Here is a 109,346-nt window from a genome sequence, read left to right as displayed (position 1 = left end):
CGGCTGACTGATTCCGGTGAAACCCTGGCCGATATCATCGACCAGCTGGGCGGCTTCCAGGAGCGGATCTCGCGGCGGCTCGACCGGATCGGCAAGCTCAGCGAGGAAATCCGCCTGCTGGAGCAGTAACCATCCTGAAACCGGGATTGTCCGGGCCATGAATCGTCCGCGCCTGCCCCGGCAGGCGCGGAATTGCCATTGCAGCCCTCCGGCTGCCGGCAAAGCCATTGCCAAGGCACCGGCAGGATTGCGATACCTTTTTCATGGAAGAGTTTTTTTACCAAGCAACCGTCTATCTGGCAGCCGCCGTGATCGCCGTGCCGCTGGCCGCCCGATTGGGACTGGGGTCGGTGCTGGGCTATCTGGCGGCGGGCATCGCCATCGGCCCGGTGCTGGGGCTGACCGGCACTGAAACCGAGGATTTGCGCCACTTTGCCGAGTTCGGGGTGGTGATGATGCTGTTCCTGATCGGGCTGGAGCTGGAGCCGCGCGCGCTCTGGGCGATGCGGGACAAGCTGATCGGACTTGGCGGCATGCAGGTGGCGGCCTCGACCATGGTCCTGATGGGCGCCGCCGCGGCGATGGGCCAGCCCTGGCATGTCAGCCTGGCGGTCGGGCTGGCGCTGTCGCTGTCATCCACCGCAATTGTTTTGCAAACCCTGTCGGAAAAAGGGCTGATGCAGACCGGCGGCGGCAGATCCGCCTTCTCGGTGCTGCTGACACAGGACATTGCGGTGATCCCGATCCTGGCGTTCCTGCCGCTGCTTGGCACCTATGCAATCCCGCAGTTTGCCGCCGATGGCTCGATCAGCCGCGAAGGGGTCGGGCACGGCGGCGGCCACGGCTCTTTGTCGCTGGTCGACGGGCTGCCCGGCTGGGCGGTGGCGCTGGTGACCCTGGCGGCAATTGCCTTTATCATCCTGGCGGGGATCTACTTCACCCGGCCGCTGTTCCGCTTCATCTATGCCTCCAAGCTGCGCGAGATGTACACCGCGGTGGCGCTGATGATCGTGGTCGGCATCTCCTTCCTGATGACCCTGGTCGGCCTGTCGCCGGCCCTTGGCGCCTTCCTTGCAGGGGTGGTTCTGGCCAACTCGGAATTCCGCCACGAGCTGGAAAGCGACCTCAACCCCTTCAAGGGGCTGCTGCTGGGGCTGTTCTTCATCACCGTCGGCGCCGGCATCGACTACCAGCTGTTCCTGGCCGACCCCGGCGACCTGATCGGCCTGGCGCTGCTGGTGATCGTTGCCAAGGGCGCGGTGCTGTTTGCGGTCGGCCGCGCCTTTGGGCTGCGCCGCCGCGGCCTGTGGCTGTTCACCCTCAGCCTGGCCCAGGCCGGGGAATTCGGCTTTGTGCTGCTGGCCTTTTCGACCCAGCTCAACGTGGTGCCGGCCGCGCTGTCCGAAAAGCTGCTGCTGGTGATCGCGCTGTCGATGCTGATCACGCCGCTGCTGTTCATCATCTACGACCTGCTGTCCAAACGCATGGGCGAAGCCCGGCAGGAACACGAGCCGGACGTGATCGACGAGGAAGGCCCGGTGATCATTGCGGGCATCGGCCGCTTCGGCCAGATCGTCAACCGGCTGGTGCAGGCCAGCGGATTCAAGACCGTGGTGCTGGATCATGACATGGAAGCGGTGCAGCTGATGCGCCGCTTCGGTGTGAAGAGCTTCCTTGGCGATCCGACCCGGCCCGAACTGCTGAAGGCGGCGGGCATCGCCAAGGCCAAGGTGTTCGTGGTGGCGCTGGATGATCCGGAACGGGTGGTCCAGATGGTGACCTATGTGCGCCGCGCCTATCCGGATCTGCACATCATTGCCCGCGCCAAGGACCGCAACCATGTCTATGAGCTGTACCAGGCCGGCGCCGATGACATCGTCCGCGAACTGTTCGACAGTTCGATCCGCGCCGGGCGCTATGTGCTCGAGAACGTCGGCCTCAGCGAATACGAGGCGGCGCAGGCGGCGCAGACCTTCTACAACCACGACCGGGCAAATCTGCGGGACCTCGCCGAGCACTGGATCCCCGGCACCCCGGCGAGCCAGAACCCGGCCTATATCGAGCGCGCGCGCGAGCTGGAGAAGGCCATCGAAAGCGCGATCTTCGAGATGGCGGAACGCAAGCGGAAGAAGTCCTCGGAAGCGGCCGAATGACCCCTCCCCGCACGCGCCCGGGGCTGTTCCTCCCGCGCAATCACGCCCGGTGCCTGATCAGCTGTCCGTGACGCCCGCCTCGGCAAAGGTGGCCATGCCGCTGTGGCAGGCGATGGCGCCTTTCAGAACCTGAATCGCCAGCGCCGCGCCAGAGGCCTCGCCCAGCCGCAGGCCCAGCGCCAGCAACGGCTGCTTGCCCAGTTTCGCCAGCAGTTCCGGGTGCGCGCCTTCGGCGCTCTGATGGCCTGCCACCGCGTGGTCCAACGCACCGTCCGCGGTCTGCGCCAGGCAGGCCGCAGCGGCACAGCAGATGAAGCCATCCAGGATCACCGGGATCCGCAGCATCCGGGCTGCGGCAATGGCCCCGGCCATGGCCGCGATCTCGCGCCCGCCCAGGCAGGCCAGCGCGTCCAGCCCGTCCTTGATTGCGGCCCTGTGCCGGGCAACGCCCTGCGCCACGACGCGGGTCTTGCCGGCAAGCCCGGCATCATCGACGCCGGTGCCCCGCCCGGTCCACTCCGCGGCCTCGCCGCCGAACAGCACGCAGGCCAGGGCCGCTGCAGGGGTGGTGTTGCCGATGCCCATTTCCCCCACCACCAGCAGGTCCGCTGACGGATCCACCGCGTCCCAGCCGGTTTTCAGCGCAGCCAGTAGATCTGCCTGGCTCATTGCCGCATCCTGCGTGAAATCGGCGGTCGGACGGTCCAGTTCCAGCGCATGCACATCCATGCGGGCGCCGGCCAGCCTGGCCAGCTGGTTGATTGCAGCACCGCCGTGCTCGAAATTGATCACCATCTGGGCGGTGACTTCCGGCGGGAAAGCCGAGACCCCGCGCGCCGTCACCCCGTGATTGCCGGCAAAGACAATCACCTGCGGCGCGGTGATTTCAGGCCGGTCGCTGCCGCGCCAGCCGCCGTACCAGATGGCCAGATCCTCCAGCCGCCCCAGCGCGCCAGGCGGCTTGGTCAGCTGGCCATTGCGGGCTGCGGCACCGTCCAGTGCAGCCTGGTCCTGAGCGGGCGCGACTGCCAGTGCGGCGCGGAAATCATCAAGGGAAGAAAGCTGTGGCAGCATGTGAAAGCCTCGTTGCATCTGAGCGGGTGGCGCGGATAAAGCGGTACCATCCTGTTTACCTGCTGGCAGTCCCGCCGCAAGCACCGCAATAGGCCCCCGAATGCGAAAAAACGACATCCAGGCAAAAGACATCCTGCTGGCGCTGGTGCTGCTGACCCGTCTGCCGCTGCCGCATCTGCCGCCCGGGGCCTTTCAGCGCCACGCCAGGGCAGTCTGGGCATTCCCGCTCGCCGGGCTGGCGGTTGCGCTGCCTGCGGTGCTGGTTGCATCCCTGGCATTGACGGCGGCGCTGCCCGCCGTGGTGGCTGCGGGCCTGGCCCTGGCAGTGCAGGTGATGCTGACCGGGGCGATGCACGAGGACGGGCTGGCCGATACCGCTGACGGCCTGTGGGGCGGCTTCACCCGGGAACGGCGGCTGGAGATCATGCAGGACAGCCGCATTGGCGCCTATGGGGTGATTGCCCTGATCCTGGGGCTGGGCCTGCGCTGGAGCGCTTTGTCGGTGCTGATCCAGACCGCCGGCCCCTGGGTGCTGTTGCCGCTGGCGATGACGAGCCGCGCCGTGATGCCGACGCTGATGGCGGCGCTGCCCAATGCCCGCGCCGCGGGGCTGTCGCAAACCGTGGGACGCCCCCGTGCCCTGCCCTGCCTGCTGGCAGTGCTGCTGGCGATAGTGCTGTCGCTGCCGCTGATCGGCGCCGCGGCCATTGGCATCACCCTGTCCATGGGCGCGGCCGCCCTGGGCATGGGCGCGCTGGCCAAGGCCAAAATCGGCGGCCAGACCGGCGACATTCTCGGCGCCTCGCAGCAAATTGCCGAAATCGCCGGCCTGCTCGCGCTGCTCGCCATCTACGGCTGATCCGGCCCCGGCGACATAAAAAAGGCCGCGCCCTCGCAGGCACGGCCCTTTGCTTCCGTGATCGCGCAGATCAGGCAGCGCGGGAGGTCAGCACCTCGTCCACCTGCTTGGCGGCGGCAATCTCGTCATTGCCGGAAACGGCCGCCACTTCGCGGGTCAGGCGCTCGAGCGCGGCTTCATAAAGCTGGCGCTCGGAGTAGCTCTGCTCGCGCTGGTCATCGGTGCGGTGCAGGTCGCGGACCACCTCCGCGATCGAGATCAGGTCGCCGGAGTTGATCTTCTGCTCATACTCCTGGGCGCGGCGCGACCACATCGCGCGCTTGACCTTGGCCTTGCCCTTGAGCGTTTTCATCGCCTGGGCAATCACATCCGGAGAGCTCAGCGAGCGCATCCCCACTTCGGTTGCCTTGTTGGTCGGCACCCGCAGGGTCATCTTGTCCTTTTCAAAGGTGATCACGAAAAGCTCCAGCGCAAAGCCGGCCACTTCCTGCTCCTCGATCGAGAGGATCTGACCAACGCCATGCGCCGGGTAGACCACATAATCATTGGGGCGGAATTCGAGCTTCTTCGACTTGGTCATACAGGTTTTTCCTCACTCACAGCCGGGCGGCTCCGGCGTTTTGGCGAACAAAAGACCCGGTTCCGGTCAGTTCACCTTGACCAGCCCCCGGGACATTTTCTCCGCAGAAATACCGCCCAATCTGCGCACCGCTTCAGGCGTGCGCCGGGGGCGGACTCCGATTGTTTATGTCATTTGTGCCTTAAGTATATCATAAAAAAGGGCCGCCCGAAAGGCGGCCTGCTGGCAAGGGTTCGTAAAAACCAAATGCAATGCGGCGGTTTTCCGCACAATTGCGGCATCACCCCGTGAGGCAGGGAATCAGCCGCCTTCGCCAGGCGCCTCGGAGAAGTACTTCTCCATCTTGCCTTCTTCGCCGTCGCGCTCCTCGTAGCCTGGCATCGGATCCTTCTTGGAAACGATCACCGGCCACAGCTCGGCATACTTGCGGTTGAATTCAACCCATTTGTCCATATCCGGCTCGGTATCCGGGCGGATTGCATCAGCCGGGCATTCCGGCTCGCAGACACCGCAGTCGATGCATTCGTCGGGGTGGATCACCAGGGTGTTCTCGCCCTCGTAGAAGCAGTCCACCGGGCACACTTCGACACAGTCGGTGTATTTGCAGGCGATGCAGTTTTCCGTCACGACATAGGTCATAGTACCGAGTCCTGTTATCCGTTTGCGCCTAGCTAATCCAGACCGGCGACGGCTTCAAGCCGTCAAAGGGTATCCTGCTTGCGAGTAAGATCAAGCGCCCTGCGGGCTTTTTTGTCCGGGCGGCCTTTTCCTTCGAACCTGGGATTGGCCGGAATTTTTTCCTGCTTTTCCGTCATGTCGAAATACAGGCCCTGCGCTTCCGGCGCCGGGCCGCGGCGTTCGCCGATGGCTTCCACCCGCACCACGCGGATCAGCTTGCCCTGGGCAAAGGTCAGAACGTCACCGGGGGCGACGTTCTGGGCCGGTTTCAAGGCCTTGGCGCCGTTGACGCGCACATGGCCCGCACCGACCTGCTTGGCGGCCAGGCTGCGGGTCTTGAAGAACCGCGCATGCCACAGCCACTTGTCGATGCGGATCTTGGGCGCGCCGCCGGTCATGGCCGGGTCAGTCGCCCTGTTTCAGCCCCATCAGCGCAGCGGCAAAGGGGTTGTCCGGGTCGATCTGCTTTTCCTTCCTGGGCGGGCGCGCGGAATAGGTCTTGGAGCCCTGATCCTGGCGCGGACCGCCCTTGCGGCCCGGCTTGCCGCGGCCGCCCTCGCGGTCGCCGCCCTTGGCGCCGCGCGGCTTGCCCTTGCCGCCAGGCTTGCCGTCGCTCTGCGGACGGCGGTCCTGCTGGCGCTGGCCGCCCTGGCGGCCGCCCCGGTTGCCGCCCCAGGTGAAGGTGTAGAACACCTCCATCTCCGGCGCGTCCACCGCGGCATCGGCCGCTTGACCGACCGGGGTTTCCTCCGCGGCGGTCTCCGCAACCGGCGTCTCCGCCACCGGCTCGGCCGGTTCCTCGGCGATGGGGGCAACGCCTGCATCCTCGATCGCTTCGGTGCCTGCGGGCACATCGGCGGGGGCAGGTTCACCGGCCTCCGCCGGCGCGGCGGCAGGGGTGTTCTCCGCCTCGGCAGCGGCATCCATCACCGGCAGGCCTTCCGCCGGAATTCCGGTTTCCGCAACAACGGCATCCACCGGCTTCACCTTCTCGCGCTCGCCCTTCTCGGCCTTGTAGCCCAGGCCCTGCATCAGGTCGGCGAACTGCTCCAGCGTCATGCCGGTGATCGACAGCATGTCGGCCTTGGCCTCAAAGCCGCTGCGGCTGTCTTCGGCGCGCAGCATGTCGGCCAGGCGCTCCAGCATGTCGATGCGGATCATCCGCTCGCCGGCAGCACGGTAGCCGGACATGGTGTCATAGCCCTGGGGCGCGTCCTTGATGGACGGAACGGTGACCAGCCCCGGCGGCGGGGCCTCGGGGAAGTCCTGCAGGCCGCCCGCCAGCGACCACAGCACCAGGCGCAGACGGGTCGGCGCGGGCTTCAGCAGCAGCGGCATGAAAATGGTGAACTGGCCGAACCGGATGCCATGCTTGCGCAGCGCGCTGCGGGCGTCCTGGTCCAGCTCCTTGACCTCCTGCGCAACGCCTGCACGGGGCAGCACGCCGAGGTTCTCGACCATCCGGAAGGCAAAGCCGCGGGCCAGGCCGGTCAGCTCTTCGTCCTTCTGCAAGGCCAGCAGCGGCTCGAACAGCGCGTTGATCTTGCGGGTGATGAAATGCAGCAGGCGGCGCTCCACCTTCTGGGCGACATCCGGCCCGGCGGTGTCATCGACGAACACCTCGATCTGCGGGCTCAGGGCGTCGGCGCCTGCGACCAGCTTGCCCACCGCATCGCCGCCCCACATCAGGCCGCCCTGTTCGGTAAAATCGATCTCGGTATCGGGCGCGTTGTAGAACCGGTCCGCACGCAGATGGAAGTGCGGCGCCAAAGCCTGCAGCGAGGCCGCTTTCAAGGCCTTGGCCTCGGCACCCTGCGCACCTTTGTCCGGGCTGAACCGGAACCCCTCCAGACGGCCGACGAATTCGCCTTCAACCGTCACTTCACCCTTGTCATTCACTTCGGCCAAAAGGGCCTCCTTCTGTTTGAGCCGGCGCAGAAGCACGGATGTGCGCCGGTCCACAAATCTCTGAGTCAAGCGCTCGTGCAGCGCGTCTGACAACCTGTCTTCTACAGCGCGCGTCTCCCCGCGCCAATGGCTTTCGTCACGCAGCCATCCATTCCGCTGCGCGACATATGTCCACGTCCGGATAAAGGCCAGACGTTTGGACAATGTGTCGATGTTTCCATCGGTGCGGTCAATCCGCTTGATCTGGCGAGCCATCCAGTCGTCGGGCACCACCCCGCCGCCGTGCAAATGCTCGAATATAACGCCCAGAAGCGAGGAATGTTCCGCATGGCTGATGCCGCGGAAATCGGGAATCCGGCAGACGTCCCACAAGAGTTTCACCGATTGCGCGCTGGTGGTGCGGGCGATGATGGCGGATTCGCGCGACAGCATCTTCAGCGCGCCCAGGTCGTCGGCCTCCCGCGCCTTGATCAGGTTCTCGTCCGAGGGGCTTGATTCGAGCGAGTGGATCAGCGCCTCGACGGTGCCGAACTGCAGATCCGCAGAGCGCCAGTTGAGTTTCTTCAGCGGCGTGAACTGGTGGTTCATGATCGCCTGCGCGGTGCCCTCGTCCAGCGGCCGGGCATCGCCGGTGACGCCGAAGGTGCCGTGACTCATGCCTCGCCCTGCGCGGCCTGCGATCTGCGCCAGCTCATTGGGGGCCAGTTCGCGCATCCGGCGGCCGTCGAATTTGGCGGTGGAGGAGAACGCCACATGGTCGATATCGAGATTGAGCCCCATGCCGATGGCGTCGGTGGCAACCAGATAATCGACCTCGCCATTCTGATAAAGCGCCACCTGCGCGTTGCGGGTGCGCGGGGACAGCGCCCCCATCACCACCGCCGCGCCGCCCTTCTGGCGGCGGATCAGCTCGGCGATCGCATAGACATTATCAACCGAAAACCCGACGATGGCGGTGCGCGGCGGCATCCGGCTTATCTTTTTCGAACCTGCATAGACCAGATCGGACATCCGCTCGCGGCGGGTGAATTCGACGCCGGGCACCAGCGCCGCAATCGGCCCGCGCATGGTGTCGGCGCCCAGGAACAGCGTTTCATGGGTGCCGCGGGCGCGCAGCAGCCGGTCGGTGAAGACATGGCCGCGCTCCGGGTCCGCGCACAGCTGGATCTCGTCGATGGCCAGGAAGTCGCAGCCCATGCCCTCGGGCATCGCCTCGACCGTGCAGATCCAGTATTGCGCCCGCGGCGGCACGATGCGCTCCTCGCCGGTGACCAGCGCCACCACCGAGGGGCCGCGGGCGGCCACGATCTTGTCATAGACCTCGCGCGCCAAGAGGCGCAGCGGAAAGCCCATCACCCCGGTGCGGTAGCCCAGCATGCGTTCGATGGCGTAATGGGTTTTGCCGGTATTGGTCGGGCCCAGGACGGCCACGATCCGCGGTGCGCTTGCCATTGCTTCAGCCCCCGCCCCCGAGAGGGCTTAGAGTTCCCTGCCCTCGACGGAGGGCTTCAGACGTTCGAGGGCGCTGCTTACTTCCTCGTGGTGCGGATGTATAGCCTTGGCCCGCAGGTAGGCCTGATAGGCGCGTTCAGGCTCGCGGAACTGTTCGAACAGCGCGCCCAGCGCATAGATGGCGTTGTAATCCCTGGGGTTCAGGGCCAGTGCGCGCTCCAGGTCAGCGACCGAGGGGCCATAAAGCCCCAGCGCGAAATACACCCGCGCGCGTTCGTACCAGCCGCGGGCGAACTCCGGCGCATGATCTGTCAGCGCCGTCAGATGCTCCGCCGCCTGCTGCAATTCGCCGCGCTCCATCGCGTCGGTGCCGCGGCGCAACAGCAGATCCATCGACGGCGAGCCGCTCTTCGCCCAGAGCGCCTGCAGCTCGCGGTCAATCGCCGCAGCCTCGGAAACTTCGGCCAACGCCAGGTCCTGCAGCAGGGTCTCCGCGGACAGCGCCTGCGCGGAAACCTGCGCAGGCAGGGAAACCGTGACTGTGACCGCCGTTGCCGCCACGATAGCTTTGAGCTTTGGAAGATTTGCCAGCATGATGCCTCCCAGTGTAATCCCGCGCGCCGCAAATTCCAGTATTGGATGCACATGCTTCACAGGTTTGTGCTAAGAGCGTGCCAAACAGATTGAGGACCGATATGAGCGTTACCCTAGAACAGGCGGCAGAGGCCCTGAACGGCAAACTGGAGGCGGGCGAATTCGACGCCACCGCCAAATTCCAGATCGAGGGCCTGGGCGCCATCATGCTGGACAGTGCCGGCGCCCGTGCCGGCGACGAAGAGGCGGATGTGACCATGACGGCGGATGCCGATACCTTCCAGGCGATCCTCGAGGGCGAGCTGAACCCGACCGCCGCGTTCATGTCCGGCAAGCTGACCATCGACGGCGACATGGGCACCGCGATGAAGCTGGCCTCGGCGCTGGCCTGATGGACGGCGCCCCGGTGGAGCTGCAGCCCGCGCCCCTGTTCGCGGAGATCGCGCAGGGGCCCGCGGATGGTGCGGCCCATTGGGTGCAGACCGCTGACGGCGTGCGCATCCGTGCAGGCCACTGGCGGCCGGAAGGGGCGGCCAGGGGCACGGTTCTGCTGTTTCCCGGGCGCACCGAATATATCGAGAAATACGGGATGGCCGCGGCAGAGTTTGCCGCCCGCGGCCTTGCCACCCTTACCGTGGACTGGCGCGGCCAGGGGCTGTCCGGCCGGATGCTGGCGGAGCGGCGGCTGGGCCACGTGGGCCAGTTCACCGATTTTCAGACCGATGTGCAAGCGCTGACCGGGCTGGCCGCGCAGCTGGACCTGCCCCGCCCCTGGCACCTGGTCGGCCATTCCATGGGCGGCGCCATCGGGCTCAGAGCGCTGATGCAGGGGCTGGACGTCAAATCCTGCTGCTTCACCGGCCCGATGTGGGGCATCCAGATCCCGCCGCTGCTGCGCCCCTTTGTCCGCGTCCTCGGCGGCATCGCGCCCTATCTGCGCCTGGACGAACGGCTGCTGCCGACCACCGCGCTGGAGCAATACGTCCAAATCACCCCGTTCGAGGGCAATACGCTGACCACCGATCCGGAGATGTACCGGATGATGCACACCCAGCTGGCGGTGCAGCCGGATCTGGCGCTCGGCGGCCCCACCATCCAATGGCTGCGGGTCAGCCTGCAGGAATGCGCCTGGCTGGCCCGGCAGCCCTCGCCTGCTCTGCCCTGCATCACCTTCCTCGGCTCGGAGGAGCAGATCGTCAACCCGCAAGCGATCCGCGACCGGATGGACCACTGGCCCGGCGGCGAGCTGGATCTGATCAAGGGCGCCCGGCATGAGGTGATGATGGAAGCCCCGGACATCCGGGCCCGTGTGTTTTCCCGCATGTGCCGCCTGTTTGAGCAATACGGCGGCTGACGCCCCGTTGCCGGTGCGGCGCCCGGCCCGTTCACACGATCCTTACCTGTATGTGCCATTCTCCCCGGGTTCCGCACCCCGCCGCTTGTGATCCCGCAAACCGCCGCTTAGATGTTGGGTCAAAGCATTTCTCATGACAGGAGCCCTCATGTTCCAGCTTCCCTTCCCCGTTCGCGACGCAAACGCCTCTGCCGGTTCCGGCGGCCTCGGCAATCTGCCGGAATGGGACCTCAGCGACCTCTACGCCTCCGAGGACGCGCCCGAACTGGCCCGCGATCTGGACTGGCTGGAACAGGAATGCGCCGCCTTTGCCGCCGATTACGAGGGCAAGCTGGCGGGTCTGGACGCAGACGGGCTGCTGGAATGCGTGCAGCGCAACGAGAAGATCAACAATATCGCCGGCCGCATCATGTCCTTCGCGGGCCTGCGCTATTACCAGAAGACCACCGACGCGGACCGCGCCGCGTTCCTGTCGGATTGCCAGGAAAAGGTGACCGTGGCCACCACCCCGCTGGTGTTCTTCACGCTGGAGCTGAACCGCATCGAAGACGACGCGATGCAGGCGCATCTGGCCGCCAATGCGGACCTCGCCCGCTACGCCAGCGTGTTCCGCCGCATCCGCGCGATGAAGCCTTACCAGCTGTCGGATGAGCTGGAGAAGTTCATGCATGACCTCGGCATCGTCGGCGACGCCTGGGAAAAGCTGTTCGATGAGACCATCGCAGGCCTCGCCTTCACCGTCGATGGGGAGGAAATGGGCATCGAGGGCACCCTCAACCTGCTGACCGAACAGGACCGCTCCAAGCGCGAAGCCGCGGCCCGCGAGCTGGCGCGGGTGTTCGGGGAAAACATCAAGACCTTTGCCCGCGTCCACAACACCCAGGCCAAGGAAAAGGAAATCATCGACCGCTGGCGCGGCATGCCCAGCGCCCAGACCGGCCGCCACCTGTCCAACGATGTGGAGCCCGAGGTGGTCGAAGCGCTGCGCGAGGCAGTGGTCGCCGCCTACCCCAAGCTCAGCCACCGGTACTATGAGCTGAAGCGCAAATGGCTGGGCCTCGATGTGATGCAGGTCTGGGACCGCAACGCGCCGCTGCCGCTGGAAGACTCCCGCACCATCAGCTGGGAGCAGGCGGAAAAGACCGTCATGGACGCCTACAACGCCTTTGATCCCCGCATGGGCGAGATCGCGGCCCCGTTCTTCTCGGACGGCTGGATCGACGCCGGCGTGAAACCCGGCAAGGCGCCGGGTGCCTTTGCGCATCCGACCGTCACCAACGTGCATCCCTACGTGATGCTCAACTACCTGGGCAAACCGCGCGACGTGATGACCCTGGCGCATGAGCTGGGCCACGGCGTCCATCAGGTGCTGGCGGCGGAACAGGGCGAGATGCTCTCCTCCACCCCGCTGACGCTGGCGGAGACCGCGAGCGTGTTCGGCGAGATGCTCACCTTCCGCAAGATGCTGGACAAGGCCGAAACCCAGCAGCAGCGCAAGGTGCTGCTGGCGGGCAAGGTCGAGGACATGATCAACACGGTGGTGCGCCAGATCGCCTTCTACGACTTTGAATGCAAACTGCACGCCGCCCGCACCGAGGGCGAGCTGACCCCGGATGACATCAACGCCATCTGGATGTCGGTGCAGGCGGAATCGCTTGGCCCGGTGTTCGACTACATGGACGGCTACGAAACCTTCTGGGCCTATATCCCCCATTTCGTGCATTCGCCCTTCTACGTTTACGCCTATGCCTTCGGCGACGGGCTGGTGAACGCGCTCTACTCGGTCTACGCGAGCGGCGCCGAGGGGTTTGAGGACAAGTATTTCGAGATGCTGAAAGCGGGCGGCTCCAAGCACCACAAGGAGCTGCTGGCGCCCTTCGGGCTTGATGCCACCGACCCCAAGTTCTGGGACAAGGGGCTCAGCATGATCTCCGGCTTCATTGACGAACTGGAGGCCATGGAAAGCTGATGCCTGTCACCCTGCGCCCGGTCGCGCGCAGCGAATTTGATCTGGTTGCCCATATCCAGGTGGAACCGGACCAGACCCGCTACTCCGGCACTGTGGCGCAGGCATTTGAAGAAAACGAGGACGGCGTGGATTTCCATGCCGTCCTCGACGGGGCCCGCGTTGTCGGGTTCTTCAAGATCGACCGGCTGTATCATGAGAGTTACGGCTTTGCAGCCCCGGACGAGCTGGGCCTGCGCGCCTTCATGATCCACCGCGACGATCAGGGCAAAGGCTATGCCACTGCGGCCGTGGCGGCGCTGAATACCTACCTTGCTGCCCAATATCCGGAACGGCGTGCGGTGGTTCTTACCGTCAACATGCAGAACTTCGGCGCCATCCGCTGCTACCGCAGGGGCGGCTTTGCCGATACCGGCGGCATCTATCCCCACGGCACCGCCGGCCCGCAGCACATCCTGCGGATGGAATTGCCCCAGACCTAGCAGCGCGTGCCGCTGGCAGGCTGTCCCGCTTCGCATTTGTCCAAGACTTGCCTCCGGTGCGGACCGAAGCTGGACCGGCCAGCATCGGGAGGACACCATGCAAGGACGCTGCCTGTGCGGATCGGTCACCTTTGAGGTGGACCTGCCGGTCCTATCCACCGTCAATTGCCATTGCGAAAGCTGCCGGCGGCAGTGCTCGGCGCCAATGACCACCTATATCGGGGTCGAGGACGGCCAATGGCGCTGGACGGGTGCGCAGCCCAGGCTGTTCCGCTCCTCCCCCGGGGTGGAGCGCAGCTTCTGCGAAACCTGCGGCTCGCCGATGTCCTTCCGCTCGCAAACCATGTCCGGCGTGATGCATTTCTACGCGGCTGCGATGGCGGATCCAGAGGCGTTTCCTCCCGCTCTCCATGTCGCGCATGAGGAAAAGCTGTGCTGGCTCAACAGCGATGACGGGCTGCCCAAGCGCACCGGACCGGAGTACCTCTGACCGGCTGAAACGGTAAAAAGAGTGAAACTGCCCCGGCGCGGGCTAGCATCATGCTGCAACGGCATGAGCATCCGGTCCGAGCAGAATGAGTGAACGCCCCAGATCAGCCCCGCCCGCCTCAGCGACCAGCCAGGTGACCATGCTGCTTGGACTGGCGGGCTTTTTCGCGGCTCTTGCCCTGCTGTCCGGCACGGGTGCCGGGCGGGTTGAGGCCGGGGTGGCCGCACTGCTGGCAACCGCCCTGCCCATGGCGGTGTATGAGGTTCTGGTGCTGAAGGCCTATACCCATGAGGCAACCGGGCTTGGACGGCTGACCGTTCTGCAAACGGCCCGCATCCACTGGCCCCGAGTCCTGCTCAAACTGGCCGGGCTATGGGGAACGCTGGCGGTGATCGCTGCGGCCTATTGGCTGTTTCCGGAATATCACCGGTCCTTCTACACCCCGTTCTGGGAGGCCTGCCGCATCTGCCTGCCGGTTCTGCTGGTTCTGGCGGTCCCGTATTTCATCCTGGCAGACCTCTGGATGACCGAGCCGGAGGACGGCTATCTGCACGCGGGCTACCTGTTTCTCGGCCGTCTGGCCCGGGCCGACCGGACGGCGCTGCTGGACCACGCTTTGGGCTGGCTGATCAAGGGCTTCTTCCTGCCGCTGATGTTTGTCTATTTCAGCGGCGCGGCGGCCTACCTGCTGAACACCCCGCTGTCCTCCACGGTTGAGACTTTCCCCGCCTTCGTCAGCTACATGGGCAGGCTGGCGGTGGGAGTCGACCTGGCCTTTGTCAGCATTGGCTATGTTCTGACACTGCGGATCGCCAATTCGCATATCCGCTCCTGCAACCCGCTGTTCTGGGGCTGGGTTGTCACGCTGGCCATGTATGTGCCGTTCTTCTCGGTCATCGGCCGCAAGTATCTGGAGTACAATGACGGACTTGGCTGGCTGGACATGATCGGCGGCTGGGGCCCTGGGGTGTTCCTGTGGGGCGCCGCCATCATCGCGGCCAAGCTGCTGTGGGCCTGGGCCAATGCCTCCTTTGGCATCCGGTTTTCCAACCTGACCCACCGCGGCATCATCACCAACGGCCCCTACCGCTGGACCCGCCACCCGTCTTATCTGTTCAAGAACATTTCCTGGTGGCTGCTGTCGGTGCCGTTTTTCACCACCGAAGGCATGGGCGAGGCGCTGCGCCACTCGCTGCTGCTGCTGGGCATCAACGGAATCTATTTCCTGCGCGCCAAGGCCGAGGAAAAGCATCTGTCCGAAGATCCGGTTTACGTGGCTTACGCCCTGTGGATCGAGCAGCACGGCAAGCTGCGCTGGCTGGGCCGCCGGATGCCCTTCCTGCGCTATAAGCCGCCTGCGGACCTCAGCCTTGCCACCGCCGCCGAACACCCCGGCGGCCTGCCGCACGCCCGGTCCTGACTATTTCAGCTGGCTGTCCTTGGAGCCGCGCCGGTTGATGCCGCCGCGTGCCTGCTGCGCGCCGTCGCGCTCCTGCTGGCAGTCGATGCACAGCTTGACGCCCGGAAGGGCCACACGGCGCTTTTCCGGGATCGGCTCCTCGCATTCGGCGCAATGGGTGAGGCTTTCGCCCACCGGGCGTTTCTGCGCCTTCAGCCGCGCCAGTTCATCATTGATCGAAGCCTCGATCTGCTCATTCACCGCGCCGTCCTGCGCCCAGCCGCCTGCCATGGCTCCTCCTCCTGTGCCAGAGGCTGTGAATGTAAGGCCGCGCGGGTGCCCTGACCAGAGCCCGGCGGCGGCAATTTCCGAGTAAATCTATCAACTATTTGATTTCATTGCATTTTCCATTGACCGCCCCGTGCCAGACCGCTACACAGAATACAGAAATTGCAAGCAAGCCAGAATCACCAGGCCGCAAGCAGCCAGCCCTCCAGCCATCCTTCGGGACAGCCAGACCGCCAGCAATGCCCGCCACCAGAGTGATTTCAGCCAGCCACGCGCAGGTTTCCCAGCCAGCTTTTCTGCCAGCCCTCCCATTCAGCGGCGCACCCAGCCCGATTGCCAGGCCCGTGCCAGACAGGTTTCACAGCCAGCAAGCGCCAGCCATTCAGGTCAGCATGCCTGACCCGATGTTTCGCGCGCGAAACAATGCGGCAGAAGGGCTGCCGTAAAGCCAGCATGACCGCCAGCCGCTCAAGGCACAAAAAAGGCGGTGCATTGCACCGCCTTTTGCACGCGCTGAGGGCACCGGGATCAGGCGCCGGTCAGCATGCCTTTTTCCATCGCCAGCTCGCGCATCTTCTTCTGCAGCTTCTCGAACGCCCGCACCTCGATCTGGCGGATCCGTTCGCGGCTGACGTTGTACTGCGTGCTCAGCTCCTCCAGGGTCACCGCCTGATCCATCAGGCGGCGCTGGGTGAGGATGTCCTTCTCGCGGTCATTGAGCACATCCAGCGCTTCGGTCAGCAGCTCGCGCCGCGCCTCCAGCTCGTCACGGGCCTCGTAATCGCCGGCCTGGTCGGCGTCCTCATCCTCGAGCCAGTCCTGCCACTGCATGGTGCCCTCGCCCTCGGAGCCGACAGTGGCATTGAGCGAGGCATCGCCGCCGGACATGCGGCGGTTCATCGAGATCACCTCGTCCTCGGTCACGCCGAGGTCGGTGGCGATCCGCTTGACGTTCTCGGGGCGCAGATCGCCGTCTTCCAGCGCGCCGATGCGGGCCTTGGCCTTGCGCAGGTTGAAGAACAGTTTCTTCTGCGCCGAGGTGGTGCCCAGCTTCACCAGCGACCAGGAGCGCAGGATGTATTCCTGGATCGAGGCGCGGATCCACCACATCGCATAGGTCGCGAGGCGGAAGCCCTTTTCCGGGTCAAAGCGTTTCACCGCCTGCATCAGGCCGACGTTCGCCTCTGAGATCACTTCGGCCTGCGGCAGGCCGTAGCCGCGGTAGCCCATGGCGATCTTGGCCGCGAGCCGCAGATGGGAGGTCACCATCTTGTGCGCCGAGGCCGCATCCTGTTCCTCCACCCAGCGCTTGGCCAGCATGTATTCCTCTTCCGGCTCCAGCAGCGGAAACTTGCGGATTTCCTGGAGATACCGGTTCAGGCCGCCTTCGGGCGTCGGGGCAGGCAGGTTTGCATAATTCGCCATCTAAAGTGTCCCTCCCAAATGTATAAGGACTTAACATCAGCGCATATGGGTTAGCGCTAAATCCTTTTCAAGGACTGCTTAAGGTATTCTTGTATGTTAGCCCGGAGGAACTCGTCTGTGAATTGCATCACAGGTTGGAACACGCTTATTTGCTGTCAGTTTACTGGCGCAGGGCGGCCAGCAAATCCGCCATATCCTGCGGCAGCGGCGCCTCGAACCGCAGCGCGTCACCGGTGAGCGGATGCGCAAACCCCAGCACGGCGGCATGCAGCGCCTGGCGCGGGAAGGCCTGCACCGCGGCCTGTGCCGCTTCCCCCAGGGCCTTGGCCGCCAGCTTGCGGCGGCCGCCATAGGTGGGGTCGCCCACCAGCCCGTGGCCGGCATGGGCCATATGCACCCGGATCTGGTGGGTGCGGCCGGTTTCCAGCCAGCATTCGATCAGCGCCGCACAGGGCGGGCTGCCGAAGCTCTCAACGATGCGGGCGCGGGTCACCGCGTGGCGGCCGCCCTGGAACAGCACCGCCTGTTTCTGCCGGTCGGTCTTGTGCCGGGCCAGCTGGGTGGTGAGCTTGAGGATGTTGCCGGGCTCGAAGCTCGCCCCCTTGACCCCGCGCAGGCGCGGATCGTTGCCGTCGGGCACGCCATAGCAGATGGCCTGGTAGTAACGCTCCACTGTGTGCTTTTCGAACTGCGCCGCCAGCCCCTGATGGGCGGCATCGGATTTGGCGGCGACCAAAAGGCCGCTGGTTTCCTTGTCGATCCGATGCACGATGCCGGGGCGCTTGACGCCGCCGACGCCCGACAGGTTGCCGCCGAAGTGGTGCAGCAGCGCGTTGACCAAAGTGCCCGAAGGCGAGCCCGGCGCCGGGTGCACCACCATGCCCGCAGGCTTGTTGATGACGATCAGGTCCTCATCTTCGAAAATGATCTCCAGCGGGATGTCCTCGGGGCCGATGTGGCTGTCTTCGGCCTCCTCCACCTCAATCGCAATCTGCGCGCCCTCGGCGATCTTGGCCTTGGCATCCTGCACCACGGCGCCATCCACCGTCAGCGCCCCCTCCTCGATCAGCCGGGCCAGGCGGGTGCGCGACAGAGACGCCTCCTCTGGCACATCGCGCGAAACCGCTTTATCAAGCCGCTTAGGCGGGTTTTCCGCAATGACAAACTCAATCCGGCGGCTGCCCATGACTGATCCTTCCGAGACCGAAACCCAAACGGAGCCGCCGCAGATCCGGTTCCTGCGGCGGCTGGTGACCACGCTGACCGTGGTGATGATTGGCGGGCTTGTAGTGATAATCTCGCTGCTTGTCATCCGCCTGCAGGCAAGTGATGCGCCGCTGCCTGCCGAAATCGCCCTGCCCGAAGGCGTGGAAGCCGATGCGGTGACCCTGGGCCGCGGCTGGATCGCCGTGGTGAGCCGGGACAACCGCATCCTGATCTTCGACCGGGAGACCGGCGAGCTGCGCCAGGAAGTGCGGATCACGGAGTGAGCCGGGCCGTTCAGGACCTGAGCAGCACCTTGTTGGAATCGATGGCTGCGGCGATCTGAGCGTATTGGGTCTGCCGCCGCTGCGCGGTTTCGGCACTGCGCAGCAGGGTGGTGGCTGCCTCCTCCAGAATGCGGGCGGCCTCGCGGTTCACCGCGGCTTGGGACGAGGCGCTGACCGGGGTGAGCGGCCGGGCGGTGCGTTCCCCCGGGTCGGTGGCGCTGGAAACGGTGACCCGGCGCCGGTCCGGATCGCGGTTCTGGCGGGCCAGCCGCTTCAGCCGCTGGGACGTGTCCTGCAGCACCCCGCGCACCTCGTCGTAATCGGTGCCTTCGGGAATGCTCCCGGCCGCGGTTTCCAGCCGTTCGGACAGGCAATCCACCTGCAGCGCCGAATCGCCGGTGGCACGGCAGAAGGCTTTGGCCGCCGCCAGGGTTCCCAGCAGCTCAGCCAGGAAAGCCGCAGAGCCGAACTCCCCTGCAGGCACCACAACCGTATACACGACTGCGCCCGGGCTCTGCGCCAAGGCGGGAGCGGCGGCCAGACTCAGGCAGGACATCCCTGCTGTCAAGCTCTTGATAGTTCTCCGAAACATCCCTCTACCCCTTCAAAAAACCGAAACCCGCTCATTACGGCGGCACGGCTGCGCGGCATCTTGCCTGAACGGCGCGGCCGCGACGCCGCTATCTTGTCCGGCGCCTGGCCGTTCACTAGTCTTAACATGTTCCAAAACATAAGGTTGTTTTCCATGTATACCAGTATCTTGACAGCGGTTTCCCTGATAATTCCGCTTAGTTTCGCAGGCCAGGCCGCCTTTGCCCAGGCCGCGAACCCGGCGCTGGAAGAAGCCAAGCAGCGCCTGGCCTGCGGAGCCGGGGTTCCCGTTTCCGCCAGCTACCTGCCGGACGGTTCGCTGCAAGTGACCTGCCAGGCGCCGGGAGCCGAAGCCGTGGCGCAGGCCAACACCAACGGCCTGCCGGATACCGGGCTGTCAGCCGGTGCCGCAGCCGGCCTGGTGGCCGGGGCGCTGTTCCTGGTTCTGATTGCCGATGACGATGACGGCACCACCACCACCACAACAACCACGACGACAGGCGCATCAGACTAAGCCCAAGGCCGGGGGACCACCAGCAACGATACTTGGGGGCTGCTTCAATCAGCTGAAGCGGCACCCCAGGGCGGCGGCCAAGGGCCGGACCTCACTGCGGCCCGCGGGACCGCGGATCGCATCCGGCGATTTTCCTGCAAGCAATCCATCCGTGTCCAATGTCCGGTTCCGCACCGAAGGAAGCCGCCGCTGCGGGGCAACTGCGACACCGGCAGATGCGCTGCCAATCGCTCGTCTTCTGATCATTCTATTTTGGGATGGTACCGCCTCCCCGGCTTGAACGGGGGACCTCTGGATCCACAAACCCTACATATTGTGTTTGCCGTTCTTTGCCATAAGTCGCGATTCTTTCATTATCCGTTACAAAACATTGACTTAGATGCGTACAAGGTTTTCGCTCGCTTTCGTGCCCCGCCTACATTTGGCGACAATATGGCTTCAACGAAAGGTCGGACCATGACACAATCATCGCTCAACGCGAAGACAATCTCCGAACTCTCCAACCCCGGCGAAGGCTCCAAAATCGTCTGGGACACCGCGCTCCGGGGTTTCGGCATTCGGCTTACCAAGGCGTCCAAGACCTACATTGCGGAAGGTCGAGTACTGGGCAGGAAACGCCGGGTAACGATTGGCCGTTCTGATGTGCTCAGCGTTCAGGAAGCGCGCCGAGAAGCGAAGAAGGTTCTAGGCAAGATGGCCTCCGGCATCGATATAAACGCGGAAAAGCAGGAGGCACGCGCCCGCTCCATTACCCTCTTGGAGGCCTTGGACGAATACCTAAAATCCCGTGACCTGAAACCCGCCACCGCCGCAGAGTACCGAGCGCGGTTGAAAGCCAACTTTCCGGACTGGCTAGCGAAAGAGTTGAAGGCCATCACCCCTACCGCAGTTGTCAGGCGCTTCGACAAGCTGACCAAAGAACACAGCCCCCATGTTGCCAACGGCGCGTTTCGAGTGTTCCGTGCAGTGTATCGCTACGCTCGTGCTTACACAGCAACGGACGCTGGCAACTACACCCTGCCCGAGTGCCCGTGTCAGCGCCTTTCTGACCTAAAACGATGGCACAAGCCGTCTCGCCGCCTGAACCATCTGACCGATGATCAGTTTCCGGCCTTCTTTGAGGCACTGTCCCAGTCACACAACCTCGTATTTCCTGATTTCATGGAGCTAATCTTGCGCACCGGACTGCGCCGAAACGAAGCTGCAACCCTGACCTGGGAAGATGTGAACATGAAAGCGGGAACGTTCAGGATCCGCGCAGAGATTGCAAAGAACGGCAATGAACTGGTGCTGCCCATGTCGGACCAAGTGCGGGCATTACTTCGGAGGCGCAAGGAGGCCGCGCTAGGGGCCACAGCTGTGTTTGCCAGCTCCACCCGCTACGATCCGAGAAAGAGCCTTACGCGCCTCCGTGAGAGCCTCTCCTGTGAAATAACGATTCACGATCTTCGGCGCACCTACGCTATTCAGGCCGAACGCGCCGGGACGCCTTACAGCCTCTTGAAAAGGATGCTGAACCATTCATCGGCAGGCGACGTGACTCTCGCCCACTACCTAACGGGGAATGACCCCAAAGCCCTTCGCCCCTACGTCCAGAAAGTCAGCGATATGATTGATAAGCTAGCGGGTATCTCTACCGGGAATGGCAAACTGGCTCACATCGAGAGCCAGTAAGGCATACGACCGCCAACAAAGTATTGTTATGGCACTTGCTTGCACTACGATTGACATTGTTCGCGATGGTCCACGGAGGGAGCGGGACATTTCCCGCCGCGTTCATGAGCGGCAGCTATGGCTGAATCTGGTGTTTGGGCGGTTTGAAAGCTGGCGGTGCATCTGGTTGGTTTGATGTCGCCAAACAAACCACCAACCATCGAGGACGCACCACCATGAATGACGCTACCATCATCGAATTTGCCGGTCGAGACACCGTGTCGGACCCGCTGACGGATCTTCTGCGCAAGGGCGCGCGGGAGCTTCTGCAAACGGCGGTCGAGGCGGAGCTGGACGCTTTCCTGGCCGAATTTGCGAAACACCGCACCCCGGAGGGCCGGGCCGCGGTTGTTCGGAACGGACACCACCCCGAACGCGCCGTGCAGACCGGGATCGGCCCGGTCACGGTGCAGATCCCGAAGGTGCGCTCGAAGACGGGCGCGCCTGTGGCGTTCCGCTCGGCGCTGGTCCCGCCTTACGTCCGCAAGGCGAAGTCGATCGAGGCGGCGCTGCCCTGGCTGTACCTCCCGGGCATCTCTACGGGCGAGTTGGGCGCAGCACTCAAGGCGCTCCTGGGCCCGGACGCGACCGGCTTCTCGGCCAAGACAGTGGCGCGGCTGAAGGCGCAATGGGCGGAGGAGTACGACGCCTGGCGCAAGGCCGATCTTGGCCGTGATGAATGGGTCTATGTCTGGGCCGACGGGATCTACAGCGGCTTGCGCGGCACAGATGACCGGCTCTGCGCCCTGGTCGTGATCGGCGTCAATGCGCGCGGCGAGAAGCATTTCCTGGCCATCGAGGACGGCGTGCGGGAAAGCACCCAAAGCTGGCGCGAGGTCCTGCTGGGGCTCAAAAGCCGCGGCCTCAACGCTCCGAAACTGGCGGTCGGCGACGGGGCCATGGGATTTTGGGCGGCTCTTGAGGAAGTCTATCCCTCCACCCGGCAACAGCGCTGCTGGGTGCATAAGACGGGCAACGTTCTGAACTATCTGCCAAAGCGCAGTCAGCCCAAGGCAAAGAAGGCGCTGCACGACATCTGGCAGGCCGAGACCCGTGAAGATGCCCGCAAGGAGTTTGACTTGTTCGTCGGCACCTACGAAGCGAAATACCCCAAGGCGGTCGAATGCCTGGTCAAGGACCGCGACGAACTGCTGACCTTCTACGACTTCCCCGCCCAGCACTGGCAGAGCATCAGGACGTCAAATCCCATCGAGAGCGCGTTCGCCACCATCCGCCACCGCACGAAACGCACCAAGGGATGCCTGAGCCGGGACGGGATGCTCCACATGATGTTCAAGCTCGGCCAATGCGCTGAGAAAAGCTGGCGCAAGCTGCGCGGCTTCGCTCATCTCGCAGACGTCATCGAAGGCGTCGATTTCATCAACGGCATCAAGCCATCAACACAAGATCAGGCCGCCGCTTGATGACCGCCCAAACACCAGATTTGACAATAGCTCCATGAGCGGTGCTCTCGCACCAGATTGAAACGAGCCGTGGAGGATGAGCGATGCTCACAAAGAAACTGCCCGCCCGACTGAACACCCAAAAAGCCGCCGACTATCTCGGAGTGCCAAAGACCTTCCTAGAGCGTGATCGCTTTGAAGCCGGTCAGTCAGGGACGCCACCGAAAGTCCCGTTCCTGCGCTTTGGGCGGCGCACGATACTTTACAACGTGTCTGACTTGGACATGTACCTGTCATCTAGCCGCATCGCTTGAGGGCTGGGCGATGGCTCTCGGAGAAAGCACCTGCAAACCTCGCAAAGACAGAACTCAAAAGCTGGAGAGATTGTGTGGGCACATCGAAGAAATCACCGCTCATGAGGGGCAAGAGTTCGACGGGCACTACTGGGCGATACTGTCGCAAGAGGAATGGGCTGATTTGTTGGGCGTGCATATTCGGACAATACGCCGCCTCATAAAATTGCCGCCAATCCAAACCACCACCACACAAGTGGAAGGCGTCAGAGCAACGCTTTTGCGAGTTGGTGAACCGGGCAAGCCAACACCGCGCACAACTGCTCAGGTGATGGCGGGGATATTCCGCAAACGGACCAAGCAAAGTGTTAACCCGAACCAATTCGGCTGTTTGGTCGGGCTAGCTGAGACTTGGCCGGACAGGCATGAACTTGAGATTTTCAAGTACGTCATCAGCCCCGAAGGATGGGAATGGTTCATGACAGGCGTAGGCCTAGAGGTCGCAGTGGAACAATCTGAGGGCAAAGACACCAGGAAAATGTTCTTCAAGCACCCTCATATTCCCACCCTGCGGCGGTACGCGAAGGTCGCGTTTGAAGCATGGCGAATGCATCTGATGGAGAAAGGAAAGTGGCCCGCAATGCCCCTGAAACAGTAAGTGTCCGGATCTTCTTTGTCCCCTGTATGGATACATCATCAGATAATAACTTATTCCAGGGGGACAAAGAAAGAAGAGGACAGTTATTACCTGATGATGGCTTCCTCCTGTCCTGCGGTCAGGAACAAGCCACGGACCAGCTACAGGAGATTCCCCTGGGAACAGGGAAAAGATGAGAACGCGCGCGACGCGTAGCAAACACGCTAACTTCGAAAGGAACCGACCGATGCCAAAAAACCGCCGCGACGGCCTAACGCAAATCAACCTCGAACTGGCTGACCGAAACCTGCTGAACAATATGGTGAAAGCGTCTGGTCTGCCCCGTGCCACTTTCGTTTCCCGATTGATCCGTGAGAGAGCACGACAAGCCGGGATGCTACCGGGGCAGTCCGATAATTACGGCAAGAAGCGGAGCAAGCCCTATTGATCATTTGGTTGCAAATGATACTATCACTATTGCTGGCACCGAGGACTGTCAGCGTCTCCGAGGGTCATCGCCCTTTGCCTGCGCCACGATGAGCTAGCGTTTGCGGTTCATCACTGGACAAGCCGCCAGTGTGGCGCGGGCAGCTTCCAGCAAGCCCCGCAGCAGGCGCAAAATATGCTGCAATCGGTGCGCAGATCACCACATAACAAGGGAACCCTGCCGGAGGTGAACCCACCCACGCAACCTATCGGAGCGGAGGCGGGCTATCGCCTCAAGGGACCAAATTTTCCTACCACACTGTCGCGCAATGGTTGAATATCTGTTCTGCGAGGTGTTTCATCCGACGGAAACGCAATTTTCCAGGATGCAAGATGAAGTACGTCCCCCCTTCTGCGAAAGAAACCGCCTTCAACTGTCCGCATTGCGGTGCGCTAGCCAAACAGCACTGGCTCAAGGTTTACGCTGATCCACTAAGCGCCAAAAAACCTCTGCCGATAATTGTAGATAGCGCCGGCGCAAAGAACTTCGACTTCAAAGATCTGAAAGATGAAGACGCTAGGGATCAAATGACGGCATGGGCAAACAAAATGGGCAAAGGTTTGCCCTTCATCGAGAGGCGTGGAGGTTCAGAATACGCTCCGTATCACTTGTGGAACGTCAGTGCTGCCGAATGCTTCAACTGCAAGGATGTTACCATCTGGGTCTATGACAATCTGCTTTACCCAAAACAGGGTGAAGGGCCGCCGCCCAATCCAGACCTTCCGCCAGAAATCCGGCGCGACTACGATGAGGCAAGTTCTATATTGAGTCTGTCACCACGCGGAGCTGCGGCTTTGATACGCCTCGCCATTCAAAAGCTCTGCAAAGAACTCGGAGAACCCGGCGAAAACATCAATGCGGATATCAAGGCCCTCGTTGCAAAGGGGTTAAACGTTCGCGTGCAACAGGCACTAGACGTAGTTCGCGTCATAGGAAACAACGCCGTGCATCCAGGGGAAATTGACCTCAAAGATGATCGCGCAACGGCTGAGACATTGTTTAAGCTGCTTAATATCATTGCTGAGAAGATGATTTCGGAACCTAAACACGTGGACGAGATGTATGCGTCTCTTCCGCAAGGGGCGCTGGACGCTATCGAAAGGCGGGACAAAGCAAAGTAACTCCAAAGAGGCGCTGAACCTGAGTGGCGCAAAACATGCACCAGTTCGTGGCATTGACCTACTCTCAGATCTGAGGCAGTCTCCGAAGCCGTATCTAGCGAAAACTAGGACCCAGCCATGGAGGGCAAAAGGTTCTCAGCGATGAGGAACTTTGCCCATGCCGTTGCGGCTGGCGAAACCGAAGAAAGACCGAACTTCCCTGTTTGGGGAGTGGCTGGCTGATGCCTTCGTCATCCCATCCGGCATCAGCAGGGGCAAGCCCTTTACCCTGCACCCCTTCCAAGAGGATTTCGTCAGGGCCTTTCTGAGCCGTGACCTTGACGGCCCGACCTTTCGAACCTGCATTTTTTCAACGCCCCGAAAGCTGGGAAAATCCACCCTGCTTGGTGCTGTGCTGCTTGGGCACCTCTGCCCGGACAGTCCGCTTTACATCCCGCATTTCACCGCCGCCGTAGCCGCTCCGACCGAAAAACATGCGGGCTACATCTCGACGGCCATGCTGAACCTCATGGAGTTTGTCGAGCGCGAGGACGAGCTTGACCACCGTTTCAATCCGCGCCCCGGCAAACTGGTTCTGGGCAAGGGTGAGGTCTACCTTTCCACGGGCGACATTAAACAGGGTCACGGCATGGATCTCGATCTAGCCGTGATCGACGAAACCGGCTTGATCGCCAAGAACCAGGGCGAATTGATCACCGCGTTCTTCGACGCATTGGCGACCAAGGACGGCCAACTGATCCTGACCGGCACCAGGGGTGACAGCCCGGCATATAACGAGCTGATCGACAATCCCGACAAGCGGACCCACGTTACGCTATATGCAGCCGAGAAAGAGGACGATCCGTCAGCTCCGGCAACATGGCAAAAAGCCAACCCTGGCCTTGGGGCAATCAAGTCCCGCCGCTTCCTGCAAGACGCCCACGGAAAGGCCCTGCAATCCGGTAGCTTGACCGAGTTCGAAGTCTGGCACCTGAACAAACCTCTGTCCCCCACCCGGCAACTGCTGCTGGACTACGCCACCCTTGCCAAGTCCTACCGCGACGACCCGCAACCGGAACCCGATGAGCCGGTGCATGTGGGCATTGATCTGGGGGGCAGTGCATCCATGACAGCCGCCACCATCGCCTATGAGCACTCCGGCTTGCTGAAGGTGCTGGGGGCATTTCCTGGGGCTGACCTGGACTTGGTTGCCAGAGGTAAGCGAGACATGGTGGGCGACCTTTGGCATCGCGCGGCCCTTGCCGGTGATCTGATCGAAACATCCGGCAGCGTGTCGGACCTTCAAGAATTCCTGCCGGAGCTGATTGCCCGCATCGGCAACCATCCGGTGGCTTCTGTCTCCTGTGACAGATATCGCCAGCACGAATTCGAAACCGCCTTGGCCCGCGCCAAGATTTCCTGGCCCATCATTTATAGAGGCACAGGCCCGAAGGATGGCGATGCGGACATTCGCGCCACCCGCCGCCTGTTCCTGGCCGGGGCCGTCCAAATGCAGCGCTCCATTCTGCTGGAAGGCTCTATCGGCGAAGCTGATGTGCGCGTTTCGGCCACCGGAGCAACGCAGTTAGACAAATCGCACCTTCATGCCCGCATCGACGTTGCACAGAGCCTCTGTCTGGCGTGCTCCGCCCTGCTGCGGGCACGGGAGACGGTGCTGCCCGAATACTCCGTGGAGGTGCTCTGATGGGCGTGGGGCGCACAATTCTGGACCGCTCCGCCTGGAAGCATGAGACCCGGCAAGCGGTAGCTCTGCGGGCAGGATTCAGGTGCCAGCATTGTGGCCGCTATCTCGGAATGCATGGCGAGGCAGACCACATCATTCCCCGCTCCAAATGCCAGGAACACGGCCTAAGCGAATTTGACCAATCCAATCTGCAATGGCTCTGCCAGCCCTGCCACTCGAAGAAATCGAACGCTGAACGCTGGGAAGGAAAACGCCGCAAAGGCCCCAAGCCGGTCAAGCGGAGCAATGTGCCAGGCCGCAAGCTTTTCCTGGCGATGGCGGGAGTTCTGCCTGAGGGCCTGAACAGAGGGATGCCGCCTTGAGCCGCACTTTGCGCCAACAATTGCACAACTCTCTGAAGGAACTTGAAAAATGCTGAAATCCCAAGAAATCCAACTGGCGCAGTCGAAGCGCCGCGAGCGCATGGCCGCAATCCAGAAAGCGGACGAAATTAGCGACGATGGCCGCACGGAACTGCGGAAACTGGCAGATGAATATGAAGGCGCGGAAGTTGAACTGCGGGCTGCCCTGTTGCTGGAAGACGCGGAGCGCGAACAGATTAAGGAGCCGGACAAGGCCGCAACCGACTTTGACCGGGAGTGCCGATCCTTCGATCTAAGCGCCGTTATCGCGGCGCAAGTGGACGGTAAACCGCTGGCAGGCCGGGAAGCCGAAGTGAGCCAGGAACTTGAGCAGCGCCACGGCCAAGGGCAAAAGGGCATCCGTTTCCCCTGGGAAGCCCTGGAACAGCGGGCGGACGTAGCAACTGACGCCAGCGCAGGCACATCGCAGGAGCTTGCCAGCCGCCCGGTGATGAACGCACTGGAACGGTTCTTCGAAACCTCTGCGGCGGGCCGCTTCGGGGTGAATGTGCTCCAAGTTACGGGTACTCCCACCTTCCCGGAAATCACTGGCGGCACCGGGCTGTCGTGGGTGGCTGAAGGCTCCGGTGCGGATGCTGCGGCACTGACCACCACCAGCGCATCTCCTGCAATCCACACTGCAACGGGCCGGTATTTGCTGACCCGGCAGGCCATCCGCCAGAACAGCGCCCTGCAGTCCATCTTGCGCCGCGACCTTTCCGAAGTGATGCGCGAAGGCATTGACCTGGCGATTTTCCGGGGCACGGGGGCTGATGAACAGCCTGCCGGTTTTGAAACCGTGCTGACCGGCGGGCGCACAACCGCCCTGGACGACGTTGCCAGCTTCTCGGAATTCCTGCTGCGGGCAACCGAAATTCAGGAAACCGCCAAGCTGAGCGACCCTGCACTGGTACGGATTGCGGGTGCCCCGATTGTTCACCAGACACTTGCTGACACGCTGGTGAGCGGCACTGCTGTTTCCGAGTTGGACCGGCTGAAATCCGCAAGCTTCGGAATGCTGTGGTCCTCTCAGGTTTCGGCCCGTGGTGCGCGTGACGCCACCGACAAGGGTGCGTCCACGGTGTATTTCGGTGCTGGCAGCAACAACGCCTATGTGCCGACCTGGGGCAGCCCGGAACTGATCGTTGACCCGTATTCGGAAAGCAAAACAGGCAAGGTAGCGCTGACAATGTTTGCCTTCCTCGATGTGCTGATTCAGCGGACAGCAACCCACTACTTCAAGCTGACCGGCGTGCAGGACCGCGCATGATGGAACAGCGCGCCATCTGGGCTGCATCTGACCTAGAGGTGCGGCAGCTTGGGGGGCGACCCGTCATTGCGGGCCGCTTCCCCTATAACGCCTTGGCGGTGCTGGCGGATCGCGGGACCGTCAGGAAAGAGACCATTCTTCCGGGGGCGTTTGACTTCACGCTGAAAGACCCCGACCGCGAAGTGAACCTGCTGATGGGCCACAGCTTCGACAAGCCGTTAGCCAGCCGCAAGGCGGGCAGCCTGGAACTGAAGGACACTGAAGCCTTTTTGGAGTTCATCGCCACCATTCCTGAGGGTGCGGAGCGCGCGACCCATGTAACAGACGCCCTGGCTATGCTGGGCGCTGGCTTGGTCAAAGGCGTGTCGCCCGGCTTCCGGGTGCCACCCAAGGACGTAGTGCCGGGGGCGGAAACGCTGGAACCTGAGCCAGGAAATCCCGGCGTCATGATCCGCCGCCTGTCAGCCCTGCTGCTTTACGAACTCAGTCTGGTGACCCGTCCTGCCTATGAGGCCAGCAAAGCTGAATTGCGCGCCTGGGACCGGGCAAACGCTCAATCCAGTACCGGAGGAATTTGGCTGCCATGATCGAATCCATCGAAACCAACTTCACCAGGGGCGATGTGCCCTCTGTTCCCCAAGCCCCTTACGTAGCTCTTGAAGCCGGAACTCTTGAGTCTGACGCGCTGAAAATGATCGCGGCAGCTTGGCAGCAGGCAGAAGCATTCACTGGCCGGTGCTATTATCCGGTGACAGCCGGTCAGGTGGTGCTGACAATCCGAGGGCCGGAACTCTACACCTGGCCCCGGCATCCTTTCCCTGTCGCCTTAACGGTGGAAGTATGGAGCCAATCGGATTGGGTGCCACATTCGGAAACGTATATCCCCGCTCTGGGCCTGGTCGATCTGGAAGGTCCTCTGCTGTATCGCCTCACCCAAGTTGGCACCATTGATCCTGGCACGCCGCCGCAGCATGTGCAGCAGGCCGTATTCAACCTCGCCTGCTATCAGTTGATTCACTCTCCTGCGCGGCGGGAGTTCAAATCCCAGAACGCAGGCGACAGCGGGTTTACCCGTGAAAGCCTCATGGGCGTAATGTACGGCTCCGGTGCTGCGGCCCTGCTGGCAAGCGAGGTGCGCAAGCCATGATCTGGCCTTTCCGTAAGAAACCCGAAACTGAACAGCGCAGCCTGCAAACAGGCCTGACGCCGCAATACATCGACCTGCGCCGACGCAACCTTGTCTCGGATGGCTCAGCGGCTCTGTCAGCCACGGTTGGCACCTGCATAGGCGCTTGGAGCCGCGCCTTCGCTATGCTCTCACCTGAGCCTATTCCAGACGTGCTGACAGCCGACATTCTGGCGGCTATCGGCTTGGACCTGTGTCTAAGGGGCGAAAGCTGCTGGCACATCCGGGTTCACGCCAACTCCCTGGAACTGGTGCGGGTGGCGTATTGGGATGAACTGGGCAGCGGACGCTATCACCTTCACATCGCGCGAGTAAACACCACAGAGACAGTGCGGGCACTGGAACCTGAAGTGCTGAAGCTCAGGATCAACCCTGACCCGGCAACGCCCTGGAAGGGCCGCAGTCCATTCCAGCTTATGGGCCTGTCCCCCACGCTCATGGCGGAGATTGAACAGGCGATTTCCAGCGCGCTGCCGATGGCCGGTAAAGGGCTGCTGCCTATGCCAGCGACAATTCCCGAAGAACAGCAGGGCAAAGCCCTTCAGGGCCTCCGAAACGGGGCCTTGGCGGTTGTTACGTCCAAAGCGGACTTCGCCACCCATACTGGGGGCGACCGCTCAGAACTGAAGCGGGTGGACCTTACACCCGACATGCAGCGCATGGATTTGAATCCGGCAACAGATAGCCTGCACGAGCGCATTCTGACGGCCTGCGGCATTCCGCCCGCTCTGGTCACGTCCAACGGCAATGCAGGGGCCATGCGGGAAGCTTACAGGCTGTTTGCGCTGCAAACCGTTGATCCGCTGGCAAGGCAAATAATGCCCGAACTCAAGGAAAAGCTGGGAGTGTCCCGCCTAAGCTTGGATGCCATGATGTCCAGCGACGTGGCGGGCCGTGCCCGTGCTGTGGGTGTTCTGGTGAACGCTGGGGTGCCGGTTCAAACGGCAATGGAACTGGTGGGCTGGCAAGGTGTGAGCATTCCAGCAGCGCCCGCAAAGAAGGAGGCGGCACAGTGAGCTATGCCACCGCCCTGAAACGCGCAGCCCGCCACAATCCGGCCTGGAAAGCCGCGTCCGTCTATAAGGTCGCCGTGGAAGAATCCGGTGCTGCGGTCTTGGATGCTTCAGGAGAGTTTCAGTATGACCTCGCTGAAGACACCTATGCACTCAGGGACTTCACGCAGGAAGACCGTTTCACCCTGCATCAGCCATATGACGGTGACGCCGCCCTGACGGTCATTACCGCAAACGATCCAAATTCCGAGCACCTCATTCTGTGGGAAGGCCAATTTCACAAGATTCTGGAAGTGCTGGGCGCTGACGCACTTCGCGGAACTGTCCGGTACCGGGTGAAAGCTTTACCCCAAGATGAGGCCGTACCGATCCGGCACAGCATAATCATATGAGCGCCCCACTGAAATTCCCCCGCCCTCTGGAACACGACGCAAGCCTTGAGGAACTGCGTGACTATTTCGCTGATCTGATGGAGTGGCTGCCGAAGCAGCACGTAGCTACGCTAATGGAGCATGGCTTCTCGCCAATGGACATTTTCGCACTGAAGCGGGTGGGCCGCGCCTACCGATACGGCACAGAAAACGCAGACACCCGCCAAGACCTGGACCGGATAATCGGCAAGCTCGAGCTTCTAAACTTGCACATATAGTGCCTACAAAAGCGCGGCCCCTTCACCGAACACAAACCGCCACTGGGAACCGTCGCTCATCGAAAACTGACCTGAACCCGAAGTGCCACTTGCTGTTCGCGTAGCAGAGCCGATTCCAGTTCTACCGTCATCGCAGAGGATTGAGAGGGGAATCGTTAATGAAGTATCAAGCGGGTTGTAGTTCCCGGTGCATGTCACTTTACCGTCTGAAACATGGTAGCTCCCTGCCTGCATTGAGGCAGTCGCTTGCCCCCTCATGATGTGCCCATCTTCGCTAATCGCCGCAACAGGTGCTGTTACCGAACAGCCGGCAGCCCCAAGAAATGCAGCAACAACAAAAAGCTTGGTTCCCATGTTCATAGTTCTCAAAACCTTCCAAGAATGATCGCCTAAGGCTCTTACAAGTTCTTCTTGCTTGCAATCCCTCCAAACAACTCAACCAACAAAGCAAAATAAAAACACCCATAGACTTGGGATGGAGACAATCTGACACAGCCACAAAATGTGGTGTGGCTTCAATTTGGCTACAACGAACTTCTGACAGAAATTCACCTGCCACTGAGCGAGGCGTAAGATTTTGATTTTCAGGGGGTTTTAGTGGTACCGCCTCCCCGGCTTGAACGGGGGACCTCTGGATCCACAATCCAGCGCTCTAACCAACTGAGCTAAGGCGGCACTGAGGGGGCATTTATAGCACGTCCCAAAGGCGCGCAAGAGGTTTTTTTGCCTTTCCGCCGCAGAAATCCGCGGCACCGGGATTTCCAGTGCGGCGGCCCTGCCCGGCCACCCCCGCCAGCAGAAAGTTATCCACAAGCACTTGCAATTGCACCAAAATTTCGGCAGCCCCGACCGGTGCCCGCTAGGCTTCAGCCGCTTGGAATGCCAGCCGCCAAGTCTGTTCCACCAGGTCCTGGCCATAGCTTTGCACCGGGCGGCTGCCGCACAGCTTCCAGCCAAAAGCCTGATACAAGGCACAGGCGGTCCGGTGGCTTTCATGGGTCTTCAGCATCATGCCGCGGTACCCGGCAGCGCGGGCAAAATCCATGCAGTCGCGCAAGAGCCGTTTGCCCAGCCCCTTGCCGCGCGCCTCGGGCGTCAGCAGGAACAGCCGCAGCTGCGCGGTTTCATCATCCTTCTTCATGCAGAACACCGTGCCAAGCCGCTTGCCCTGGCTTTCGGCCACCCAGCCCCGTTCGCAGGCCGGATCATGGCCTGCGCAAAAGCTGTGCACGATATCCGCGACCAAGGCACCGAAGCTCTCGTCGAACCCGGCTTCGCGGGCGTAGAGATCCTGGTGGCGGGCTACCAGCCATTGCATGTCGGTCGGAGCGAATCGGCGCAGGGTCACATCCATCATGGGAACAGTGTAGCGCAAACCCGGCTTGCGTTTCAGCCTGCGCCGGGCTAGCACCGGCTGCAATCCGCTGACCGGCTTGGGAGTGCAAAATGAGTATCAACACCGAACGCGATGTCGAGGCAAACCTGCAAATCGGCCCCACCGATCAGGGCATGGTGCGGATCTTCATCGAGGCAGGCGGCACCGAGATTCCGATGGATTTCGATCCGGAAGAAGCCGAAGAGATCGCCGACGAGATCCGCGCAGCCGCCCAGGCGGCGCGCAGCGTGAAGTAACAGCGCGCAGGCCGCACAGGCCCCGGTAAATTTCAGTACCATCCGCTCGCTGAAACGCGCGGGCATGATGATGGCAAGGCCTGGTCCCGAAGGCTTTGGGCGATTGCTCCCAAAGGATACAGGGTGACGCCATGCGCCGTCCTTTCCGCCGCTATGCAAACCTGCTGCTGACGCATGCCTCGGTGTCTCAAACCGGCGCCGGTGCAGCAGGGCACAGACCAGACTGCGGGGACCGGTTGGACAGGGGAAGCTGCCCCGGAAAAATTGCGCCTGCATCAGGAGGAAGCTGCATTTTACCAGCAGGCGTCCGCGGCGGAGGCAGATCTGGAAACCCGGAAACCGACGGACCGGCTCAAGAACCTGCTCGGGAACGCGCGGCTGATTGAGACGTCTGCAGACATGGCAAAGGCGCTGGCCAATCTGCAGAAGCCGGCCGATCCGCATCAAAACAGGCTCATGTTTCTGTTTGCAAATGAGAATGGCGGTCTCACCTTTGCCTTCCCTCCGCCGCCCGCGGCTGTGCGCACCGGCGGCGGCAATGGCGCTGTTGCCTTTTCAGATGGCGCCAGCCTGGCCATCACCGCCGGAAGCGGCAAGATGACGGTGCAGACATAGAGAAATCGGAGGACAGACTGCGCATCGGATTTGCCGATGGCGGCTCACTGACGGTCAGCAGCCTGTCCGGCGGCGGCACAGTGGCCCTGATGGAGCTCCGGGAGGAGCTCACCATTCTGCAGTCTCAGCACCGGCTGAACCTGCCGCTCTGAACCTTTTGCCCGGGCCTGCCGGGCGGCTGGCACACCAGCAGCAACAAAGCCGCCCTCAGGCGTCCGGCATTGCCTCCTCCGCCCCGCCCAGCAGCAGTCCGTCCCTGCCGGGGCGCGGGTCGCGTAAGACCTGCAGGCGGCGGGCGGCGTCCATGGCGAATTTCTGCACCAGCTTCTTGCGCCGCGCAGGCGCCAGCTTGTCCTCCGGCGCCATGCGGATGATTTCCGCGTCATACGGGTCGGCGATGATCAGCCCGGTGCCGTCGGGCAGCAGCTCGTCCGGGAAGTCCACGTCCACCGCCCAGAAAAAGCGGTCGCACCATTCCAGATAGCCCTGCCACTTGCAGTCGGTCTGGAAATCGGCGCGGCTGGACTTGCATTCGATCACCCAGAGCTCCCCCTTGGGCCCCAGCGCCATCACGTCCACCCGCAGGCCGAGGGCAGGCACAAATTCTTCCAGCGGTGCAAAACCGAGGGATCGCAGATAGCGCGACACCCCGCGGGCCAGTCTCTGTCCGGGCTGCAGATCTTCCATCATGTCGGCAAATGTGAACAATTGGAGAACAAATTGCAATCCTGCGGTTTCACCCGGAATTGACCGCTCAGTGCCACGCGCCCCTTGTATCAGCGCGCAAGGAAGACTACTTACGGGCTTGGCGGGTTCTGCCCTTCTCGTGACCGGCAGCATTCCGGTGGCCTTAAGCAATTCCGAGGGAGCTGGCTCTGTCCGGATCCTGGTCCGTTTACCTGGCGCCCACCTGTACATACAGGTCCTCGGGAATCAAAGCCGCACGGTTGACTGGTGGTCCCGCCGCTTTTCCCTGCCCTGCAATGAAAAACCGCGCCTTCCGGTGGGAAAGCGCGGGCAGAAGTCCGCCGGTCTGTGGATCAGCGGCGTGTGCGCAGCTGACGCTGGCGCTGGGATGGCTGTTCCGCAGGCACTTTCACCGGCTGGAACGCATTCATCACCGGGGTGCCGCCGCGGGGGCCGGTGTCCTTTTCGGCCATCGCCATCACCGCCCAGGCGAACTGCACGCCGGCAAAGACAATGCCATGCATGAACCACAGCAGGAACACCGCGAGCAGCCCGGCGTCAGAGCCGGCGGCTAGCCCCCAAAGGTTCATCACGTTGAACCCAAGCAGCAGCGCCACAAAGGCGGCGGCAATGCCGAAGCCGATCACAACATTGCGGATATACATCTTCACCAGTTCAGGCATCTGACACCTCCAGAATTGCATATTGAGGTTATCAGCCTTTGCAGCGCCGTCCAGCGGTTCCGGAGCGCATGAGCGGAATTTGTCGCACCCTTTGCGCAGCGCCTGCCCAGGAAGCAAAAAACGCGCCCTGCGGCGCGTCTTTTCCATTTGAAAACCAGTGCTTCCTGTCTCAGAACGCTTCCGGCCTGGCCTCGCGCGCCATGTGGTCCAGCACGGCATTGACGAACTTCGGCTCCTTGCCTTCCGGGAAGAAGGCGCGGGCGATGTCGACAAACTCGTTGATCACCACCTTGGGCGGGGTGTCGGACTGGGTCAGCTCGGCGCCGGCCGCACGGAACAGAGCCCGCAGGGTCGGGTCGATGCGGGCAATCGGCCATTTCGCCACCAGCGCGCGGTCGGTCATCTGGTCAATCCGGGCCTGATGGTTCACGGCTTCGCGCACCAGCTTGCGGAAGATGGCTTTGTCGCCCTCCGCCATCTCATCGCCTTCATAGACAGCGCCGAAGCGGTGATCCTCGAACTCGGCAATCACCTTGTCGAAGGTGAGGCTGCTATGCTCCATCTGGAACAGCGCCTGCACAGCATAAAGCCGTGCTGCCGATCTCATCTGATTCTTGCCACTGCCCTTCGGGCGGCTGTCTTGGGTGCTCATGCGCTGGTGGGTCCGTTGTCTGTACCGGCAACCTGATACGCCCCTGCGGGCGCTTTGAAGCCGATGCCTTTGGTCTGGGCGCCCCACTTACGCGTGAGTGCGATCAGATGCAAGGCCGCAGCCGCCGCACCGCCGCCTTTGTTCTGATCGGCGGTATCGGCGCGCACCTCGGCCTGCTTGCGGTTCTCGACGGTCAGGATGCCGTTGCCGATGCACAGACCCTGCAGGCCCATCAGCTGGATCGCGCGGGAACTGTCGTTGCAGACGGTTTCATAGTGGGTGGTCTCGCCGCGGATCACGCAGCCCAGCGCCACGTAGCCGTCGAAGTTCGCGCTGCGGTCGGCGATGGCGATGGCGGTCGGAACTTCCAGCGCGCCGGGCACTTCCACGATTTCAAAGGTGCCGCCAGCGGCTTCAATCTCTGCCGCGGCGCCGGCAACCAGATTGCCGGCGATGTCCTGGTAGTAAGGCGCGACAACGATCAGCAGCTTCACCGGCTTGTCGAATTCCGCGCGCGGCAGGGTGTAGTGGGTTTCATGTCCAGCCATATCAGTCGTCCTTCAGAATGGGGCGGCTGCCGGTGATGGACAGCCCATAGGCATCCAGCCCGACGTATTTGGTCGAAGGCGAGTCGGTCAGCAGCACCAGCTTGTGCAGGCCCAGGCTCGACAGGATCTGGGCGCCGATGCCGGTCTGCTTGATGGTCACCGTGCGCGGGCCTTCGTCCTCGTTCGCATAGAGCGCGTTGCGCGGCTGGCGGAACAGGGTCACGACGCCGCGGCCTTCCTCGGCGATGATCTCCATCGCACGCGGCAGCTGGCGCGCCGATTTCGGGCCAAGGCCCAGGATGTCGGTCGCCTCGTGCAGCGCATGGGTGCGCACCAGCACCGGCTCCGGCGTGGTGATGTCGCCCTTGATCATCACCACATGCTCGATGCCGTGGGTCTGGTCGGTGAACAGCCGCATCTCCCACTCGCCGCCGATTTCCGAGGTCACGGTTTCACGCGACGTCTCGGTGACCAGGTTGTCATTGCGGGCACGGTAGGTGATCAGGTCGGAGATGGTGCCGATCTTCAGCCCGTGTTTCTGCGCATATTGCACCAGATCGGGCAGCCGCGCCATGGTGCCGTCTTCCTTCATGATCTCGCAGATCACCGAGGACGGGTAATGGCCGGCCAGCCGGGCCACGTCGCAGCCGGCCTCGGTATGGCCTGCGCGGACCAGCACGCCGCCGCGGCGGGCGCGCAGCGGGAACACATGGCCGGGAGTGGCGATGTCGGCCGCGGATTTCTCCGGGTCGATGGCGGTGGCGACGGTCAGCGCCCGGTCGGCGGCGGAGATGCCGGTGGACACGCCCTCGCGCGCTTCGATTGAGACGGTGAAGGCGGTCTCATGGCGCGAGGAGTTGTGCAGCGCCATCATCGGCAGGCCCAGTTCCTCGATCCGCTCGGCCGGCATGGTCAGGCAGATCAGGCCGCGGCCGTGGGTGGCCATGAAGTTGATCGCCGCCGCATCGGCAGCTTGCGCCGGGATCACCAGATCGCCTTCGTTCTCGCGGTCCTCGTGGTCGACCAGGATGAACATGCGGCCCTGACGGGCCTCTTCGATGATCTCTTCGATCGGGCTGATGGCGTCGCGCAGCTGCGCCTCGACCGGCCCCGGTGTTTCAAAGCTCATATGTCAGCCTTTCAATGCGCATGGGCAGCACGCCTGGCACTGCGGGTTCTTTCCCTGCCAGATAGCCCAGGCCGGCGGCAAATGCCAGTCCCGCAAACGGCAACAAGGGGTCTGGACGCGGCCTGTGCAGCCGTGCACAACTGGTTTTCGGATCCAATCTGCGGATCAGGCGTCCGGAAGACCGGGGAGGAGACAGATGCGCGCATCCCGCATACTGCAAGCGGTTGAAGCCCATGCCGAGGGCGAGCCGGGCCGGGTGATCACCGGCGGCATGCCCCTGCTGCGGGGCAATACGGTATTCGAGAAGATGCAGGACATGGCCGCGAACCATGATGAGATCCGGCTGCAGATGCTGCGCGAGCCGCGCGGCAATCCCGGCCTGTGCGGCAACGCCATCGTGCCGCCCTGCCATCCGGAGGCGGATGCGGGCTTCATCATCTTCGAGCAGACCGAATACCCGCCAATGTCGGGCTCCAACACGATCTGCGTGGTGACGGTGCTGCTGGAAACCGGCATCGTGCCGATGGCGGAACCGGTGACCGAGCTGACACTGGAGGCCCCGGCCGGGCTGATCCGGGTGCGCGCGGAATGCCGCGACGGCAAGGTGACGCGGGTGGCGTTCCAGAACGTGCCGGCCTTTGCGGTGCATCTGGATGCGCAGGTCGAGGTGGCCGGGCTGGGCACCGTCACCGTGGATGTGGCCTGGGGCGGGATGTTCTTTGTGCTGGCCGAGGCCGAACGGCTGGGGATTGCGCTGGACGCAGGCAACGGCGCCGAGATCGTGCGTGTCTCCGAGGCGATCCGCCATGCCACGGCGGAGCAGCTGCCGGTGGCGCATCCGGACAATCCTGAGATCACCGGCCCGACCATCACCAACCTTTGGGGCGCACCGGCGGCGGAGGGCACCAACGGGCGCGGCGCGATCACCATCTCCACCGGCCGGTTCGACCCGGAGCGCCCGCAGGACGCCAGCGGCATCCTCGACCGGTCCCCCTGCGGCACCGGTACCTGCGCCAAGATGGCGGTGCTGCATGCGCGCGGGGTGCTGGGCATCGGGCAGGACTACGTGAATGCCGGGCCGCTGGGCACCACCTTCACCGGGCGGATCACAGCCGAGACGCAAGCGGGGCCTTACAAGGCCATTGTCCCCACGCTGTCCGGCCAAGGCTGGATCTATGGCCTCTCCAGCTACACGCTGGATCCCAGCGATCCGTTCCCTGCGGGCTATACCGTCGGCGACATGTGGTGACGCGCGCCGCGCCAGCGGCGCGCCCGGCTCAAGGGGCGGGAGCCCTTGGCTGATGGCGGAGGAGGGGCGCCGCCCCTCGGCCTGCGGCCTCACCCCGGAGTATTTTCAACCAGAAAGAAGCTGGAAGGCCCGTGGCGTCAGCCGGCTTCCTGCAGACGCGCGACGTAGCGGGCCAGGGTGTCGATCTCCAGGTTGATGCGGTCGCCGGTCTTTACATCGCCCCAGGTGGTGACTTCCTTGGTGTGCGGGATGAAGTTGATGCCGAATTCGCAGCCGTCCACGCCGTTCACTGTCAGCGAGGTGCCGTTCAGCGCCACCGATCCCTTGGGGGCGATGAAACGGGCCAGCGCCTTGGGTGCGCGCAGAGTGACGCGGGTGCTGTCGCCCTCGTCCTTCATCTCCACCACTTCGGCGACGCCATCCACATGGCCGGACACGATGTGCCCGCCCAGTTCGTCGCCGACCTTCAGTGCGCGTTCCAGGTTTACCCGTTTGCCCACAGCCCAGGCGTCGAGATTGGTTTTGGAGACGGTCTCGGCCGACACCTGCACATCATACCAGTCTTCACCCAGCGCGATCACCGTCAGGCACACCCCGTCCGAGGCGATCGACGCCCCGATGTCGATGGTGGCAGTGTCATAGGCGGTGCGGATGCGGGCCCGCAGGTCGCCCTGCTGCTCCAGCTCGGCGATGGTGCCAACGTCGGTGATGATGCCAGTGAACATGGGTCCGCTCCTGCCGGTGAAAGGTCAATTCCGGGCCAGAGGTAGCCAAGCCGCGCGGTCTTCACAAGCCCCGGCTTGCCATCCCCCGTACGCCGGCCATAGTTTCGCCCTACTGAAATGTTAATCCCTTCTTGAGATTGCCGCCATTATTCTTGCCTCAGAGATGCCGAACCGCCCGATGAACTCCCGCCGCTTCCTGTTCCTGCAAGGCCCGCACGGTCCGTTTTTTGCTGCCCTTGGCCGGATGCTGCAGGCGGCGGGATGCGAGGTTGCGCGGGTGGGGTTCAATGCCGGCGACCAGGCGTTCTGGCGCCGCCGGGACAGCTACATTCCCTTCACCGGCTGCCAGCAGGAGTGGCCGGAGGTGCTCGCCGGGCTGCTGGAAAGCCGCGGCATCACCGACATTGTGATCTATGGCGATACCCGCCCCATTCATGCGACCGCAGTGGCGGCGGCGCGGCAGCGCGGCCTCACCGTGCATGTTTTCGAGGAAGGCTACCTGCGCCCCTACTGGGTGACCTATGAGCGCGGCGGCGCCAATGGCCATTCGCGGCTGATGGACATGACGGTCCCCGAGATGCAGCAGGCGCTGGCGCGGTCGGACATGGAAGCGCAGCTGCCGCCTGCGCATTGGGGCGACATGCGCCAGCATGTGTTCTACGGCGCGCTCTATCACTGGTTCGTCATGTTCCGGAACCGCAGGTACCGCAACTTCCGGCCGCACCGGGCGCTGCCGGTGACCAAGGAATTCCAGCTTTACCTCAAGCGCTTGCTGCTGATGCCCGCCCAGGCCCTGGAACGGCGGCTGGCGGAGCGGCGCATCCGCAGCGGCGGCTTCCCCTACCATCTGGCGTTGCTGCAGCTGGAGCATGACAGTTCGTTCCAGATGCACTCCCCCTTCAGCAGCATGCGCGATTTCCTGGCGGAGGTGATCGGCGGCTTTGCCGCAGGCGCCCCGCGCCATCATCACCTGGTGATCAAGGCGCACCCGCTGGAAGACGGCCGCGCCCAGGTGCGCCGCACGCTGCGGCGGCTGGCGCGGGAGCATGGCATCGCCGGCCGGGTGCATTATGTGCGCGGCGGCAAGCTGGCGCAGCTTTTGAACGAGGCCCGCACCGCGGTGACCGTCAACTCCACCGCCGGCCAGCAGGTGCTGTGGCGCGGCATCCCCTTGCGGGTGTTCGGGCGCGCGGTCTATGGCAAGCCGGAATTTGTCTCGGAGCAGCCGCTGGCGGAATTCTTTGCCGCGGCCTGCCGCCCCGACAGCCGCGCCTACAAGGATTACCGGCGGTTCCTGCTTGAAACCTCGCAAGTGCCTGGCGGCTATTATTCCCGCGACGGGCGCCGCCAGCTGCTGCGCCAGGTGGCCGACATGATGCTGGCACCTGACGATCCCTATGATGCGCTGCGCCTGGGCACAGCGGCACCGCGGCAACAGTTGCGCCTGGTGACCTGACGCCGGATGGCCCAAAGACTGGATTTTATCCCGCTGGCCGGTTAGGTTGCCGGTAAAACTTGAGGCAAACAATAATTGGTCGAGGAGACCGAGCAGTGAAATCCGTTCCCCTCCGCTGGGCGCGTCCGGTGGCCATGCTGGCGGCATTGGCCCTTGCGGCCTCTTGCGGCCTGCCCAAAGTCGGCCCCAGCAAGCGCCAGATCTTTGCCGGTTCCGTGCAGCGGGAAGGCGATGCCTTCATCGTCTCCGTCAACGACCGCGTCGCGCGCGCCACAGCTGTTGTGCCGGCCCTTGGCTTTTCCTCCGGCTTCACCTCTGCGGGCAAGCTGACCTCGGACACCATCCGGCCGGGCGACGTGCTCGGGCTGACGGTCTGGGAAAACGTGGATGACGGGCTGCTGGCGGCCGAGGCCACCAACTCCACCGTGCTGGAAGAGGTGCAGGTCGACAGTGCCGGCTACATCTTTGTGCCTTACGCAGGCCGCCTGCGCGCCTCGGGCAACACGCCGGAGCAGCTGCGCGAGACCATCACCAAGAAACTGGAAGACCAGACCCCCGACCCGCAGGTGCAGGTGCGCCGCCTGGCGGGCGACGGCGCCACCGTCAGCCTGACCGGCGCTGTGGGCGGCCAGGGTGTCTATCCGATCGAACGCCCGACCCGGACCCTGTCATCCATGCTGGCCCAGGCCGGCGGGGTGACAATCCAGCCGGAAATTGCCCAGGTCACCGTGATCCGCGGCCAGGAAAAGGGCAAGATCTGGTTCCAGGACCTGTTCGACCATCCGGAGCTGGATGTGGCCCTGCGCGGCGGCGACCGCATTCTGGTTGAAGAAGACACCCGTTCCTTCACCGCTTTGGGGGCGACTTCGGCCCAGGCGCGGGTGCCGTTTGAAAGCCAGGACCTGTCAGCCCTGGAAGCCATTGCCCAGGTCGGCGGCCTGATCTCCTCCGCCTCGGACCCGACAGGCGTCTTTGTGCTGCGCAATGAGCCGGCCGAGATTGCCAATCAGGTTCTTGGCCGCGACGATCTGATCGGCGCGCAGCGTTTGGTCTACGTGCTGAACCTGACCCAGCCGAACGGCTTGTTTGTCGCCCGCGATTTCGTGATCCGCGATGATGACACGCTCTATGTCACCGAGGCGCCCTACACCCAATGGACCAAAACCATCTCGCTGCTCGTGACCCCGGTGGGCTCGCTGTCCAGCGTCTCCACCGCGCTTGACGGCGGCTAGGACAGCATGCGCCTGAGTACAGGCCAGCAGGAAGCCGGGAGCGATGCGTCCCGGCTTTTTGTATACAACGGCGGCTTTCTGACCCAGCGCCGGGTGCGGCGGATCCTGCAGCTGGCCGGCTATGATATCCGGCTGGGCCTGCCGCGGCCGCAGGATCTGGTCGGCATCTGGGGCGCCTCCCCCACTGCGCACCGGGGCCTTGCGGTGGCAAAGCGGCGCGGCTGCGGGCTGCTCAGGGCAGAGGATGCGTTTCTGCGCTCGCTCCATCCCGGGCGCGCCGGCGAGCCGCCCGCAGGGCTGCTGCTGGACCGGGCCGGCGTGCATTTCGATGCCGCCACGCCCTCGGATCTGGAACAGCTTCTGGCCGGCCATCCGCTGGATGACGCCGATCTGATGCGCCGGGCGCGCGATGCCATTGCCCGCCTCAAGGCTGCGCATCTCAGCAAGTACAACGCCTTTGACCCTGAGAGCCCGGTGCCGGAGCCCGGCTATGTGCTGGTGGCGGATCAGGCGCGGAACGATGCCTCCGTCACTGCGTCGCGCGCCGACCGGGCGCGGTTTCTGGAAATGCTGGCCTTTGCCCAGGAGGAACACCCCGGCGCGCGGGTGCTGATCAAAACCCACCCCGAGACATTGCGCGGCTACCGGGCGGGCTATTACGGCGCCGGGGATGCGCAGGGGCGGGTCGAGCTGTTCACCGCCAGCGTCTCGCCCTGGGCGCTGCTGGAGGGCGCGGTGGGCGTCTACACCGTCTCCTCGCAGCTGGGGTTCGAGGCCATCCTGGCCGGCCACAGGCCGCGGGTTTTCGGCCAGCCGTTTTATGCGGGCTGGGGGCTGAGTGTTGACGACGCGCCGCCTGCGCGCCGACAGCGGCGGCTGACGCGGGCGCAGCTGTTTGCCGCGGCAATGATCCTCTATCCGAAGTGGTACGATCCGTTCCGTGATGAACTGTGCGGGCTGGAAACGGTGCTGGACAACCTGGAGGCGCGGGTGCGGGCCTGGCGGCAGGACCACGGCGGCTGGTCAGCCTCGGGCATGCGGATGTGGAAGCGCAAACCGCTGCAGAAGTTCTTTGGCTCCGAAAAGCGGGTGGCGTTCACCGGCGATCCCGCAAAGGCGGATAAGGGCGGCCGCCGCCGGATGGTCTGGGCCGGCAGGGCAAGCGAGGCGCATGCCGGCGCGGTCAGGGTGGAGGACGGTTTTCTGCGCTCGCGCGGTCTGGGCGCGGAACTGGTGCCGCCGCTGTCGCTGGTGACCGACACCCGCGGGATCTACTACGACCCGCGCCAGCCGTCGGATCTCGATACGCTGATCGCTCGCCGCGCGGAGATGACCCAGGCCGAGGAATTGCGGGCCGAACGCCTGGTGCGGTCCCTGGTTCGGGACGGCGTCTCGAAATACAATCTCGGCGGCACTGCCCCTGCCCTTCCCGAAGGCCATCGGATTCTGGTGCCGGGCCAGGTGGAGGACGATGCCTCAATTCTTTGCGGCGCTGCAGAGGTTCGGACCAACCTGGACCTTCTGCGCGCCGCGCGGAAAGCCAACCCGGACGCGGTGATCATCTACAAGCCGCACCCCGATGTGGAGGCCGGCCTGCGCAAGGGCGGCATTGCGGCAGAGGGGCTGGCGGATGCTGTGGCACCCCATACGGATCCGATGGCGTTGCTTGGCGAGGTGCAGGAGGTCTGGACAATGACCTCTCTGCTGGGCTTCGAGGCACTCTTGCGCGGTATCCCGGTGACGACGCTGGGAACCCCGTTCTATGCCGGCTGGGGCCTGACTGCGGACCTGGCACCGGTACCGCCCTGGCGGCGGGCGCCGGTGCCGCTCTTGGGCCTGGCCCATGCGGCGCTGATCGACTACCCGCGCTATTTCGATCCCGTCACGGGCCAGCCCTGCCCGGCAGAAGTGGCGGTGATGCGCTTGCGCGAGGGCCGCCTGCCGCATCCTGGGCTCGGCAACAGGCTGCTGTCCAAGCTGCAGGGTCTGTTTGCCACCTACGCCCATCTCTGGCGCTGACCGCCACCAGTTGCGCTGCAGCGCCAGGCGGGAAAACTCCGCTCAACCAAAAAGCGCAAAGCGTATCAGCGCAGCGCGCGGGTCCAGCGGTGCAGGATGTCCTTGCCGATGGGCCGGGTTTCAACCAGCTCGAAGCGCGGTGCTTCCTCCAGCCGCCCGATGCCGAGCGCGCCGATCGACGGCAGCCCTTCGGCGCCGATGCCGAGCCCGGCTGTGAAGCCGATCAGCTCATCCACCAGATCAAACGCCAGAAGCGACGCTGCCAGCGCGCTGCCGCCTTCGCAGAACACGCGGGTAAGGCCCGCTGCCCCGAGCTGCTGCAGCACATCCGCCGCGTCCAGCTGCACCCCGTGCGAGGCACAGGGGATCAGCCTGGCGCCCAGCCCTTCCCAGGCCTGAATCCGCTCATGATCGGCGCCGTGGCCATGGCACAGCCAGACCGGAACCTGCCTGGCGGTGCGGGCCAACTGGCCCATCAGCGGCAGGTCCAGATGGCGCGAAATAACCACCCGCACGGGCTGGTGCTCCACCCCCAGATCACGCACCGTCAGCGACGGGTCATCGGCGCGGGCGGTGCCGCCGCCGACCATCACCGCGTCATGGCGCGCGCGCATCGCATGCACGGCGCGGCGCGCCTTCCGGCCGGTGATCCATTTGCTTTGCCCGGAGCCGGTGGCAATCCGCCCGTCGAAACTGCTGGCCAGTTTCAGCGTCACCAGCGGGCGGCCCTGCTCGGTCTTCAGGAAGAACCCGGCATGGTCACGCGCGGCCTGTGCAGCCCAGACGCCGGAAACCACTTCGACACCGGCATCGCGCAGCATCTGGAAGCCCTGGCCTGACACCCGCGGATCGCTGTCTTCGATAGCGGCCACGACGCGCGCCACACCAGCATCGATCAGTGCCCGGGAACAGGGCGGCGTCTTGCCCTGGTGCGCGCATGGTTCCAAGGTCACATAGGCGGTGGCGCCGCGCGCAGTTTCACCCGCCTGCGCCAGCGCTTCGGTTTCGGCATGCGGGCGCCCGCCCGGCCTGGTCCAGCCGCGGCCGGCGATACGCCCATCGCGCACGATGACACAGCCCACCGCCGGGTTCGGCCAGCAGTTGCCCTGCCCGCGCCGCCCAAGGGACAGCGCCAGCGCCATGAAACGGTGATCAGCGTCCATTATTCTTCCGGTGCTGCTGGCGGGCGCAGTTCATGGACAAAGTCCTCGAAATCATCGGCTGCCTGGAAGTTCTTGTAGACGCTGGCAAAGCGCACATAGGCGACGGTGTCGATCCGGGCCAGCGCCTCCATCACGATCTCGCCGATCTTCTTGGAGGGGATGTCGGTCTCGCCCATGCTTTCCAGCCGCCGCACGATGCCCGAGATCATCTGGTCGATGCGCTCCGGCTCGATCGGGCGTTTCTGCATCGAGATGCGGATCGAGCGTTCCAGCTTGTCGCGGTCGAAATCCTCGCGCTTGCCGTTGGTCTTGATCACCACCAGATCGCGCAGCTGCACCCGCTCATAGGTGGTGAAACGGCCGCCGCAAGCCGGGCAGAACCGGCGCCGCCGGATCGAAACATGATCTTCGGCGGGACGTGAATCCTTGACCTGTGTGTCGATATTTCCGCAAAATGGGCAGCGCATCCGCCTGCTCCCTCAATCCTGTCAGTCTGTTTTTAGTGCCGGGATCCGCCCGGTTATCCACAACTATAGGCGACCCTCCAGAATTTGGGTAGAGGTGATTTCCCGCCGCTAGATAAAGAGGTTCACCCCAGGTGTGCTGCCACCTTGCGCCGGTGCGGGGCATCGCGGTGCTCAAACAGGTAAATGCCTTGCCAGGTGCCCAGCACCGGCGCGCCTCCTGTCACCGGGATGGACAGGCTCACCGGCATCATTGCCGCCTTGATATGGGCCGGCATATCGTCCGGGCCTTCGTAGGTGTGGCGCAAGTAGGCCATGGACGGATGGTTCGAGGGCGGCACCAGCCGGGCAAAAAACGCCCGCAGGTCGGTCTGCACGTCGGGGTCGGCATTTTCCTGGATCAGCAGCGAACAGGAGGTGTGGCGGACAAACAGCGTCAGCAGCCCGTCCCGCTGGCCGCTGCCTGCCGCCCAAGCCCGCACGCTGCCGGTGAATTCATAAAGCCCCTGACCGCGCGTCGGAATGGTGAACTCTTGATGCATGAGGCAGTTCTGGCCGAAACTGCCCGGCCAGACAAGCCGCAAGGCATTACCAGCGCCAGAGATCCCTGCCGGGCAAACGGTCATAGCAATAGGTCTGTGCCGAAGAAACCATCAGGTTGTCGCCCGCCTCGCGCACATTTAGAGATATGCTGGCGGATCTGTCCGGGACACCCGGCGGCAGGCCGAAGGCAAATTGCACCGCCTTGCGCCCGGGGCGGTTGACCGAAGGCCCTACCCCGCGCCACACATAGATCCGCTGGTTCACCGGCGCCCGCAGCTGGCGGATGGCAAAATCGCCGATACCGCACCAGTAGTCCTGCGCGCCGGAACCGACCCTGGCAACCACCTCCCAGACGCCTTCTGACACCGGCAGCACCTCATGCCGGTTCATTGCCCGCCAGGCTGACCCCGCATCGGGCAGAAGAAGAAGCGCGCCGGCCAGGCCGGCCAATACAGCATTTCGTGCGGTCATCTGTTTCTCCTTCCGTTTCCGGCAGCCTGGAGCCAGGCTGCCGCCGGATCAGGGTTTCCCCGGCAGCCTGTGGCAGTAGTCATACGCCCGCTGAACGCTCATGCTTTGGCCGGCCTGCAGGCTGTTGATATTGCCATGGATTGCCGCCGGAGCCAAATCCGCATTCAGGGTGAACTGCACCGCCGACACCCGGCCGGTTGTTGCACTACGCCCCAGGCCGCGGGTGATAAACAGATCTGCCGTCCATGGCGCTGCCAGGACCCGCTGCGCGTGATCCGCCGCGGCGCACCAGAAGAATCGGCCGCTCGCGATTTTGGGCACGACTTCAAAAACATCCTGCGAGACGGCATTGATATGCGCCGCCCGGCGGTCATTCCAGGCCGCTGCTGTTTCCGGCAGCGCAAGGGCAAAGGCGAGGGTGAGGACACTTGCCGAGGCTTTCATTTCAGACCCCTTTCAGACTTGATTGCACTGCCCGGCAGACAGGTATCCGAAAGGGTAGGGAGAATTGACACACAAGCGAGTCACAGTGCCGTGCGCTGCCCGCGCAGCAAAACGCTTCCTCGTGACGGACTTCGCCCCGCCCCGGGGCCCGCCGCCGGCAGCCGCCAGCACGCCAGAGTTCCGCCATTTCTGCCTATTCAGACCGCTCCCGGCTTTTTACAGCACCGGTTCGTTCACGCAGTAGCCATAGCCCTGCTGCACCGACATGCTGTCACCCGGCCGGAAGCCCAGCGACAGCCAGCCGGTTTTTGCGGGCACCCCTGCCCTCTCCGGGTAAAGAGTGAACTGCACCGAGGAACGGCGCCCGGTGGTCACGCTCACGTCCCGGCCGCGCACCACATAAAAACGATCGGTCCAACCCGCACCCAGCTCGCGGCGGGCATATTCCGCTGCGGCGCACCAGTAATCCCAGGTTCCGCCAGCCCCGCGGGGCACCACCTCATAAACCGTTTCGCTGACCGGCAGAACCCGCACGCCCCGGCTGGTGGTGAAGGCACCGGCCGTCGCGGGAAGGGCGGTGAGACACACCAGGCCCAGCGCAGAAATATAGTTTTTCATTCGGAAATATCCCTTTGCTTGCTTCAACATAGGGATAGCCTGCGCCTGCTCCAAGTGGCGCAGGCCGGATTTGCTGCAGCCTCTCGCAGATGTGTTGGGACCGCCTCAGGCCCGCGCCGGAAACGGGATGATCTCGGCACTCTCCTGCTGCAGGCTCAGCACATCCTCCAGGATGGCCAGTGCCGCGGCATTCGGGGCGGTGCCAGTGTCCGGGTGGAACCTGGCCCGCGCCTGCCTGCGCAGCATGTCCTTGGTCCCGGCACCGTCCATCTGCTTCAGCTCCTCACCCTGTCTGGCCAGCGCTTCAACCATGAACTGGTTGGCTGTCACCAGATCATTGAGCGACCGGAGCTTGTCCGTCAGCGCGGCAAGCGCCTCGTTCAGATCGGTATGTGCAGGCATTTTCTTCCCCCCGGAAGGCGTGAACGGCAATGACTGCAATTTTAGGGAGTGCCGCCGCGCCGGACAACGGCAGGGTTAGCAAATGGTTAACGCCTGAGATCCAGCTCCGGCAGCACGAGATACCCACTGTAGCGCACCAGCAGGCCGATGCGCGGCAGGCTGGCGGAGATGTCGAAGCCGAGATGCCCCTCCGGGGTTTCATATTCCATTGCAGCGCTTTGCGGGCACAGCGCAGCAGGCAGCGGCAGGCCGAACAGCCGCGCCTTTTCCACCGAGACCACCAGCGCGCCTTGCTGTGCCGTGGCGGTCAGCTCCAATTCTATGGGTCCGAAGCGCTCCACCGCCCTGCCCTTCCCGGGATCGAACCGCAGATGCGAACGGGTCCGGTACTTGCCGAAAATGCGCTGCCAGATGTGGCCGCCGCCCTGCGGGGCGACCTCCAGCCGGAAGCGGGTTCGCGGCATCGGCGGCGGAAAGCCTGCCAGACCAGCCAGCAGCCGCGCCCAGCGGCTGCCGCCCTCGACCGTGACCAGTCCCTGGCTGCGCACCGGCGGCTGGCCATGGAACCGCAGCAGGGCTGGCGGCACCTCAAGCTGTTGCGCCGCAATGATTTCGCCAAAGGCGTCCCTCATGCGCCATATCCCCCGTCGGCGAAGCGGGCGCGGAGCTCCGGACCGGGGATCATGCAGCTGTCAAAGCGGCCGAACAGCCGGTAGCGGTTGCGGGCGATGCTGAAATAGAGCGCGTCCTTCAGCCATCCCGGCAGGAACCGGCACAGCGACAGCAGAGGCCACGGCCAGGGCAGCGCCCGCATCGCCGCTGCAAAGGCATCGAGCCGCTGATGGGTGCACCCATTGACGATCACCAGATTGGTCTCGAAGTTCTCCGTGGGCAGCCCGTGCTGGCGGTAAAGCTGCTGCCCCAGCGGCGATTGCGCGGTGGCAAAGGCAAACCGTCCCGCCCGGTCACGGCGCAGCATGAAGCGGAAAAAGCCGGAGCACAGCACGCATTCGCCGTCGAAGACGATGAGGTTGGTATTTGTTTGCAGGGAGTTTCCCACCGCTCATTGTCTCTTGCAGGCAATCACTTTATCGACTGCAACCGCATTCCAATCAAACGCCAAAACACGCCCCTGCTCTGCTCTCAGGCCGGGCCAACCGCCGTGCTTTTCTAGAGCTTTCGGCGATGGCTTTATCTCTCCTGACCTTAAACTCTGTTGATCCACTACAACAGTTGCAACGTCGGGAAGTTTCGCCCGCTCACAGATCGCCCGTACCATATCGAGAGAAGCCCCCAGCAATCTGTGCTCTCCTTTACGTCCAATCATTTCTGCCAAGTCTCCGTATGATACAAAAACCTTGTCAGTTGATTGCCGCAGCTTGACGTATTCAGAGAAAATTCGATTTGCCCAATACTCGTTCGTCGCCATTGATCCCTCGCAGATAAAAAAGGCGCCCCGCGGGGCGCCCTCCAAATTACTGATCCAGGAAGCTGCGCAGCTTGCGGCTGCGGCTGGGGTGCTTCAGTTTCCGCAAGGCCTTCGCCTCGATCTGGCGGATCCGTTCGCGGGTCACGCTGAACTGCTGGCCGACTTCTTCCAGCGTGTGGTCGGTGTTCATGCCGATGCCGAAGCGCATCCGCAGGACCCGCTCCTCGCGCGGGGTGAGCGAGGCCAGAACGCGGGTGGTGGTTTCCTTGAGGTTTTCCTGAATGGCGCTGTCGAGCGGCAGCACGGCATTCTTGTCTTCGATGAAATCGCCCAGCTGCGAATCTTCCTCGTCCCCGATCGGGGTTTCGAGGCTGATCGGCTCCTTGGCGATCTTCATCACCTTGCGGACCTTCTCCAGCGGCATCTGCAGCTTGTCGGCCAGCTCCTCCGGGGTCGGCTCGCGGCCGATCTCGTGCAGCATCTGGCGGCCGGTGCGGACCAGCTTGTTGATGGTCTCGATCATGTGCACGGGGATACGGATGGTGCGGGCCTGGTCGGCAATCGACCGGGTGATCGCCTGGCGGATCCACCAGGTCGCATAGGTCGAGAACTTGTAGCCGCGGCGGTACTCGAACTTGTCCACCGCCTTCATCAGGCCAATGTTGCCCTCCTGGATCAGGTCCAGGAACTGCAGGCCGCGGTTGGTGTATTTCTTGGCGATCGAGATCACCAGGCGCAGGTTGGCCTCGACCATTTCCTTCTTGGCCTGGCGGGCTTCTTTCTCGCCCTTCTGAACCTGCTGAACGATGCGGCGGAATTCGGAGATGTCGAGACCGACATACTGGCCCACCTGGGCCATGTCGGCGCGCAGCTCCTCGACCTTGTCGGTGGAGCGTTCGATGAACATCTGCCAGCCCCGGCCCGGCTTTTCGCCCATTTCCGCCAGCCAGTTCGGGTCCAGCTCACGGCCTCGGTAAGCGTCCACAAATTCGCGGCGGTTGATACGGGCCTGGTCGGCCAGTTTGACCATCGAGCTGTCAATCTGCATCACCCGGCGGTTGATGCCGTAAAGCTGGTCGATCAGCGCTTCGATACGGTTGTTGTGCAGGTGCAGCCCGTTCACCAGCTGCACGATTTCCGAGCGCAGCGACTGGTAAGTCGCCTCGTCCTGGGTGCTGAAGGAGCCGTCCTCGTTCAAAGTCGCGGAAATCCGGCTGTCCTGCATCTCGGAAAGCTGGGCAAAGTCCGTCGAGATCCGCTCCAGCGTGGTCAGCACCCGGTCCTTGAGCGCCGCTTCCATCGCCGCCAGCGACATGTTGGCCTGATCATCCTCGTCATCGTCGTCATCGCTGGAAATCGGGTTGCCGTCAGCGTCCAGTTCCGGGCCTTCGTCCTTGACCGGCTTGGCGGGCTGCACAGCGGAGGTATCGACAACCGGCTCTTCCGCTTCGCCGTCTTCATCAAGCTGGTTGCCGAAGGTGGCCTCCAGATCGATGACGTCGCGCAGCAGGATGTCCTCGGACAGAAGTTCGTCATGCCAGATGGTGATCGCCTGGAAGGTCAGCGGGCTTTCGCAAAGCCCCGCGATCATGGTGTTGCGGCCGGCTTCAATGCGCTTCGCGATCGCAATCTCGCCTTCGCGGCTCAGCAGCTCGACCGAGCCCATCTCGCGCAGGTACATGCGCACCGGATCGTCGGTGCGGTCCAGCTTTTCAGTCTGGGCGCCGGCTAGGGCAACCTCGCGCGGGCCTTCGGTGGTCACAAGGTCGGTGGTGCCCTTGTTCTCTTCCTCCTCGGCCTCTTCGTCCTCGATGATGTTGATGCCCATCTCGCTGAGCATCGACATCACGTCTTCGATCTGTTCCGAGCTGACCTGATCCGGCGGCAGAACCTGATTGAGCTGATCGTAGGTGATGTAGCCTTTTTCGCGGGCTTCCGCGATCATCTTCTTGACCTGAGTCTGGCTCATGTCGAGGGAGATTTCGGCGTCCTGATCGTCAGGTTTGCGGTCGTCGGTGTCTTTGGCGGCCATTCATTGCTCCTACTCAGGGGCTGCGGGGCGATTCGAATCACGCGAATCATTAGCGCGATTCCCTGATTCGTCACCCCGTTTACCCAATTTTCCTGTGCTCTTCCTTAGCAAAACGCAGAATCCGGCGATCTGCGTCACTTCTCGGAAAAGCCGATCCGGTCCAAAAGGGCGCCAAAGGCATCGCGCTCATCCCGGTTGAGCCGTGCGCCATTCTTGCCCACATCATACTGCGCCTGGTCCTCATTCTCGCTGCGCACCGCTTTGTTCTTGGCCTCGGCGGCCTGCCGCAGACGCCAGGTCAGCGCCTCATCGGCAAGGCCGTCCAAATCCTCTTCGGCTTCTGCCAGTTCCGCGTCCAACCCGCGCCGCGCTTCGAGTTTTGCGAATTCCTCGGCCAGGGTCATGCTGGCCAGTTCGGTATCACCGGGTTTGCGCAGGCAGGGGATAATTGCGACATGGCGAAGGCCAAACAGGTTTTCAAGGGCCTGAGGCCCCAAAGACCAGTCGATTTCCTCACGCAGGCGCTCCGGCGCGTCGATGCCGTGGCGCAGCACCATATCACGCAGCACCGCCAGGTCCGGGTCGGCGCATTGCAGGCGCTCCAGGCTGGTTTCGAAATCCGGGATCACTGCCGGCGTAATGATCGCCGTGGCCAGGATCACCGCCTCGCGCATCGCCGCAAAATATTCGTCATCTGCACCCGCCACCAGCGAAGCACGGGTGGTTGCGCGCGGCTGCGGGATCGGACCAAAGCCCTTGCCCGGCTTCCAGGGCGTGCGGGACCCGTCGCGGAAGCCGCCGCCGCGGGTGCCACGCTGCTGGAAACTGCTGCCGCCGCCGCCCCGGTTGCCGCGGAACAGCTGCCAGCGCATCTCCTTGATGTCGTCGCCGTAATGCTTGCGGATCGACGGGTCGCGGATCAGCTTGATCTTTTCGCGCAGGCTTTTGTCCAGGGCCGCCTTGCGCTCAGGACTGTCGAACACCTTGCCTTCGGTCTCGCGCTGCCACAGCAGCCTGACCATCGGCATCGCCTGATCCAGCACCGCCTGCACCGCCTGCGGGCCTTCGCTGCGGATCATGTCGTCTGGGTCTTTGCCCTCGGGCATGATGGCAAAGCGCAGGGACTTGCCCGCCTCCAGCAGCGGCAGCGCCAGGTCGATCAGCCGCATGGCGGCGCGCAGCCCTGCGGTGTCGCCGTCCAGCGCAATGACCGGCTCGTCCGACATCCGCCACAGCATCTGCAGCTGGTTTTCGGTGATTGCAGTACCCAGCGGCGCAACGGAGGACTGGAAGCCGCCTTCGGCCAGCGCGATCACGTCCATGTACCCTTCGGCCACGACCAGCGTGGAGCCCCGCCCCGAGGCTGCCCGTGCCGGCCCGTGGTTATAAAGGCTGCGGCCCTTGTCGAACAGCTCGGTCTCGGGCGAGTTCAGGTATTTGGCATTGTCGTTCGGGTCCATCGCACGGCCGCCAAAAGCAATTGCCCGGCCGCGCGCATCGCGGATCGGGAACATGATCCGGTTGCGGAAGGTGTCATAAGGTTTGCCGCCCTTGCTGGAGGGCTTGGCGAGGCCCGCCCCGATGATCAGATCCTCGGGCACGTTCTTGCCGCGCAAGCCGTCCCACAGGTTCTGCCAGCCGTCGGGGGCAAATCCGATCTCCCAGCGGTCCAGCGCCGGCGGCGCCAGGCCGCGGCGCTGCAGATAGGCGCGGGCGTCCTGCGCGGCATTGGTTTTCAGCTGCAGGCGGAAGAACTGCACCGCCTGCTCCATCACGTCTGCCAGCAGCGTCCGGCGGTCCTGCTTCTCCTGCGCGCGGGGATCGCGCTTGGGCATTTCCATGCCCGCCTCGCCCGCCAGGATCTCCACTGCCTCCATGAAACCGACATTCTCGGTCTCCTGGACAAACTTCAGCGCGTCGCCCTTGGCGTGGCAGCCGAAGCAGTAATAGAAGCCCTTCCGGTCCTCGACGTGGAAGGACGCGGTCTTTTCGTGGTGGAAGGGGCATGGCCCCCAAAAGTCGCCCTTGCCCGGCTGCGACTTGCGCTGGTCCCACATGACTTTGCGCCCGACAACATCAGAAATGCTGATGCGGGTGCGCAGTTCATCGAGAAAGCCGGGCGGCAGGGACATGTCAGTTCGACTTCAGCTGTTTCTGCATCGCCTGGATCTGATCCCAGTTCTGCAGGCACTGCTGTTCGAACAATGCGCCAAGGTCGGCGTCCTTCAGGTCGCGCCGCTTCATCGCGTAAACGTGGTCCGTCAGCTGCGGGATCGCCTTGGAATAGGCTTCGGGCCATTCCGGACCGCTGTCCAGAATCGCCTGCTCCACCTCTTCCTGCTTCACCCGGTCCAGCCGCGCCTGCTGCACTGCGGCCATGACCTGGCCCTGGTATTTGCAGCTTTCTTCCTTGGTTTCAGAAGCATAGGCCGGAGCCGCCAGCAAGGCGGCTGCAAGGGCGATGCGGATCATAGATGCGCTCCGGGAATCAGTTGGTGATCCCGAAGATTACCCCCGCGCCGCGACAGCTTCCATCGCTGTTTTCAAATCATGCACAAGTGTCTTCGCCATCGAGCGGAACACCATGATCTGAAACGCCTGCGGGCCAACGCGCGTGACCGACGCCATCATGTGCTTCAGTTCAGTGCGCACCGTGTGGCCGCGCTTGAACACCTGGCCGCGCAGATCCACCGGCACCAGACGCGCCAGCACATTTTCGGCCTCTGCTCCGTCCAATCGCACGACGGCCCAGGCATCGCTTTGATCCGTCAGAGCCGCATGTTTGGCCAGACCGGCATCGGGCACAGGCCCCATCAGCAGCGCCATGCCGCGGCCAAACCAGACAGCCCGGCTGCCCGCCTTGCCGGTGGCGCGGTTCGGTGCCGGAAACGCCATGCCATGGGCGGCCTCCAGCGCCTTGCTGAGCACCTTCTGCTCACCCTTGAAGGGCGCCACGGCCCATATTGCACCAGGATGCTCCTCGGTCAGGCTCATGCCGCCGATGGTTGCCGGCAGCAGCCCCTCGCAGGGGCTTTTTGCAATCAGGTCAGCCACGGACACGCTCTCCTTCGGGGTCAAGGAACACAGGGGAAACAATCTCGCACAGGGTATCGACGCCGCGCATGTGATCAACCAGTCGCACGGTCTCGCCGATCCGGTCAGGCCCTTCCTTCAGGAAGGCAAGGCCGATCGGATGCCCCAGCGTCGGCGAGTAGCCGGCCGAGGTCACATAGCCCTGGTCATAGATCCGCTCCACCGGGTCGCCCGGCGTGAACAGATGCGCACCGGCGGTGATCTCTTTCGCCGCACCAACGGGTTTCAGGCCGACCAGACGCATCCGGTCCTCGGCCATAAGCCCCTCCCGGGTGGACATGGCTTTGCCCAGGAAGTCCTTCTTCTTGGACATCATCCCCTGAAGACCCAGATCAAAGGCGGTCACCGTGCCGTTGATCTCGGCATGGGTAATCAGGCCCTTCTCGATCCGCAGCACATTGAGCGCCTCCATGCCATAGGCACCGCCGCCCATCGCCTCGGCCCGCTTCAGCAGCTCACGGTACAGGCTCCCGCCATAGCGCGCAGGCACGGCGAGTTCATACGCATGCTCGCCCGAGAAGGAGATCCGGAACAGCCGCCCCTTGACGCTCAGCACGGTCGCCTCGCCGCAGCCCATGAAGGGCCAGGTCTCAGCGTTCACATCCTCGTCCAGCAGGCCGTTCAGCAGCTCCTGCGACTTCGGCCCCGCAACGGCAAACTGCGCCCATTGCTCGGTCACCGAGGTAAACCGCACGTCCCATTCCGGGCGCAGCACCTGGGACACGTACTCCATATGCGCCATCACCTGCCCCGCCGCGGCAGTCGTGGTGGTCATGACATAGTGGCTATCCCCCAGCCGCGCGGTGGTGCCGTCGTCCATGACGAAGCCATCCTCGCGCAGCATCAGCCCATAGCGGACCTTGCCGACCTTCAGCGTGCTGAAGGTGTTGGTGTAGAGGAAATCCAGGAACTTGCCCGCGTCCGCGCCCTGAATGTCGATCTTGCCCAGGGTGGAGACATCGCAGATGCCCACCGCCTTGCGCACCAGTGTGACCTCCCGGTCGCAGGACTGGCGCCAATTGGTCTCGCCCGGTTTCGGATAATAGGCGGCTCGGTACCACAGGCCCACTTCCAGCTGATGCGCGCCGCGCGCCTCGCTCTCGGCGTGCGAGGTCAGGAAGCGCTGCGGCTTGAACCCCTCATCGGTGGCCCCTGCCCCCATTGCACCGATGGACACCGGCACAAACGGCGGGCGGAAGGTGGTGGTGCCGGTCTCGGGGATTGTCCGGCCGGTCGCATCGGCCAGCACAGCCAAGGCGGCAACGTTGGAGTTCTTGCCCTGATCGGTCGCCATCCCTTGAGTGGTATAGCGCTTCATATGCTCGACCGAGCGGAAGTTCTCCACCGCGGCCTGCTTCACATCCTTGACGGTGACGTCGTTCTGGAAGTCGAGCCAGGCGCGCCCCTTGCCCGGCACCGCCCACAATGCGGCGATACGGTAGGGATCGTCCTCCGCCTGCGGCAGATCAGCGGCGGCGGATTTCAAGCCCAGCGCCTCCAGCACCTTGGCCGCGGCCTCTGCGCCTTCACGCAGCGCACCCGCGGTGGAGAAGGTGCCATTGCAGGCGCCCGCAGTAACCATGCCCGGCACCGCGCCCTCGGCGGGCACAAAGGCCAGCGCCTCGCGGTTCCACGCCGGACGGCTGTTCAAATGGCAGGTCAGATGCACCGAGGGGTTCCAGCCGCCGGACACCGCCAGGCAGTCGGTCTGGATCTTCTCCTCGCCCTTGACCGAGCGCACGGTGATGCTCTCGATCCGCTGACGGCCCGCAGAGCCGCAAACCTGCGCGCCCTTGATCACCTGATACGGCCCGCCATCCGGCGCCTCGTGGCGGCTGTCGATCACTGCCGCGATATGCACGCCGGCATCATGCAGGTCGCGCGCGGTTTGGTGCGCCTGGTCGTTGTTGGCAAAGACAGTGACCCGCTCGCCCGGCGCCACGCCCCAGCGGTTCAGATAGGCGCGCACGGCGCCCGCCATCATGATGCCCGGACGGTCGTTGTTGCGGAAAGCCACCGGGCGCTCGATCGCGCCCGCCGCCAGCACCGCATGCCTGGCCGCAATCCGCCAGAAGCATTCGCGCGGCAAATGGCTGCCCTTCAGGGAATGGCGGCGCGGCAGGTGGTGCGAGACCCGCTCCAGCGCTCCGAAAGTGCCCTGGTCATAGGCGCCGGTGACGGCGGTGCGGGTCATCAGCCGCACATTGCCCATGCCCTCCAGTTCGGCCAGCACCTCTGCGGCCCACTCATGGCCCGGCCTGCCGCCGATTTCCTCGCGCTCTGCCAGCAGGCGGCCGCCCATGCGGCTGTCTTCCTCCGCCAGGATCACATCCGCCCCGGCCCGGCCTGCCGTCAGCGCAGCCATCAGACCCGCAGGGCCCGAGCCGATCACCAGCACGTCGCAGAAGGCAAAGGCTTTCTCATAGCGATCCTGGTCCGCCTCGCCGGACAGCGCGCCCAAACCGGCGGCATTGCGGATCAGCGGCTCATAAACCTTTTCCCAGAACGCCGCCGGCCACATGAAGGTCTTGTAGTAGAACCCCGCGCCAAAGAACGGCGCCGCCAGATCGTTCAGCGCCATCACGTCGCGCTCGACCGACGGCCAGCAGTTCTGGCTGCGCGCCTCCAGCCCTTCGAACAGCTCCTGCTGGGTGGCCCGCACATTAGGATCCTGCTGGCCGCCGGTGCCGATGGTGACCAGCGCGTTCGGCTCCTCGCTGCCCGCGGTCAGCACCCCGCGCGGGCGGTGATACTTGAACGAGCGCCCCACCAGATGCACATCATTGGCCAGCAAAGCCGAGGCCAGTGTATCGCCCTCCAGCCCCATCATATGACGGCCATTGAAGGCGAAAGTGACCGGCTTGGCGCCCTGGTTCAGCCCTTTTCCGGGAAGTCTCATGTCTCGCCTCCCAGTCCGGCCTCGGAGGCCAGCCGCACGGCCAGAACCTCATGGCTCGCAGTATCGCGGGTGACCTGCAGCCAGGCATTGCAGCCCATCTCGTGATACCACAGCTCGTCCAGCGGCCCCGCAGGGTTCTGCCGCAGGTTCACATACTCATGCCAGGCATCCAGATCCGCGTCCTCTGCCGGGCGCACAAGAGCAGCGCCTTTGTAATAAAATTCGCGGCGGTCCCGTTCACCGCAGAGCGGACAGGCAATCCTCATGGCCAGCGCCCTTTCATCTTTGCAAAAACACTCCGGGGGTGAGGCCGCAAGGCCGAGGGGGCAGCGCCCCCTGCCGCGGCCGGCGGCACATCAGTGCAGGTTATGCTGCGCACCGGTCCCCTCCTCATCCATCAGGCCGACGCCGCTGCGGAAACGGTCGAGCTTCAATTTCGTGGCCGCCCCGTGCGGGCGGTCGGTGGCGATCAGATGGGCATAGACATGCCCCGACCCCGGCGTCGCCTTGAAGCCGCCATAGCACCAGCCGCAGTTCAGATAGAGCCCGTCAACCGGCGAATGGTCGATGATCGGCGAGCCATCCGGCGTCATGTCCATGATGCCGCCCCAGCTGCGCAAGAGCCGCGCCTTGCTGACCGCCGGCACCATCGCCACGAAGCTCTCCATCGTGTGCTCCGCCATCGGCAGGTTCCCGCGCGCCGCATAAGAGCTGTAGAAGTCCAAATAGCTGCCGAAGACCAGCCCGCCCTTGTCCGACTGGCTGATGTACAGGTGCCCTTCGGCGAAGGTGATCACGTGGTCCACGATCGGCTTCAGCCCTTCCGACACAAACGCCTGCAGAACGTGGCTTTCGATCGGCAGGGTGAGGCCCGCCATCGCCGCTACCTGGCCGGAGCGGCCCGCGGCGGCCAGCGCCACTTTCTTGGCCCGGATCGGGCCGCGCGCGGTCTGCACGCCGACCACCTTGCCGCCTTCAACGTCAATGCCGGTCACTTCGCAGTTCTGGATCAGGTCCACCCCGCGCATGTCGGCGCCGCGGGCATAGCCCCAGGCCACCGCATCATGGCGCGCGGTGCCGGCCCGGCGCTGCATCAGCCCGCCCATGATGGGGAAACGGTTGTTATCGAAGTTCAGGAACGGCGCCAGCTTGCGCACCTGCTCGCGGCTCAGCAGTTCCGCATCATCGCCCTGGTTGACAATGGAATTGCCCCGGCGCACCGCCGCGTCGCGCTGGCCGTCATTGTGGAACAGGTTGATGATGCCGCGCTGGGACATCATCGCGTTGTAGTTCAGGTCCTGCTCCAACCCCTCCCACAGTTTCAGCGAGTGCGAATAGAACTCCGAGTTGCCCGGCAAGTAATAGTTGGCCCGCACGATGGTGGTGTTGCGCCCCACGCTGCCGCCGCCCAAGTAGCCCTTTTCCAGCACCGCGACATTGGTGATGCCGTGTTCCTTGGCCAGGTAATACGCCGTCGCCAGCCCGTGGCCGCCGCCGCCGATGATCACCACGTCATATTCGGATTTGGGCTCAGGGTCCCGCCAATGGGGCTTCCACCCCTTGTTTCCGGTGAGCCCCTCCCGGAGCACACGCCAGCCCGAAAACCGCATGCTGTCCCTCCCCGTCAAATCACTTGTCCGCGCCCGGAAAATCTGTGGCCCGGGCCTTGGCGGCATTGCTACCCGCTTTCGCCTGCCGCTCCTAGCCCAAAGGCTCAATTAGCGGCACATCAGCACGGCTTTGCTGCAATTCACATGAACTGATCACTTGTGTCTAGTGCCAATTGCGACAGCAGGTGACGTATTGTGCGCCGGGTCGAAAAAGAACGGGGCAGAGAGTTTCCCCTCCGCCCCGGCGGTTCCTTCAGGCCTTGCGCCAGGTCATAGACCCTTGGCGTGATAGCTCTTGGCGACCTTGTCGATGGACACCAGATAGGCAGCGGTGCGCAGGTCGGTCACGTCATCGCGGCTGTGCCAGACTTCGCGCATCGACTGATAGGCTACCCGCATGGTGTCATCGAGACCGGAGCGCACCAGTTCCAGCTCGCCCGCGCCCTTCAGGTACTTGTCCTTGAAGTTCGGCGACATCGACCAGGTATCCCCCATCACGTCGTCCAGGCGCTGCAGCTCATCGATCACCAGCTGGTGGCGCGCCTCTTCCTGGCGGCGCTGCATCCGGCCGAAACGGATGTGGGAAAGGTTCTTCACCCACTCGAAGTAGGACACCGTCACACCGCCTGCGTTGGCATACATGTCGGGAATGATCACGGTGCCCCTCTTGCGCAGGACGTCATCCGCGCCGGCTGTTACCGGGCCGTTTGCCGCCTCGATGACCAGCGGCGCCTTGATGCGTTCGGCGTTCGACAGGTTGATCACCCCTTCCAATGCCGCCGGGATCAGGATGTCGCACTCTTCCTCCAGCAGCACCGCGCCGTTCTCGACAAACTGCGCGTCCGGATAGCCGGACACGCCGCCATGTTTGACAATCCAGTTGCGCACCGCCTCCACATCCAGACCACCAGGGTTCAGCAAACCGCCATCCCTTTCGATGATGCCGATGATCCGCGCGCCGTCTTCCTCGGACAGAAACTTGGCCGCGTGGTAGCCCACGTTGCCGAGCCCCTGAACAATGATCCGCTTGCCATCAAGCTGCCCGGTGAGGCCTGCTTCCACCATGTCGTCCTTGTGGCGGAAGAATTCCTGCAGCGCGTACTGCACGCCGCGGCCTGTGGCCTCGACCCGGCCGGCAATGCCGCCGGCATTCAGCGGCTTGCCGGTGACGCAGGCCTTTGCGTTGATATCGGTGGTGTTCATCCGCGCGTACTGGTCAGCAATCCAGGCCATTTCACGCTCGCCGGTGCCCATGTCGGGCGCGGGCACGTTCTGCGAGGGATGGATCAGGTCGCGCTTGGCCAGTTCATAGGCAAAGCGGCGGGTGATCAGCTCCAGTTCATGTTCATCATATTCGCGCGGGTCGATGCAAAGCCCGCCCTTGGAGCCGCCGAACGGGGCCTCCACCAGGGCGCACTTGTAGGTCATCAGCGCCGCCAGCGCCTCGACCTCGTCCTGGTTCACGCCGATGGCATAGCGGATACCGCCCTTGACCGGCTCCATGTGTTCGGAATGAACCGAGCGATAGCCGGTGAACGTATGCATGGAGCCGCGCAGGCGCACCCCGAACCGAACCGTGTAGGTGGCATTGCAGACCCGGATTTTCTCCTCCAGCCCCGGCGGCAGATCCATCAGGGACACGGCCCGGTTAAACATCAGGTCCACGCTCTCGCGGAAGCTCGGCTCTGTGCGGCTGCTCATCTAAAATCTTCTCCGTGCTCAAACATCGACTCGCTGCCGATGATGCCTTAACTCTATGCAGAGATGTTTAAGGAGTGCGACCTTTTTGACCCTTCCCTGCCAAAAAGATTCGCATTTTAGCCAAAGGTTCACGATTCGCCATTTCTGGGGAGGCCATTGTCTCCAAGTGCGGGACAACCCGCGGGAATTGCTGGAAATTGACAACCTAAACCCTTGCAATTGAAGCTTTTCCGGCGCAATCCCGCCCCATTTCCGCCACCATTGGCGCGCATTAATAAGTGTAAATTCCGCTGCTAAAGCCGTGCTGACCTGTTCCGAAGCCGGCGGGGGTGTTTAGATGAGTATGCGTCACAAGAATTCCACAGCTCTGAGCAATCCGCTCCTGCTGCGCTGCCAGGTCAAATTGAACGGCTTCCTGCAGGAAGAGGACGGGGTGCTGGCCAAACCGATGATCGGCACCTTCCTTGCCATGCTGGCGGTCGGCGGCATCGGAGTGGACCTGATGCGGATGGAGCGTGACCGCACCATGCTGCAATACACGCTGGACCGGGCAGCACTGGCGGCGGCGGACCTCGACCAGCAGAGTTCGCCCGACGCCGTGGTTCTGGATTACCTGTCGAAATCGGGGCTGGAAGACTATTACCAGGCGCCCTGGTGGGAATCCGGTCTTGGCTTCAAGAAGGTGCAGGCCACCATCGACACCACTTTTCCGACTCACCTGCTGAAATTTGCCGGCGGCGACGACATGCCGCTCTACGCAACCTCGCGCGCCGAGGAGAGCATCGACGGGGTGGAAATCTCGATGGTGCTGGATGTATCCGGCTCGATGAACTCCAACAGCCGTCTGACCAACCTCAAAGTGGCAGCCAAGGATTTTGTCGACACCATGGTGGCCAATACCACGGACGGCAAGATGTCGATCTCGATCATTCCTTACGCAACGCAAGTCTCGGTGCCGGAGGATCTGATCGACCAATACAATCTGAACGAATTGCACGAGTATTCCTACTGCGTGAATTTCGCAGGTTCCGACTTCTCCAGCACCAGCCTGTCGCAAACGGATTCACTGGAACAGACAATGCATTTTTCGCCCTGGTCCAGTAATGACCGGCGCGACAACGGCGACCTGGTTCAATCGCCCGTCTGCGAACCCGCCACCGACGAGACCCGGGCAATCCTGCCCTTCCAGAAGGACGCGACGGTCCTCAAAACATTCATCGAAAATCTCTGGGGCGGCGGCAATACGTCCATCGATATCGGCATGAAATGGGGCACAACGCTGCTCGACCCGTCAGCCCGGCCCGCGATCAACGCCTTGACCACTGGCTCGGATGCATCTGTTCCGAACGATTTCTCGGCCCGCCCGTCGGACTACACCGACTCGGATACCGTCAAAGTGATTGTTCTGATGACCGACGGCCAGAACACATCGCAATATTATGTCGAGAGCGATCACCGCGAAGGCGACTCCAACGTCTGGTTCACGACCACCAGCGACGGAACCGAAGTATACTCCACACTCAATCCGTCCAGCGGCCAGTACTATTGGCATTTGCCTTACGGCGCCCGGTGGGAAGATCACCCGTTTGGCACGGGAACCGACAGCTATAGGAATTGCTACAGCTGCAGTTGGAAACAGGAATCCGGCACTGCCGAACGGCTGAGCTATACTGATCTGTTTGCCCAAACGCCGCTGAAGTACTTGTACAAAGACATCTATGCCGACTGGATGGGCACGTCTTCCGCCCGCAGCACCTGGTACTACGGCGTTTATGACTATTACGGGAACTCGACCAAAAATACCCGCACCCGCAGCATCTGCCAGGCGGCCAAGGATCAGGGCATCATCGTCTACACCATCGGCTTCGAGGCGCCCAGCAACGGCGTGTCGGTGCTGCAGGATTGCGCCAGCTCCGACTCCCATTACTTCGATGTGGACGGGCTGGAAATCAGCGACGCCTTCGCCTCGATCGCAACTTCCATCCGCCAACTGAGGCTGACCCAATGATCCGCCGCGCCGCACAGAGCCTGCGCCGGTTCCGGGAACGCGAGGATGGCAATTCGACGGTGGGGTTCGCCATCACTATCCCCGCTTTCCTGATGATCATGATGTCGACTGTCGAACTCGGCATGATCAACCTGCGCCATTCGCAGCTGGAGCGCGCCCTGGACCAGACCGTCCGCGACATCCGCCTCACCACCGGCAGCAATCCGCAGCACGACGATATTCGCGACTCGGTTTGCAATCTTTCGGGATTTATCGATGAGTGCACCACCTCGCTGCGGCTGGAGATGGTTCAGGTCGATCCGTTCAACTGGGCGCCCATCGACCCGGATCCGGACTGCATCAACCGTATCGAGGATGTGCAGCCGGTCCGGAACTTTGTCAGCGGCCAATCCAACGAACTGATGCTGATCCGGGCCTGCATGAAGTTCAATCCGATCTTCCCGACTTGGGGGCTTGGAGCCGATCTGAGCAAAGATGACGATGGCCGGATCAGCCTGATCGCAACATCTGCATTTGTTCAGGAACCGAGGTAAGCCATGCTGACAGCCCTGACACGGAAAACCCGCTGCAATACTTTGCCGGCCCGTCTGCGCGCCTTCCTGCGCAGCACGGATGGCAATGTCTCAATCGAGTTTGCCTTCTACGCACCGCTGCTGCTGAGCCTGTTTGCGTCGATCTACACGTTTTTCGATGCGTTCCGGCGCGACAGCGTCAATCTCAAGGCTGCTTACACGGTCTCCGATCTGATCTCGCGCGAAACGACGGCAATCAACGACGATTACCTCGACAGCATGTATGAAATGACCAAGCTGCTGATCCGCCAGGATTCCCAGCTGGGGCTGCGGGTGTCGGTGGTGCACTGGGACGACGATGATGCAAAGTACTATGTCGACTGGTCCGAAGTGCGCGGCACGTCCGACATCACCTGGACGGACGCCACCATCAACACGGTGTCCACCAAACTGCCGGACATGCCAGACCAGGAGCGGGTGATTCTGGTTGAAACCTTCAACGAGATGGACCCGGCCTTCAATGTCGGGCTGCCAACACTGAACCTGGACAATTTCATCTTCACCCGCCCGCGGTTTGCTCCGCTGGTCGCCTTTGAAGGCAGCGCCACCGGCTCGGGCAGCCACGACGATGGCGGGGATGGCACGGATTAAGCCATCCTGAAATCCGGGGACTTCCGGCGCGGCCTTACTGGCTGCGCTGTGCCAGCATCGCGGCGAGGATCTCCGACATCGCCTTGCCCTGCGACCCCGGCGTCACCCCGCCAATGCCGATCCGGCGGCCAGCCCGCCACCACAGTCCCGGCATCCACACTTTCGAGCCTTGCGTCCGGGTCCGGACCAGAAAGCCGTTTGACGGCTTGAAGGCAAAGAAGCCGCGGTCGATGGCTTCGATATCCGCCACCCTGGCAATCACCTGGCCGTCAGAGCAGCGCAGCTCCTCGGCGGTCAGCTCGATCCGGTGCACAGTAGCCTGCCACATCCGCACCGCCAGCCACAGCGCCGCCGCGCCAACCGCCAGCAGGAACACCAGCCAGGCGGGCGACGGCGGCGCCGCGACGGCCACATAGACCAGCAGGCAGCCGGTCAGGCCCAGCATCGCCGTCCCCACCACCCGGCGCCCGCCGGAAGCTTCGATTTCGGCCAGAATTTCGTTGCTCATCAGCTGCTCCCCTCGCTGCTGCGCCGGGCATAAACCGGATTGGCACAAGAAAACAGCCCCCGACGCGGCGGGGGCTGGATGCAGGCCTGCCGTTCGGGGAAACCTACTCCGCAGCGGCGCGGCGCACGACAACCTCATACCCCGGCTCTTCCGGCTCGTCGTCGATCAATTCCGGCGGGAAGCCCGGCGCGGTGATTGACAGGCCGGTGGCCTCTTCCAGGCGCTCGATCATCCGGTCGGACTGCGCCCGCTCGCCATAGCGGCGCTGGCCGTCCTTCATCATCTCGATCATCAGCGGCGACAGCTCCAGCGGCACGTTGTGGCGGTCGGCCAGGGTCTGGAACAGGCCGATATCCTTCATCACCAGGTCCATGGTGAAATTCACATCGCGCGAGCCGGACAGGATCAGCTGGCTCTCGGTCTCATGGGCAAAGGACGTGCCCGAGGACATCGAGATCGCCTCAAACGTCATCCCCAGATCCATGCCGCAGGCCTTCATCACCGTCAGCGCTTCCATGACCGCCAGCAGGTTCATGTTGGCCAGGTAGTTGGTCATTACCTTGAGGGTCGAGGAATTGCCGATCTCCCCCACATGCAGGATGCGGCGGCCCATGGTGGTCAGGATTGGCAGGATGCGGTCAAATGTTTCTCGCTCGCAACCCGCATAAATCGAGATATTGCCGGTGTCTGCCCGGTGGCAGCCCCCCGACACAGGGCAGTCGACCGGCGCACCGCCGCGCTCGGCCACCAGCGCGCCCAGGCGCTTCACCTCCTCCACATCCGTGGTCGACATTTCCATCCAGATCTTGCCGGGCTGCACATGCGGCAGCATCTCACTGACCACCGCATCCGACGCCGCGGGACTTGGCAGGCAGGTGATCACCGCATCGCAGTCCTGCATCATCTGCGCCGGGCTGCCGCCCGCCCTGGCGCCGCGCTCCACAAAGGCCTGCACCAGCGCCGCGTCCAGATCATGCACCGCCACTTCCAGCCCGTTGCGCACCAGGCTGCCGGCCAGTTTGCCGCCGACGTTGCCAAGGCCGACAAAGCCGATCTTCATTTCCGTTTTCATGTCAGGGGTCTCCTCCCGGGGTATCCGTCTGCGCCATGGCTAGCTTGACCTCACCCAAAACAAAAACGAATAATAATGCGGAATGACCCCAAGAATATTTGCAACGTAATGTCCGATCTGCCCAATCTCGTCTGGCTGCGCGCCTTTGAAGCCGCCGCCCGCCTGCAAAGTTTCACTGCCGCAGCCGAAGAGCTGCGGCTGACCCAGGCCGCCGTCAGCCATCAGGTGCGCAGCCTGGAGAAAAGCTTTGGCATCACCCTGTTCATCCGCCGCGCCCGGCATCTGGAGCTGACACAGCTGGGGCACGCCTATTACCCTTCGGTGGCGCAGGCGCTGACCGATATCGCCTATTCCACCCGCGGCCTGCTGGGCCATGCGCAGACCCGCACCGTGACCCTGCGGGCGCCGGTCTCGACCGCGGTTCTGTGGGTGGCACCACGGCTGGGGGCGTTCCATGCCGCCAATCCGCATATCCGCATCCGGCTGATCTCCGCCGTCTGGGCCGACAGCACCCAGGACGAGGATGTGGATATCGACCTGCGCCTTGGCCCCTCCGGCTGGTTCGACCGGCGCGCGCATCTGCTGTCGACCGAAACCGTTATCCCCGTGGCGCAGCCGCAGCTGGCCGGGCAGCTGCACTCGGTCGATCAGCTGTTCGACCAGACGCTGATCCACATTCATGGCTACCAGGACCACTGGCTGAGGCTGTCGGAACAGGAAGGCGTGCCGCTGAACGACCGCAGCGCGCCGCTCTATGTCGATACCTCGCTGGCGGCAATCGAGCTGGCGGCCTCCGGCGCCGGGGTTGCCATGCTGATGCGCCGCTATGCCGGGCTGCCGCTGTCGCAAGGCCGGTTGGCGCAGGTTCTGGGCGCGGAGATTCCAATGGGCCAGGGCCACTACCTGATGCCCGCCGCCGGCGAGGCGCCGAACAGCGCCGAAACCGCCATGGTGCGGGACTGGACCGTGTCCCTGTTCCGCTGACCGGCCCGCCCCGGCGCGACGGCGATGCAGCCGCAGAGGCCGAAGTCACCGGTGATTTCGAGCGGTTCTCGCAGCGCAACGACATTTTCACCCGCGCTTTCTGCGACGAGCGGGTGAAATCCAAACACACCGCCAGGTTTTTCGCCTTCTACCGGATCCAAGCCACGCCACGGCGCCGCGACGGCTTCACCCAGCGCGACTTTGCCCTGCGCAAGGCGGCCTGGCTGATCTCCGACGTGATCTCCGGCCGCCGCACGCAGGAGGGCATCTGCGAAGGCTTCCAGGCCGCAATCCGCCCCGACACGCCGGTGGCAAAGAAGGCGCTGAAGTTTGACGAACCGGCCCGGATATCCGCCGAGATGAAACGCATCGCCAGGTTTTTTGGCGCCGGTTTGTGCGGCATCACCGACCTGGATTGAGCGCGGGCTTTATACCGCCCGCGTCGATGCCCGCGGCATGTCCGAAGCGCCGCATGACCTGCCGGAAGGCCTCAACAGCGTGATCGTGCTGGACCAGGATGGCCTTGGATTGCGCCATCTGCATGCGGATCTGCCGGTTCAACCGCGACTATTCGAATCGGCGCAACCGGCTGTGGCTGAAGCTGGCCCAGAAGCATCGCGGGTGCAGGAAGCCAGCGGAGTGATGGGATAAGGCGGCAGACGTTTCTTCAAAAGAAGGCGCATTTCAAAACCGGGGCGAAGCCAGCCTGTATCTTAACTGGTTGAAACCGCAAAAACTTCTTCCTGTTCTTGCAGCCCTTTCAGGGCCTGTTTGCCCAGCGAATGGCCTTTCAGCCGGGCTCTCTGCCGGAACTCCGCCGACACCAGCAGCGGCGCGTCCATGGCGCCGCACAGCGCCGCCACCCGGGCGGCCAGGTTCACGTCGCGGCCGATCACCGTGTAGTCGAGCCGCATCCCCGAACCGACATTGCCAAAGGCGACCTCGCCGAAATGCAGCGCGATTCCGACGCCGAACTGCGGCTGGTCGGTACGGGCGGCCACCCGCGCCAGCCCTTCCCGGGCGGCTGCAAGCGCCCGGGCGCAGGTCTGCTCCCCGTCCTCCTCAGCGCGGAATATCGCCAGGATGCCGTCGCCGATCAGTTTCAGCACTTCACCGCCCGCGCCTTCGACCGGCGGCACGATGCAATCGTAATAGGCGTTGAGCAACCCGGTGGCCTGTTCCGCGGTCATGCCTGCGGTCAGCTCGGTAAAGCGGCGCATGTCGGCAAACAGGATGGCGGAGCGGATATGCATGACCTCGCCCCGGTGCACATCCCCCGAGATGATCCGCCGCTGCGGCTCCTCGCCGACATAGATCCGCAGCGCCTCCTGCATGGCGCGGGCAGTCGTGAGGATCTCCTGGCAGGCTGACAGCGCCGGGAACACGGCCCGCAGGAAGCGGATATCGTCCGCCGGAAATCCGTCTGCCGCCCGGGTCGCAAAGCTGAAGGTGCCGGCCATGCCGCTGCGCATGAAGACCGGTGCCATGATATAGTGGGTGTAGCCATCCGCCTTCAGCTCGGGCACGATTCCGTAGCGGCCGTCCGGGGTGTCCGGCAGCCACAGGACCACCCACTCCCCCGTTTTGTGCACATCTGCGGCGGGGGAATGGGCATAGCCCTGCCCGCTTTCCGCGTTATAGGGAAAGAGATAGCTGCGCGCCCCTTTGCCGCGCTCCCAGAAACGCGCGCTGGCCACCGCCTCGGCATGCAGCAACGGCACGATGGAAGTGGCCCGGTCCAGCGGCACACCGCCTGCACGGATCAGTTCCGACATCCGGGTGAGCACCGTGTCGGCGTCCGCGGCAGCCCGCGCCTCCCCCAGCATATAAGAAATCAGGCGCAAGGCACCCGGCAGACGGTCGGGCGGCAAGTGCAGCAATAGGTCAGGGGCATGTGTCATTGGATCAGGCTACCCCGCCCCGCAGGCCCAGCGCAACGGAGGCGCTCCCGCCCGTCCTTGGCGCCTTTGGCGCCTGCGTCCCGTTGGGCCGGGCAGCCCTGCGGGCTGCGGGTCACTCTGTTCACCTGCGCACAGCGGGCGTGTTCTGCAGCTGGTTCCGGGGCGGCATCGCGCCCCCTATCTTAGCAGCAGCCAACGTTTACAGGAGGCATACGGATGTCCCTCAGACCCATTCTCGAAACCCGCGCCGCCCAGCCCCATACCGAGGGCGCCGGCGTCAAGCTGCACCGCGCCTTCGGCTTTCAGGACCCGTCGGAGCTGGACCCGTTCCTGCTGTTCGACGATTTCCGCAACGACAACCCCGAGGACTATCTGCGCGGCTTTCCCTGGCATCCGCACCGCGGCATCGAGACCATCACCTATGTGCTGGCAGGCTCGGTGGAGCACGGCGACTCGCTGGGCAACACGGGCACCCTTGGGGCGGGCGACGTGCAGTGGATGACTGCCGGATCGGGCATCCTGCACCAGGAGATGCCCGCAGGCAACGCCAAGGGCCAGATGCACGGCTTCCAGCTCTGGGGCAACCTGCCCGCCAGCCAGAAGATGACCGCGCCGCGCTATCAGGACGTGAAGGGCCGCGAGATCCCCGAGATCATCGACGACGACGGCACCCGCGTGAAGGTGGTTGCCGGCAGCTTCTGGGGCAAGCGCGGCCTGGTGGACGGCATTGCCGCCGACCCGCAGTATCTGGATGTGTACGTCCCGGCCGGTGTCAAGAAGACGCTGCCAATCGACACCTACCGCCGGGCCTTTGCCTATGTGTTCGAAGGTCAGGCGGCCTTTGCCGATGCCTCCGCCCCGCAAGGGGTGCTGCTGGAGAAGGAAGTCGCAGGCCAGGAGGTCAACATCCGCGACCTGTCCGGCGACCGCACCCTGATCCGTTTTGGCACCGGCGACGGGATCACCGTGCAGGCCGGCCCTGAAGGCGTGCGGTTTCTGCTGATCTCCGGCGCGCCGATCAATGAGCCGGTGGCCTGGCACGGGCCGATTGTGATGAACACCCAGGAACAGCTGCGCCAGGCCTTCCGCGATCTGCGCAACGGGACATTTATCAAACCCGCGCACTGACGGGCTGCGCCGCCAACGCCATTTCTTGTGCTATACTCCCCCCGTTCAATGATCAGATGGGGGGAGAGATGATTATCCGGGTGTTCCGTGCCACCGTCCGCGATGACAAGATCCAGGAATTCAAGGACTTTCTGACAAAAACCGCCGTGCCGCATGTGCGCCGCCAGCCAGGGTTGATCTCTGTCACCGCCGGGCTGCCGCGGCCGGATTCGCCCTCCACTTTCTGCGTCGTCATGGTCTGGGAGAGCATTGCCGCGCTGCAGGCCTTTGCGGGCGAGGACTGGGAGCAGCCGCATGTGCTGCCGGAAGAGGACCCGATGGTGCTGAGCCGCCAGATCGATCATTACGACATGATCGGACTGCTGAGCTGACAGGCCGGAGCCTGCCCGCGGGCCTTAGCCGCCCCCGCGCCAGCTGTAGACGGTTTCGCCGTCCGCTGGCGCCGGCGTGAAGCCCGCCTTTTCCAGCACCCGGGCCGAGGCCGCGTTTTGCTGCATGACACCGCCGGACAGTGTGACGCCACTGCCGCGGAAATGCATCTGCAGGCCGCTGATCAGCTCGCTCGCCAGGCCCTGGCCCCAGGCGGCTTCGGCAAATAGATAGCCCAGATTGCGGGTTTTGCTGCCGTCCTCCGGATAAGACAGGATCAGCAGCCCGATGCCCTGCCCCGCAGCGCCGCGCAAGCCGATCACCTCCGCCTGCTGCGCCACCGCGGCCAGAAAATCCCGCCGGGCCTGATCGCTGTCCTGCGCTTGGAACCCTTCCGGCAGCCATTGCACAACCTTCGGGGCAAACAGATCCGCCAGCTCCGCCTCCGTCAGCTCCTGCCAGCGTGCCGCACCCAGGCGGCTGGTCCGCAGATCGAGCAGATTCATGCACTGACCGCCTTTTGCACCATGCCCCAATAGACCCGCTCCACCTCGTCCAGCGAGAGCCGTCCTTCGGAGCGGTACCAGGTGTTGACCCCATTCAGCATCGCAATCACCGCCAGTGTTGCGATCTTGGTGTCGGGGATGGCGAACATGCCCTGTTCCACGCCTTCCTTCAGGATCCCCTCCACCCCGTTTTCGTAGTCGCGGCGCAGCGATTCGATGACGGTGAAATTTTCCTCTGTCAGGTTGCGCAGCTCCATATAGGCAATGAACACCGCATCCGGGCGTTCCAGGTGGAAGCGGATGTGAAAGCCGGTAAAGGCGCGCAGCCGCTCCATCGCACCGGCCGCCCGCGGCACCGCGTCCCAGGCGGCCTGCAGCTCTTCCATATGGCTGGACATCAGGCTGAACAGCAGGCTCTGCTTGTCCGGCGTGTAATTGTACAGCGCCCCGGCCTGCACCCCCACCTCCTTGGCGATCTGGCGCATCGACACGGCGGCATAGCCATGCTGGGCAAACAGCCGCAGAGCTGCCTCGCGGATGCGCGGGCCGGTGATATCGGAATGGGAACCTTGGGTGCGTGCCATGCCCGCAACAATAACTGAACAGTCGTTCATATAAAAGAGAGAAAGCAGCCGCTGCCCTCTGTAACCGCTTTGCCCGGCAAAGCCAACGCCCTGCTGCGGCGGGAAATCAATTGTGCCGGCGCGCCGGAGCCCCTAGAACCGGCGGTGCGGAACAAAGGGTTTAGGCAATGCAGATTTGGGCGCGGATCACTTTCCTCGTGGCTTTGGCAGGTGCTGCCGCCTGCACCCGGGTGCCCGAGCTCGAGGACCGGCTGACCCCGGACCTGCGCAATGCGGATTACCCCAGGCTGCTGCCGCTGGATGACGCGCTGGAGCCGCTGGACCCGCCGCAACAGGCCGGCGCAGAGCTGCAGGCAGAGCTCGACGCCCGCAGCGCCCGGCTGCAACGCCGCGCCGAGGCGGTGAAAAACGCCGAATTCTGACCGCTTCCCGGCATTCTCTCCTGCTTCTCCCTGCTGCATGCGGCAGCGCCGTTGCACGCTCGCGCCGAACCCGATAAGGCGGGGCGAAGCATTTTCGGAACAAAGGACCTCCAGCTATGACAGAACCGCTTCGTCTTGGGATTGCAGGTTTGGGCACGGTTGGCATCGGCGTGGTGAAGATCATCCGCCGGCATGCTGCGCTGCTGGAGGCACGAACCGGACGCCCGGTGGTGATCTCGGCAGTGTCGGCCCGCGATGCCAATAAGGACCGCGGCGTGTCGCTCAAGGATTATGCCTGGGAGACCGACCCGGTGGCGCTGGCGGTGCGGGACGATGTGGATGTGTTCGTCGAGCTGATGGGCGGCCATGAAGGCGCAGCCAAAGCGGCAACCGAGGCCGCGCTGGCCGCGGGCAAGGATGTGGTCACCGCCAACAAGGCGCTGCTGGCCATCCACGGCCAGGCGCTGGCCGAACAGGCAGAATCCGCAGGCCGGGTGATCCGGTTCGAGGCCGCTGTCGCCGGCGGCATTCCGGTGATCAAATCGCTGACTGAAGGGCTGGCCGGCAATGAAATCACCCGCGTGATGGGGGTGATGAACGGCACTTGCAATTTCATCCTGACCCAGATGCAGGCCACCGAGCAGGGCTACAACGCCCTGTTCGAGGAATGCGGCCGCCTGGGCTATCTGGAGGCCGACCCGAATCTGGACGTGGGCGGCATCGACGCGGGCCACAAGCTGGCGCTGCTGGCCTCTATCGCCTTTGGCACCAAACCAGACTTTGACAGCGTGCAGCTTGAGGGCATCCAGCGGATTCAGCTGGAAGATATCCACGCCGCCGCTGACATGGGCTACCGCATCAAGCTGCTGGGGGTGGCGCAGCGCTCTGCCCGCGGGCTGGAGCAGCGCATGTCGCCCTGCCTGGTGCCCGCGAACTCGCCGCTGGGCCAGCTGGAAGGCGGCACCAACATGGTGGTGATCGAAGGCGACTCGATCGAGCAGGTGGTGCTGCGCGGCCCTGGCGCGGGCGAAGGCCCCACCGCCAGCGCGGTGATGGGCGATGTGCTGGACCTGGCCCGCGGCCTGCGGATTTCCACCTTCGGCCAGCCGGCAGAAACCCTGCAGGAAGCCCCCGCCGCCCAGACCGGCCTGCCCGCGCCCTTCTACCTGCGCATGGGCCTCCTGGACAAACCCGGCGCGCTGGCCAAGGTGGCCGCGGTACTGGGCGAAGCCGGCGTCTCGATCGACCGGATGCGCCAGTACGGCCACTCCGCGCCGGTTGCCCCGGTGCTGATCGTCACCCACAAATGCACCCGCGCGACACTGGACGCGGCGCTCGAAGGCCTGACCGCCACCGATGTGGTCGACGGCACCCCGGTCGCCCTGCGCATCGAAGAGGTCTGAACCGCCCGGGCGGACAGGCGGAAGAGGCAAATAGGCCTGTTTTTCAGGCTGCGGCAGGGTTTCCTGCCGCGCTGAGCGCCTTCGGCCCTTGCGAGCCTGCCCCGCCCCGCGCTATTCGGCTTGAAACGCCCATTCACATCTGACCCGTTGAGACAGGATTTCCGGTATGACTTCGAACACCTCTGACGCGCCCTTTCATGACCGCATGCTGTCGCTGGGCCTGGCCCGCGTTGCCGAGCAGGCGGCGCTGGCCTCTGCCTCGCTGATCGGCCGCGGCGACGAGAAAGCCGCCGACCAGGCCGCCGTGAACGCCATGCGCGAGCAGCTGAACCTGCTGGACATCGCCGGCGTGGTGGTGATCGGCGAAGGCGAGCGCGACGAGGCGCCGATGCTGTACATCGGCGAGGAAGTCGGCACCGGCAACGGCCCCGGCGTCGACATTGCGCTGGACCCGCTGGAAGGCACCACGCTGACCGCCAAGGACATGCCCAACGCCCTCACCGTGATCGCGATGGGTCCGCGCGGCTCGATGCTGCACGCGCCGGACACTTATATGGACAAACTGGCCATCGGCCCCGGATTTGCCGAAGGCGTGGTGTCGCTGGACATGTCCCCGCGCGAGCGTGTCGAGGCGCTGGCCAAGGCCAAGGGCTGCGCACCGTCCGACATCACCGTCTGCATTCTGGAGCGCCCGCGCCATGAGGCAATGATCGCCGAAGTGCGTGAAACCGGCGCCGCCATCCGCCTGATCACCGACGGCGACGTCGCCGGCGTGATGCACTGCGCTGAATCCGAGGCGACCGGCATCGACATGTACATGGGCCAGGGCGGCGCGCCGGAAGGCGTGCTGGCAGCCGCGGCATTGAAATGCATGGGCGGGCAGATCTTCGGCCGTCTTCTGTTCCGCAACGATGACGAAAAGGGCCGTGCGGCCAAGGCAGGCATCACCGACCTGGACCGCGTCTATACCCGAGACGAAATGGTCACTCAGGACGTGATCTTTGCCGCCACCGGCGTCACCGGCGGCTCGCTGCTGCCTGCGATCAAGCGCACCCCGGGCTGGGTCGAGACCACCACCCTTTTGATGCGCTCCAAGACCGGGTCGGTGCGCCGCATGTCCTACCGCACGCCGCTGGCGCCGCATCAGAGTTAAGCTGACCGCCGGGAAGCGGCCTGCGCCGCTGCCTCCGGCGGGAGTATTTGGGGAAAGATGAAAGGGCCGGATCCGATTGGGTCCGGCCTTTGCATATGGGGGCAGAAGATGAGCTTTTTGAGTGTTGAGCAATCCTTGACCGGCCGCCGCTGGGTTGGGCCCGGTGTGGAAGTGGACCGGGCATCGGAAATGATGGCGCAGCAGACCAGCCTGCCCCGCTCTGTCTGCCAGGTGCTGGCCCGGCGCGGGGTGCCGGCGATGGAGGCGAAGGGATTCCTGGAACCCCGGCTGAAGGAGCTGCTGCCCGACCCGCGCGAGATGAAGGACATGGAAGCTGCCGCCACAAGGTTCCTGGACGCCGTTCGGCGCAAGCAGCGCATTGCGGTCTTTGCCGACTATGATGTTGACGGCGGCAGCTCTGCTGCCTTGCTGCTGGTCTGGCTGCGGCAGATGGGGCTGCAAGCCACGCTTTATATTCCCGACCGCATTGACGAGGGCTACGGCCCCAACGTGCCGGCGATGCAGGAGCTGGCCGCGGGGCATGACCTGATCATCTGCGTCGACTGCGGCACTCTCAGCCATGAACCGATTGCCGCCGCCAAGGGCGCCGATGTGATCGTGCTGGACCATCACCTGGGCGGCGAGACGCTGCCGGACTGCGTGGCCGTGGTGAACCCCAACCGGCAGGACGAAAGCGGCGATCTGGGCTATTTCTGTGCCGCGGGTGTTGTCTTTCTGATGCTGGTCGAGGCCGGCCGTCAGATGCGCGAGGCGGGCGCCAAAGGCCCGGACCTGATGTCGCTTTTGGATCTGGTGGCGTTGGCCACCGTCGCCGACGTGGCGCCTCTGATCGGGGCCAACCGGGCGCTGGTGCGCCAGGGGCTGAAGGTCATGTCGGCGCGCAAGCGGCCCGGGCTGGTCGCGCTGTCGGACGTCAGCCGCATGGATTCAGCGCCTTCCACCTATCATCTCGGCTTTCTTCTGGGGCCTCGGGTCAACGCCGGCGGCCGGATCGGCAAGGCGGACCTGGGCGCGCGGCTGTTGTCGACCGACAACCCGCATGAGGCCGCGGCCCTGGCCGAACGGCTGGATGAGCTGAACACCGAACGCCGCGATATCGAAGCCGCGGTGCGCGCCGCGGCCCTGGAGCAGGCCGGGGCACGGGGGCTGGAGACGCCATTGGTGTGGGCCGCCGGCGAGGGCTGGCACCCGGGCGTGGTGGGCATTGTCGCCTCGCGCCTGAAGGAAGCCGCCAACCGGCCCGCCATCGTCATCGGCTTTGACGGGGACGAGGGCAAGGGGTCGGGGCGTTCGGTGTCCGGCGTCGACCTTGGCGCCTCGATCCAGCGGCTGGCGGCCGAGGGGCTGCTGGTCAAGGGCGGCGGCCACAAGATGGCGGCGGGCCTGACCGTGATGCGGGACAAACTGGAACCGGCAATGCAGCGTTTGACGGAGCTGCTGGCCAAACAGGGTGCAGGCCAGGGCGGCCCCGCCGACCTGAAGCTGGACGGGGCACTGATGCCCGGTGCCGTGACCGTTGATCTGATTGAGCAGATCGAACACGCCGGCCCCTTCGGCGCCGGCGCCCCTGCGCCGCGCTATGCGCTGCCCGATCTGCAGGTGCGCTTTGCCAAGAAGGTCGGCGAAAGCCATCTGAAACTGTCCCTCAGCGACGGCATGGGCGGGGGCGTGGACGCGATCAGCTTTGGCGCGTTCGACACCGCCCTGGGCCCGCGGCTGCTGGAGCACGGCGGCGCCCGCTTTCACTTCGCCGGACGGCTGGAAGTGAACACCTGGGGCGGCCGCCAAAGCCCGCAGCTTCGCCTGGAGGATGCTGCAGAAGCGTGATTTTTCAAGACCTTGCGTCCTGTGGATAAGAAAATTCACGAATGCGTATTTTTTCTCTTGCGGGTTCCGGCGCTTGCAACTAAACACCCGCTCACGCACAGAGTGGCCCGTTCGTCTATCGGTTAGGACGCCAGGTTTTCAACCTGGAAAGAGGGGTTCGATTCCCCTACGGGCTGCCACTTCCCCCCCACCAGACCCGCCGCGACGGCAGCTCCGACAGGACACCAAATTACGGTTGTGCGTCAAGCACTTGCAGCACGAAGGCACTGCAGGAAAAACACTCTCCTGCTGTAAAAAACCTCTTGCGCCCGGCCGGAGCAATCAGTAAACACCGCCTCACAGACAGCGTGGCCCGTTCGTCTATCGGTTAGGACGCCAGGTTTTCAACCTGGAAAGAGGGGTTCGATTCCCCTACGGGCTGCCACTTTCCCGAGACTTACAATCCACTGGCGCATGCTGGCGCATGCATTATCTGGTCCGCCACCTCGGCAATTCAGCTGGCGGCACAACAGCTGCGGCCGCCGCCATCAATCCCGTCTGGCCCCATCCAATCCGTCTGCTGCGGTGTCTTTCTTCAGGAGGCCGGGCCGGGAGCCGCGGCCGGAAGCGGGGAAGCCGTGGCACTGGCACTGCCGCACGCCTCTTCCTTCTCCATGCCTTCGCGGTAGAAAAAATGCTGCGCCCGCCCGGCCCGTTTGGCAGCATAAAGCGCCAGATCCGCCTGGTTCAGCAGCTGCACCGCATCAGGAAGCTTTTGCCAGGTCGACAGTGTGGTGCCGACACTGGCGGAAATCCGGCAGGCCTGACCGCCAAAGGGAATCGGCTCTTCCAGCCGCTGAATCAGCCGCTTGGCTATGGCCGCCAGCCTGGCCGTGTCCAGAACCCCCTCGAGAATCATCACAAATTCATCGCCGCCGACCCGGGCGACTGTGTCCGACTGGCGGGTGCATTCCACCATGATCCGCGCCGCCTGCTGCAGCACCGCATCGCCGGCCGCATGGCCCAGAGTGTCATTCACCTGCTTGAAGAAATCCAAGTCCAGATGCATCAGAGCAAATTCGCGGCCGCTGTTGATCAGCCGCCCCAGCACATGGTCCATCGCCCGGCGGTTCTTGAGCCCGGTCAGCGTGTCGGTAAAGGCCTGCTCCTCAGCCGCGATCTTGGCGCCCTGCAGCCGGGTGTTCAGCTGGCGCGAGGCCTCCATCGCGGCGGATTTCGCTTCGACCAGATACAGCATTTCAATGGTCAGATCAGTCGGTGAGAAATCCGCGCTGGTGAGATCATAGTCGCGCACGGCTTCCAGGACCGAAATCCCGAAGGAGAGATTGACAAACGCCCCCTGGCCGTCCGGCAGCGGCGTGCAGACTCCCTTGAGGCCGGTCTGCGGCTCATCCCGGAACTGCAGGTGCAGCTTGCTGCCGGAGGTGCTCAGCAGATCCTCCACCGAGCGCACCGAACGCGGGCGGGACAGATCGAATACCCGGAAGAACCGCCGCCCCTCCCAACTCAGCTGCGGACGCAGCTTTTTCAGGGTCGGCCCGGCAGAGACGATCCGTCCCTTGGCATCTATGATGGTGTACATCGGGCAGATCACACCCGCCATTCCGGTCAGCTGCTGGAGTGTCATCATAAGGAATGCGCCCCCAAGTCGAATTCGCGCCCTGCAGCAAATTTGGTTTCCACCAGGGTGATCGAAATCACTTCGGCCCCGTCCTGCATGCCGCTGTGGTCCAGAAAGACCAGGTCGCCGTAATCATCCGCCATCGCCCGCAGGACCCCCATAAGAACATGCGCATAGCCAGGCAGCCCCGGCTGGCAGATCAGTTCAAACTGGTCCTGCGCCTGCTCCAGCAGCTCCAGCCCGGGAAGATTCAAATCCGACACCGCCAACCGCGCCCGGTCCGGCAGATCATCCAGAGAATGCAGGAATTCCACATAGTTGACGCCGCCGAAGCGCAACAGCCGGCGCAAGGCCTCCACCTGGGGATTGGATACCAGAAATGTGCCCATGTCCTCCAGCATTTCCGGCAGTGGGCGCGCGAGAACCTTTCCCATCGCTGCCAGCATCTGGCCGGACTGCTCGTCGGTGTAAAACAGCATCGCTTCGAACTCGGTAAATCCAAGCCCGGCCTCTTCCATAACCTCTTCCCAGCGGTCCGCCCCGTAGGTACTGGTCACAAAAGCCTGAATCGCCCTGTTGATCAGACCGTGCATGCAATGGCCCCTCTTTGCCTATGCCCCAGTCTTGGCGCCCGCAGGTTAAGAAAGGCCCAACAAAGCAAATTTGCGTGGTCAAACGCGCACATTTTACCCGATTCAATCAACTCTTGCACGAAACCTGCACCTTCAGCAGCAGAAACCGGCCCGGCGCGCAACGCAATTACTGGCTGGCAGCTGGCACTTCGGCCGATCTCATCCGGTGAAACTCATACCTTTCCAACACGTGCCTGCGCGCCCGCTGCGGCCCCCCTGGCACTGCCCCTACTGGACCGGCAGGCGATCATAGGCAAGCCCGCGGCACGTTCTTTGGCATCCGACCGGCGGTTTCTGTCCTTATGCCGCGCCCTGCGCACAAAAAAGCGGAGGGGCCCCCTCCGCTTTTCCCGGGCTTCCGCCGCTTCAGAAATCTGTTGGGGCACCGCCTTCAGTCTTGCGGCGGGCAACGAAGTCCGCCAGTTCTTCGCGGACCGCGGCGTCCATCGGCGGTTCCTCGAAGTCGGCAATGATCTCCTTGTACAATTTGTGCGCACGCTCCGCGGTCCAAGTGGCGCCCGCTGCCTCCCAGGCCTCATAGTTGCGCCAGTCGCTCAGGAACGGCTGGTAGAAAGCCGTCGCATAGCGGTCCTGGGTGTGCTGTATGCCAAAGAAATGGCCGTCGTTGCCGACCTCCCTGATTGCATCCAGGGCGATCTCATCGGGGCCGGTGGCCGAGATCTGCGGCTGCATGTAACGTTCGATCTGCTGCAGGATCTCGCAGTCCATGATGAACTTCTCGGGGCTGGCGATCAGCCCGCCCTCCAGCCAGCCGGCCGCGTGGTAAACCATGTTGGTGCCCGATTGCACCGCCGCCCACAGCGAGTTCGAGGTCTCCCAGACCGCCTGACCGTCCGGCACATTGGCGGCACAGACCCCGGACGAGCGCATCGGCAGGCCGTAGAACCGCGCCATCTGCCCGGTCATCTGGGTCGAGCGCATGTATTCCGGCGTGCCAAAGGCCGGCGCGCCCGATTTCATGTCCACGTTGGAAGTGAAGGTGCCGATCACGCAGGGCGTGCCGGGACGCACGTACTGGAACAGCGCTATGGCACACAGGCTCTCGGCAATCGACTGTGCCACCGCACCGGCCATTGTCACCGGCGCCATGGCCCCTGCCAGGGTAAACGGCGAGACGACGATGGCCTGCCCCCGCCGCGCCAGCCGCAGACAGCCGTCAATCATCGGGAAATCGTGCTTCAGCGGCGAGGTGGAGTTGATGTTGGTGTACATATGCGGCTTGGCATCGAATTCCTCATGGCTGAGCCCGCCGGCAATCCGCACCATCTCCATCACGTCCTCGACCCGCTCCTTGCCAAGCGAGTAGGCGTGCATCGCCTTGTCGGTCAGGGTCAGCTTGTCATAAAGCACATCCAGGTGGCGGATCGAGGCATGGATGTCCACCGGCTCCACCGGATAGCCGCCGGCAAAGTGGATGCAGTTGAAATACTGGGTCAGCTTCAGCAGGTTGCGGCACTGCTCGCGGTTGCCCGCCACTTTCCTGTTCAGCTCCATGTCCCAGTAATTCGGCGGCGAGGAGACATTGCCGAACAGGATGTGATTGCCGCCCAGCGGAATGGTCCGGTCGGGATTGCGCGGGGTAATGGAGAATTCGCGGGGCGCCTTGCCCACCATCTCCATCACAAAGTCCCGGTCCATCCTGACCAGTTCGCCCTCGACCTTGACACCGGCCTGCTTGAAGATCTCCAGCGCCTCCGGATTCAGGAACACCACGCCGATCTCTTCCAGGATCCGCATGGCGCCCTCATGGATCGCCTGGATGCCTTCCTCGCTCAACGGCTCGGTCGGGCGGTCGATGTTGACCGGGATCTGCCAGGGCATCTGCTCCAGCGCCGCACTGCCGCGCCGCGCCGCTGCGCCTGCCCTGCCCCCGCCCCGCCTCTTGCGCGCCCCTGTGTCTGCCATGCCGGTCTCCCCTGGATCAAAGTTTCGAAAATGCCGATAGCCACCCACTGTGCCGATCCCAGCCGGCGGGAACAGTCCGTTCCCGACCAAGCCTGTCGCATTTACTATGGGAACCGGCGGTGCGGGATATTTCTGTACACTTGTGCCTAGTATGCCGCAGCAAAACCAGCCGCACAAGAGCCGTGCGCCGGCGGGCCCACCCCCTGCCGTCTCAGTCCATGGGAATCACTGGCCGGTCAGCGGTCGATCCAGGCCGCGATGTGGCCGATGTCAGGCAGCACGATATCGGCATGCGGCGCCAGCTCCTCGCGCAGCGCCATGCCGGTCAGGACGCCGATCCGCCGCATTCCCGCAGCCGCACCGGCCTCCAGGTCATGCAGGCTGTCTCCCACCATTGCGGTGTGCTCCGGAGCCACGCCGGCGGCCTTGCAGAACGCCAGCAGCGGGTCAGGGTCCGGCTTGGAGCCATGGCCGCTGTCGCAGCCCGCGACAAAGGCGAACCGGTCCAGCACTCCCGCCCGCTGCAGCTGGATCCTGGCCGAACTCTCGGCGTCATTGGTCATGACCCCGAGCACCTTGCCGCGCGCCAGCAGCCCGTCGAGGAATTCCGCCAGCGGCACTGCCGGCGCCAGTTCGGCATCCGCCGCACTTTCAGCCAGGTATGCCGTCAGTTCTCCGAGGCTCATATCCGCGACATAGGGGGCAAGCGCTTCGGCCACTTCATCGTTGGAACTGGCAATGACCAGACTGTCCGGGTTGAACGCCTGGCGCTCCAGGTCATAACTGATCGCCTCAGCCATCGCCTGCTTGACGGTCCGGTCGCCCCTGGACAGGGTTTCAAGCAAATCTGCAGCCCAGCCATTCCAGGTAGCAGCAAAGTTGAACAGGGTTCCGTCCTTGTCGAACAGGAATGCATCAACGGGCATGGCGGGTCCTTTTCTCCGCTGGATTCTGGCGCGAGCCTAGGCACAGGCCCAGCCAATCTCAAGTCCAGTTCACCTGCGCACCGCCCGGAAGCGACATCCGCGCCTGCAGCGGCATGTCATAGGCCAGACCTTCGCAATCGCAGAACTGCATCACCCAATTGTCGTCCATCGTTAAGAAGTCGAGCACCGAGCCCAGAAACTCCGGCTCCGCCGCCCGCGCGCGCAGATCCGCTTCGCTGGCCCCGGTTGCACCCAGAAACACCGGCAAAAGCTCATCATTCCCGGCCAGCCAGGCCAGGGCTTTCAGCGCCAGGGTCTCAGCGCCATCGGCGGAATTCCGCATGTTCCCCACACTCCTGCCGCATTGCGGCCAATTTAGTAAAAATCCGAAAGAGTTTCTTAACCAGTCTCAGCAAAGCTGCAAGGCATAGGAATTGCAAGGGGCGAAAGGATACCGCGTGCAAGGCACTATCCTGGTCATCGACGGCGTCTCCACCAACCGCATCATGCTGAAGGTGCAGCTGGCGGCTGCCTATTACGATGCGGTGCAGGCCGGCAGCGTGGCTGAAGCGCTGCAGGCCGCGCGCCAGCACCGTCCCGACCTTGTGCTCTGCGCCATGTCGCTGCCCGATGGCACCGCCGCCGATGTGAAGCGCGAGCTGGCCGGAGATGAGGCGCTGGCCGACCTGCCGGTGATCGCGGTCTCCGACTGGGAGGGTTCCAAAGCCCGTTTGCAGGCTCTGGCCGCCGGCGTCGACGACGTCCTGCAGCAGCCGGTGGATGACGTGATCCTGCAGGCCCGCATCCGCAGCCTGCTGCGCGCCCGCAGCAGCACTGAAGAACTGAACCTGCAGCGCGACGCCTCGCATGGTTTCATCCTGCCGCTGAGCGACCGCGCTTGCGCCGAGGATCTGCGCGACGCCTCCGTTGCCCTGGTGGCGCAGGATCCGCGCACCGCCATGGCCTGGCGTGACCGGCTTTCCGGCCGGCTGCCCTTTGATCTGCGCACCTATGCGATCAGCGATATCCAGGGGCTGATGCAGGCACCGGTGGCAGACGCCATCGTCATCGAACTGAACGAGGCCTCGGCCGGCCCTGGCCTGCGCCTGCTGGCCGACTTGCGTGCCCGCGCCGCCACCCGCCAGTCGGTGGTGATTGCCGTGCCCAATCCGGCGGACCCGCATATCGCCGCCGAGGCGCTCGACCGCGGGGCCCATGACGTGCTGCAGACCGGCTTTGATGTCGAGGAACTGGAACTGCGGCTCTCCGCCCAGCTGCAGCACAAGGTCCGCAAGGACCGGCTGCGCGACAGCGTCCGCAACGGGCTGCGCGCCGCGGTGCTGGATCCGATGACCGGACTCTACAACCGGCGTTATGCCAAGCCGTTCCTGGACCGGGTGGCACATTCCGCGGCCGCCAATGGCGGGAAATTCGCCGTCATGCTGGCCGATCTCGATCACTTCAAACAGATCAACGACCTGTACGGCCACCCGGCTGGCGACGCTGTGCTGATCGAGGCCGCCCGCAGGATGCAGGCCGTGCTGCGCCCGGCCGACCTGCTGGCCCGCGTCGGCGGCGAGGAATTCATGGCGGTGCTTCCCGGCGCCAGCGAGGCCGAAGCCGGCATTGCCGCGATCGCCCTGTGCAACGCAATCAACTGCACCCCGTTCCAGGTGCCCGGCGCCGCCGAACCGGTCAGGATCACCATCAGCATCGGCGCGGTGATGGGCGGCGGCGGCAAGGATGACAGTACTGCCCTACTTGTCGAAAAGGCTGACCAGGCGCTCTACAATGCGAAAAACGCCGGCCGCAACCAGGTGACCCTGTCTCCGGAATGCATCCAAGCGGCCTGATCCGGCCGCCCGGCCGATCAAAAAAGGCAGCCCCCAGGGCTGCCTTCAGGCGCAGGAAACTGGCATTAATCAGCGCCGGCAGCTCAATCCCGTTTTTCCCGCCGTTCATGCCAGCGCCCGCCGCTGCGCTGCATCCGCTCTTCCAGGCGGTCGGCAAGGGCGGCCCGCTCGTGCAGTGTCATTGCTTCAAGCTTGCGCACCCAGGCCTCTTGCACCTTGGTGTGAAAATCATGCCGCGCCTCTGACTGGGTCCGCAGGCCCGCCAGCAGCGCGGCGCCATCAAACTCCGCGCTGCGCAGCGCTTGGATCACCGCCTCGCCTTCGGCACGGCGGCGCTTGGCATAACTGCCGTGGTCCCCGCCCGCGGCCTGCCGCAGCGCCTTGCGGGTATCGCGGTCCAGTTCGCGGAACATCATCGCGCCAATGTCCGGCGGCCGCCGCCAGTGTTTTTCCTTGCCGGAAAACCGCCAGGCCGCCCCCGCCGCCAGACCGATCACCGCCAGGTTCAGCGCCAGCGATCCCGCCAGCAGCAGCTTCAGCCATAACCGCATTCCGCTTTTGCCTTCCGCGTTCATTGCAGGTCCTCGCTCAGCACTGCCGCCATGTCGTAGCTGTCATAGGGAACGGCCGTATTGGCGTCCTCGAAACCGGCCAGCACCACCGGGTCCGGCACAAAGGAGGGCGGCGCCATCCCGATCCACAGGCCCGCCGCGCTGGCCGCTGCCAGGCCGCCGATGGCGGGCCAGCCGCCAATCGCCTCGATCAGCTGCCGCCACAAAGGCTGCCGTGCCGCCCGCCCCGGCGCCGCGGCCTGAAAGCCGGATTGCGCATGGGCCGCATCCGCCAGGATGGCAGCCGTCAGAGACTGCGGAAGCGCAGGCGGCTCGGCGCGCGCCGCGGCAAACAGATCCTCCAGCTCCTGCAGTGCTTTATCCGTCTCAGCCATCGCTATACCCCAACTCTTCGCGCCGCCCGGCCAGTGCCGCGGCCAGCGCCCGTTTGCCCCGGGCGGTCAGACTCTCCACCGCCTCGACGCTGATGTCCATGATCCCGGCAATCTCCGGGTTCGAAAGCTCTTCCAGATGCCTGAGCACCACGGCCTGCCGCTGCCGCTCGGGCAATCGCATCAGCGCCGCCTGCAGCGCATCCTGCCGCGCGCCCTCCTGCAGCTGGTCCGCTGCCGAGCGGCCCGGGTCCGGCGGCTCCGGCACCGCGTCCAGATCGACATGACCGCCGCGGGCACGCCGTTTGCGGTCAATGCACAGGTTCATCGCCACCCGGTACAGCCAGGTCGAAACCTGCGCCTCCCCCGGCCGCCATTCCGGCGCCATCCGCCACAGCCGCAGCATCGCCTCCTGGGTCACATCCTCGGCCTCGGCGCGGATCCCCATCACCCGCATGGCGACGCCGAACACCCGCGGACCCAGCCGCGCGGTCAGCTCAGCCGCGGCCCGTCCGTCGCCAGTGGCATAGAGCACCAGAAGCGCATCGTCGGAGATTTCCTCCGCCGCTGCGCTCATGGCCGCCGGCCCCGCATCGGGGGGCCGGCGCCGCAATATTTCCGCTTTATGCAGCACCCTTCAGCGATCAGTTCTGCTCCGTGTCGTCCCCGTGCCCGCCGTGACCATGCCGGTCTTTGCCGTGATGCATCCGGGCTTCATCGAACTCCTGCTTGGAGATCCCGCCGCTGCCGTCGGCATCCATGCGGTCGAACTTCTTGCCCGCCCGGCGCGGCTGCGGCAGCTCTTCCTTACTCAACGCGCCATCGGCGTCCTTGTCAAAACGTTCCAGCATCCGGGCGGCGCGCTCGTTCGCGCGTTCCTGGGCGCGCGCCTGCATCTCGTCCAGCGTCAGCTTGCCGTCGCCATCAGCATCGGCTCTGGCAAAATGCGCGTCCTTCATCGCCTGGATCTCGGCCTTGGTCACCTCGCCATTGCCATCCGCGTCGATTTCCTCGAAGGACATCCTGGCCCCGTGATGGCCAAATCCCTTGGCCAGGGCAGCGCCGCCTGCGGTCACAGTTGCAGCGGCAACGATGGCGGCGATGAACTTGACGTGTTTCATGTCGTCTTTCCTTTGTCCTGCGGCAGCCTCTTGCTGCCCGATGCATAGGAAAAACGCCCCAGCCCCGCGGATCCGTCGCAGAACCCGCAAGTTTTTTTCCACCCGCCGCCGCACGTTGCGGCAAACCGGCGCAGACTCCGGGCTTTCCCCTTTCGCGGACCTGCCGAAGCGCGCAAAGATATGCCCAGCACACAGGATTTATTCATGAACGAGTCCCCGGCCGCGGCCGCACCCGGCGCAGACAATGACCGGCCCACCTTGCCCGCCCTGGCCAGGGGCTGGCGCTGCAAATGCCCCAATTGCGGCACAGGCAGGCTGCTGCATTCCTATCTCAAGGTGAACGACCGCTGCAGCCGCTGCGGCCTGGACCTGACCCGGGCGCGCGCCGATGACGGGCCGGCTTACCTCACCATCCTGATTGTCGGCCACATCATGGCGCCGCTGATGCATGTGGTCTATTTCTCCTGGCGGCCCGAGCCGCTGGTGATGTTCACCGTGTTCGCGATTGGCTGCCTGGCCTCTTCCTTGTATCTTCTGCCGCGGATGAAGGGGATCGTCATCGCCTACCAATGGGCGCGGCGGATGCATGGGTTCGGCGAGGACACCCCGGCTGGAAAAGGGCAGTAAAAGCATGAGCAACACATTTCTTTGCGGCGAAACCACTACCGACAAGACCGCAGTCCGCAATGCGGCGACGGTCATTGCCATGCGCGGCCGGATGACCGGCGACCCGCAGGTGCTGATGGGCCAGCGCGGCGCCAAGGCGGCTTTCATGCCGAACAAGTTTGTCTTCCCGGGCGGCGCTGTAGATTTGGCGGACGCGCATGTCCCACTGGCCTCGCCAATCTCATCCGTCTGCCAGGAACGCCTGGCCGACAAGGCGCCCGTCGGCATGCACCATGCCCTCAGCGTCGCTGCCGTGCGGGAGCTGTGGGAGGAGACCGGCCTGATCCTGGGCGAGCCCGGCAGCTGGAGCGGCGAGGTGCCCGAAGACTGGCAAAGCTTTGCCGACACGGGACACCTGCCTTCGGCGCGCGCCATGCAGTTCGTGTTCCGCGCCCTGACCCCCCCGGGCCGCCCGCGCCGGTTCGATGCGCGTTTCTTCCTGATCGATGCCGATCAGATCACCGGCGACCTGGACGATTTCTCCCGCGCCGCGGATGAACTGTCGCATTTGCAGTGGATCCCGCTCAGCCGGGTGCGCAGTTTCGACCTGCCCTTCATCACCGAGGTGGTGCTGGCCGAAGTCACCGCCCGCGTCCGCGATGCCAAGCCGCCGCAAAGCGTGCCCTATTTCCACAACAACGACGAGGCCAGCCTGTTCCTGCGCCTCAAGGGCTACCCGATGCCCGCAGACGGGTAACGTTTCCCGGTGCGGGAAACGTCCCGGAAAATACGTGTTTTCCGAGCCGGAATTATCGTATAATTCCGGCTGCCCTGCCGCTGGCGCACCGGCTCAAATGGCCAGAACCAGCACAAGGATCGACAGGATCAGCAGTCCCATGCCCGCCAGTTCGCGGGTGGAAACTTTCTCCTTGAAAAACAGTACCGATGCCAGCAGCGACAGCAGCAGTTCCACCTGCCCCACTGCTTTCACATAGGCCGCATTCTGCAACGTGAAGGCCCAGAACCAGCAGAACGAGCCGCCCATGCTGGTCAGCCCCACCCAGACCGCCACCCGGCGGGCAGCCCAGACCCGGGCGATCTCGCCCCTGTCGCGCAGGCCCAGCCAAACCGCCATGAACAGCGTCTGCAAACAGACCACCGCCGCCAGCGTCACCGCCGCGCGGAACGCTGGTTCCAAGCCGCCAAGCTGCAATGAGGCGCCGCGGTAGCTGACGGCGGAAAAGGCAAACAGCACCCCCGACCCCAGCCCCAGCTGCGCCGCCCGGTTGGTCAGGTGCCGCCACCAGGCGCCCGCCGCATCCGGTGCGCGGGACAGCACCAGCACCGCCGCCAGCCCGATCAGGATCGCCAGCCAGCCGCCCAGCGAAACCGGGTCGCCCAGAACGACCAATCCAACAATGGCTGTCTGAATGACCTCGGTTTTCTTGAAAGTGATTCCCACCGCAAAATTGCGCTGTTTGAACAGCGCCACCACGCAGACCGTCGCCAGGATCTGCGCGGTGCCGCCAATGGCGGCATACAGCCAGAACGCAGGCGGCAGCGCCGGAAGAGACCGCCCGGAAACCGCCAGATACAGCGCCAGCCCGGCCAGGATGACCGGTGCGGAATAGAGGAACCGGGCGAAGGTGGCTCCGCCCGGCGTCAGCGTCACGCTGCTGAGGACCTTTTGCAGCATGAACCGCACGGTCTGAAAGGAGGCGGCGGCAATGGAAACGGGGATCCAGGCAAACATGGCCCCGCTTATGCGCCGTTATTCCCCCTGCTGCCAGAGCGGATGCGGCACCGGGTCCTTGGCGCGCAGCAGGTAGTTGCGGAAAATCTGCAGGTAGTTGCGGTAGATATAGCCGCCGTTGGCTTTCAGGAACTCCGCCCTGCGGGCCCTGTACAGCCGCGGCAGCGCATACCAGGGCACGCCCGGATGCATGTGGTGCACGATGTGCAGGTTGTTGTTGAGGAACAGGAAGGCCAATGGCCCCCTGTCTTCGATTACCACGGTGCGGCCGCGGGCGGTCTCATGCGCCCGGTGCTCCAGGAAGGTGCGGATCTTCAGCACGCCCAGCCCCGTATAGGCGCCGAGCACCGCCGCCCACAGCGGCGCAGGCGACTGAACCACCACCCAGATCACCACCACCAGGCCCAGGGCATGCAGCAGCCAGTCCCGCGCGATGCCCGGCACGCCCCTGCGCATCAGCCGCCAGTCTCCCGCCATAAAGCAGACCTGGCCGATCAGCGGCCCCAGCACGACCCGTCCCAAGAGCGTGTTGTTGATCCGCAAAAGGGCCTTGCGCCAGGCCGGCAGCCTGGACCAGACACCCGGATCCTGGAAATTGCTCTCCGGATCGTCATAGGGATCGGTCAGCGCCTCATCCTCGTGATGCGCCAGATGGGTGTCACGGAACCGGCCATAGGGGACTGCCAGGCTCAGCGGAAAGAACATCAGCGCCTCATTGAGCCAGCGGCGGCGGAACGGGTGCCCATGCAACGCCTCATGGGTCAGCGAGGAATGCAGCGCCGTCATCACCCCCAGCGCCAGAACCGTCAGCGCCAGACTGACCGAAGGCAGCAGCCACAGCGCCGCAAGCCAGCCGCCGTAACAGGCAACGATCAGCGACAGGGTGCCCCATTCCACGCCCCGCGGCATATGTCCGGTGCTGCGCTCAGACATGGCGCCGCCCCCAGCTGATCTGCGCCCAGACTCGCTCGTACATCAGATAAACGGTAAAACCGATGCCGGTATTGATCAGCGCCATCACCCCGCCCGCCTTGACAGAGCCGGTGGCCGCCAGCCCCACCAGCGTCATCGAGACCAGCCCGAGAACGTTCCAAATTACCGCCTTCACAATGGAGCGCTTGCGCGTTTCCATACTGCCTCCTGCTATTCTTGGATAAGTGCTTGTTTTCAAAGTACCGCAGCAGGAGGCTGTGCAGAATTCCGAATGCAGTTAACAAAATCCATCGAATGTGATATTTCAAAACATATGATAGAAAATATCGACAAACGGGTGCGGGCAGAGCAATTCCGGCAAAGACTGAACCGGGCGCTGCGCGACAGCGGCCTCAGCCAAAGCGCCCTGGCCCGCGCCGTCGGGGTGGACCGCTCCACCATTTCGCAGCTCTTGACGGATGAGGGCGCGCGGCTGCCCAACGCCCATGTGGTCGGCGCCTGCGCTGGGGCTCTCGGGGTCTCCGCCGACTGGCTGCTCAGCCTCTCCGACCGGCCCGAAAGCGCGGCAGAGCTGCTGGCCTCCAGCCTCACCCTCACCGAGGCGCCCCGAGCCCTGGTGGACGAACGGATCTTTGATTGGCATCAGGAGGCCGAGGGATACAAGATCCGCCATGTGCCGGCCGCCCTGCCTGACATGCTGAAAACCCGGGCGCTCCTGGAATGGGAATACTCCCCCCACCTGGGCCGCACCGCCGGCCAGGCCATCGGCGCCTCCGAGGACCGGCTCACCTGGATGCGCCAGTCGCCGTCAGATTATGAAATCGCCATGCCGCTTTATGAGCTCGACAGTTTTGCCCATGCGGTCGGCTATTACGAAGGCCTGCCGCTGGAGATCCGGATCGAACAGCTTCAGCAGTTCGAACGTCTCTGCGAGCAGCTCTACCCCCGCCTGCGCATCTACCTGTTCGATGCGAAGCGGCTTTACTCATCCCCGATCACCATCTTCGGACCGCTTCTGTGCGTGTTCTATGCCGGCACCCATTACCTTGCCTTCCGCGACAAGGAGCGGATCGCCACCTTCACCGGCCATTTCGACAACCTGGTGCGCGAAGCCGATATCACCGCGCGGCAGTTGCCCGGCCGCCTCCGGGCGCTGAGGGCCGCAATTTCCTGAACACACCGGCAGCGGCGCCGGAATTCGTCGCGAATTCCGGCTCGGAAAACACGTGTTTTCCGGGACGTTTCCCGCTCCGGGAAACGTTGCCCGTCTGCGGGCATTTGCGATTGCGGGAAAGAAAGCGCCCCGCTGGGCGCCCTCCTGTTCCCTTGCAGCCGGCCTCAGACCTTCGGATCCGGGTTCACCGTATGACCGTCGACGGCGATCACCTGCCCGGACACCAGCCGCGCCGCGTCGGAGCCAAGAAACACCGCCATATTGGCAATGTCGCGGGCCTCGACAAAGCTGCCCATCGAGGTGCCGGCAGCATAGCCCGCATAGACCTCGTCCCGGGTCATCCCCTTGGCCGCGGCCTCGCGTTCCAGCACGCCCTCCATCCGCGGGCCTTCCACCGCACCGGGGCAGATTGCGTTGGCACGGATGCCAAAGGGGCCAAGCTCCATCGCCAGTGTCTTCATCAGCCCGATGACAGCCCATTTCGCCGAAGCATAGGGCGCCCGGTTCGGATAGCCGTACTGCCCCGCGGTCGAAGACGTCACGATGATCGACCCCGCCTTGGCGGCCTTCATCATCGGCGCCGCGTATTTTGCGGCCAGAAAGCAGCCCTCCAGATTGACGCTCACGCATTTGCGCCAGTCTTCAAGTGCCACGTCCTCGATCAGCGCGGTCGGACCGGCAATGCCTGCATTGGCACAGAGCACATCCAGCCCGCCCCAAACGTCGGCGATTTCCGCAAACAGTGCTTTCACGCCCGCCTCATCGGTGGCATCCACCGCCGTTGTCCGCCAGCCCTCCGGCACGTCTGCCAGCGCAACCGCGCTGACATCCGTCACCCAGACCTGATGGCCGGCGGCGGCAAAGCTCTCGGCCATGGCGCGGCCAATTCCCGACCCGCCGGCAGTGATCAGAACCCGGCTCAACGCGGTGCTCCGATCGCGCGGCCCAGACCGTCCGGCACCGGCAGTGCCGCATGGGCCTCGGCCAGTTTCACCAGGTTGGCCTCGATATGCGCCGCAGGCGGCGCCGAGCGGCGGGTCTTCAGGTCCACATGCAGCAGCATATGCTCACCCGTCGCCAGCAGGCGCTCGCCGGAATACATCTCATGCCACAGATGCATCTTCTTGCCCGCGCCCATGATCACCCGCGTCCGCACCTGGATCGGATCGCCCGCATGCACCTCGTCGATGTGGCGGATATGGGTCTCGGCGGTGAAATAGCTGCCGCCATTGGCGATATACTCCGCATCACAGCCGATGATCATCATCAGCCGGTCGGTGGACTGCGCAAAGGCATCCAGATACCGGCTTTCGGTCATATGACCGTTGTAGTCGGTCCAATCCAGCGGCACCACGCGACTCTGGGTCAGCACCGGCTGGCTCAGGTCCTCCAGATCCTCAACCGAGCCAACCAGCCCGGCCTCGCCCTCGCGCCCCTTGTCATGGGCATTCTGCAGCGCGCCGGCGCCCCAGTCGTTGTTGCCCAGTGCGCGCATCATGCCGACCAGATTGCCGTCGCGGATCTGCTCCATCTTGCGGATCGGCAGATGGCCCGACTGGGCATCCGACTGGCCTGCGATCAGGTCTACCAGCTCATCATTGAATTCCGGCACATCCATCAGCTTGGTCCAGGGCCACGACAGGCAGGGGCCGAACTGCGCCATGAAATGCTTCATGCCGGCTTCGCCGCCCGCCACGCGGTAGGTGTCGAACAGACCCATCTGCGCCCAGCGGATGCCAAAGCCGTAGCGGATCGCATTGTCGATCTCCTCGGTGGTGGCGATGCCGTCCTTGACCAGCCACAGCGCCTCGCGCCAGACCGCCTCCAGGAAACGGTCCGCCACATGCGCGTCGATTTCCTTCTTCAGGTGCAACGGGTACATGCCAAGGCCCGAGATGATCTCCTTGGCCCGGTCAATCACACCTGCCGGGTTGGCCTCAGTCGTGACCAGTTCCACCAGCGGCAGCAGATAGACCGGGTTGAAAGGATGCGTCACCACGATCTGCCCCGGGTTCTCGCGCCCGTCCTGCAGCTGCGACGGCTTGAAGCCGCTGGTGGATGAGCCGATCACCGCATCCGGCGCGCAATGGGCCTGCAGCTCGGCATAGACCTTCTGCTTCAGGTCCAGCCGCTCCGGCACGCTCTCCTGCACCCACCCCGCACCGTCCACGGCTCCGGCAATGGTGTCATGGAAGGTCAGGCTGCCTTCCGCCGGCAACGCCACATTGCCGAGACCCGGCAAGCTGCGCCGCGCATTGTCCAGCACCTCGCCGATCTTGCGTTCCGCTTCCGGATCCGGGTCGAACACCCGCACGTCCCAGCCGTTGAGCAGGAACCGCGCGGCCCAGCCGCCCCCGATTACCCCGCCGCCGATGATTGCTGCTGTTTTCATATGACTTCCTTTGAGAACCGTCCGGCTCTTCTTCTGGCCGTAAATATCCTGGGGGTTTGGGGGGCTAGCCCCCAATCTGTCCTTTTTGCCGCAGCGCGGCGGTGCACAGGGGGTGTAAAAACGGTGCGCGCATGCCCCCCAATTTCCACCGCTTACTTTGCCGCCGGTGCGCGCTTGGCCAGGCCCAGCTTTTCGCGCACGTCCTGCGGGCCCATCAGCTTGCCGCCCATATTCTCGATGATGGAGACGGCACGCTCCACCAGCTGCCAGTTCTCCGCCAGCTGGCCCTTGCCCAGCCACAGGTTGTCTTCCAGACCCACCCGCACATTGCCGCCGGCCAGAACGGACGCCGCCACATAGGCCATCTGATCCCGGCCCAGAGAGAACGCCGACCAGTTCCAATCCGACGGCACATTGTTGACCATCGCCATAAATGTGTTCAGATCATTCGGCGCCCCCCACGGCACCCCCATGCAAAGCTGCACCAGGGCGGGGCTGTCCAGCACCCCCTCCTTCACCAGTTCCTTGGCAAACCACAAATGGCCGGTGTCAAAGGCTTCGATCTCCGGCTTGACGCCCAGATCGGTCATCATCTGCCCCATCGCCCGCAGCATGCCGGGGGTGTTGGTCATCACGTAATCGGCCTCGGCAAAGTTCATGGTGCCGCAATCCAGTGTGCAGATCTCCGGCAGGCATTCCGCCACATGCGCCACGCGTTCCGTCGCGCCCACCATATCGGTGCCCGCGGGGTTTACTGGCAGCGGGTTTTCGGTATCGCCGAACACCATATCCCCGCCCATGCCCGCGGTCAGGTTCAGCACCACATCGACATCCGCATCGCGGATCCGGTCAGTCACCTCGCGGTAAAGATCCAGGCGGCGGCTCGGCACGCCGGTCTCCGGATCACGCACGTGGCAGTGCACGATGGCCGCCCCGGCCTTGGCCGCTGCAATGGCCGACTCGGCGATCTGCTTGGGCGAACGCGGCACATGCGGGCTGCGATCCTGGGTGCCGCCAGAGCCGGTCACGGCACAGGTGATGAAGACATCCCGGTTCATTTCCAGAGGCATTTTGCTTTTCCCTTCGATGTACAGGGTTTTGCCTCGGGTTATCCCCAGGCTCCTCCCCAGATTCTGATTTGCGCTAAGGGCGACTCTGCCGCAGCCTTTTGCGGCACAGTTTACACCAGGCGAATCGAAGTTGATGAAATCCGCAAAAAACATCCTGCAGCCCGAGCACAAGCCGCTGAAAACAGCGCTGCTGGTGCTGGATGAATGCAACACGCTGTCCTTTGCCGCCGCGGTGGACCCGATGCGCGCCGCCAACCGGCTGGCGGGCCGGGCGGCTTTTGACTGGGACTACGTCAGCGCCACAGCCGAGCCGCCGATGCTGACCAGCGGCCTCACCGTGCCCAGCGTTCCCTTGACCCGGCTGCAGGGCTGCGAGCTGCTGATCGTCGTTGCCGGTTTCCAGCTGGCCCGCCACGCCACCCCCAGCCTGCTCGCGGGCCTGCGCCGGATCGCCGCCAGCGGCGCCACAATTGCCGGCATCGACGGCGGCCCCTGGCTGATGGCCGAGGCCGGGCTGCTGGACGGCCACCCCGCCACAACCCACTGGGAAGATCTGGAAAACTTCTCCGGCCGCTTCCCGGAGGTGGACACCCGCAATGACCGCTTCACGGTCTCCGAAGGCCGCCTGACCTCCGGCGGCGCAACCCCCGCGATCGAGATGATGCTGCATATCATCAGCGCCCGCCACGGTGCCGGTTTTGCCGCCCGCGTAGCCGGGCTGTTCCTCTACGACGGCCCGGCGCCATCCTCCCGCCCGCAGAGCCGCCTGGGCGGCCACAAGCACAATGCGCTGACCGCCAAGGCCAATGCGCTGATGGAGGCGGCGCTGGACGAGCCGCTGCCGCTCAGCGCCATTGCCGAGACCCTGGGCACCAGCCCGCGCAGCCTGCAGCAGCAGTTCCGCCTGCGCCTCAACACCACGCCGCAGGATCATTACCTGCAGCTGCGCCTGGCCGAGGCCCGGCGCCTGGTGACCGACACCGACATGCCGCTGATGGAGGTGGCGATTGCCACCGGCTTCACCTCGCAATCGAGCTTTGCCCGCGCCTTCCGCACCGCGCATGGCACCTCGGCGCGGGACCTCCGGCAGGAACAGGCGCGCCCGACTGCGCACTGACCGGCGGCATCTGCACGCCGGTCAAACGCCGCGCAGCGGCGGTGCGCAGCACATCGGCAACGAAGCACTCCCGCCCGTCACCGGCGCATTTGGAAAATGCACCGTTCCCGTTGGGCCAGGCTCAGCGCCTGCGGCGCTGAGCCTGGCCCAAGGCCGCCAAGGGGGTCCGGCAAAGCCGGATCACCTGCGGGCGCGGGAGTGCCCCGCCCTGCCTCAATAGGGCATCGGGTGCATCCTGTGGGCGGCGTTGATGTCATCCAGCACATCCTGGCTCAGCTCCAGCTCCACCGACTTCAGCAGATGCTCCAGCTGCGGCAGACGGGTGGCGCCAAAGATCGCAGAGGCCATGAACGGCCGCGTCCGGCACCAGGCCAGAGCCATATGCACCGGGTCCAGCCCGTGCCGCTCAGCAATCTGGAGATAGGCCGCCACCGCATCGTAGACCCGCGGCGAGTGGCGGCCGCCCAGTTCCGGGTTGATCGATTTGCGCGAGCCCTCCGGCACCGCCCCGTCCTGGTACTTGCCGGTCAAGAGTCCGGTGCCCAGCGGCGAAAACGCCATGAGCCCCACATCCTCATTCACGCTCAGCTCTGCCAGATCGGTGTCATACATCCGGCAGACCAGCGAATATTCGTTCTGGATCGAGGCCACCCGCGGCCAGCCGCGCTCCTCAGAGATCCGCAGCCATTGCGCAGTGCCCCAGGCGCTCTCGTTCGACAGGCCAAAGGCGCGGATGGTGCCGCGCTCCACTTCGCGCTGCAGCGCTTCCAGGCAGTCCTCCATATTGGCCAGCGTTTCCTCGCGGTTCTGGCTGGAGGGGTCATAGCTCCAGTTCTGCCGGAACATGTAGCTGCCGCGGTTCGGCCAGTGAAACTGGTACAGGTCGATGTAGTCGGTCTGCAGCCGCCTCAGCGAGGCCTCGATCGTCGGGGCGATGGTTGCCGATGAAATCGGCGCTCCGCCGCGCGCATGCTTCATGCCTTCGCCGGAATGCTTGGTCGCCAGAATATAGTCCCCGCGCCGCCCGGTCTTTGCATTCCAGCTGCCGATGATGCGCTCGCTGTTGCCGAGGGTGTCCGCACTCACCGGGTTCACCGGATACATCTCGGCGGTATCCACGAAGTTCACGCCGCCCGCCAGCGCCATGCCGATCTGCGCATGGGCCTCGTCTTCGGTCGTCTGGGTGCCAAAGGTCATCGTGCCCAGGCACAGCTCGGACACCATCATGCCGGTGCGTCCCAATGGGTTCAGTTTCATGCCGCGCTCCCCTGTTCCGGATTTGCCTGCGACCCTAGAGCCGCCCCCGGAAAGTGCAACCCGCTTGCACCCGCGCGGCAAACCCGCCAGCCTAAGCACAAACATGGAAGGGAAATCCGATGCCGCAGACCATCACCAAGGGCGTCAAGGCGCTGCTGGCCGAAGCCAACAGCCTGGTGGAGACCATGCCTGTCGAAGAGGCCAAGCAGAAGGTTCTGGACGAGGGCCATGTTTTCATTGACCTGCGCGACATCCGCGAGCTGCAGCGCACGGGCATGATCCCCGGCGCCTTCTCCTGCCCGCGCGGCATGCTGGAATTCTGGATCGACCCGGCCAGCCCCTATCACAAGCCGGTGTTCAACCAGGACAAAACTTACGTGTTCTACTGCGCCAGCGCCTGGCGTTCGGCGCTGAGTGCCAGAGCGGCGATGGAAATGGGGCTGAAGCCGGTGGTGCATCTGGAAGGCGGCTTCACCGAATGGGCCAAGCAGGGCGGCCCGGTGGTGCCGCGCGAGGGCTGAGTCCCGGGGCCTCAACAGGATGCGTCCCGCCCCCGATAGCCTCCGGCGGCACGGCCTCCCGCCGTTCGCGGCTGCCGTGCTCCACGGCGGCCCCGGCGCAGCCGGGGAAATGGCGCCGGTGGCGCAAGAGCTGGCCGCCCGCGGCTATGGCGTGCTGGAACCCTGGCAGTCTGCCGCCTCCGTGGGCGGCCAGATCTGCGAATTGCGGCTGCAGCTGGAGGCGGCCTGCGCCACACCTGCGGTTCTGATCGGCTTTTCCTGGGGCGCCTGGCTGGCCTGCCTGCTGGCAGCCCGGCATCCGGGCTTGGTATCCAAGCTGGTGCTGGCGGGCTGCCCGCCGTTCGAGGCCGGGTTTGCCGCGCAGATCGCAGCGGCCCGGCAGGCCCGGCTGCTGCCCGAGGAATGGCAGGAGCTGACCGCGCTGCTCTGCGGCGGCGGCATGGACACAGCGGCCGGACTGGCGCGCGCGCTGCAGCTTTTGGACAAGGCGGAGGCTTATGCGCTGCTGCCGGACCTTCCGCGTCCGCCCCTCTGCTTTGACCGCGGGATTTTCGGAAGCGTCTGGGCCGAGGCTGCAGAGCTGCGCCGCTCCGGCACGCTGCTGCGTGAGGCGGCGAGGATCCGCTGCCCGGTGCTGGCGCTTCATGGCGATCACGATCCGCACCCGGCTGCCGGCGTTGAACAGCCCCTGCGGAAGATCCTGCCGGATTTGCGCTTCCGCCTGCTGCAGCGCTGCGGCCACAAACCCTGGATCGAGACACATGCCAGAGCGGATTTCTTCCAGGCGCTGGAAGACGCGCTTGCCCCGGCCTGACTGCTTCTGAACCGGCCTGCCGCAAGCGCTGCCGCGCCGCGCATCGCGCGGCGCCCGGCCCAACCGGAAAGGCGCCTCCCGCGGAGGCGCGGACCCGGGCGGGAGTGCGCCTGCGCTCCCCGTGCTGCAGCCCGCAATTGAGAACAAAAAGGGAACTCGATATATTCCCCCCATGCCGACTCACCTGCTCACCCGCTGCCGCCACAGGCCCCGTCCCGCGCTGTCCCTGATGGACGGGATTGCCCTGGAACAGGGCCGCACGCATGAGGCCTGCGGTCCGGCCCGGCACAGCTTTGCGCTTTGGCTGGCCGCTGCCGCCCAGGACCCCAGGCCGGGGCCGGTGCTGTGGCTGTCCCCGGCCCGGGGCGGCCGCCAGCCGAACCCGGACGGGCTGGCAGGCGAGGCAAGCCCCATTCGTTTCCTGTTTGTGCGCGCCGCCCGGACGGAGGATCAGCTCTGGGCGATGGAGGAAGCCCTGCGCAGCGGCGCAGCGGCGCTGGTGGTGGCGGAACTGTCCGAACCGCCCGCCATGACTCCGGTGCGGCGGCTGCATCTGGCGGCGGAGGCAGGCGGCCGCTTCGGCCCGGCGCCGCTGGGGCTGCTGCTGACCCCCGGCCAGGGCGGCGCCCAAGGCGTCGAAAGCCGCTGGCACCTGGCCCCGGCCCATGCCTTCCCTGTCCATGCCTTCCCGGCGCAGGGGCTGCGAACCGGTGACGGCGCCACCGCCCCGCGGAGCTGCTGGACCTTGCAGCGCCTGCGCGCCCGCACCCTGCCCCCCCGCAGCTGGCAGGTCACACAAGCCGCCGCCGGCAGCCCGCTCCGGGCGGCCCCGCCCTGCCCTGCCGCCCGCGATCCAGCCCCGCCCTGCCCTGCCGCCCGCGATCCAGCCCCGCCCGCCCAAGGCCTGCCCCGCAGCCTTGCCGGAGCCCTCCCGCGCCCGCAGGAGGCCCTGGCTGCGCCAGCGCCGCCTTAGCGGCCTTGGGCCCGGCACCGGGCTTTGCCCGGTGCCGGGCCCAACAGGCGCAGGCTTTTGCCAAGAAGCCGGAGCCTGGCGGGAGCCCGCCGCCGCTTCACGGGCGCACGCGGAAAAGTGAGCAGCCCGCAGCAGACATACCGGATAAGCTCGGGCTGCAGCACAGAAAACGGATTGGTGCAGAATGGCAAAACCCGCATGAGCCCCCCACGGATTGAGCGCCGGACCCTGCTTGCCTGCCTCAGCGCCGCGCTGCTGGCGCCGCACCGGCTGCTGGCCGCACCCCTGCCGTACCGCCTTGTTCCGGAGGCCACCGAAGTGCGCTTCACCTTCCTGCTCAGCGGCCAGCCGCAGCATGGCCGGGTCCCGGTCCGCGCGGCCCGCATCCGGATCGACCCCCAAAATCTTTCCCGCAGCCAGGCCGACATCACCCTCGACGCACGCCGCGTCCGCACCGGGCTGATCTTTGCCACCGAAGCGCTGAAAAGCCCCGGCATGCTCGACACCGCCCGGTTTCCGGAGATCCGCTTCCGCTCCACCCAGGTCCGCCTGGGACCAGACGGGCGGCTCTCCGGCGGCGCGCAGATCCGCGGCGGCCTCACCCTGCGCGGCACCACCCGGCCGCTCACCCTGCAGGCCGCGCTCTACCGCCTGCCCGGCACCGCGCCGGACGAGCTGCGCGAACTGGACGTGCACCTTTCCGGCCGGCTCAGCCGCGCGGCTTTCGGCGCCACCGGATACCCGGAGCTGGTGGCCGACCGGGTGAACCTCGAAATCAAGGCCCGCATCCGCCGGACCGGCTGAGCCGCCGCCCCGTGCCCGGTGCGCAAAAGCACCGCCGCGCAAAAATACGACACCGGAATGGCGGAAACCGGCTGGCAATGGTGCCCCAGCCTGTCATGGTCGGGCCGTTATGCGCCTGATCATCTCCTTTGCCGCCCTGTTTCTTTCCGTCATCCTGCTGCAGCTGTCGACCGGAGGCGTCGGCCCGCTCGATGCCATCTCAGGCCTGACTCTGAACTTCACCAAAGAGCAGATCGGCCTCCTCGGTTCGGCCCATTTCTTCGGCTTCTTCATCGGCTGCTGGTGGGCGCCGCGGCTGATGGGCAATGTCGGCCATTCCCGCGCCTTTGCCGTCTGCACCGCGCTTGGCGCCATGGGGCTGCTGGGCCATACCCTGACTGAAAGCCCCTACGCCTGGGCGGCGATGCGGATCGCCTCCGGCCTGTGCGTGGCCGGCGCCTACACGGTGATCGAGGCCTGGCTCAACGCCAAGGTCACCAACGAAAACCGCGGCCGTGCCATGGGCACCTACCGGATTGCCGACATGAGCGCCTCGCTGGCGGCACAGCTGATCATCGCGGTGCTGCCGCCTGCGGCCTATGTCTCCTACAACCTGCTGGCGGTGCTGTGCTGCGCCGCGCTGCTGCCGCTGACCCTGACCAAGGCCAGCCAGCCCGAAACCCCCGACGCCCCGCGCCTGCGCCCCAAACTGGCCTGGCGCTGCTCGCCGCTGGCGGTGGCCGGGGTGATTGTTGCCGCGCTCAGTTCCGCCTCCTTCCGGATGGTCGGCCCGGTCTACGGACAGGAAGTCGGCCTCGCCATCGATCAGATCGCCTTTTTCCTCGCGTCCTTCGTGCTGGGCGGGGCGCTGGCGCAATACCCGATGGGCTGGCTGGCCGACAAATACGACCGCCGCTGGGTGCTGATCTGGCTGTCGGGCGTCGCCATCCTCAGCTGCGCCATCACCATGGCCGCCAGCGGCAGCGGCACCCTCGGCGTGATGCTGGCGGCCGGTTTTTTCGGCTTCACCACTTTTCCGATCTTCTCGGTCTCCGCCGCCCACGCCAACGACTTTGCCACTTCCGCCGAGCGGGTCGAACTGTCGGCGGCGCTGATGTTCTGGTATGCGCTCGGCGCCATCGCCTCGCCTTACGTCTCCTCGGCGCTGATCGACACCTTCGGGCCGCCTGCGCTGTTTGCCTATGTCGCCTGCGGCCATGTGCTGCTGATCATCTTCGGCCTCAGCCGGATGCGTGCCCGGCCGGTGCCGGAAGAGCGCACCCATTACGTCTACGCGCCGCGCACCTCCTTCACCATCGGCCGCCTTGTCAAACGCTCCCGCGAACGGCGCTAGGGAAGCCGCCCGCAATTTTCACCGAAATACGCACGCGGGGTTTCCGCCGCCTGCGCCATGCGGTAGACGGGCCTTTGACGCATTACCTGGATGGATGGCATGGCACGCATTCTGATCACTTCCGCGATCCCCTACATCAACGGGATCAAGCATCTGGGCAACCTGGTCGGCTCGCAGCTGCCGGCCGACCTCTACGCCCGGTTCCAGCGCGGACGCGGCAACGAGGTGATGTTCCTCTGCGCCACCGACGAGCACGGCACCCCCGCCGAACTGGCCGCCGCCAAGGCGGACAAGCCGGTGGCGGAATACTGCGCTGAAATGCATGGCATCCAGTCGGAAATCGCCAAAGGCTTTGCCCTGTCCTTCGACCATTTCGGCCGCTCCTCCAGCCCGCAGAACCATGCGCTGACCCAGCATTTCGCAGGCAAGCTGGCCGAGGCCGGACTGATCCGCGAAGTGACCGAGAAGCAGGTCTATTCCAACGCCGACGGCCGCTTCCTGCCCGACCGCTACATCGAGGGCACCTGCCCCAACTGCGGCTATGAGCGCGCCCGCGGCGACCAGTGCGAGGAATGCACCAAGCAGCTGGACCCCACAGACCTGATCAACCCGCGCTCCGCCGTGTCCGGCTCCACCGACCTGGAAGTGCGCGAGACCAAGCACCTCTATCTGTGCCAGTCGCAGCTGAAGGACCAGCTGGACGCCTGGATCGACTCCAAGAAGGACTGGCCGATCCTGACCACCTCGATTGCCAAGAAATGGCTGCATGACGGCGACGGGCTGCAGGACCGCGGCATCACCCGCGATCTGGACTGGGGCGTGCCGGTCCGGAAGGGCGATGAAGACTGGCCCGGCATGGAAGGCAAGGTCTTCTACGTCTGGTTCGACGCGCCGATCGAATACATTGCAGCCTCCCGCGAATGGGCCGATGCAAACGGCAGACCTGACGCCGACTGGCAGCGCTGGTGGCGCACCGACAAAGGCGCGGAAGACGTCAAATACGTCCAGTTCATGGGCAAGGACAACGTTCCCTTCCACACCCTGTCGTTCCCGGCCACCATCCTCGGCTCGGGCGAGCCGTGGAAGATGGTCGACCACCTGAAATCCTTCAACTACCTGAATTACGACGGCGGCCAGTTCTCCACCAGCCAGGGCCGCGGCGTGTTCATGGATCAGGCGCTGGAGATCCTTCCGGCTGACTACTGGCGCTGGTGGCTGCTGAGCCACGCCCCGGAAAGCAGTGATTCCGAATTCACCTGGGAGAACTTCCAGCAGTCGGTGAACAAGGACCTGGCCGACGTGCTGGGCAACTTCGTTTCCCGCATCACCAAATTCTGCCGCTCCAAGTTCGGCGAGCAGGTTCCCGCTGGCGGCGAATACGGGCCGCAGGAGCAGGCACTGATTGACGAGCTGACCACCCGCATCCGGGCCTACGAGGGCCACATGGAGGCGATGGAGGTGCGCAAGTCGGCGCAGGAACTGCGGGCGGTCTGGGTTGCCGGCAACGAATACCTGCAATCCGCCGCCCCCTGGTCGGTGTTCAAGGAAGACCCCGTGCGCGCCGCCGCGCAGGTGCGCCTCGGCCTGAACCTGATCCGGCTGTACGCAGTGCTCTCCGCCCCCTTTATCCCGCAGGCATCGGACACGCTGATGGCGGCGCTGAACTCGGACGACCGCAGCTGGCCGGAGGATGTGGCGGCAGCCCTCTCCGCCCTGCCCGCGGGGCACGGTTTCACCGTGCCGGAGGTGCTGTTTGCCAAGATCACCGACGAGCAGCGCGAGGAATGGCAGGGCCGCTTCTCCGGCACCCGCGACTGAGCTGCCTTGCCCGGCAGTAGCAAAGGCCGCTCCTGAAGAGCGGCCTTTTCCTTGTCAAAGCGCGATCCGCGCCCCTTCCGCGGGCAGCAGCAATTGCCAGTCTGGCGCAGTTGCCGCATGGCTGGCGCGCAGGCCCTCCGGCCCCTCCCGGTACAGCGCATAGGTCGAGTGATGCACCGGCAGCACCGCTTTGGGGGCCAGCCGTGCGGCAAACTCCGCCGCCTGGGCGCAGGTCATGGAGATCTGCCCCAGCGAACCGCCGCCGCCAACCGCGCCAATATGCGGAATGAACAGATCCGGTGCCTCCAGCCCGGCCAGCGCAGCAGAGACCGGCTCCGCATCAAAGCTGTCGCCCGCCCAATAGATGCGCTGATGCTGCCCGCCGGCTTTCACCTCGATCAGATAACCGTTGCCCATGCCCAGCACCGCAGAGACCTGCGGATTCAGCGAATGCACGGCTGGCACGGCGGTGACCGTCACCCGGCCTAGCGGCCCGTCGAAACGGCGGACGCCGCCATGTGACAGCGCCTGAGCGGCAAAGCCCCGGTCCGCCAGCGCTGCGGTGTCATGCTCCGGCGCCAGCAGCGGCGTCCGCCGGTCCAGCCAGGCCTGCGCCGCCTGGTCAAAGTGATCCTCATGCGCGTGGCTCAGCAGCACCAGATCATACCGCGCATGCGCCAGCCCCGGGAAGGGTGTCAGCCGCGCGTGCGGCTTGATGGCCGGGCCCTTGGCCATATCGAACATCTCGTTCGGGTCCCCCATCACAAAGGCTTCCGCCCCCTCTCCCAGGCAGGGATCGGCAAGGATCCGCAGCCCTGCCGCCTCGATTTCAAGGGTCGCTCCGCCCAGCCACCGCACCTGCGCACCGGTCTCATTGCTGCGGGCAACCGCCGGGCACAGCCCCGCCGCCAGCCCGGCGCTGCCGAGCTTCAGAAATTCACGTCGTTTCATCCGCACCTCCATTGTGGTGCCGAAACCCTAGCCACTCGACACCGGGCATATTATCCGCATTATTTCGAACGTACTAAACGGGAATTACGTTTAATGAGCAGCCTTCAAACCATCGAGACCTTTGCCGAAGTGGCCGGCCAGCTCAGCTTTGCCAAGGCAGCGCGGCGGCTGGGGCTGCCGCCCTCCACGGTCACCAGCCGGGTGCGCGCGCTGGAAGACAGCCTGGGGGTGCGGCTGCTGGAGCGCACCACGCGCCGGGTTGCGCTGACGCCCGAAGGGGCTCTGTTTCTGGAACGGTGCCGCGCCGGGCTGGAGGAGATCGAGGCCGCCCGCGCCCTGGTGTCCGCCGCAGGCAGCGCTGAGGGAACGGTCCGCCTGTCGGTCCCTTCAGCCTTTCCTGCGGCGCGGCTTGCCGCGCTGTGCCGCCGGTTTCTGGAGCTCCATCCGCAGGTGTCTCTGGACGTGACCGTCAGTGACGAACCTGCCGATTTCCTCCGCGATGCGGTAGATGCCGCCTTGCGCGGCAACCGCCCCGGCGGCAGCGGCGTGATTGCCCGGCTCTTGTCCAGGACACCGGTTGTCCTGGCCGCCCCGCCCGGCCGGGCCGGGGATCACAGCCTGCCCATTCTGGGACCTCTGGCCCGCCATTTGTCCAGCTCGCCGCAGCCCGGCCGCGTTTACTGCCACTCCCTTGAGCTGGCGCATGAACTGGTCCTGGCGGGCATCGCCCGCGCCTGTCTGCCGGAACCCCTCTGCGCCGCCAGCCTGACCCGCGGCGCCCTGCAGCTGGGACCGCTGCCGGACGGCGTGCCTGACAGCCTTGCCCTCTATCTGGTGTATCAGGACCGCCGTCACCTGCCGCAGCGGGTCCGGCTGTTCTTGGACTTCCTGATCGGCGAGTTGTCGGAGTGATCCCCTGCAACCCCAGACCATAAACTGGCCCCTGCTAGGCGGAAAATCAATTCCGACTAAAAAACTCGGATTGACATACCCGAGCAATTAATTCAGGAATACGGCATTCCAGCCAGCCTGACTCGGATCGGGCGAGCCCGAGTGACGTTTAATCAACCGAGATCGCCCCCATGCCGAACGGAGACAGCCGCCCCCGCGGCCCTCAAGTCAAGGAGCTGGACCCGGAGGACATGCGCCAGTTGTGGCCGCAGGTCTTTGCACCGTCCGGCGCTCTGTCCGGTTTTTGTCTGGAATGGCTTCTGGACAGGGCGGAATTCAGCAATGGGCGAAAGACATGAACCAGATTGCCTCCAAGCCGGTCCCGACCACCGCAACCACCGAAGTTTTCCCCACCTACCACGCCGAGGATTTGACCCGCGGCGGCGTGCAGGCCCGCATCCTGCTCAACGGCCAGATCTATTCGCTGCGCATCACCCGCGCGGGCAAGCTGATCCTGACCAAGTGAGCAGACCGGCATGAACCTTGCGCAGACCCCTCCCCGCGGCGGCGTGACCGTCGGCACCCTGTCCGACCTGCCGCCGCTGGAAGCGGGCGCCGTGATCTACCTGCGCCACTGGTTTTCCGGCGCCGGGACCCGCGAGCAGATGCGCCGCGACTTCGAGGTGAATTTCGGCCCGGAGGTGGCCGAAGCCGCGTTCGAGGCCTTTGGCCGCCTTTGCAACTTCTGCGCCACCCACGGCCGCCGACCGCTGGTGCGCCACGGCATGACCTGCAAGTGCCTGGGCGCGGATGAAAACTGTTTTGCCAATCTGCTGGCCTGTGCGGCCGCAGGCCAGCAGGACGACGCGCATATCCTCGCCTCGCTGATCGTCACCCCGCGCAACGCGCAGGAGCTGGCCCGGCTGGCCTCCGGTTGCGGTCTGCTGATGCAGCAGATCATGGGCGTTCAGCCGCCGCCGCAACCGGTCCGGCCCGCCGCCGCCACTCTTCACTGAGTTTACACGAACCAAGGACGCACATAATGAAAACCCTGTTTCTCGCAGGCACGGCCCTGGCCGGACTGACCTTTGGCACCACTGCCGCGCTTGCCGCCGACAAGGCCGCGGTGCTGACCACCTACGCCAATATCGCCGAAGCCAAATACCAGGACAGCCTTGCCACCGCGCAGGTGCTGAAGGCCGCCGTTGACGAACTGGTTGCCCGCCCCTCCGCCGAAAACCTGGAAGCCGCCCGCGCTGCCTGGATCGCCGCCCGGGTGCCCTATCAGCAGTCCGAGGTCTTCCGCTTCGGCAACGCCATCGTCGACGACTGGGAAGGCAAGGTGAACGCCTGGCCGCTGGACGAGGGCCTGATCGACTATGTCGACGCCTCCTATGGCGGCCCGACCGAGGAAAACACCCTGGCGGCGCTGAACGTGATCGCCAACCCCAGCTTTGAGCTGTCGGGCAAGGCGGTCGACGCCGCCAAGATCACGCCGGAGCTGCTGCAAGGCGCCCTGCATGAGGCCGACGGCATTGAAGCCAACGTCGCCACCGGCTACCACGCCATCGAATTCCTGCTGTGGGGCCAGGACCTGAAGGGCACCGAACATGGCGCCGGCGACCGCCCCTGGACCGACTACGCTGAAGGCGGCGCCTGCACCGGCGGCAATTGCGGCCGCCGCGGCGAATACCTGCAGGCGGCCACCGAGCTGCTGATCTCCGACCTGGAGTGGATCACCGCCCAGTGGAGCGCCGGGGGGGAAGCCCGCACCGCGCTGCTGGCCGATGAAAACGCCGGCATTACCGCGATGCTGACCGGCATGGGCTCGCTGTCCTACGGCGAACAGGCCGGTGAGCGGATGCGCCTGGGACTGATGCTGAACGACCCTGAGGAAGAGCACGATTGCTTCTCCGACAACACCCACAACAGCCATTACTATGACGGCCTCGGCGTGCAGAACGTCTATCTGGGTGAATATGTCCGGGTGAACGGGGAACTGGTTTCCGGCCCGTCCCTGTCGGACCTGGTGGCGGCCAAGGACTCCGGCCTGGACGCCGAAATGCGCGGCAAGCTGTCCGACACCATGCTCGCACTTGGCCGCATCAAGACCGCGGCCGAAGCCGGCTTTTCCTACGACCAGATGCTGGCCCAGGGCAGCACAGCCGGCGAAGCGCTGGTGATGGGCGGCGTCAACGGGCTGATCGAGCAGACCCGCTCGATCGAGCGTGTCGTGGCCACGCTGAAACTGGACGGTGTTGCCATCGAGGGCTCTGACAGCCTTGACAACCCCTCGGCAGTCTTTGAATAAGACTTCGCTACGTAATAACATAACAAAACCAAAATGACGGGGCCCGGCTGCCATTAGCGGCCAGGCCCTTCAGCAGAAAGAAGAATTCCCCATGAAAATCAAAACTTCCGCGGCGCTGGCCCTCAGCGCCCCCGTCTTCCTGTGCGCAAACGCCGCCCTGGCCCAGGGATTCAGCTGGGAAGGCGAGATCGAGCTTGCCAATGAAAGCGTGCTGTCCTCCGATGACGCCGCTGCCGAGATCCGCGACACCTTTGCCGTGATCACCGCCTCCGGCGCCTATAGCTTTGGCAACGGCGCGGGACTCTTTGCCACCGTCACCGCCGAGTCTCTGACCGACGCCACCGATGACCGCACCTTTGACGATATGGGCGTCTATATCGAAGAGCTCGGCGTCTCCTTCGGCATCGGCGGGTCCACAACCGTTTCAGTGGGCAAACTGCATCCTGTCTTCGGCACCGCCTGGGACGACGCGGCCGGCTACTTCGGCAGCTCCATTGCCGAGAATTACGAACTGGCCGAGCAGATCGGGATCCTGGCAGACGTCGAGCTGGCCGGCGCGGGCACCCTGTCGTTCGGCGTGTTCTACGCCGATGATTCCGGCCTCAGCCGCTCCATCGGCTATGACCGCGGCCGCACCACCACCGCCGATGGCGGCGCAGGCAATACCGGCGAGCTGGACAATTTCGCCATCCAATGGGCGCAGGAAACCGGCAGCACCCGCTTTCACATAGGCGCCCGCCACCTGAGTGCGGGCACCGGCGATGCGGATGACGAGCAGGGCTTTGTTGCAGGCTTCGCCCATTCCTTCGATGGCGGTTTCGATCTTTACGGCGAAGCGGCCTCCTTCTCCAACGCCGGGGGCAGCGCCGATGACGCGCTTTATGCCACTCTGACCGGCGCCTACGCCATCGGCAGCGTGACCCTGTCCGGCGGCCTGGTCCACCGCGATCTCGACACCTCCGGCGAGACCGACCTGATCACCATCGGTGCCGATTACGAATTCGCAAACGGCGCCACCGTCAGCGGCGGCCTGGCCCGCACCGACGAGGCCGGCATCAAAAGCACCGTTCTCGGCGTGAACCTGGTCCTGCCGCTGGGCACCTGAGTCTTCCCTCGGTGAGGTTGGGCATCCCCCGAACAGCACCCACTCGGGGCCGCGCTTTGCGGCCCCCTTTTTCAGGCGAGTTGCCGCCTCACGCCACATTCCCAAGCATTTTACTCTGGATACCCCTTGAATCCCCAGCAAATCTGTCAGATATATTTCCCAACGGAATCACTTGGCCATTCAGGCCGCCGGGCAAGGACGCAGCTGCATGATCGTTTGCCACTGCACGAATATTTCGGATCACGACATCCGCGCAGCCATCGACTGGATGCGAAATGCCGACCCTGAAACGATAATCACCCCTGGCAAGATCTATCACGCCCTGGGGAAAACCGCTGATTGCGGCGGCTGCATGCCGCTTTTCCTCGACACGATGCGTTCCAGCAGTAATCTGGAAGTACCTGCGCAGCTTACGAATTTACGCGCAGCATCAATTGGGGAGAAAAGCAATGAAGGGCGACGCCAAGGTCATCGACTATCTCAACAAAGCGCTGCGCCATGAGCTGACCGCGGTCAGCCAGTACTGGCTGCACTACCGGCTGCAGGACGATTGGGGCCTGGGCAGCATGGCCAAGAAAAGCCGCGAGGAAAGCATCGAGGAGATGCAGCACGCGGACAAATTGATTGAAAGGATATTGTTCCTCGGCGGCCACCCCAACCTGCAGAAACTGGACCCGCTGCGGATCGGACAGACGCCGAAAGAAACCCTCGAATGCGACCTTGCCGCCGAAGTGGACGCCCGCGCGCTCTACAAGGAAGCCCGCGAAGCCTGCAACAAGGCAGGCGATTACGTTTCGCAAAAGCTGTTTGAAGAGCTGATGGCGGATGAAGAAGGCCATATCGATTTCCTCGAAACGCAGCTTGAACTGCATGACCGGATCGGTGCCGAAAACTATGCCCAGCTCAACGCCACCAAGATGGAAGAGGTGGAAGACTGAACTCACGCTGGCTGCCGCGTTTGCGGCGGCCACCCCGCTTGCGGCGCTGGATCTGGCCAGCCGGTACCAGGCAGAGCCGCACCTCTCCCCCCTCCCCCGCACCAGTGCCGAACGCGCCCGCATCGCGGCCGTGACAGCCCCCGCCACCGATTTCGCCATGCCGGAACGGTTCGAGGATCTGCCCGCCGGCGCCGCCACCGTGCGCGCCCGGACGGATGACGAGGCATTTTCCCAGCATTCCGCCAACCTCAGTTTCGAGCAGGAGCTGGAATTCAAGCTGGGCAACGGGCTGTTCAAGAAGATCTGGGTGTTTTCGCCCGCCTCCACCAAGGCGTCCGACGGGCTCGGACCGCTGTATAACGCCCGCTCCTGCCAGCGCTGCCACCTGAAGGACGGCCGCGGCCATGTGCCGGGGCAGCCGGACTATGCCTCAGCCTCCATGTTCCTGCGCGTGTCCACCCCCGGCCCGGTGCCGCCGGAGCTGCAGGAAATCAGCGACTATATCGGCACGGCACCCGATCCGAATTACGGCACCCAGCTGCAGGATTTCTCTACCCCCGGCATTGCCCCGGAATACAAGCTGCAGGTCGGGTACGAGGAATTCGAGGTCGCCCTGAGCGGCGGCGAAACCGCCACTCTGCGCCGTCCCCGCTACACCGCTGCCAACCTGGGCTACGGACCGCTGGCCGAGGGCGCCATGCTCTCCCCCCGCGTGGCCCCGCCGATGATCGGCCTCGGCCTGCTGGAGGCAATCCCCGCCGCCGATATCCTCGCCCATGCGGATGAGGACGATGCGGACAGCGACGGCATTTCCGGCCGCGCCAACCTGGTCTGGTCGCAGGAGTTCAACCGCATCATGCTGGGCCGCTTCGGGCTCAAGGCCGGCGCGCCGACCGTGCATCAGCAATCCGCAGGCGCATTCTCCGGCGACATCGGCATCTCCACTCCGCTGCTGCCGGCGCACGCGGGCGAATGCACAGACCTGCAAACCGCCTGCCAATCCGCCCCGCACGGCGGCGGTGATTCCCGTGAAACCGAGATCGACCAGCCCAACATGGATCTGGTCACCTTCTACAGCCGCAATCTGGGTGTACCCGCCCGCCGCAACACCGCCGGCCCGCAAGTCCTGCACGGCAAGCAGGTGTTCTACGATGCGGGCTGCGCGTCCTGCCACGTGCCGAAATACGTGACCCACCGGCTGGCCGACCGCCCGGAGCAGAGCTTCCAGCTGATCTGGCCCTACACCGATCTCCTGCTGCACGACATGGGCGAGGGCCTGGCTGATAACCGCCCCGAAGCCCGTGCCACCGGCCGCGAATGGCGCACCGCGCCGCTATGGGGGATCGGTCTGACACAGCAGGTGTCGCCACGGGCCACCTTCCTGCACGATGGCCGTGCCCGCAGCCTGCTGGAGGCGATCTTGTGGCACGGCGGCGAGGCGGAAGCTGCCAAGAGCCGCGTCGCGGACCTCCCTCCCGAGGACCGCGCCGCCCTGATCACTTTTCTGGAGAGCCTCTGATGCGCGCCCTTGCCCTTTGCCTGGCCCTTGCCGCTGCGCCTGCAGGAGCGTCCGAGCTTTCGGCACGGATCACCGATCAGCAGATCCTGCCGGCCTTTCAGGACCTGGCCAGGGAGACCAAGGCGCTGTCTCAGGCCGCCCAGGCCGGCTGCTCCCCCACGTCCGAACCGCTGCGCACCGCCTACGGCGACGCCTTCGACTCCTGGATCGCTGCCAGCCACTACCGTTTCGGGCCGACGGAAACCGACAGCCGTGCCTTTGCGCTGGCCTTCTGGCCCGACACCCGCGGCAAAACCCCCAAGGCGCTTGGCAACCTGATCCGCAAGGAAGACCCCGGCATCTCGG

At 64.4% G+C, this 109,346-nt stretch carries 119 protein-coding genes and 3 tRNA genes (2 of these 122 running past the window's edge); 64 read left to right on the top strand and 58 right to left on the bottom strand.

Annotated features, from left to right (window positions below):
* Both OKQ63_RS05415 and OKQ63_RS05410 read left to right on the top strand, forming a co-directional pair.
* On the top strand, nt 1-129 hold the end of the coding sequence (locus OKQ63_RS05415) for a PAS domain-containing protein (protein ID WP_264212940.1). The gene continues 1,092 nt to the left of window position 1, outside the view; the window shows 129 of its 1,221 coding nt (coding positions 1,093-1,221); its start codon lies beyond the left edge, outside the window; it ends in the stop codon at nt 127-129.
* A 134-nt stretch (nt 130-263) separates the two neighbouring features.
* Nucleotides 264-2,153: a cation:proton antiporter domain-containing protein gene (locus OKQ63_RS05410; RefSeq protein WP_264212939.1), complete on the top strand. Its 1,890-nt coding sequence runs from the start codon at nt 264-266 to the stop codon at nt 2,151-2,153.
* A gap of 57 nt (nt 2,154-2,210) precedes the next feature.
* On the opposite strand, the gene cobT is transcribed toward OKQ63_RS05410, so the two are convergent.
* Entirely contained in the window at nt 2,211-3,227 is a 1,017-nt protein-coding gene (gene cobT / locus OKQ63_RS05405) for a nicotinate-nucleotide--dimethylbenzimidazole phosphoribosyltransferase (RefSeq protein ID WP_264212938.1), read from the bottom strand.
* A gap of 100 nt (nt 3,228-3,327) precedes the next feature.
* Here cobT and cobS point away from each other — a divergent pair, with 100 nt between their 5' ends.
* On the top strand, nt 3,328-4,086 hold the full coding sequence (cobS, locus tag OKQ63_RS05400; RefSeq protein WP_264212937.1) for an adenosylcobinamide-GDP ribazoletransferase: 759 nt from the start codon (nt 3,328-3,330) through the stop codon (nt 4,084-4,086).
* Between the two features lie 70 nt (nt 4,087-4,156).
* On the opposite strand, the gene OKQ63_RS05395 is transcribed toward cobS, so the two are convergent.
* From OKQ63_RS05395 to OKQ63_RS05375, 5 genes are all read right to left on the bottom strand, one after another.
* A complete protein-coding gene (locus OKQ63_RS05395; RefSeq protein WP_264212936.1) occupies nt 4,157-4,666 on the bottom strand; it encodes a CarD family transcriptional regulator in 510 nt (169 codons plus the stop codon).
* A 300-nt stretch (nt 4,667-4,966) separates the two neighbouring features.
* Nucleotides 4,967-5,305, bottom strand: coding sequence for a ferredoxin FdxA (fdxA, locus tag OKQ63_RS05390; RefSeq protein WP_019294695.1), 339 nt, complete (start codon nt 5,303-5,305; stop codon nt 4,967-4,969).
* Nucleotides 5,306-5,367: 62 nt separating this feature from the next.
* Entirely contained in the window at nt 5,368-5,742 is a 375-nt protein-coding gene (locus OKQ63_RS05385) for an RNA-binding S4 domain-containing protein (protein WP_264212935.1), read from the bottom strand.
* A 7-nt stretch (nt 5,743-5,749) separates the two neighbouring features.
* Nucleotides 5,750-8,704 carry a helicase-related protein gene (locus tag OKQ63_RS05380; RefSeq protein ID WP_264212934.1) on the bottom strand — a complete coding sequence of 985 codons (2,955 nt, stop codon included), beginning with the start codon at nt 8,702-8,704 and terminating at the stop codon, nt 5,750-5,752.
* A 27-nt stretch (nt 8,705-8,731) separates the two neighbouring features.
* Nucleotides 8,732-9,298 (bottom strand): tetratricopeptide repeat protein, encoded by a 567-nt coding sequence (locus tag OKQ63_RS05375; RefSeq protein WP_264212933.1) that lies wholly within the window; start codon nt 9,296-9,298, stop codon nt 8,732-8,734.
* A gap of 101 nt (nt 9,299-9,399) precedes the next feature.
* Between OKQ63_RS05375 and OKQ63_RS05370 the strand changes: the two genes are divergently transcribed.
* From OKQ63_RS05370 to OKQ63_RS05345, 6 genes are all read left to right on the top strand, one after another.
* Nucleotides 9,400-9,690, top strand: a complete 291-nt coding sequence (locus tag OKQ63_RS05370) for an SCP2 sterol-binding domain-containing protein (protein WP_264212932.1) — start codon at nt 9,400-9,402, stop codon at nt 9,688-9,690.
* Nucleotides 9,690-10,652, top strand: a complete 963-nt coding sequence (locus OKQ63_RS05365) for an alpha/beta hydrolase (RefSeq protein WP_264212931.1) — start codon at nt 9,690-9,692, stop codon at nt 10,650-10,652. Before OKQ63_RS05370 ends, OKQ63_RS05365 begins: the two co-directional genes overlap by 1 nt.
* 148 nt (nt 10,653-10,800) lie before the next feature.
* Nucleotides 10,801-12,621 (top strand): M3 family oligoendopeptidase, encoded by a 1,821-nt coding sequence (locus tag OKQ63_RS05360; RefSeq protein ID WP_264212930.1) that lies wholly within the window; start codon nt 10,801-10,803, stop codon nt 12,619-12,621.
* A complete protein-coding gene (locus OKQ63_RS05355; RefSeq protein WP_264212929.1) occupies nt 12,621-13,100 on the top strand; it encodes a GNAT family N-acetyltransferase in 480 nt (159 codons plus the stop codon). The genes OKQ63_RS05360 and OKQ63_RS05355 overlap by 1 nt, the downstream gene beginning before the upstream one ends.
* Before the next feature lie 97 nt (nt 13,101-13,197).
* The gene (locus OKQ63_RS05350) at nt 13,198-13,590 is read left to right on the top strand and encodes a GFA family protein (protein WP_264212928.1); all 393 of its coding nucleotides are present in this window, start codon (nt 13,198-13,200) and stop codon (nt 13,588-13,590) included.
* Between the two features lie 85 nt (nt 13,591-13,675).
* Nucleotides 13,676-15,010 (top strand): methyltransferase family protein, encoded by a 1,335-nt coding sequence (locus OKQ63_RS05345; protein ID WP_264212927.1) that lies wholly within the window; start codon nt 13,676-13,678, stop codon nt 15,008-15,010.
* Here OKQ63_RS05345 and OKQ63_RS05340 read toward each other — a convergent pair whose 3' ends face one another.
* The 3 genes from OKQ63_RS05340 to OKQ63_RS05330 form a co-directional block, all read right to left on the bottom strand.
* On the bottom strand, nt 15,011-15,280 hold the full coding sequence (locus tag OKQ63_RS05340; protein WP_264212926.1) for a DksA/TraR family C4-type zinc finger protein: 270 nt from the start codon (nt 15,278-15,280) through the stop codon (nt 15,011-15,013).
* Nucleotides 15,281-15,805: 525 nt separating this feature from the next.
* Nucleotides 15,806-16,702 (bottom strand): RNA polymerase sigma factor RpoH, encoded by an 897-nt coding sequence (rpoH, locus tag OKQ63_RS05335; protein WP_264212925.1) that lies wholly within the window; start codon nt 16,700-16,702, stop codon nt 15,806-15,808.
* Between the two features lie 160 nt (nt 16,703-16,862).
* Entirely contained in the window at nt 16,863-17,888 is a 1,026-nt protein-coding gene (locus OKQ63_RS05330; RefSeq protein ID WP_264212924.1) for an RluA family pseudouridine synthase, read from the bottom strand.
* Between OKQ63_RS05330 and OKQ63_RS05325 the strand changes: the two genes are divergently transcribed.
* Nucleotides 17,887-18,192 (top strand): DUF6476 family protein, encoded by a 306-nt coding sequence (locus OKQ63_RS05325; RefSeq protein WP_264212923.1) that lies wholly within the window; start codon nt 17,887-17,889, stop codon nt 18,190-18,192. The two genes, OKQ63_RS05330 and OKQ63_RS05325, sit on opposite strands and share 2 nt — an antisense overlap.
* 10 nt (nt 18,193-18,202) lie before the next feature.
* Here the strand turns inward: OKQ63_RS05325 and OKQ63_RS05320 are convergent, their stop codons facing one another.
* Entirely contained in the window at nt 18,203-18,691 is a 489-nt protein-coding gene (locus OKQ63_RS05320; protein ID WP_264212922.1) for a hypothetical protein, read from the bottom strand.
* Between the two features lie 246 nt (nt 18,692-18,937).
* Between OKQ63_RS05320 and OKQ63_RS05315 the strand changes: the two genes are divergently transcribed.
* From OKQ63_RS05315 to OKQ63_RS05255, 14 genes are all read left to right on the top strand, one after another.
* Nucleotides 18,938-19,297, top strand: a complete 360-nt coding sequence (locus OKQ63_RS05315; RefSeq protein ID WP_264212921.1) for a hypothetical protein — start codon at nt 18,938-18,940, stop codon at nt 19,295-19,297.
* 456 nt (nt 19,298-19,753) lie between these two features.
* Nucleotides 19,754-20,971: a tyrosine-type recombinase/integrase gene (locus OKQ63_RS05310; RefSeq protein ID WP_264212920.1), complete on the top strand. Its 1,218-nt coding sequence runs from the start codon at nt 19,754-19,756 to the stop codon at nt 20,969-20,971.
* Nucleotides 20,972-21,186: 215 nt separating this feature from the next.
* Complete coding sequence (locus OKQ63_RS05305) at nt 21,187-22,434, top strand: IS256 family transposase (RefSeq protein WP_264212919.1); 1,248 nt, start codon at nt 21,187-21,189, stop codon at nt 22,432-22,434.
* Between the two features lie 83 nt (nt 22,435-22,517).
* Nucleotides 22,518-22,727, top strand: a complete 210-nt coding sequence (locus OKQ63_RS05300) for a hypothetical protein (protein WP_264212918.1) — start codon at nt 22,518-22,520, stop codon at nt 22,725-22,727.
* 10 nt (nt 22,728-22,737) lie between these two features.
* Complete coding sequence (locus OKQ63_RS05295; protein WP_264212917.1) at nt 22,738-23,364, top strand: hypothetical protein; 627 nt, start codon at nt 22,738-22,740, stop codon at nt 23,362-23,364.
* A gap of 798 nt (nt 23,365-24,162) precedes the next feature.
* Complete coding sequence (locus OKQ63_RS05290) at nt 24,163-24,951, top strand: DUF4145 domain-containing protein (protein ID WP_264212916.1); 789 nt, start codon at nt 24,163-24,165, stop codon at nt 24,949-24,951.
* Nucleotides 24,952-25,108: 157 nt separating this feature from the next.
* Entirely contained in the window at nt 25,109-26,635 is a 1,527-nt protein-coding gene (locus OKQ63_RS05285) for a terminase TerL endonuclease subunit (protein WP_264212915.1), read from the top strand.
* On the top strand, nt 26,635-26,997 hold the full coding sequence (locus OKQ63_RS26085; protein WP_350356297.1) for an HNH endonuclease: 363 nt from the start codon (nt 26,635-26,637) through the stop codon (nt 26,995-26,997). The genes OKQ63_RS05285 and OKQ63_RS26085 overlap by 1 nt, the downstream gene beginning before the upstream one ends.
* Nucleotides 26,998-27,046: 49 nt before the next feature.
* The gene (locus OKQ63_RS05280) at nt 27,047-28,306 is read left to right on the top strand and encodes a phage major capsid protein (protein ID WP_264212914.1); all 1,260 of its coding nucleotides are present in this window, start codon (nt 27,047-27,049) and stop codon (nt 28,304-28,306) included.
* A complete protein-coding gene (locus OKQ63_RS05275) occupies nt 28,303-28,893 on the top strand; it encodes an HK97 family phage prohead protease (protein ID WP_264212913.1) in 591 nt (196 codons plus the stop codon). Before OKQ63_RS05280 ends, OKQ63_RS05275 begins: the two co-directional genes overlap by 4 nt.
* Complete coding sequence (locus OKQ63_RS05270; RefSeq protein WP_264212912.1) at nt 28,890-29,453, top strand: hypothetical protein; 564 nt, start codon at nt 28,890-28,892, stop codon at nt 29,451-29,453. The genes OKQ63_RS05275 and OKQ63_RS05270 overlap by 4 nt, the downstream gene beginning before the upstream one ends.
* On the top strand, nt 29,450-30,508 hold the full coding sequence (locus tag OKQ63_RS05265) for a phage portal protein (RefSeq protein WP_264212911.1): 1,059 nt from the start codon (nt 29,450-29,452) through the stop codon (nt 30,506-30,508). The genes OKQ63_RS05270 and OKQ63_RS05265 overlap by 4 nt, the downstream gene beginning before the upstream one ends.
* Nucleotides 30,505-30,897 (top strand): hypothetical protein, encoded by a 393-nt coding sequence (locus tag OKQ63_RS05260; protein ID WP_264212910.1) that lies wholly within the window; start codon nt 30,505-30,507, stop codon nt 30,895-30,897. Before OKQ63_RS05265 ends, OKQ63_RS05260 begins: the two co-directional genes overlap by 4 nt.
* Entirely contained in the window at nt 30,894-31,154 is a 261-nt protein-coding gene (locus tag OKQ63_RS05255; protein ID WP_264212909.1) for a hypothetical protein, read from the top strand. Before OKQ63_RS05260 ends, OKQ63_RS05255 begins: the two co-directional genes overlap by 4 nt.
* 598 nt (nt 31,155-31,752) lie before the next feature.
* On the opposite strand, the gene OKQ63_RS05250 is transcribed toward OKQ63_RS05255, so the two are convergent.
* Nucleotides 31,753-31,829 (bottom strand) — tRNA-His (locus tag OKQ63_RS05250).
* Nucleotides 31,830-32,013: 184 nt separating this feature from the next.
* Nucleotides 32,014-32,511: a GNAT family N-acetyltransferase gene (locus OKQ63_RS05245; protein WP_264212908.1), complete on the bottom strand. Its 498-nt coding sequence runs from the start codon at nt 32,509-32,511 to the stop codon at nt 32,014-32,016.
* An 89-nt stretch (nt 32,512-32,600) separates the two neighbouring features.
* On the opposite strand from OKQ63_RS05245, the gene OKQ63_RS05240 reads away from it, so the two are divergent.
* Nucleotides 32,601-32,786, top strand: coding sequence for a DUF6324 family protein (locus OKQ63_RS05240; protein WP_264212907.1), 186 nt, complete (start codon nt 32,601-32,603; stop codon nt 32,784-32,786).
* Nucleotides 32,787-33,050: 264 nt separating this feature from the next.
* The gene (locus tag OKQ63_RS05235) at nt 33,051-33,401 is read left to right on the top strand and encodes a hypothetical protein (protein WP_264212906.1); all 351 of its coding nucleotides are present in this window, start codon (nt 33,051-33,053) and stop codon (nt 33,399-33,401) included.
* Nucleotides 33,402-33,608: 207 nt separating this feature from the next.
* On the opposite strand, the gene OKQ63_RS05230 is transcribed toward OKQ63_RS05235, so the two are convergent.
* The 5 genes from OKQ63_RS05230 to ribB form a co-directional block, all read right to left on the bottom strand.
* Nucleotides 33,609-34,091 (bottom strand): MmcB family DNA repair protein, encoded by a 483-nt coding sequence (locus tag OKQ63_RS05230; RefSeq protein WP_264213880.1) that lies wholly within the window; start codon nt 34,089-34,091, stop codon nt 33,609-33,611.
* Between the two features lie 350 nt (nt 34,092-34,441).
* A complete protein-coding gene (locus tag OKQ63_RS05225) occupies nt 34,442-34,771 on the bottom strand; it encodes a hypothetical protein (protein ID WP_264212905.1) in 330 nt (109 codons plus the stop codon).
* Nucleotides 34,772-34,940: 169 nt separating this feature from the next.
* Entirely contained in the window at nt 34,941-35,423 is a 483-nt protein-coding gene (gene nusB, locus OKQ63_RS05220; RefSeq protein ID WP_264212904.1) for a transcription antitermination factor NusB, read from the bottom strand.
* On the bottom strand, nt 35,420-35,971 hold the full coding sequence (locus tag OKQ63_RS05215) for a 6,7-dimethyl-8-ribityllumazine synthase (protein ID WP_264212903.1): 552 nt from the start codon (nt 35,969-35,971) through the stop codon (nt 35,420-35,422). The genes nusB and OKQ63_RS05215 overlap by 4 nt, the downstream gene beginning before the upstream one ends.
* A gap of 1 nt (nt 35,972) precedes the next feature.
* A complete protein-coding gene (gene ribB, locus OKQ63_RS05210; protein WP_264212902.1) occupies nt 35,973-37,100 on the bottom strand; it encodes a 3,4-dihydroxy-2-butanone-4-phosphate synthase in 1,128 nt (375 codons plus the stop codon).
* Between the two features lie 196 nt (nt 37,101-37,296).
* Between ribB and OKQ63_RS05205 the strand changes: the two genes are divergently transcribed.
* Nucleotides 37,297-38,349 carry a proline racemase family protein gene (locus OKQ63_RS05205; RefSeq protein WP_264212901.1) on the top strand — a complete coding sequence of 351 codons (1,053 nt, stop codon included), beginning with the start codon at nt 37,297-37,299 and terminating at the stop codon, nt 38,347-38,349.
* A 137-nt stretch (nt 38,350-38,486) separates the two neighbouring features.
* On the opposite strand, the gene OKQ63_RS05200 is transcribed toward OKQ63_RS05205, so the two are convergent.
* Complete coding sequence (locus tag OKQ63_RS05200; protein ID WP_264212900.1) at nt 38,487-39,074, bottom strand: riboflavin synthase; 588 nt, start codon at nt 39,072-39,074, stop codon at nt 38,487-38,489.
* Nucleotides 39,075-39,252: 178 nt separating this feature from the next.
* Here OKQ63_RS05200 and OKQ63_RS05195 point away from each other — a divergent pair, with 178 nt between their 5' ends.
* The 3 genes from OKQ63_RS05195 (at nt 39,253) to OKQ63_RS05185 (ending at nt 43,781) form a co-directional block, all read left to right on the top strand.
* Complete coding sequence (locus tag OKQ63_RS05195) at nt 39,253-40,530, top strand: capsule polysaccharide biogenesis protein (protein ID WP_434086037.1); 1,278 nt, start codon at nt 39,253-39,255, stop codon at nt 40,528-40,530.
* A 95-nt stretch (nt 40,531-40,625) separates the two neighbouring features.
* Nucleotides 40,626-41,762: a polysaccharide biosynthesis/export family protein gene (locus OKQ63_RS05190; RefSeq protein ID WP_264212898.1), complete on the top strand. Its 1,137-nt coding sequence runs from the start codon at nt 40,626-40,628 to the stop codon at nt 41,760-41,762.
* 6 nt (nt 41,763-41,768) lie between these two features.
* On the top strand, nt 41,769-43,781 hold the full coding sequence (locus tag OKQ63_RS05185) for a capsule polysaccharide biogenesis protein (RefSeq protein ID WP_264212897.1): 2,013 nt from the start codon (nt 41,769-41,771) through the stop codon (nt 43,779-43,781).
* 65 nt (nt 43,782-43,846) lie between these two features.
* Here the strand turns inward: OKQ63_RS05185 and ribD are convergent, their stop codons facing one another.
* From ribD to OKQ63_RS05095, 18 genes are all read right to left on the bottom strand, one after another.
* Nucleotides 43,847-44,923, bottom strand: coding sequence for a bifunctional diaminohydroxyphosphoribosylaminopyrimidine deaminase/5-amino-6-(5-phosphoribosylamino)uracil reductase RibD (gene ribD / locus OKQ63_RS05180; RefSeq protein ID WP_264213879.1), 1,077 nt, complete (start codon nt 44,921-44,923; stop codon nt 43,847-43,849).
* A 20-nt stretch (nt 44,924-44,943) separates the two neighbouring features.
* Nucleotides 44,944-45,411: a transcriptional regulator NrdR gene (gene nrdR / locus OKQ63_RS05175; protein ID WP_058284344.1), complete on the bottom strand. Its 468-nt coding sequence runs from the start codon at nt 45,409-45,411 to the stop codon at nt 44,944-44,946.
* Between the two features lie 122 nt (nt 45,412-45,533).
* A complete protein-coding gene (locus OKQ63_RS05170) occupies nt 45,534-45,950 on the bottom strand; it encodes a secondary thiamine-phosphate synthase enzyme YjbQ (protein WP_264212896.1) in 417 nt (138 codons plus the stop codon).
* Between the two features lie 46 nt (nt 45,951-45,996).
* Nucleotides 45,997-46,422 (bottom strand): hypothetical protein, encoded by a 426-nt coding sequence (locus OKQ63_RS05165; protein WP_264212895.1) that lies wholly within the window; start codon nt 46,420-46,422, stop codon nt 45,997-45,999.
* Nucleotides 46,423-46,470: 48 nt separating this feature from the next.
* On the bottom strand, nt 46,471-46,866 hold the full coding sequence (locus tag OKQ63_RS05160; protein ID WP_264212894.1) for a hypothetical protein: 396 nt from the start codon (nt 46,864-46,866) through the stop codon (nt 46,471-46,473).
* A 216-nt stretch (nt 46,867-47,082) separates the two neighbouring features.
* On the bottom strand, nt 47,083-47,484 hold the full coding sequence (locus OKQ63_RS05155) for a hypothetical protein (RefSeq protein ID WP_264212893.1): 402 nt from the start codon (nt 47,482-47,484) through the stop codon (nt 47,083-47,085).
* 105 nt (nt 47,485-47,589) lie between these two features.
* Nucleotides 47,590-47,886: a hypothetical protein gene (locus tag OKQ63_RS05150; protein ID WP_264212892.1), complete on the bottom strand. Its 297-nt coding sequence runs from the start codon at nt 47,884-47,886 to the stop codon at nt 47,590-47,592.
* Nucleotides 47,887-47,972: 86 nt separating this feature from the next.
* Nucleotides 47,973-48,518 carry a DUF4166 domain-containing protein gene (locus OKQ63_RS05145; RefSeq protein WP_264212891.1) on the bottom strand — a complete coding sequence of 182 codons (546 nt, stop codon included), beginning with the start codon at nt 48,516-48,518 and terminating at the stop codon, nt 47,973-47,975.
* Nucleotides 48,515-48,946 (bottom strand): thiol-disulfide oxidoreductase DCC family protein, encoded by a 432-nt coding sequence (locus tag OKQ63_RS05140; RefSeq protein ID WP_264212890.1) that lies wholly within the window; start codon nt 48,944-48,946, stop codon nt 48,515-48,517. The genes OKQ63_RS05145 and OKQ63_RS05140 overlap by 4 nt, the downstream gene beginning before the upstream one ends.
* 3 nt (nt 48,947-48,949) lie before the next feature.
* Nucleotides 48,950-49,315: a hypothetical protein gene (locus OKQ63_RS05135; protein WP_264212889.1), complete on the bottom strand. Its 366-nt coding sequence runs from the start codon at nt 49,313-49,315 to the stop codon at nt 48,950-48,952.
* Between the two features lie 46 nt (nt 49,316-49,361).
* Nucleotides 49,362-51,347, bottom strand: coding sequence for an RNA polymerase sigma factor RpoD (gene rpoD, locus OKQ63_RS05130; protein WP_264212888.1), 1,986 nt, complete (start codon nt 51,345-51,347; stop codon nt 49,362-49,364).
* A 134-nt stretch (nt 51,348-51,481) separates the two neighbouring features.
* Nucleotides 51,482-53,479, bottom strand: a complete 1,998-nt coding sequence (gene dnaG, locus OKQ63_RS05125) for a DNA primase (RefSeq protein ID WP_264212887.1) — start codon at nt 53,477-53,479, stop codon at nt 51,482-51,484.
* Between the two features lies 1 nt (nt 53,480).
* The gene (locus OKQ63_RS05120; protein ID WP_264212886.1) at nt 53,481-53,819 is read right to left on the bottom strand and encodes a hypothetical protein; all 339 of its coding nucleotides are present in this window, start codon (nt 53,817-53,819) and stop codon (nt 53,481-53,483) included.
* 36 nt (nt 53,820-53,855) lie between these two features.
* Nucleotides 53,856-54,401 carry a sarcosine oxidase subunit gamma gene (locus OKQ63_RS05115; RefSeq protein WP_264212885.1) on the bottom strand — a complete coding sequence of 182 codons (546 nt, stop codon included), beginning with the start codon at nt 54,399-54,401 and terminating at the stop codon, nt 53,856-53,858.
* A complete protein-coding gene (locus tag OKQ63_RS05110) occupies nt 54,394-57,339 on the bottom strand; it encodes a sarcosine oxidase subunit alpha family protein (protein ID WP_264212884.1) in 2,946 nt (981 codons plus the stop codon). The genes OKQ63_RS05115 and OKQ63_RS05110 overlap by 8 nt, the downstream gene beginning before the upstream one ends.
* A complete protein-coding gene (locus OKQ63_RS05105; protein ID WP_264212883.1) occupies nt 57,336-57,605 on the bottom strand; it encodes a sarcosine oxidase subunit delta in 270 nt (89 codons plus the stop codon). The genes OKQ63_RS05110 and OKQ63_RS05105 overlap by 4 nt, the downstream gene beginning before the upstream one ends.
* A gap of 90 nt (nt 57,606-57,695) precedes the next feature.
* Nucleotides 57,696-58,949 carry a sarcosine oxidase subunit beta family protein gene (locus OKQ63_RS05100; RefSeq protein WP_264212882.1) on the bottom strand — a complete coding sequence of 418 codons (1,254 nt, stop codon included), beginning with the start codon at nt 58,947-58,949 and terminating at the stop codon, nt 57,696-57,698.
* A gap of 270 nt (nt 58,950-59,219) precedes the next feature.
* Complete coding sequence (locus OKQ63_RS05095; RefSeq protein WP_264212881.1) at nt 59,220-60,650, bottom strand: Glu/Leu/Phe/Val family dehydrogenase; 1,431 nt, start codon at nt 60,648-60,650, stop codon at nt 59,220-59,222.
* Nucleotides 60,651-60,987: 337 nt separating this feature from the next.
* Between OKQ63_RS05095 and OKQ63_RS05090 the strand changes: the two genes are divergently transcribed.
* The 3 genes from OKQ63_RS05090 to OKQ63_RS05080 are packed head-to-tail and all read left to right on the top strand — an operon-like array spanning nt 60,988 to nt 63,821.
* Nucleotides 60,988-62,658, top strand: coding sequence for a pilus assembly protein TadG-related protein (locus tag OKQ63_RS05090; protein WP_264212880.1), 1,671 nt, complete (start codon nt 60,988-60,990; stop codon nt 62,656-62,658).
* A complete protein-coding gene (locus OKQ63_RS05085; protein ID WP_264212879.1) occupies nt 62,655-63,191 on the top strand; it encodes a TadE/TadG family type IV pilus assembly protein in 537 nt (178 codons plus the stop codon). The genes OKQ63_RS05090 and OKQ63_RS05085 overlap by 4 nt, the downstream gene beginning before the upstream one ends.
* A 3-nt stretch (nt 63,192-63,194) precedes the next feature.
* Nucleotides 63,195-63,821, top strand: a complete 627-nt coding sequence (locus tag OKQ63_RS05080; protein WP_264212878.1) for a TadE/TadG family type IV pilus assembly protein — start codon at nt 63,195-63,197, stop codon at nt 63,819-63,821.
* 34 nt (nt 63,822-63,855) lie between these two features.
* On the opposite strand, the gene OKQ63_RS05075 is transcribed toward OKQ63_RS05080, so the two are convergent.
* Entirely contained in the window at nt 63,856-64,329 is a 474-nt protein-coding gene (locus OKQ63_RS05075) for a hypothetical protein (RefSeq protein WP_264212877.1), read from the bottom strand.
* 103 nt (nt 64,330-64,432) lie between these two features.
* Nucleotides 64,433-65,389: an NAD(P)-dependent oxidoreductase gene (locus OKQ63_RS05070; RefSeq protein WP_264213878.1), complete on the bottom strand. Its 957-nt coding sequence runs from the start codon at nt 65,387-65,389 to the stop codon at nt 64,433-64,435.
* Between the two features lie 120 nt (nt 65,390-65,509).
* On the opposite strand from OKQ63_RS05070, the gene OKQ63_RS05065 reads away from it, so the two are divergent.
* From OKQ63_RS05065 to OKQ63_RS26075, 3 genes are all read left to right on the top strand, one after another.
* Nucleotides 65,510-66,385 (top strand): LysR substrate-binding domain-containing protein, encoded by an 876-nt coding sequence (locus OKQ63_RS05065; protein WP_264212876.1) that lies wholly within the window; start codon nt 65,510-65,512, stop codon nt 66,383-66,385.
* Nucleotides 66,386-66,498: 113 nt separating this feature from the next.
* Nucleotides 66,499-66,804 (top strand): hypothetical protein, encoded by a 306-nt coding sequence (locus OKQ63_RS26080; protein WP_350356296.1) that lies wholly within the window; start codon nt 66,499-66,501, stop codon nt 66,802-66,804.
* Between the two features lie 37 nt (nt 66,805-66,841).
* Nucleotides 66,842-67,036 carry a hypothetical protein gene (locus tag OKQ63_RS26075; protein WP_350356295.1) on the top strand — a complete coding sequence of 65 codons (195 nt, stop codon included), beginning with the start codon at nt 66,842-66,844 and terminating at the stop codon, nt 67,034-67,036.
* Nucleotides 67,037-67,098: 62 nt separating this feature from the next.
* Here OKQ63_RS26075 and OKQ63_RS05055 read toward each other — a convergent pair whose 3' ends face one another.
* Nucleotides 67,099-68,286, bottom strand: coding sequence for an adenylate/guanylate cyclase domain-containing protein (locus OKQ63_RS05055; RefSeq protein WP_264212875.1), 1,188 nt, complete (start codon nt 68,284-68,286; stop codon nt 67,099-67,101).
* Nucleotides 68,287-68,502: 216 nt separating this feature from the next.
* On the opposite strand from OKQ63_RS05055, the gene OKQ63_RS05050 reads away from it, so the two are divergent.
* On the top strand, nt 68,503-69,414 hold the full coding sequence (locus OKQ63_RS05050; RefSeq protein ID WP_264212874.1) for a pirin family protein: 912 nt from the start codon (nt 68,503-68,505) through the stop codon (nt 69,412-69,414).
* 68 nt (nt 69,415-69,482) lie between these two features.
* Nucleotides 69,483-69,785 (top strand): antibiotic biosynthesis monooxygenase family protein, encoded by a 303-nt coding sequence (locus tag OKQ63_RS05045; RefSeq protein ID WP_264212873.1) that lies wholly within the window; start codon nt 69,483-69,485, stop codon nt 69,783-69,785.
* Between the two features lie 24 nt (nt 69,786-69,809).
* Here OKQ63_RS05045 and OKQ63_RS05040 read toward each other — a convergent pair whose 3' ends face one another.
* Complete coding sequence (locus OKQ63_RS05040; RefSeq protein WP_264212872.1) at nt 69,810-70,289, bottom strand: GNAT family N-acetyltransferase; 480 nt, start codon at nt 70,287-70,289, stop codon at nt 69,810-69,812.
* Nucleotides 70,286-70,873: a TetR/AcrR family transcriptional regulator gene (locus tag OKQ63_RS05035; RefSeq protein ID WP_264212871.1), complete on the bottom strand. Its 588-nt coding sequence runs from the start codon at nt 70,871-70,873 to the stop codon at nt 70,286-70,288. Before OKQ63_RS05035 ends, OKQ63_RS05040 begins: the two co-directional genes overlap by 4 nt.
* Nucleotides 70,874-71,040: 167 nt before the next feature.
* On the opposite strand from OKQ63_RS05035, the gene OKQ63_RS05030 reads away from it, so the two are divergent.
* From OKQ63_RS05030 to OKQ63_RS05005, 6 genes are all read left to right on the top strand, one after another.
* Complete coding sequence (locus OKQ63_RS05030) at nt 71,041-71,295, top strand: hypothetical protein (protein ID WP_264212870.1); 255 nt, start codon at nt 71,041-71,043, stop codon at nt 71,293-71,295.
* A gap of 116 nt (nt 71,296-71,411) precedes the next feature.
* Nucleotides 71,412-72,698, top strand: coding sequence for a homoserine dehydrogenase (locus tag OKQ63_RS05025; RefSeq protein ID WP_264212869.1), 1,287 nt, complete (start codon nt 71,412-71,414; stop codon nt 72,696-72,698).
* Nucleotides 72,699-72,864: 166 nt separating this feature from the next.
* Nucleotides 72,865-73,851: a class II fructose-bisphosphatase gene (glpX, locus tag OKQ63_RS05020; protein WP_264212868.1), complete on the top strand. Its 987-nt coding sequence runs from the start codon at nt 72,865-72,867 to the stop codon at nt 73,849-73,851.
* Between the two features lie 108 nt (nt 73,852-73,959).
* Nucleotides 73,960-75,699 carry a single-stranded-DNA-specific exonuclease RecJ gene (gene recJ, locus OKQ63_RS05015; RefSeq protein WP_264212867.1) on the top strand — a complete coding sequence of 580 codons (1,740 nt, stop codon included), beginning with the start codon at nt 73,960-73,962 and terminating at the stop codon, nt 75,697-75,699.
* 104 nt (nt 75,700-75,803) lie between these two features.
* Nucleotides 75,804-75,878, top strand: a tRNA-Glu gene (locus OKQ63_RS05010).
* Nucleotides 75,879-76,048: 170 nt separating this feature from the next.
* A tRNA-Glu gene (locus OKQ63_RS05005) sits at nt 76,049-76,123 on the top strand.
* 150 nt (nt 76,124-76,273) lie between these two features.
* On the opposite strand, the gene OKQ63_RS05000 is transcribed toward OKQ63_RS05005, so the two are convergent.
* The 5 genes from OKQ63_RS05000 to OKQ63_RS04980 all read right to left on the bottom strand — a co-directional run bounded on the left by OKQ63_RS05000 (nt 76,274) and on the right by OKQ63_RS04980 (nt 81,147).
* Entirely contained in the window at nt 76,274-77,329 is a 1,056-nt protein-coding gene (locus tag OKQ63_RS05000) for a GGDEF domain-containing protein (protein ID WP_264212866.1), read from the bottom strand.
* The gene (locus tag OKQ63_RS04995; protein ID WP_264212865.1) at nt 77,326-77,913 is read right to left on the bottom strand and encodes a heme NO-binding domain-containing protein; all 588 of its coding nucleotides are present in this window, start codon (nt 77,911-77,913) and stop codon (nt 77,326-77,328) included. The genes OKQ63_RS05000 and OKQ63_RS04995 overlap by 4 nt, the downstream gene beginning before the upstream one ends.
* Before the next feature lie 405 nt (nt 77,914-78,318).
* Nucleotides 78,319-79,878, bottom strand: a complete 1,560-nt coding sequence (locus OKQ63_RS04990) for a trimethylamine methyltransferase family protein (protein WP_264212864.1) — start codon at nt 79,876-79,878, stop codon at nt 78,319-78,321.
* A 236-nt stretch (nt 79,879-80,114) separates the two neighbouring features.
* Nucleotides 80,115-80,804, bottom strand: coding sequence for an HAD family hydrolase (locus OKQ63_RS04985; protein WP_264212863.1), 690 nt, complete (start codon nt 80,802-80,804; stop codon nt 80,115-80,117).
* A gap of 58 nt (nt 80,805-80,862) precedes the next feature.
* Nucleotides 80,863-81,147: a DUF3572 domain-containing protein gene (locus OKQ63_RS04980; protein ID WP_264212862.1), complete on the bottom strand. Its 285-nt coding sequence runs from the start codon at nt 81,145-81,147 to the stop codon at nt 80,863-80,865.
* A 115-nt stretch (nt 81,148-81,262) separates the two neighbouring features.
* Between OKQ63_RS04980 and OKQ63_RS04975 the strand changes: the two genes are divergently transcribed.
* A complete protein-coding gene (locus tag OKQ63_RS04975; protein WP_264212861.1) occupies nt 81,263-82,657 on the top strand; it encodes a diguanylate cyclase in 1,395 nt (464 codons plus the stop codon).
* A gap of 83 nt (nt 82,658-82,740) precedes the next feature.
* On the opposite strand, the gene OKQ63_RS04970 is transcribed toward OKQ63_RS04975, so the two are convergent.
* From OKQ63_RS04970 to OKQ63_RS04955, 4 genes are all read right to left on the bottom strand, one after another.
* On the bottom strand, nt 82,741-83,208 hold the full coding sequence (locus OKQ63_RS04970) for a periplasmic heavy metal sensor (RefSeq protein ID WP_264212860.1): 468 nt from the start codon (nt 83,206-83,208) through the stop codon (nt 82,741-82,743).
* A 20-nt stretch (nt 83,209-83,228) separates the two neighbouring features.
* Nucleotides 83,229-83,603 carry a hypothetical protein gene (locus OKQ63_RS04965; protein WP_264212859.1) on the bottom strand — a complete coding sequence of 125 codons (375 nt, stop codon included), beginning with the start codon at nt 83,601-83,603 and terminating at the stop codon, nt 83,229-83,231.
* Complete coding sequence (locus OKQ63_RS04960) at nt 83,596-84,177, bottom strand: RNA polymerase sigma factor (protein WP_264212858.1); 582 nt, start codon at nt 84,175-84,177, stop codon at nt 83,596-83,598. The genes OKQ63_RS04965 and OKQ63_RS04960 overlap by 8 nt, the downstream gene beginning before the upstream one ends.
* 67 nt (nt 84,178-84,244) lie before the next feature.
* Nucleotides 84,245-84,721, bottom strand: coding sequence for an EF-hand domain-containing protein (locus OKQ63_RS04955; protein ID WP_264212857.1), 477 nt, complete (start codon nt 84,719-84,721; stop codon nt 84,245-84,247).
* Nucleotides 84,722-84,925: 204 nt separating this feature from the next.
* On the opposite strand from OKQ63_RS04955, the gene OKQ63_RS04950 reads away from it, so the two are divergent.
* On the top strand, nt 84,926-85,348 hold the full coding sequence (locus tag OKQ63_RS04950; RefSeq protein WP_264212856.1) for a DUF983 domain-containing protein: 423 nt from the start codon (nt 84,926-84,928) through the stop codon (nt 85,346-85,348).
* Between the two features lie 4 nt (nt 85,349-85,352).
* On the top strand, nt 85,353-86,084 hold the full coding sequence (locus OKQ63_RS04945) for an NUDIX hydrolase (protein ID WP_264212855.1): 732 nt from the start codon (nt 85,353-85,355) through the stop codon (nt 86,082-86,084).
* A gap of 93 nt (nt 86,085-86,177) precedes the next feature.
* Here the strand turns inward: OKQ63_RS04945 and OKQ63_RS04940 are convergent, their stop codons facing one another.
* The 3 genes from OKQ63_RS04940 to OKQ63_RS04930 are packed head-to-tail and all read right to left on the bottom strand — an operon-like array spanning nt 86,178 to nt 88,212.
* A complete protein-coding gene (locus OKQ63_RS04940; RefSeq protein ID WP_264212854.1) occupies nt 86,178-87,080 on the bottom strand; it encodes an EamA family transporter in 903 nt (300 codons plus the stop codon).
* Nucleotides 87,081-87,098: 18 nt separating this feature from the next.
* A complete protein-coding gene (locus OKQ63_RS04935) occupies nt 87,099-88,013 on the bottom strand; it encodes a fatty acid desaturase (protein WP_264212853.1) in 915 nt (304 codons plus the stop codon).
* On the bottom strand, nt 88,006-88,212 hold the full coding sequence (locus OKQ63_RS04930; protein ID WP_259957000.1) for a DUF2061 domain-containing protein: 207 nt from the start codon (nt 88,210-88,212) through the stop codon (nt 88,006-88,008). Before OKQ63_RS04930 ends, OKQ63_RS04935 begins: the two co-directional genes overlap by 8 nt.
* 114 nt (nt 88,213-88,326) lie before the next feature.
* Between OKQ63_RS04930 and OKQ63_RS04925 the strand changes: the two genes are divergently transcribed.
* On the top strand, nt 88,327-89,187 hold the full coding sequence (locus tag OKQ63_RS04925) for a helix-turn-helix domain-containing protein (protein WP_264212852.1): 861 nt from the start codon (nt 88,327-88,329) through the stop codon (nt 89,185-89,187).
* Between the two features lie 164 nt (nt 89,188-89,351).
* Here the strand turns inward: OKQ63_RS04925 and OKQ63_RS04920 are convergent, their stop codons facing one another.
* The 3 genes from OKQ63_RS04920 to bcoG all read right to left on the bottom strand — a co-directional run bounded on the left by OKQ63_RS04920 (nt 89,352) and on the right by bcoG (nt 92,649).
* Nucleotides 89,352-90,062 (bottom strand): SDR family oxidoreductase, encoded by a 711-nt coding sequence (locus OKQ63_RS04920; protein WP_264213877.1) that lies wholly within the window; start codon nt 90,060-90,062, stop codon nt 89,352-89,354.
* Between the two features lie 44 nt (nt 90,063-90,106).
* The gene (locus OKQ63_RS04915) at nt 90,107-91,579 is read right to left on the bottom strand and encodes a carnitine 3-dehydrogenase (RefSeq protein ID WP_264212851.1); all 1,473 of its coding nucleotides are present in this window, start codon (nt 91,577-91,579) and stop codon (nt 90,107-90,109) included.
* A 152-nt stretch (nt 91,580-91,731) separates the two neighbouring features.
* On the bottom strand, nt 91,732-92,649 hold the full coding sequence (gene bcoG / locus OKQ63_RS04910) for a 3-dehydrocarnitine:acetyl-CoA trimethylamine transferase BcoG (RefSeq protein ID WP_264212850.1): 918 nt from the start codon (nt 92,647-92,649) through the stop codon (nt 91,732-91,734).
* Between the two features lie 133 nt (nt 92,650-92,782).
* On the opposite strand from bcoG, the gene OKQ63_RS04905 reads away from it, so the two are divergent.
* Nucleotides 92,783-93,766, top strand: a complete 984-nt coding sequence (locus OKQ63_RS04905) for a GlxA family transcriptional regulator (protein WP_264212849.1) — start codon at nt 92,783-92,785, stop codon at nt 93,764-93,766.
* A gap of 213 nt (nt 93,767-93,979) precedes the next feature.
* Here OKQ63_RS04905 and OKQ63_RS04900 read toward each other — a convergent pair whose 3' ends face one another.
* Nucleotides 93,980-95,023 (bottom strand): aldo/keto reductase, encoded by a 1,044-nt coding sequence (locus OKQ63_RS04900; protein ID WP_264212848.1) that lies wholly within the window; start codon nt 95,021-95,023, stop codon nt 93,980-93,982.
* Between the two features lie 119 nt (nt 95,024-95,142).
* Between OKQ63_RS04900 and OKQ63_RS04895 the strand changes: the two genes are divergently transcribed.
* From OKQ63_RS04895 to metG, 6 genes are all read left to right on the top strand, one after another.
* A complete protein-coding gene (locus OKQ63_RS04895; RefSeq protein WP_264212847.1) occupies nt 95,143-95,544 on the top strand; it encodes a rhodanese-like domain-containing protein in 402 nt (133 codons plus the stop codon).
* Between the two features lie 118 nt (nt 95,545-95,662).
* Nucleotides 95,663-96,358 carry an alpha/beta fold hydrolase gene (locus tag OKQ63_RS04890; RefSeq protein WP_264212846.1) on the top strand — a complete coding sequence of 232 codons (696 nt, stop codon included), beginning with the start codon at nt 95,663-95,665 and terminating at the stop codon, nt 96,356-96,358.
* 172 nt (nt 96,359-96,530) lie between these two features.
* Nucleotides 96,531-97,331, top strand: coding sequence for an ImuA family protein (locus tag OKQ63_RS04885; RefSeq protein WP_264212845.1), 801 nt, complete (start codon nt 96,531-96,533; stop codon nt 97,329-97,331).
* A gap of 198 nt (nt 97,332-97,529) precedes the next feature.
* Nucleotides 97,530-98,135, top strand: coding sequence for a YceI family protein (locus OKQ63_RS04880; RefSeq protein WP_264212844.1), 606 nt, complete (start codon nt 97,530-97,532; stop codon nt 98,133-98,135).
* Between the two features lie 109 nt (nt 98,136-98,244).
* Nucleotides 98,245-99,468: an MFS transporter gene (locus tag OKQ63_RS04875; RefSeq protein ID WP_264212843.1), complete on the top strand. Its 1,224-nt coding sequence runs from the start codon at nt 98,245-98,247 to the stop codon at nt 99,466-99,468.
* A 99-nt stretch (nt 99,469-99,567) separates the two neighbouring features.
* Entirely contained in the window at nt 99,568-101,286 is a 1,719-nt protein-coding gene (gene metG, locus OKQ63_RS04870; RefSeq protein ID WP_264212842.1) for a methionine--tRNA ligase, read from the top strand.
* Between the two features lie 54 nt (nt 101,287-101,340).
* Here the strand turns inward: metG and OKQ63_RS04865 are convergent, their stop codons facing one another.
* On the bottom strand, nt 101,341-102,237 hold the full coding sequence (locus OKQ63_RS04865; protein ID WP_264212841.1) for an MBL fold metallo-hydrolase: 897 nt from the start codon (nt 102,235-102,237) through the stop codon (nt 101,341-101,343).
* Nucleotides 102,238-102,330: 93 nt separating this feature from the next.
* On the opposite strand from OKQ63_RS04865, the gene OKQ63_RS04860 reads away from it, so the two are divergent.
* From OKQ63_RS04860 to OKQ63_RS04820, 9 genes are all read left to right on the top strand, one after another.
* Nucleotides 102,331-103,149 carry a LysR family transcriptional regulator gene (locus tag OKQ63_RS04860; protein WP_264212840.1) on the top strand — a complete coding sequence of 273 codons (819 nt, stop codon included), beginning with the start codon at nt 102,331-102,333 and terminating at the stop codon, nt 103,147-103,149.
* Nucleotides 103,150-103,483: 334 nt separating this feature from the next.
* Nucleotides 103,484-103,654: a hemin uptake protein HemP gene (hemP, locus tag OKQ63_RS04855; RefSeq protein ID WP_008554566.1), complete on the top strand. Its 171-nt coding sequence runs from the start codon at nt 103,484-103,486 to the stop codon at nt 103,652-103,654.
* Nucleotides 103,655-103,664: 10 nt separating this feature from the next.
* Nucleotides 103,665-104,144, top strand: coding sequence for a hypothetical protein (locus OKQ63_RS04850; RefSeq protein ID WP_264212839.1), 480 nt, complete (start codon nt 103,665-103,667; stop codon nt 104,142-104,144).
* A gap of 26 nt (nt 104,145-104,170) precedes the next feature.
* On the top strand, nt 104,171-105,439 hold the full coding sequence (locus OKQ63_RS04845) for an imelysin family protein (RefSeq protein WP_264212838.1): 1,269 nt from the start codon (nt 104,171-104,173) through the stop codon (nt 105,437-105,439).
* A 91-nt stretch (nt 105,440-105,530) separates the two neighbouring features.
* Entirely contained in the window at nt 105,531-106,544 is a 1,014-nt protein-coding gene (locus OKQ63_RS04840; RefSeq protein WP_264212837.1) for a porin, read from the top strand.
* 208 nt (nt 106,545-106,752) lie between these two features.
* Nucleotides 106,753-107,046, top strand: coding sequence for a (2Fe-2S)-binding protein (locus tag OKQ63_RS04835; RefSeq protein ID WP_264212836.1), 294 nt, complete (start codon nt 106,753-106,755; stop codon nt 107,044-107,046).
* Nucleotides 106,994-107,482, top strand: a complete 489-nt coding sequence (gene bfr / locus OKQ63_RS04830) for a bacterioferritin (protein WP_264212835.1) — start codon at nt 106,994-106,996, stop codon at nt 107,480-107,482. Before OKQ63_RS04835 ends, bfr begins: the two co-directional genes overlap by 53 nt.
* Nucleotides 107,439-109,001, top strand: coding sequence for a di-heme oxidoreductase family protein (locus tag OKQ63_RS04825; protein ID WP_264212834.1), 1,563 nt, complete (start codon nt 107,439-107,441; stop codon nt 108,999-109,001). Before bfr ends, OKQ63_RS04825 begins: the two co-directional genes overlap by 44 nt.
* Nucleotides 109,001-109,346, top strand: partial view of an imelysin family protein gene (locus tag OKQ63_RS04820; RefSeq protein WP_264212833.1) — the 5' end (the start) only. It continues 650 nt past the right edge of the window; the window shows 346 of its 996 coding nt (coding positions 1-346); the start codon lies at nt 109,001-109,003; the stop codon falls past the right edge of the window. The genes OKQ63_RS04825 and OKQ63_RS04820 overlap by 1 nt, the downstream gene beginning before the upstream one ends.

This window comes from Leisingera thetidis (genome assembly GCF_025857195.1).
GTDB lineage: Bacteria > Pseudomonadota > Alphaproteobacteria > Rhodobacterales > Rhodobacteraceae > Leisingera > Leisingera thetidis.
The sequence above is the reverse complement of the archived record's forward strand: the minus strand, read 5'-3'. Positions and strand labels throughout refer to the sequence as shown.

Coding starts and splice junctions, on each gene's coding strand:
- OKQ63_RS05410 (WP_264212939.1), top strand. CDS start 264: ATGGAAGAGTTTTTTTACCAAGCAACCGTCTATCTGGCAGCCGCCGTG.
- cobT (WP_264212938.1), bottom strand. CDS start 3,227: ATGCTGCCACAGCTTTCTTCCCTTGATGATTTCCGCGCCGCACTGGCA.
- cobS (WP_264212937.1), top strand. CDS start 3,328: ATGCGAAAAAACGACATCCAGGCAAAAGACATCCTGCTGGCGCTGGTG.
- OKQ63_RS05395 (WP_264212936.1), bottom strand. CDS start 4,666: ATGACCAAGTCGAAGAAGCTCGAATTCCGCCCCAATGATTATGTGGTC.
- fdxA (WP_019294695.1), bottom strand. CDS start 5,305: ATGACCTATGTCGTGACGGAAAACTGCATCGCCTGCAAATACACCGAC.
- OKQ63_RS05385 (WP_264212935.1), bottom strand. CDS start 5,742: ATGACCGGCGGCGCGCCCAAGATCCGCATCGACAAGTGGCTGTGGCAT.
- OKQ63_RS05380 (WP_264212934.1), bottom strand. CDS start 8,704: ATGGCAAGCGCACCGCGGATCGTGGCCGTCCTGGGCCCGACCAATACC.
- OKQ63_RS05375 (WP_264212933.1), bottom strand. CDS start 9,298: ATGCTGGCAAATCTTCCAAAGCTCAAAGCTATCGTGGCGGCAACGGCG.
- OKQ63_RS05370 (WP_264212932.1), top strand. CDS start 9,400: ATGAGCGTTACCCTAGAACAGGCGGCAGAGGCCCTGAACGGCAAACTG.
- OKQ63_RS05365 (WP_264212931.1), top strand. CDS start 9,690: ATGGACGGCGCCCCGGTGGAGCTGCAGCCCGCGCCCCTGTTCGCGGAG.
- OKQ63_RS05360 (WP_264212930.1), top strand. CDS start 10,801: ATGTTCCAGCTTCCCTTCCCCGTTCGCGACGCAAACGCCTCTGCCGGT.
- OKQ63_RS05355 (WP_264212929.1), top strand. CDS start 12,621: ATGCCTGTCACCCTGCGCCCGGTCGCGCGCAGCGAATTTGATCTGGTT.
- OKQ63_RS05350 (WP_264212928.1), top strand. CDS start 13,198: ATGCAAGGACGCTGCCTGTGCGGATCGGTCACCTTTGAGGTGGACCTG.
- OKQ63_RS05345 (WP_264212927.1), top strand. CDS start 13,676: ATGAGTGAACGCCCCAGATCAGCCCCGCCCGCCTCAGCGACCAGCCAG.
- OKQ63_RS05340 (WP_264212926.1), bottom strand. CDS start 15,280: ATGGCAGGCGGCTGGGCGCAGGACGGCGCGGTGAATGAGCAGATCGAG.
- rpoH (WP_264212925.1), bottom strand. CDS start 16,702: ATGGCGAATTATGCAAACCTGCCTGCCCCGACGCCCGAAGGCGGCCTG.
- OKQ63_RS05325 (WP_264212923.1), top strand. CDS start 17,887: ATGACTGATCCTTCCGAGACCGAAACCCAAACGGAGCCGCCGCAGATC.
- OKQ63_RS05330 (WP_264212924.1), bottom strand. CDS start 17,888: ATGGGCAGCCGCCGGATTGAGTTTGTCATTGCGGAAAACCCGCCTAAG.
- OKQ63_RS05315 (WP_264212921.1), top strand. CDS start 18,938: ATGTATACCAGTATCTTGACAGCGGTTTCCCTGATAATTCCGCTTAGT.
- OKQ63_RS05310 (WP_264212920.1), top strand. CDS start 19,754: ATGACACAATCATCGCTCAACGCGAAGACAATCTCCGAACTCTCCAAC.
- OKQ63_RS05305 (WP_264212919.1), top strand. CDS start 21,187: ATGAATGACGCTACCATCATCGAATTTGCCGGTCGAGACACCGTGTCG.
- OKQ63_RS05300 (WP_264212918.1), top strand. CDS start 22,518: ATGCTCACAAAGAAACTGCCCGCCCGACTGAACACCCAAAAAGCCGCC.
- OKQ63_RS05295 (WP_264212917.1), top strand. CDS start 22,738: ATGGCTCTCGGAGAAAGCACCTGCAAACCTCGCAAAGACAGAACTCAA.
- OKQ63_RS05290 (WP_264212916.1), top strand. CDS start 24,163: ATGAAGTACGTCCCCCCTTCTGCGAAAGAAACCGCCTTCAACTGTCCG.
- OKQ63_RS05285 (WP_264212915.1), top strand. CDS start 25,109: ATGCCGTTGCGGCTGGCGAAACCGAAGAAAGACCGAACTTCCCTGTTT.
- OKQ63_RS26085 (WP_350356297.1), top strand. CDS start 26,635: ATGGGCGTGGGGCGCACAATTCTGGACCGCTCCGCCTGGAAGCATGAG.
- OKQ63_RS05280 (WP_264212914.1), top strand. CDS start 27,047: ATGCTGAAATCCCAAGAAATCCAACTGGCGCAGTCGAAGCGCCGCGAG.
- OKQ63_RS05275 (WP_264212913.1), top strand. CDS start 28,303: ATGATGGAACAGCGCGCCATCTGGGCTGCATCTGACCTAGAGGTGCGG.
- OKQ63_RS05270 (WP_264212912.1), top strand. CDS start 28,890: ATGATCGAATCCATCGAAACCAACTTCACCAGGGGCGATGTGCCCTCT.
- OKQ63_RS05265 (WP_264212911.1), top strand. CDS start 29,450: ATGATCTGGCCTTTCCGTAAGAAACCCGAAACTGAACAGCGCAGCCTG.
- OKQ63_RS05255 (WP_264212909.1), top strand. CDS start 30,894: ATGAGCGCCCCACTGAAATTCCCCCGCCCTCTGGAACACGACGCAAGC.
- OKQ63_RS05245 (WP_264212908.1), bottom strand. CDS start 32,511: ATGATGGATGTGACCCTGCGCCGATTCGCTCCGACCGACATGCAATGG.
- OKQ63_RS05240 (WP_264212907.1), top strand. CDS start 32,601: ATGAGTATCAACACCGAACGCGATGTCGAGGCAAACCTGCAAATCGGC.
- OKQ63_RS05230 (WP_264213880.1), bottom strand. CDS start 34,091: ATGATGGAAGATCTGCAGCCCGGACAGAGACTGGCCCGCGGGGTGTCG.
- OKQ63_RS05225 (WP_264212905.1), bottom strand. CDS start 34,771: ATGCCTGAACTGGTGAAGATGTATATCCGCAATGTTGTGATCGGCTTC.
- nusB (WP_264212904.1), bottom strand. CDS start 35,423: ATGAGCACCCAAGACAGCCGCCCGAAGGGCAGTGGCAAGAATCAGATG.
- OKQ63_RS05215 (WP_264212903.1), bottom strand. CDS start 35,971: ATGGCTGGACATGAAACCCACTACACCCTGCCGCGCGCGGAATTCGAC.
- ribB (WP_264212902.1), bottom strand. CDS start 37,100: ATGAGCTTTGAAACACCGGGGCCGGTCGAGGCGCAGCTGCGCGACGCC.
- OKQ63_RS05205 (WP_264212901.1), top strand. CDS start 37,297: ATGCGCGCATCCCGCATACTGCAAGCGGTTGAAGCCCATGCCGAGGGC.
- OKQ63_RS05200 (WP_264212900.1), bottom strand. CDS start 39,074: ATGTTCACTGGCATCATCACCGACGTTGGCACCATCGCCGAGCTGGAG.
- OKQ63_RS05195 (WP_434086037.1), top strand. CDS start 39,253: ATGAACTCCCGCCGCTTCCTGTTCCTGCAAGGCCCGCACGGTCCGTTT.
- OKQ63_RS05185 (WP_264212897.1), top strand. CDS start 41,769: ATGCGCCTGAGTACAGGCCAGCAGGAAGCCGGGAGCGATGCGTCCCGG.
- ribD (WP_264213879.1), bottom strand. CDS start 44,923: ATGGCGCTGGCGCTGTCCCTTGGGCGGCGCGGGCAGGGCAACTGCTGG.
- nrdR (WP_058284344.1), bottom strand. CDS start 45,411: ATGCGCTGCCCATTTTGCGGAAATATCGACACACAGGTCAAGGATTCA.
- OKQ63_RS05170 (WP_264212896.1), bottom strand. CDS start 45,950: ATGCATCAAGAGTTCACCATTCCGACGCGCGGTCAGGGGCTTTATGAA.
- OKQ63_RS05165 (WP_264212895.1), bottom strand. CDS start 46,422: ATGACCGCACGAAATGCTGTATTGGCCGGCCTGGCCGGCGCGCTTCTT.
- OKQ63_RS05160 (WP_264212894.1), bottom strand. CDS start 46,866: ATGAAAGCCTCGGCAAGTGTCCTCACCCTCGCCTTTGCCCTTGCGCTG.
- OKQ63_RS05155 (WP_264212893.1), bottom strand. CDS start 47,484: ATGAAAAACTATATTTCTGCGCTGGGCCTGGTGTGTCTCACCGCCCTT.
- OKQ63_RS05150 (WP_264212892.1), bottom strand. CDS start 47,886: ATGCCTGCACATACCGATCTGAACGAGGCGCTTGCCGCGCTGACGGAC.
- OKQ63_RS05145 (WP_264212891.1), bottom strand. CDS start 48,518: ATGAGGGACGCCTTTGGCGAAATCATTGCGGCGCAACAGCTTGAGGTG.
- OKQ63_RS05135 (WP_264212889.1), bottom strand. CDS start 49,315: ATGGCGACGAACGAGTATTGGGCAAATCGAATTTTCTCTGAATACGTC.
- rpoD (WP_264212888.1), bottom strand. CDS start 51,347: ATGGCCGCCAAAGACACCGACGACCGCAAACCTGACGATCAGGACGCC.
- dnaG (WP_264212887.1), bottom strand. CDS start 53,479: ATGTCCCTGCCGCCCGGCTTTCTCGATGAACTGCGCACCCGCATCAGC.
- OKQ63_RS05120 (WP_264212886.1), bottom strand. CDS start 53,819: ATGATCCGCATCGCCCTTGCAGCCGCCTTGCTGGCGGCTCCGGCCTAT.
- OKQ63_RS05110 (WP_264212884.1), bottom strand. CDS start 57,339: ATGAGACTTCCCGGAAAAGGGCTGAACCAGGGCGCCAAGCCGGTCACT.
- OKQ63_RS05105 (WP_264212883.1), bottom strand. CDS start 57,605: ATGAGGATTGCCTGTCCGCTCTGCGGTGAACGGGACCGCCGCGAATTT.
- OKQ63_RS05100 (WP_264212882.1), bottom strand. CDS start 58,949: ATGCGGTTTTCGGGCTGGCGTGTGCTCCGGGAGGGGCTCACCGGAAAC.
- OKQ63_RS05095 (WP_264212881.1), bottom strand. CDS start 60,650: ATGAGCAGCCGCACAGAGCCGAGCTTCCGCGAGAGCGTGGACCTGATG.
- OKQ63_RS05090 (WP_264212880.1), top strand. CDS start 60,988: ATGAGTATGCGTCACAAGAATTCCACAGCTCTGAGCAATCCGCTCCTG.
- OKQ63_RS05085 (WP_264212879.1), top strand. CDS start 62,655: ATGATCCGCCGCGCCGCACAGAGCCTGCGCCGGTTCCGGGAACGCGAG.
- OKQ63_RS05080 (WP_264212878.1), top strand. CDS start 63,195: ATGCTGACAGCCCTGACACGGAAAACCCGCTGCAATACTTTGCCGGCC.
- OKQ63_RS05075 (WP_264212877.1), bottom strand. CDS start 64,329: ATGAGCAACGAAATTCTGGCCGAAATCGAAGCTTCCGGCGGGCGCCGG.
- OKQ63_RS05070 (WP_264213878.1), bottom strand. CDS start 65,389: ATGAAGATCGGCTTTGTCGGCCTTGGCAACGTCGGCGGCAAACTGGCC.
- OKQ63_RS05065 (WP_264212876.1), top strand. CDS start 65,510: ATGTCCGATCTGCCCAATCTCGTCTGGCTGCGCGCCTTTGAAGCCGCC.
- OKQ63_RS26075 (WP_350356295.1), top strand. CDS start 66,842: ATGTCCGAAGCGCCGCATGACCTGCCGGAAGGCCTCAACAGCGTGATC.
- OKQ63_RS05055 (WP_264212875.1), bottom strand. CDS start 68,286: ATGACACATGCCCCTGACCTATTGCTGCACTTGCCGCCCGACCGTCTG.
- OKQ63_RS05050 (WP_264212874.1), top strand. CDS start 68,503: ATGTCCCTCAGACCCATTCTCGAAACCCGCGCCGCCCAGCCCCATACC.
- OKQ63_RS05045 (WP_264212873.1), top strand. CDS start 69,483: ATGATTATCCGGGTGTTCCGTGCCACCGTCCGCGATGACAAGATCCAG.
- OKQ63_RS05040 (WP_264212872.1), bottom strand. CDS start 70,289: ATGAATCTGCTCGATCTGCGGACCAGCCGCCTGGGTGCGGCACGCTGG.
- OKQ63_RS05035 (WP_264212871.1), bottom strand. CDS start 70,873: ATGGCACGCACCCAAGGTTCCCATTCCGATATCACCGGCCCGCGCATC.
- OKQ63_RS05030 (WP_264212870.1), top strand. CDS start 71,041: ATGCAGATTTGGGCGCGGATCACTTTCCTCGTGGCTTTGGCAGGTGCT.
- OKQ63_RS05025 (WP_264212869.1), top strand. CDS start 71,412: ATGACAGAACCGCTTCGTCTTGGGATTGCAGGTTTGGGCACGGTTGGC.
- glpX (WP_264212868.1), top strand. CDS start 72,865: ATGACTTCGAACACCTCTGACGCGCCCTTTCATGACCGCATGCTGTCG.
- recJ (WP_264212867.1), top strand. CDS start 73,960: ATGAGCTTTTTGAGTGTTGAGCAATCCTTGACCGGCCGCCGCTGGGTT.
- OKQ63_RS05000 (WP_264212866.1), bottom strand. CDS start 77,329: ATGATGACACTCCAGCAGCTGACCGGAATGGCGGGTGTGATCTGCCCG.
- OKQ63_RS04995 (WP_264212865.1), bottom strand. CDS start 77,913: ATGCACGGTCTGATCAACAGGGCGATTCAGGCTTTTGTGACCAGTACC.
- OKQ63_RS04990 (WP_264212864.1), bottom strand. CDS start 79,878: ATGGCAGACACAGGGGCGCGCAAGAGGCGGGGCGGGGGCAGGGCAGGC.
- OKQ63_RS04985 (WP_264212863.1), bottom strand. CDS start 80,804: ATGCCCGTTGATGCATTCCTGTTCGACAAGGACGGAACCCTGTTCAAC.
- OKQ63_RS04980 (WP_264212862.1), bottom strand. CDS start 81,147: ATGCGGAATTCCGCCGATGGCGCTGAGACCCTGGCGCTGAAAGCCCTG.
- OKQ63_RS04970 (WP_264212860.1), bottom strand. CDS start 83,208: ATGCGGTTATGGCTGAAGCTGCTGCTGGCGGGATCGCTGGCGCTGAAC.
- OKQ63_RS04965 (WP_264212859.1), bottom strand. CDS start 83,603: ATGGCTGAGACGGATAAAGCACTGCAGGAGCTGGAGGATCTGTTTGCC.
- OKQ63_RS04960 (WP_264212858.1), bottom strand. CDS start 84,177: ATGAGCGCAGCGGCGGAGGAAATCTCCGACGATGCGCTTCTGGTGCTC.
- OKQ63_RS04955 (WP_264212857.1), bottom strand. CDS start 84,721: ATGAAACACGTCAAGTTCATCGCCGCCATCGTTGCCGCTGCAACTGTG.
- OKQ63_RS04950 (WP_264212856.1), top strand. CDS start 84,926: ATGAACGAGTCCCCGGCCGCGGCCGCACCCGGCGCAGACAATGACCGG.
- OKQ63_RS04945 (WP_264212855.1), top strand. CDS start 85,353: ATGAGCAACACATTTCTTTGCGGCGAAACCACTACCGACAAGACCGCA.
- OKQ63_RS04940 (WP_264212854.1), bottom strand. CDS start 87,080: ATGTTTGCCTGGATCCCCGTTTCCATTGCCGCCGCCTCCTTTCAGACC.
- OKQ63_RS04935 (WP_264212853.1), bottom strand. CDS start 88,013: ATGTCTGAGCGCAGCACCGGACATATGCCGCGGGGCGTGGAATGGGGC.
- OKQ63_RS04930 (WP_259957000.1), bottom strand. CDS start 88,212: ATGGAAACGCGCAAGCGCTCCATTGTGAAGGCGGTAATTTGGAACGTT.
- OKQ63_RS04925 (WP_264212852.1), top strand. CDS start 88,327: ATGATAGAAAATATCGACAAACGGGTGCGGGCAGAGCAATTCCGGCAA.
- OKQ63_RS04920 (WP_264213877.1), bottom strand. CDS start 90,062: ATGGCCGAGAGCTTTGCCGCCGCCGGCCATCAGGTCTGGGTGACGGAT.
- OKQ63_RS04915 (WP_264212851.1), bottom strand. CDS start 91,579: ATGAAAACAGCAGCAATCATCGGCGGCGGGGTAATCGGGGGCGGCTGG.
- bcoG (WP_264212850.1), bottom strand. CDS start 92,649: ATGCCTCTGGAAATGAACCGGGATGTCTTCATCACCTGTGCCGTGACC.
- OKQ63_RS04905 (WP_264212849.1), top strand. CDS start 92,783: ATGAAATCCGCAAAAAACATCCTGCAGCCCGAGCACAAGCCGCTGAAA.
- OKQ63_RS04900 (WP_264212848.1), bottom strand. CDS start 95,023: ATGAAACTGAACCCATTGGGACGCACCGGCATGATGGTGTCCGAGCTG.
- OKQ63_RS04895 (WP_264212847.1), top strand. CDS start 95,143: ATGCCGCAGACCATCACCAAGGGCGTCAAGGCGCTGCTGGCCGAAGCC.
- OKQ63_RS04885 (WP_264212845.1), top strand. CDS start 96,531: ATGCCGACTCACCTGCTCACCCGCTGCCGCCACAGGCCCCGTCCCGCG.
- OKQ63_RS04880 (WP_264212844.1), top strand. CDS start 97,530: ATGAGCCCCCCACGGATTGAGCGCCGGACCCTGCTTGCCTGCCTCAGC.
- OKQ63_RS04875 (WP_264212843.1), top strand. CDS start 98,245: ATGCGCCTGATCATCTCCTTTGCCGCCCTGTTTCTTTCCGTCATCCTG.
- metG (WP_264212842.1), top strand. CDS start 99,568: ATGGCACGCATTCTGATCACTTCCGCGATCCCCTACATCAACGGGATC.
- OKQ63_RS04865 (WP_264212841.1), bottom strand. CDS start 102,237: ATGAAACGACGTGAATTTCTGAAGCTCGGCAGCGCCGGGCTGGCGGCG.
- OKQ63_RS04860 (WP_264212840.1), top strand. CDS start 102,331: ATGAGCAGCCTTCAAACCATCGAGACCTTTGCCGAAGTGGCCGGCCAG.
- hemP (WP_008554566.1), top strand. CDS start 103,484: ATGAACCAGATTGCCTCCAAGCCGGTCCCGACCACCGCAACCACCGAA.
- OKQ63_RS04850 (WP_264212839.1), top strand. CDS start 103,665: ATGAACCTTGCGCAGACCCCTCCCCGCGGCGGCGTGACCGTCGGCACC.
- OKQ63_RS04845 (WP_264212838.1), top strand. CDS start 104,171: ATGAAAACCCTGTTTCTCGCAGGCACGGCCCTGGCCGGACTGACCTTT.
- OKQ63_RS04840 (WP_264212837.1), top strand. CDS start 105,531: ATGAAAATCAAAACTTCCGCGGCGCTGGCCCTCAGCGCCCCCGTCTTC.
- OKQ63_RS04835 (WP_264212836.1), top strand. CDS start 106,753: ATGATCGTTTGCCACTGCACGAATATTTCGGATCACGACATCCGCGCA.
- bfr (WP_264212835.1), top strand. CDS start 106,994: ATGAAGGGCGACGCCAAGGTCATCGACTATCTCAACAAAGCGCTGCGC.
- OKQ63_RS04825 (WP_264212834.1), top strand. CDS start 107,439: ATGCCCAGCTCAACGCCACCAAGATGGAAGAGGTGGAAGACTGAACTC.